This is a genomic window from Mycolicibacterium psychrotolerans (genome assembly GCF_010729305.1).
GTDB classification, from domain to species: domain Bacteria; phylum Actinomycetota; class Actinomycetes; order Mycobacteriales; family Mycobacteriaceae; genus Mycobacterium; species Mycobacterium psychrotolerans.
In genome coordinates, this window is sequence record NZ_AP022574.1 from 4306668 (window position 1) to 4417921 (window position 111254).

General features: G+C 69.0%; 121 protein-coding genes and 1 pseudogene (2 of these 122 cut by a window edge). 62 read left to right on the plus strand and 60 right to left on the minus strand.

Annotated features, from left to right (window positions below):
- The 3 genes in view from G6N45_RS20900 to msrB are tightly spaced (at most 37 nt apart) and all read left to right on the plus strand, a layout consistent with a single transcriptional unit that may run on beyond the window.
- On the plus strand, nt 1-140 hold the 3' end of the coding sequence (locus G6N45_RS20900) for an alpha/beta fold hydrolase (RefSeq protein ID WP_163724224.1). It extends 1417 nt beyond the left edge of the window; 140 of the gene's 1557 nt are visible here — the last part of the coding sequence; its start codon lies off the left edge, out of view; its stop codon occupies nt 138-140.
- Nucleotides 141-177: 37 nt separating this feature from the next.
- A complete protein-coding gene (gene aftC, locus G6N45_RS20905; protein ID WP_163724226.1) occupies nt 178-1455 on the plus strand; it encodes an arabinofuranan 3-O-arabinosyltransferase in 1278 nt (425 codons plus the stop codon).
- A complete protein-coding gene (gene msrB / locus G6N45_RS20910; RefSeq protein ID WP_163724228.1) occupies nt 1452-1862 on the plus strand; it encodes a peptide-methionine (R)-S-oxide reductase MsrB in 411 nt (136 codons plus the stop codon). The genes aftC and msrB overlap by 4 nt, the downstream gene beginning before the upstream one ends.
- Here msrB and G6N45_RS20915 read toward each other — a convergent pair.
- The 4 genes from G6N45_RS20915 to hemE all read right to left on the minus strand — a co-directional run bounded on the left by G6N45_RS20915 (nt 1833) and on the right by hemE (nt 6931).
- Nucleotides 1833-3605, minus strand: a complete 1773-nt coding sequence (locus G6N45_RS20915; protein ID WP_163724230.1) for an EAL domain-containing protein — start codon at nt 3603-3605, stop codon at nt 1833-1835. The genes msrB and G6N45_RS20915 overlap by 30 nt on opposite strands.
- 200 nt (nt 3606-3805) lie before the next feature.
- Nucleotides 3806-4510 carry a hydrogen peroxide-dependent heme synthase gene (gene hemQ, locus G6N45_RS20920; RefSeq protein WP_163724232.1) on the minus strand — a complete coding sequence of 235 codons (705 nt, stop codon included), beginning with the start codon at nt 4508-4510 and terminating at the stop codon, nt 3806-3808.
- A gap of 4 nt (nt 4511-4514) precedes the next feature.
- Entirely contained in the window at nt 4515-5870 is a 1356-nt protein-coding gene (locus G6N45_RS20925; RefSeq protein WP_163724235.1) for a protoporphyrinogen oxidase, read from the minus strand.
- Nucleotides 5867-6931, minus strand: coding sequence for a uroporphyrinogen decarboxylase (gene hemE / locus G6N45_RS20930; RefSeq protein ID WP_163724237.1), 1065 nt, complete (start codon nt 6929-6931; stop codon nt 5867-5869). The genes G6N45_RS20925 and hemE overlap by 4 nt, the downstream gene beginning before the upstream one ends.
- Before the next feature lie 130 nt (nt 6932-7061).
- Between hemE and G6N45_RS20935 the strand changes: the two genes are divergently transcribed.
- Both G6N45_RS20935 and G6N45_RS20940 read left to right on the plus strand, forming a co-directional pair.
- Nucleotides 7062-7598, plus strand: coding sequence for a DUF3000 domain-containing protein (locus G6N45_RS20935; RefSeq protein WP_246229149.1), 537 nt, complete (start codon nt 7062-7064; stop codon nt 7596-7598).
- A 4-nt stretch (nt 7599-7602) separates the two neighbouring features.
- Complete coding sequence (locus G6N45_RS20940; protein WP_163724241.1) at nt 7603-8877, plus strand: HRDC domain-containing protein; 1275 nt, start codon at nt 7603-7605, stop codon at nt 8875-8877.
- Here G6N45_RS20940 and G6N45_RS20945 read toward each other — a convergent pair.
- The 4 genes from G6N45_RS20945 to nhaA form a co-directional block, all read right to left on the minus strand.
- Nucleotides 8861-9766: an alpha/beta fold hydrolase gene (locus G6N45_RS20945; RefSeq protein ID WP_163724242.1), complete on the minus strand. Its 906-nt coding sequence runs from the start codon at nt 9764-9766 to the stop codon at nt 8861-8863. The two genes, G6N45_RS20940 and G6N45_RS20945, sit on opposite strands and share 17 nt — an antisense overlap.
- 23 nt (nt 9767-9789) lie before the next feature.
- Nucleotides 9790-11952 carry a thiamine pyrophosphate-dependent enzyme gene (locus tag G6N45_RS20950; protein WP_163724245.1) on the minus strand — a complete coding sequence of 721 codons (2163 nt, stop codon included), beginning with the start codon at nt 11950-11952 and terminating at the stop codon, nt 9790-9792.
- A gap of 111 nt (nt 11953-12063) precedes the next feature.
- Nucleotides 12064-13977: a 1-deoxy-D-xylulose-5-phosphate synthase gene (gene dxs, locus G6N45_RS20955; protein ID WP_163724247.1), complete on the minus strand. Its 1914-nt coding sequence runs from the start codon at nt 13975-13977 to the stop codon at nt 12064-12066.
- Between the two features lie 28 nt (nt 13978-14005).
- On the minus strand, nt 14006-15313 hold the full coding sequence (gene nhaA, locus G6N45_RS20960) for a Na+/H+ antiporter NhaA (RefSeq protein ID WP_163724249.1): 1308 nt from the start codon (nt 15311-15313) through the stop codon (nt 14006-14008).
- Nucleotides 15314-15551: 238 nt separating this feature from the next.
- Between nhaA and G6N45_RS20965 the strand changes: the two genes are divergently transcribed.
- Both G6N45_RS20965 and G6N45_RS20970 read left to right on the plus strand, forming a co-directional pair.
- Nucleotides 15552-15995, plus strand: coding sequence for a CBS domain-containing protein (locus tag G6N45_RS20965; RefSeq protein ID WP_057147680.1), 444 nt, complete (start codon nt 15552-15554; stop codon nt 15993-15995).
- A 22-nt stretch (nt 15996-16017) separates the two neighbouring features.
- Nucleotides 16018-17307 (plus strand): ArsB/NhaD family transporter, encoded by a 1290-nt coding sequence (locus G6N45_RS20970; protein ID WP_163724252.1) that lies wholly within the window; start codon nt 16018-16020, stop codon nt 17305-17307.
- On the opposite strand, the gene G6N45_RS20975 is transcribed toward G6N45_RS20970, so the two are convergent.
- The gene (locus tag G6N45_RS20975; RefSeq protein WP_163724254.1) at nt 17297-18502 is read right to left on the minus strand and encodes a class I SAM-dependent RNA methyltransferase; all 1206 of its coding nucleotides are present in this window, start codon (nt 18500-18502) and stop codon (nt 17297-17299) included. The genes G6N45_RS20970 and G6N45_RS20975 overlap by 11 nt on opposite strands.
- Entirely contained in the window at nt 18499-20502 is a 2004-nt protein-coding gene (locus G6N45_RS20980) for an APC family permease (RefSeq protein WP_197746849.1), read from the minus strand. Before G6N45_RS20980 ends, G6N45_RS20975 begins: the two co-directional genes overlap by 4 nt.
- A gap of 111 nt (nt 20503-20613) precedes the next feature.
- Between G6N45_RS20980 and G6N45_RS20985 the strand changes: the two genes are divergently transcribed.
- Nucleotides 20614-21282, plus strand: a complete 669-nt coding sequence (locus G6N45_RS20985; RefSeq protein WP_082597629.1) for a potassium channel family protein — start codon at nt 20614-20616, stop codon at nt 21280-21282.
- Nucleotides 21283-21316: 34 nt separating this feature from the next.
- A complete protein-coding gene (locus G6N45_RS20990) occupies nt 21317-21985 on the plus strand; it encodes a potassium channel family protein (protein WP_057147271.1) in 669 nt (222 codons plus the stop codon).
- Between the two features lie 6 nt (nt 21986-21991).
- On the opposite strand, the gene G6N45_RS20995 is transcribed toward G6N45_RS20990, so the two are convergent.
- Complete coding sequence (locus G6N45_RS20995) at nt 21992-22666, minus strand: DUF3159 domain-containing protein (protein WP_179965210.1); 675 nt, start codon at nt 22664-22666, stop codon at nt 21992-21994.
- On the minus strand, nt 22663-23034 hold the full coding sequence (locus tag G6N45_RS21000; RefSeq protein WP_057147273.1) for an OB-fold nucleic acid binding domain-containing protein: 372 nt from the start codon (nt 23032-23034) through the stop codon (nt 22663-22665). The genes G6N45_RS20995 and G6N45_RS21000 overlap by 4 nt, the downstream gene beginning before the upstream one ends.
- Nucleotides 23035-23171: 137 nt before the next feature.
- Here G6N45_RS21000 and G6N45_RS21005 point away from each other — a divergent pair, with 137 nt between their 5' ends.
- Nucleotides 23172-23888, plus strand: a complete 717-nt coding sequence (locus G6N45_RS21005) for an alpha/beta fold hydrolase (protein WP_163724258.1) — start codon at nt 23172-23174, stop codon at nt 23886-23888.
- Here the strand turns inward: G6N45_RS21005 and G6N45_RS21010 are convergent.
- Together G6N45_RS21010 and dut are read right to left on the minus strand one after the other, a co-directional pair.
- Nucleotides 23885-24589 carry a DUF3710 domain-containing protein gene (locus G6N45_RS21010; protein WP_246228751.1) on the minus strand — a complete coding sequence of 235 codons (705 nt, stop codon included), beginning with the start codon at nt 24587-24589 and terminating at the stop codon, nt 23885-23887. The two genes, G6N45_RS21005 and G6N45_RS21010, sit on opposite strands and share 4 nt — an antisense overlap.
- 55 nt (nt 24590-24644) lie before the next feature.
- Nucleotides 24645-25109, minus strand: a complete 465-nt coding sequence (gene dut, locus G6N45_RS21015) for a dUTP diphosphatase (RefSeq protein ID WP_163728821.1) — start codon at nt 25107-25109, stop codon at nt 24645-24647.
- Between the two features lie 25 nt (nt 25110-25134).
- On the opposite strand from dut, the gene G6N45_RS21020 reads away from it, so the two are divergent.
- Entirely contained in the window at nt 25135-25611 is a 477-nt protein-coding gene (locus G6N45_RS21020; RefSeq protein ID WP_163724262.1) for a DUF3093 domain-containing protein, read from the plus strand.
- A gap of 85 nt (nt 25612-25696) precedes the next feature.
- Here G6N45_RS21020 and G6N45_RS21025 read toward each other — a convergent pair whose 3' ends face one another.
- Complete coding sequence (locus G6N45_RS21025) at nt 25697-25999, minus strand: DUF4193 domain-containing protein (protein WP_043408120.1); 303 nt, start codon at nt 25997-25999, stop codon at nt 25697-25699.
- A gap of 178 nt (nt 26000-26177) precedes the next feature.
- Between G6N45_RS21025 and cei the strand changes: the two genes are divergently transcribed.
- Nucleotides 26178-26834: an envelope integrity protein Cei gene (cei, locus tag G6N45_RS21030; RefSeq protein ID WP_163724265.1), complete on the plus strand. Its 657-nt coding sequence runs from the start codon at nt 26178-26180 to the stop codon at nt 26832-26834.
- A gap of 1 nt (nt 26835) precedes the next feature.
- Here cei and G6N45_RS21035 read toward each other — a convergent pair whose 3' ends face one another.
- Nucleotides 26836-27705, minus strand: a complete 870-nt coding sequence (locus G6N45_RS21035; protein ID WP_163728825.1) for an inositol monophosphatase family protein — start codon at nt 27703-27705, stop codon at nt 26836-26838.
- A 106-nt stretch (nt 27706-27811) separates the two neighbouring features.
- Here G6N45_RS21035 and ppgK point away from each other — a divergent pair, with 106 nt between their 5' ends.
- From ppgK to G6N45_RS21050, 3 genes are all read left to right on the plus strand, one after another.
- Entirely contained in the window at nt 27812-28609 is a 798-nt protein-coding gene (ppgK, locus tag G6N45_RS21040) for a polyphosphate--glucose phosphotransferase (RefSeq protein ID WP_163724267.1), read from the plus strand.
- A gap of 196 nt (nt 28610-28805) precedes the next feature.
- Nucleotides 28806-30245, plus strand: coding sequence for an RNA polymerase sigma factor (locus tag G6N45_RS21045; protein WP_163724269.1), 1440 nt, complete (start codon nt 28806-28808; stop codon nt 30243-30245).
- 59 nt (nt 30246-30304) lie between these two features.
- On the plus strand, nt 30305-31390 hold the full coding sequence (locus G6N45_RS21050; protein ID WP_163724271.1) for a methyltransferase: 1086 nt from the start codon (nt 30305-30307) through the stop codon (nt 31388-31390).
- Here the strand turns inward: G6N45_RS21050 and G6N45_RS27845 are convergent.
- Complete coding sequence (locus G6N45_RS27845) at nt 31387-33036, minus strand: hypothetical protein (RefSeq protein ID WP_163724273.1); 1650 nt, start codon at nt 33034-33036, stop codon at nt 31387-31389. The two genes, G6N45_RS21050 and G6N45_RS27845, sit on opposite strands and share 4 nt — an antisense overlap.
- Nucleotides 33037-33118: 82 nt before the next feature.
- Nucleotides 33119-33901 (minus strand): hypothetical protein, encoded by a 783-nt coding sequence (locus G6N45_RS21060; RefSeq protein WP_163724275.1) that lies wholly within the window; start codon nt 33899-33901, stop codon nt 33119-33121.
- 73 nt (nt 33902-33974) lie between these two features.
- On the opposite strand from G6N45_RS21060, the gene G6N45_RS21065 reads away from it, so the two are divergent.
- Complete coding sequence (locus G6N45_RS21065) at nt 33975-34343, plus strand: RidA family protein (RefSeq protein ID WP_163724277.1); 369 nt, start codon at nt 33975-33977, stop codon at nt 34341-34343.
- Here the strand turns inward: G6N45_RS21065 and G6N45_RS21070 are convergent.
- Nucleotides 34340-34693, minus strand: coding sequence for a DUF952 domain-containing protein (locus G6N45_RS21070; protein ID WP_163724279.1), 354 nt, complete (start codon nt 34691-34693; stop codon nt 34340-34342). The two genes, G6N45_RS21065 and G6N45_RS21070, sit on opposite strands and share 4 nt — an antisense overlap.
- A 138-nt stretch (nt 34694-34831) precedes the next feature.
- On the opposite strand from G6N45_RS21070, the gene G6N45_RS21075 reads away from it, so the two are divergent.
- On the plus strand, nt 34832-35023 hold the full coding sequence (locus G6N45_RS21075; protein ID WP_057147683.1) for a DUF7455 domain-containing protein: 192 nt from the start codon (nt 34832-34834) through the stop codon (nt 35021-35023).
- Nucleotides 35024-35050: 27 nt separating this feature from the next.
- A complete protein-coding gene (locus G6N45_RS21080) occupies nt 35051-36079 on the plus strand; it encodes a YihY/virulence factor BrkB family protein (protein WP_163724281.1) in 1029 nt (342 codons plus the stop codon).
- Here G6N45_RS21080 and G6N45_RS21085 read toward each other — a convergent pair.
- Nucleotides 36069-36305: a DUF3039 domain-containing protein gene (locus tag G6N45_RS21085; RefSeq protein WP_043408086.1), complete on the minus strand. Its 237-nt coding sequence runs from the start codon at nt 36303-36305 to the stop codon at nt 36069-36071. The two genes, G6N45_RS21080 and G6N45_RS21085, sit on opposite strands and share 11 nt — an antisense overlap.
- 77 nt (nt 36306-36382) lie before the next feature.
- On the opposite strand from G6N45_RS21085, the gene G6N45_RS21090 reads away from it, so the two are divergent.
- The 3 genes from G6N45_RS21090 to G6N45_RS21100 all read left to right on the plus strand — a co-directional run bounded on the left by G6N45_RS21090 (nt 36383) and on the right by G6N45_RS21100 (nt 38745).
- Nucleotides 36383-36784, plus strand: a complete 402-nt coding sequence (locus G6N45_RS21090) for a DUF3099 domain-containing protein (RefSeq protein ID WP_163724282.1) — start codon at nt 36383-36385, stop codon at nt 36782-36784.
- A gap of 147 nt (nt 36785-36931) precedes the next feature.
- A complete protein-coding gene (sigB, locus tag G6N45_RS21095) occupies nt 36932-37891 on the plus strand; it encodes a sigma-70 family RNA polymerase sigma factor SigB (protein ID WP_163724284.1) in 960 nt (319 codons plus the stop codon).
- A gap of 164 nt (nt 37892-38055) precedes the next feature.
- Complete coding sequence (locus G6N45_RS21100; RefSeq protein ID WP_043408080.1) at nt 38056-38745, plus strand: iron-dependent transcriptional repressor DtxR; 690 nt, start codon at nt 38056-38058, stop codon at nt 38743-38745.
- A gap of 19 nt (nt 38746-38764) precedes the next feature.
- Here the strand turns inward: G6N45_RS21100 and G6N45_RS21105 are convergent, their stop codons facing one another.
- Nucleotides 38765-39805 (minus strand): DUF4192 domain-containing protein, encoded by a 1041-nt coding sequence (locus G6N45_RS21105; RefSeq protein WP_163724286.1) that lies wholly within the window; start codon nt 39803-39805, stop codon nt 38765-38767.
- Nucleotides 39806-39988: 183 nt separating this feature from the next.
- On the opposite strand from G6N45_RS21105, the gene sthA reads away from it, so the two are divergent.
- Nucleotides 39989-41395 (plus strand): Si-specific NAD(P)(+) transhydrogenase, encoded by a 1407-nt coding sequence (gene sthA / locus G6N45_RS21110; protein WP_179965388.1) that lies wholly within the window; start codon nt 39989-39991, stop codon nt 41393-41395.
- Here the strand turns inward: sthA and G6N45_RS21115 are convergent.
- Nucleotides 41392-42180 (minus strand): trypsin-like serine peptidase, encoded by a 789-nt coding sequence (locus G6N45_RS21115; RefSeq protein ID WP_163724290.1) that lies wholly within the window; start codon nt 42178-42180, stop codon nt 41392-41394. The two genes, sthA and G6N45_RS21115, sit on opposite strands and share 4 nt — an antisense overlap.
- 189 nt (nt 42181-42369) lie before the next feature.
- On the opposite strand from G6N45_RS21115, the gene G6N45_RS21120 reads away from it, so the two are divergent.
- From G6N45_RS21120 to G6N45_RS21130, 3 genes are all read left to right on the plus strand, one after another.
- The gene (locus tag G6N45_RS21120) at nt 42370-43359 is read left to right on the plus strand and encodes a proteasome assembly chaperone family protein (protein WP_163724292.1); all 990 of its coding nucleotides are present in this window, start codon (nt 42370-42372) and stop codon (nt 43357-43359) included.
- A gap of 75 nt (nt 43360-43434) precedes the next feature.
- The gene (locus G6N45_RS21125) at nt 43435-44457 is read left to right on the plus strand and encodes an alpha/beta fold hydrolase (RefSeq protein ID WP_163724293.1); all 1023 of its coding nucleotides are present in this window, start codon (nt 43435-43437) and stop codon (nt 44455-44457) included.
- 26 nt (nt 44458-44483) lie between these two features.
- Nucleotides 44484-45170, plus strand: coding sequence for a PhzF family protein (locus tag G6N45_RS21130; RefSeq protein WP_057147293.1), 687 nt, complete (start codon nt 44484-44486; stop codon nt 45168-45170).
- A gap of 5 nt (nt 45171-45175) precedes the next feature.
- Here G6N45_RS21130 and nrdR read toward each other — a convergent pair whose 3' ends face one another.
- The gene (gene nrdR, locus G6N45_RS21135; protein WP_163724295.1) at nt 45176-45640 is read right to left on the minus strand and encodes a transcriptional regulator NrdR; all 465 of its coding nucleotides are present in this window, start codon (nt 45638-45640) and stop codon (nt 45176-45178) included.
- Nucleotides 45641-45798: 158 nt separating this feature from the next.
- The gene (locus G6N45_RS21140; RefSeq protein WP_407664224.1) at nt 45799-46266 is read right to left on the minus strand and encodes a LysM peptidoglycan-binding domain-containing protein; all 468 of its coding nucleotides are present in this window, start codon (nt 46264-46266) and stop codon (nt 45799-45801) included.
- 210 nt (nt 46267-46476) lie between these two features.
- On the opposite strand from G6N45_RS21140, the gene lexA reads away from it, so the two are divergent.
- On the plus strand, nt 46477-47181 hold the full coding sequence (lexA, locus tag G6N45_RS21145) for a transcriptional repressor LexA (protein WP_163724297.1): 705 nt from the start codon (nt 46477-46479) through the stop codon (nt 47179-47181).
- 23 nt (nt 47182-47204) lie between these two features.
- Here the strand turns inward: lexA and G6N45_RS21150 are convergent, their stop codons facing one another.
- Together G6N45_RS21150 and G6N45_RS21155 are read right to left on the minus strand one after the other, a co-directional pair.
- Nucleotides 47205-49286 (minus strand): LGFP repeat-containing protein, encoded by a 2082-nt coding sequence (locus G6N45_RS21150; RefSeq protein ID WP_163724299.1) that lies wholly within the window; start codon nt 49284-49286, stop codon nt 47205-47207.
- Nucleotides 49287-49447: 161 nt separating this feature from the next.
- Nucleotides 49448-50620, minus strand: a complete 1173-nt coding sequence (locus G6N45_RS21155) for an acyl-CoA dehydrogenase family protein (RefSeq protein WP_163724301.1) — start codon at nt 50618-50620, stop codon at nt 49448-49450.
- A 103-nt stretch (nt 50621-50723) separates the two neighbouring features.
- Between G6N45_RS21155 and G6N45_RS21160 the strand changes: the two genes are divergently transcribed.
- On the plus strand, nt 50724-53003 hold the full coding sequence (locus tag G6N45_RS21160; RefSeq protein ID WP_163724303.1) for a molybdopterin-dependent oxidoreductase: 2280 nt from the start codon (nt 50724-50726) through the stop codon (nt 53001-53003).
- On the opposite strand, the gene hflX is transcribed toward G6N45_RS21160, so the two are convergent.
- The 5 genes from hflX to G6N45_RS21185 are packed head-to-tail and all read right to left on the minus strand — an operon-like array spanning nt 52993 to nt 57836.
- Nucleotides 52993-54405 carry a GTPase HflX gene (gene hflX / locus G6N45_RS21165; protein WP_197746850.1) on the minus strand — a complete coding sequence of 471 codons (1413 nt, stop codon included), beginning with the start codon at nt 54403-54405 and terminating at the stop codon, nt 52993-52995. The two genes, G6N45_RS21160 and hflX, sit on opposite strands and share 11 nt — an antisense overlap.
- Nucleotides 54406-54450: 45 nt before the next feature.
- Nucleotides 54451-55323, minus strand: coding sequence for a diaminopimelate epimerase (dapF, locus tag G6N45_RS21170; protein WP_163724307.1), 873 nt, complete (start codon nt 55321-55323; stop codon nt 54451-54453).
- A gap of 4 nt (nt 55324-55327) precedes the next feature.
- Nucleotides 55328-56254 carry a tRNA (adenosine(37)-N6)-dimethylallyltransferase MiaA gene (gene miaA, locus G6N45_RS21175; protein WP_163724309.1) on the minus strand — a complete coding sequence of 309 codons (927 nt, stop codon included), beginning with the start codon at nt 56252-56254 and terminating at the stop codon, nt 55328-55330.
- On the minus strand, nt 56251-56937 hold the full coding sequence (locus tag G6N45_RS21180; RefSeq protein WP_163724312.1) for a class III extradiol ring-cleavage dioxygenase family protein: 687 nt from the start codon (nt 56935-56937) through the stop codon (nt 56251-56253). Before G6N45_RS21180 ends, miaA begins: the two co-directional genes overlap by 4 nt.
- Nucleotides 56938-56960: 23 nt before the next feature.
- The gene (locus G6N45_RS21185; protein WP_163724314.1) at nt 56961-57836 is read right to left on the minus strand and encodes a DMT family transporter; all 876 of its coding nucleotides are present in this window, start codon (nt 57834-57836) and stop codon (nt 56961-56963) included.
- Nucleotides 57837-58006: 170 nt separating this feature from the next.
- On the opposite strand from G6N45_RS21185, the gene G6N45_RS21190 reads away from it, so the two are divergent.
- Nucleotides 58007-59389 (plus strand): DUF349 domain-containing protein, encoded by a 1383-nt coding sequence (locus G6N45_RS21190; RefSeq protein WP_163724316.1) that lies wholly within the window; start codon nt 58007-58009, stop codon nt 59387-59389.
- Nucleotides 59390-59392: 3 nt separating this feature from the next.
- On the opposite strand, the gene G6N45_RS21195 is transcribed toward G6N45_RS21190, so the two are convergent.
- A complete protein-coding gene (locus tag G6N45_RS21195) occupies nt 59393-59992 on the minus strand; it encodes an Rv2732c family membrane protein (RefSeq protein WP_163724318.1) in 600 nt (199 codons plus the stop codon).
- Nucleotides 59980-61551 (minus strand): tRNA (N6-isopentenyl adenosine(37)-C2)-methylthiotransferase MiaB, encoded by a 1572-nt coding sequence (miaB, locus tag G6N45_RS21200; RefSeq protein WP_163724320.1) that lies wholly within the window; start codon nt 61549-61551, stop codon nt 59980-59982. Before miaB ends, G6N45_RS21195 begins: the two co-directional genes overlap by 13 nt.
- 129 nt (nt 61552-61680) lie before the next feature.
- Here miaB and G6N45_RS21205 point away from each other — a divergent pair, with 129 nt between their 5' ends.
- The 6 genes from G6N45_RS21205 to G6N45_RS21230 all read left to right on the plus strand — a co-directional run bounded on the left by G6N45_RS21205 (nt 61681) and on the right by G6N45_RS21230 (nt 65600).
- On the plus strand, nt 61681-62409 hold the full coding sequence (locus G6N45_RS21205) for an amino acid ABC transporter ATP-binding protein (protein WP_082597661.1): 729 nt from the start codon (nt 61681-61683) through the stop codon (nt 62407-62409).
- 22 nt (nt 62410-62431) lie between these two features.
- A complete protein-coding gene (locus G6N45_RS21210; RefSeq protein ID WP_057147307.1) occupies nt 62432-63259 on the plus strand; it encodes a glutamate ABC transporter substrate-binding protein in 828 nt (275 codons plus the stop codon).
- 22 nt (nt 63260-63281) lie between these two features.
- Complete coding sequence (locus G6N45_RS21215; RefSeq protein WP_163724322.1) at nt 63282-63962, plus strand: amino acid ABC transporter permease; 681 nt, start codon at nt 63282-63284, stop codon at nt 63960-63962.
- Nucleotides 63963-64053: 91 nt separating this feature from the next.
- Nucleotides 64054-64932, plus strand: a complete 879-nt coding sequence (locus G6N45_RS21220) for an amino acid ABC transporter permease (RefSeq protein WP_163724325.1) — start codon at nt 64054-64056, stop codon at nt 64930-64932.
- 12 nt (nt 64933-64944) lie between these two features.
- Nucleotides 64945-65355 (plus strand): DUF1622 domain-containing protein, encoded by a 411-nt coding sequence (locus tag G6N45_RS21225; RefSeq protein ID WP_163724327.1) that lies wholly within the window; start codon nt 64945-64947, stop codon nt 65353-65355.
- Nucleotides 65352-65600 carry a hypothetical protein gene (locus G6N45_RS21230; RefSeq protein ID WP_163724328.1) on the plus strand — a complete coding sequence of 83 codons (249 nt, stop codon included), beginning with the start codon at nt 65352-65354 and terminating at the stop codon, nt 65598-65600. Before G6N45_RS21225 ends, G6N45_RS21230 begins: the two co-directional genes overlap by 4 nt.
- Here G6N45_RS21230 and recX read toward each other — a convergent pair.
- Nucleotides 65597-66127, minus strand: a complete 531-nt coding sequence (gene recX / locus G6N45_RS21235) for a recombination regulator RecX (protein ID WP_163724330.1) — start codon at nt 66125-66127, stop codon at nt 65597-65599. The two genes, G6N45_RS21230 and recX, sit on opposite strands and share 4 nt — an antisense overlap.
- Nucleotides 66093-67136: a recombinase RecA gene (gene recA / locus G6N45_RS21240; protein ID WP_048417569.1), complete on the minus strand. Its 1044-nt coding sequence runs from the start codon at nt 67134-67136 to the stop codon at nt 66093-66095. Before recA ends, recX begins: the two co-directional genes overlap by 35 nt.
- Nucleotides 67137-67293: 157 nt before the next feature.
- Between recA and G6N45_RS21245 the strand changes: the two genes are divergently transcribed.
- Nucleotides 67294-68184 (plus strand): alpha/beta hydrolase, encoded by an 891-nt coding sequence (locus G6N45_RS21245; RefSeq protein WP_163724332.1) that lies wholly within the window; start codon nt 67294-67296, stop codon nt 68182-68184.
- An 81-nt stretch (nt 68185-68265) separates the two neighbouring features.
- Here G6N45_RS21245 and G6N45_RS21250 read toward each other — a convergent pair whose 3' ends face one another.
- Entirely contained in the window at nt 68266-69189 is a 924-nt protein-coding gene (locus tag G6N45_RS21250; RefSeq protein WP_163724334.1) for an NAD-dependent epimerase/dehydratase family protein, read from the minus strand.
- Nucleotides 69190-69511: 322 nt separating this feature from the next.
- Here G6N45_RS21250 and G6N45_RS21255 point away from each other — a divergent pair, with 322 nt between their 5' ends.
- From G6N45_RS21255 to G6N45_RS21330, 17 genes are all read left to right on the plus strand, one after another.
- Nucleotides 69512-69841 (plus strand): hydrogenase maturation nickel metallochaperone HypA/HybF, encoded by a 330-nt coding sequence (locus G6N45_RS21255; protein WP_057147315.1) that lies wholly within the window; start codon nt 69512-69514, stop codon nt 69839-69841.
- A 2-nt stretch (nt 69842-69843) separates the two neighbouring features.
- Nucleotides 69844-70659: a hydrogenase nickel incorporation protein HypB gene (hypB, locus tag G6N45_RS21260; RefSeq protein WP_163724336.1), complete on the plus strand. Its 816-nt coding sequence runs from the start codon at nt 69844-69846 to the stop codon at nt 70657-70659.
- A gap of 87 nt (nt 70660-70746) precedes the next feature.
- A complete protein-coding gene (locus tag G6N45_RS21265; protein WP_163724338.1) occupies nt 70747-71802 on the plus strand; it encodes an NADH-quinone oxidoreductase subunit B family protein in 1056 nt (351 codons plus the stop codon).
- Nucleotides 71803-71897: 95 nt separating this feature from the next.
- On the plus strand, nt 71898-73694 hold the full coding sequence (locus G6N45_RS21270) for a nickel-dependent hydrogenase large subunit (protein ID WP_163724340.1): 1797 nt from the start codon (nt 71898-71900) through the stop codon (nt 73692-73694).
- Nucleotides 73695-73697: 3 nt separating this feature from the next.
- The gene (locus G6N45_RS21275) at nt 73698-74651 is read left to right on the plus strand and encodes a NifU family protein (protein ID WP_163724342.1); all 954 of its coding nucleotides are present in this window, start codon (nt 73698-73700) and stop codon (nt 74649-74651) included.
- Complete coding sequence (locus tag G6N45_RS21280) at nt 74651-75289, plus strand: DUF5947 family protein (protein ID WP_163724344.1); 639 nt, start codon at nt 74651-74653, stop codon at nt 75287-75289. The genes G6N45_RS21275 and G6N45_RS21280 overlap by 1 nt, the downstream gene beginning before the upstream one ends.
- Entirely contained in the window at nt 75286-75939 is a 654-nt protein-coding gene (locus G6N45_RS21285) for a DUF6084 family protein (protein ID WP_163724346.1), read from the plus strand. Before G6N45_RS21280 ends, G6N45_RS21285 begins: the two co-directional genes overlap by 4 nt.
- Nucleotides 75936-77297: a hypothetical protein gene (locus G6N45_RS21290; RefSeq protein ID WP_163724348.1), complete on the plus strand. Its 1362-nt coding sequence runs from the start codon at nt 75936-75938 to the stop codon at nt 77295-77297. The genes G6N45_RS21285 and G6N45_RS21290 overlap by 4 nt, the downstream gene beginning before the upstream one ends.
- A complete protein-coding gene (locus tag G6N45_RS28415; protein ID WP_407664227.1) occupies nt 77288-77407 on the plus strand; it encodes a DUF6893 family small protein in 120 nt (39 codons plus the stop codon). The genes G6N45_RS21290 and G6N45_RS28415 overlap by 10 nt, the downstream gene beginning before the upstream one ends.
- Nucleotides 77408-77419: 12 nt before the next feature.
- The gene (locus tag G6N45_RS21295; RefSeq protein ID WP_163728831.1) at nt 77420-77908 is read left to right on the plus strand and encodes a hydrogenase maturation protease; all 489 of its coding nucleotides are present in this window, start codon (nt 77420-77422) and stop codon (nt 77906-77908) included.
- Nucleotides 77909-77911: 3 nt separating this feature from the next.
- A complete protein-coding gene (locus G6N45_RS21300; RefSeq protein ID WP_163724350.1) occupies nt 77912-78160 on the plus strand; it encodes a HypC/HybG/HupF family hydrogenase formation chaperone in 249 nt (82 codons plus the stop codon).
- A complete protein-coding gene (gene hypF / locus G6N45_RS21305) occupies nt 78157-80448 on the plus strand; it encodes a carbamoyltransferase HypF (RefSeq protein WP_163724352.1) in 2292 nt (763 codons plus the stop codon). The genes G6N45_RS21300 and hypF overlap by 4 nt, the downstream gene beginning before the upstream one ends.
- A gap of 19 nt (nt 80449-80467) precedes the next feature.
- A complete protein-coding gene (locus G6N45_RS21310) occupies nt 80468-80797 on the plus strand; it encodes a HypC/HybG/HupF family hydrogenase formation chaperone (protein ID WP_163724354.1) in 330 nt (109 codons plus the stop codon).
- Nucleotides 80794-81894, plus strand: a complete 1101-nt coding sequence (hypD, locus tag G6N45_RS21315; protein WP_163724357.1) for a hydrogenase formation protein HypD — start codon at nt 80794-80796, stop codon at nt 81892-81894. The genes G6N45_RS21310 and hypD overlap by 4 nt, the downstream gene beginning before the upstream one ends.
- The gene (gene hypE / locus G6N45_RS21320; RefSeq protein ID WP_163724359.1) at nt 81887-82969 is read left to right on the plus strand and encodes a hydrogenase expression/formation protein HypE; all 1083 of its coding nucleotides are present in this window, start codon (nt 81887-81889) and stop codon (nt 82967-82969) included. Before hypD ends, hypE begins: the two co-directional genes overlap by 8 nt.
- Entirely contained in the window at nt 82970-83794 is an 825-nt protein-coding gene (locus tag G6N45_RS21325; RefSeq protein WP_220100582.1) for a DUF6390 family protein, read from the plus strand.
- Nucleotides 83791-84075, plus strand: a complete 285-nt coding sequence (locus G6N45_RS21330; protein WP_163724361.1) for a hypothetical protein — start codon at nt 83791-83793, stop codon at nt 84073-84075. Before G6N45_RS21325 ends, G6N45_RS21330 begins: the two co-directional genes overlap by 4 nt.
- A 4-nt stretch (nt 84076-84079) precedes the next feature.
- Here the strand turns inward: G6N45_RS21330 and G6N45_RS21335 are convergent, their stop codons facing one another.
- Complete coding sequence (locus G6N45_RS21335; RefSeq protein WP_057147329.1) at nt 84080-84274, minus strand: DUF3046 domain-containing protein; 195 nt, start codon at nt 84272-84274, stop codon at nt 84080-84082.
- A 9-nt stretch (nt 84275-84283) separates the two neighbouring features.
- Nucleotides 84284-85456, minus strand: coding sequence for a glycosyltransferase (locus G6N45_RS21340; protein WP_163724363.1), 1173 nt, complete (start codon nt 85454-85456; stop codon nt 84284-84286).
- Nucleotides 85457-85499: 43 nt separating this feature from the next.
- Here G6N45_RS21340 and G6N45_RS21345 point away from each other — a divergent pair, with 43 nt between their 5' ends.
- Nucleotides 85500-85946: a limonene-1,2-epoxide hydrolase family protein gene (locus G6N45_RS21345; RefSeq protein ID WP_057147330.1), complete on the plus strand. Its 447-nt coding sequence runs from the start codon at nt 85500-85502 to the stop codon at nt 85944-85946.
- On the opposite strand, the gene pspM is transcribed toward G6N45_RS21345, so the two are convergent.
- The 5 genes from pspM to pgsA form a co-directional block, all read right to left on the minus strand.
- Nucleotides 85943-86758: a phage shock envelope stress response protein PspM gene (pspM, locus tag G6N45_RS21350; protein ID WP_163724365.1), complete on the minus strand. Its 816-nt coding sequence runs from the start codon at nt 86756-86758 to the stop codon at nt 85943-85945. The two genes, G6N45_RS21345 and pspM, sit on opposite strands and share 4 nt — an antisense overlap.
- 22 nt (nt 86759-86780) lie before the next feature.
- Nucleotides 86781-87599, minus strand: coding sequence for a phage shock protein PspA (gene pspA, locus G6N45_RS21355; RefSeq protein ID WP_163724366.1), 819 nt, complete (start codon nt 87597-87599; stop codon nt 86781-86783).
- A gap of 112 nt (nt 87600-87711) precedes the next feature.
- Complete coding sequence (gene clgR, locus G6N45_RS21360; RefSeq protein WP_163724368.1) at nt 87712-88032, minus strand: transcriptional regulator ClgR; 321 nt, start codon at nt 88030-88032, stop codon at nt 87712-87714.
- A gap of 123 nt (nt 88033-88155) precedes the next feature.
- Nucleotides 88156-88644, minus strand: a complete 489-nt coding sequence (locus G6N45_RS21365) for a CinA family protein (RefSeq protein ID WP_163724370.1) — start codon at nt 88642-88644, stop codon at nt 88156-88158.
- Nucleotides 88622-89218, minus strand: a complete 597-nt coding sequence (pgsA, locus tag G6N45_RS21370; RefSeq protein ID WP_057147688.1) for a CDP-diacylglycerol--glycerol-3-phosphate 3-phosphatidyltransferase — start codon at nt 89216-89218, stop codon at nt 88622-88624. Before pgsA ends, G6N45_RS21365 begins: the two co-directional genes overlap by 23 nt.
- A gap of 81 nt (nt 89219-89299) precedes the next feature.
- On the opposite strand from pgsA, the gene G6N45_RS21375 reads away from it, so the two are divergent.
- Nucleotides 89300-89782, plus strand: a complete 483-nt coding sequence (locus G6N45_RS21375; RefSeq protein ID WP_246229155.1) for an amino-acid N-acetyltransferase — start codon at nt 89300-89302, stop codon at nt 89780-89782.
- Nucleotides 89783-89870: 88 nt separating this feature from the next.
- On the opposite strand, the gene G6N45_RS21380 is transcribed toward G6N45_RS21375, so the two are convergent.
- Nucleotides 89871-92396 (minus strand): FtsK/SpoIIIE family DNA translocase, encoded by a 2526-nt coding sequence (locus tag G6N45_RS21380; RefSeq protein WP_179965214.1) that lies wholly within the window; start codon nt 92394-92396, stop codon nt 89871-89873.
- Between the two features lie 148 nt (nt 92397-92544).
- On the opposite strand from G6N45_RS21380, the gene G6N45_RS21385 reads away from it, so the two are divergent.
- The 5 genes from G6N45_RS21385 (at nt 92545) to G6N45_RS21405 (ending at nt 96278) form a co-directional block, all read left to right on the plus strand.
- A complete protein-coding gene (locus tag G6N45_RS21385) occupies nt 92545-92859 on the plus strand; it encodes a putative quinol monooxygenase (RefSeq protein WP_057147337.1) in 315 nt (104 codons plus the stop codon).
- A 33-nt stretch (nt 92860-92892) separates the two neighbouring features.
- Nucleotides 92893-93711, plus strand: coding sequence for a mycofactocin-coupled SDR family oxidoreductase (locus G6N45_RS21390; RefSeq protein ID WP_163724377.1), 819 nt, complete (start codon nt 92893-92895; stop codon nt 93709-93711).
- Nucleotides 93708-94580: an SAM-dependent methyltransferase gene (locus G6N45_RS21395; RefSeq protein WP_163724380.1), complete on the plus strand. Its 873-nt coding sequence runs from the start codon at nt 93708-93710 to the stop codon at nt 94578-94580. Before G6N45_RS21390 ends, G6N45_RS21395 begins: the two co-directional genes overlap by 4 nt.
- A 49-nt stretch (nt 94581-94629) precedes the next feature.
- On the plus strand, nt 94630-95295 hold the full coding sequence (locus G6N45_RS21400) for a response regulator transcription factor (RefSeq protein WP_163724383.1): 666 nt from the start codon (nt 94630-94632) through the stop codon (nt 95293-95295).
- 152 nt (nt 95296-95447) lie between these two features.
- Nucleotides 95448-96278 (plus strand): response regulator transcription factor, encoded by an 831-nt coding sequence (locus G6N45_RS21405; protein WP_163724384.1) that lies wholly within the window; start codon nt 95448-95450, stop codon nt 96276-96278.
- A gap of 139 nt (nt 96279-96417) precedes the next feature.
- Here G6N45_RS21405 and G6N45_RS21410 read toward each other — a convergent pair whose 3' ends face one another.
- Genes G6N45_RS21410 through G6N45_RS28125 form a run of 4 tightly spaced genes read right to left on the minus strand, consistent with a single transcriptional unit; the run spans nt 96418 to nt 99971 of the window.
- Complete coding sequence (locus G6N45_RS21410) at nt 96418-98094, minus strand: ribonuclease J (protein ID WP_163724387.1); 1677 nt, start codon at nt 98092-98094, stop codon at nt 96418-96420.
- 11 nt (nt 98095-98105) lie between these two features.
- Nucleotides 98106-99014 (minus strand): 4-hydroxy-tetrahydrodipicolinate synthase, encoded by a 909-nt coding sequence (gene dapA / locus G6N45_RS21415; protein ID WP_179965215.1) that lies wholly within the window; start codon nt 99012-99014, stop codon nt 98106-98108.
- Nucleotides 99015-99032: 18 nt separating this feature from the next.
- Entirely contained in the window at nt 99033-99785 is a 753-nt protein-coding gene (gene thyX / locus G6N45_RS21420; protein ID WP_163724393.1) for an FAD-dependent thymidylate synthase, read from the minus strand.
- Nucleotides 99786-99830: 45 nt separating this feature from the next.
- Nucleotides 99831-99971 (minus strand): hypothetical protein, encoded by a 141-nt coding sequence (locus G6N45_RS28125; protein WP_246228752.1) that lies wholly within the window; start codon nt 99969-99971, stop codon nt 99831-99833.
- Between G6N45_RS28125 and G6N45_RS21430 the strand changes: the two genes are divergently transcribed.
- Entirely contained in the window at nt 99943-100281 is a 339-nt protein-coding gene (locus G6N45_RS21430) for an APC family permease (RefSeq protein WP_246228753.1), read from the plus strand. The genes G6N45_RS28125 and G6N45_RS21430 overlap by 29 nt on opposite strands.
- On the opposite strand, the gene G6N45_RS21435 is transcribed toward G6N45_RS21430, so the two are convergent.
- The 6 genes and pseudogenes from G6N45_RS21435 to thyA form a co-directional block, all read right to left on the minus strand.
- Nucleotides 100282-101364, minus strand: coding sequence for a GGDEF domain-containing protein (locus G6N45_RS21435; protein WP_163724396.1), 1083 nt, complete (start codon nt 101362-101364; stop codon nt 100282-100284). It lies immediately after the preceding gene.
- Between the two features lie 96 nt (nt 101365-101460).
- On the minus strand, nt 101461-102681 hold the full coding sequence (locus tag G6N45_RS21440; RefSeq protein WP_163724398.1) for a winged helix-turn-helix domain-containing protein: 1221 nt from the start codon (nt 102679-102681) through the stop codon (nt 101461-101463).
- A gap of 14 nt (nt 102682-102695) precedes the next feature.
- Nucleotides 102696-103274 carry a TetR family transcriptional regulator C-terminal domain-containing protein gene (locus G6N45_RS21445; protein ID WP_163724401.1) on the minus strand — a complete coding sequence of 193 codons (579 nt, stop codon included), beginning with the start codon at nt 103272-103274 and terminating at the stop codon, nt 102696-102698.
- 8 nt (nt 103275-103282) lie between these two features.
- The gene (locus tag G6N45_RS21450) at nt 103283-104005 is read right to left on the minus strand and encodes a hypothetical protein (protein ID WP_163724405.1); all 723 of its coding nucleotides are present in this window, start codon (nt 104003-104005) and stop codon (nt 103283-103285) included.
- Between the two features lie 88 nt (nt 104006-104093).
- Complete coding sequence (locus G6N45_RS21455) at nt 104094-104579, minus strand: dihydrofolate reductase (RefSeq protein WP_163724408.1); 486 nt, start codon at nt 104577-104579, stop codon at nt 104094-104096.
- Nucleotides 104576-105224, minus strand: a pseudogene (thyA, locus tag G6N45_RS21460) (thymidylate synthase). The gene G6N45_RS21455 and the pseudogene thyA overlap by 4 nt, the downstream one beginning before the upstream one ends.
- A gap of 42 nt (nt 105225-105266) precedes the next feature.
- Between thyA and G6N45_RS21465 the strand changes: the two are divergent.
- Together G6N45_RS21465 and G6N45_RS21470 are read left to right on the plus strand one after the other, a co-directional pair.
- A complete protein-coding gene (locus G6N45_RS21465) occupies nt 105267-106004 on the plus strand; it encodes a dienelactone hydrolase family protein (protein WP_163724411.1) in 738 nt (245 codons plus the stop codon).
- Between the two features lie 5 nt (nt 106005-106009).
- On the plus strand, nt 106010-106930 hold the full coding sequence (locus G6N45_RS21470; RefSeq protein ID WP_163724414.1) for an HpcH/HpaI aldolase/citrate lyase family protein: 921 nt from the start codon (nt 106010-106012) through the stop codon (nt 106928-106930).
- Here the strand turns inward: G6N45_RS21470 and G6N45_RS21475 are convergent.
- From G6N45_RS21475 to G6N45_RS21500, 6 genes are all read right to left on the minus strand, one after another.
- Nucleotides 106924-107391, minus strand: coding sequence for a hypothetical protein (locus G6N45_RS21475; RefSeq protein WP_163724417.1), 468 nt, complete (start codon nt 107389-107391; stop codon nt 106924-106926). The genes G6N45_RS21470 and G6N45_RS21475 overlap by 7 nt on opposite strands.
- Before the next feature lie 252 nt (nt 107392-107643).
- Nucleotides 107644-108660 carry a hypothetical protein gene (locus G6N45_RS21480; protein ID WP_163724420.1) on the minus strand — a complete coding sequence of 339 codons (1017 nt, stop codon included), beginning with the start codon at nt 108658-108660 and terminating at the stop codon, nt 107644-107646.
- A gap of 10 nt (nt 108661-108670) precedes the next feature.
- Entirely contained in the window at nt 108671-109990 is a 1320-nt protein-coding gene (locus G6N45_RS21485) for a Dyp-type peroxidase (protein ID WP_163724423.1), read from the minus strand.
- A 9-nt stretch (nt 109991-109999) separates the two neighbouring features.
- Nucleotides 110000-110560 carry a hypothetical protein gene (locus G6N45_RS21490; protein WP_163724426.1) on the minus strand — a complete coding sequence of 187 codons (561 nt, stop codon included), beginning with the start codon at nt 110558-110560 and terminating at the stop codon, nt 110000-110002.
- 188 nt (nt 110561-110748) lie between these two features.
- The gene (locus tag G6N45_RS21495) at nt 110749-111207 is read right to left on the minus strand and encodes a flavodoxin family protein (RefSeq protein WP_163724430.1); all 459 of its coding nucleotides are present in this window, start codon (nt 111205-111207) and stop codon (nt 110749-110751) included.
- Nucleotides 111204-111254, minus strand: partial view of a tetratricopeptide repeat protein gene (locus G6N45_RS21500; protein ID WP_163724433.1) — the final stretch only. 417 nt of this gene lie beyond the right edge of the window; the window shows 51 of its 468 coding nt (coding positions 418-468); its start codon lies off the right edge, out of view — the gene reads right to left on this strand; the stop codon is at nt 111204-111206. The genes G6N45_RS21495 and G6N45_RS21500 overlap by 4 nt, the downstream gene beginning before the upstream one ends.

Consider the following 111254-nt stretch of genomic DNA (forward strand, 5'->3'; position numbering starts at 1 on the left):
CGGGGTCGACGAACAAGCGGGTGATGTGGCAGGGCATCGGTCACGGCGCGTCGATCTACTCGCCCTGCGCGCTGCCGCCGGTGCTCGCCTACCTCGACAGCGGCCAGCTGCCCGCCACCGACACGTACTGCCCGGCCTGACAGCCCCGCACCGCGGCGCTACGGTACGGTGCCTGACGTGCGTGATCTTGTGGTGAAAGCGTTCAGGCCCCGCACCAGCCCGCCCACCACGGCCGCGGTTCTGCGTTCGATCCTGTGGCCGCTGGCGATCCTGTCGGTCATCCACCGCAGCTACGTCCTGGTCTTCAACCGCTACATCACCGACGATTTCGCGCCGGTCTACCGCGCGGTCATCAACTTCAAGTTCGGCTGGGACATCTACAACGAGCACTTCGACTACGTCGACCCGCACTACCTCTACCCGCCCGGCGGCACCCTGATCATGGCGCCGTTCGGCTACCTGCCCGAGGTGGCCTCGCGCAACTGGTTCATCTTCTTCAACACAGTGGCCATCATCCTCGCCGGCTACTTCCTGCTGCGGCTGTTCGGTTTCACGCTGTCCTCGGTCGCCGCACCCGCGCTGCTGCTGGCGATGTTCTGCACCGAAAGCGTCACCAACACCTTGGTGTTCGGCAACATCAACGGCGTCATGCTGCTGCTGGAGGTGCTGTTCTTCCGGTGGCTGCTCGACGGTGTCCGCAGCCACGAGTGGTGGGCCGGGGTGAGTATCGGGCTGACGCTCGTCGTCAAACCGCTGCTGGCGCCGCTGCTGCTGCTGCCGTTGCTCAACCGGCAGTGGCGTGTGCTGGTCACCGCGATCGCGGTGCCCGTCGCGTTCAACGTCGCCGCGTGGCCGCTGATCTCCGATCCGATGAGCTTCGTCACCCGCACGGTGCCCTACATCTTCTCCACCCGGGACTACTTCAACAGCTCGATCCTCGGCAACGGTCTCTACTTCGGGCTGCCGACGTGGTTGATCCTGTCGTTGCGCGTGCTGTTCATCGTGCTCGGGGCGGCGTCGCTGTGGCTGCTCTACCGCTATTACCGGGAACGCGACCAGTTCTTCTGGATGCTGACGTCCTCAGGTGTGGTCCTGACGACGTCGTGGCTCGTGCTGTCCCTCGGACAGGGCTACTACTCGATCGCACTGTTCCCCTTCCTGATGACGGTGGTGCTGCCGAACTCGGTGATCCGCAGCTGGGTGGCGTGGCTGGCTGCCTACGGGTTCCTGACGATGGACCGCTGGCTGCTCTGGCAGCTGCCGAGCACGGGTCGGGCGCTGGAATACTTGAAGATCACCTACGGCTGGTCGCTGATGGTGATCGTCGTCTTCACTACGCTGCTGTACCGCTACCTCGATGCCCGCGCCGACGGACGGCTCGACGACGGCATCGATCCGGTGTGGCTGTCGCGGCGCACTCCGGAGGCCGCGGCGCCGAGTAGCCTGGCACCATGACGGGTCCCAAACTGGAGCTGAGCGACGACCAGTGGCGTGAACGCCTCAGCCCCGAGGAGTTCGCGGTGTTGCGGCGCGCCGGCACCGAGCGTCCGTTCACCGGTGAGTACACCGACACCAAGACCGAGGGTGTGTACCAGTGCCGCGCGTGCGGTGCCGAATTGTTCCGCAGCAGTGAGAAATTCGAGTCGCATTGCGGCTGGCCGTCGTTCTTCGACCCCGCCGACTCCGACGCGGTGGTCCTGCGCACCGACGACTCGCTGGGCATGCGCCGGGTGGAGGTGCTGTGCGCGAACTGCCACAGCCACCTCGGGCACGTGTTCGAGGGCGAGGGCTATCCGACGCCGACCGATCAGCGCTACTGCATCAATTCGATTTCACTGCGTCTGGTGCCCACGGGTCAGTAGTGCGGGCGTGGCCGCGTGGGTGCGCCGCTGCGTTTCGAGCAGCTCGGACATCTGCGCGGCGGGCAGCGGCCGGCTGAAGTAGAACCCCTGGGCCACCCGGCAGCCGTACTCGCGCAGCCGGTCCACGACCTCGGCGTTCTCCACGCCCTCGGCCACCGGTGTCAGGCCCAGCGCGTGGGCCATCCCGATGACGGTGCGCACGATCGTCGCCGACGTCGGATGCGTCAGGATCTGAGCGATGAACTCCCGGTCGAGCTTGACCTGGTCCACCGGCAGGTCGCGCAGATGCCCCAGCGCGGAGTAGCCGCTACCGAAATCGTCGAGAGCAACGCGGACGCCGCTGTCGCGCAAGGCTTCCAATGCTGAGCGCGTCCCCGACATGTCGGCCGGCAGCCGGTCTTCGGTGATCTCGACGATCAGCGCCTCCGGTGGCAACCCCCGCCGCTGCAGGCCCGCGGTGATGGCCGGGCCGAGCTCCGGGTCGCTGATCGTCGGAGCGAAGACGTTGACCCCCACCGGAATACGGAAACCCTCGGCGTACCACCGCACGGCGTCGTCGAGGGCGAGATCGAGCACCGCGTCGGTCAGCGCCCTCATCAGCACGCGCTGATTGACCAGCGGCAGGAACTGGTCCGGGCCGAGTATTCCCCGGCACGGGTGGGGCCATCGGATCAGGGCCTCCACGCCGACGATCCGCCGGGTGTGCAGATCGAACTGCGGTTGGTAGAGCATGCGCAGACCCGAGTGGTCGATCGCGTCGCGCAGTTCGTCGAGCATGGGGGAAACGGCGACAGGAGCGGGGGCCGCCGCGGCAGCGCCGGCGCGCAGCCGGCGATTCTCTCCGAGGATGAGGAACTGCCGGATCACCACGGCCGCCACGATCACCGCCACGGCCACGAACACCGGCCCCAACCCCGCGATCAGGACCGGGGTGCACAGCACCGCCGACAGCGGCACCGGCACATAGGGCAGCCATCTCGACACCACCGTCGTCTGCGAGCCCGCCGGCACGGACGATTCGCGCGCAGCGGCCAACGCGGCGAACGCGAGCAGCGAGAATCCCCACGCCCATCCGATGGCGATATCGTGGTGGTCGTTGTAGCCGTCCGTGGCGGTCAGATAGCCGAACGCGGTGTCGGAGGCGGCGATCGCGACCAGCCCGGCGGTCATCAGGGCCAGGTATGGACGCCGGGACGCCGCGGCGCGCAGACACATCAGCGCGGCGACGGTGATCAGGGCGATGTCGACGACCGGATAGACGAGCGCGAACGCCACCGACACCACATCGTGGCCCTGCGCCGCGTACACCGTTTCGAGCCACGTCACCCAGGCGGCGCCGAAGATCGCCGCCGCGACGATCAGCCCGTCCAGCAACACCCGGAGCTGGGTGCCCGCCGGCGAGGCGGTGAGCAACAGGATCAGGCACAGCCCGGCGCCGACGAGAAACGACAGGTAGCCAGCGTCGGCCCACGACGGAAACGGTGCGGTGCCGGCAACGAGGTCGTAATAGCTCCACATGGCCTCCCCCGCGGCCCAACCGGCGGTTCCGGTGGCGAGGAACACCCAGGCGGCACGGTCTCGGCCACGCAGGACGAACGCCGCGCGGCCGGCACAGAAAGCCGCGCCGAGCGCGAAGAACGCCAGCCCGACGTCATCGAGAACGCGGATGACGGGCGGGCCACCCCAACCGCCGATCAACCAGGCGCCATACCCGGCGCCGACGATCACAGCACCCGCCGCCACCCCCGGAGGAACGGCACCCGAGGAGCTTAGCAACTCGAGGAACCGGGAGAAACCAAGCAAGACGGGCCACACGGTGTTTGCTGCGACCGACTAGTACCCCGCGAATAGGGTAGAAAGACCCTTGAACTGCGCACTGTGCGCGTTCAAATTATTTGCAAAGACATCAATTGTTGCCCCGCAGAACCCAGCACAGCAAAGTGTCAGGGCAGCGCGTTCACCAATTTCTCCACCGAAACCCGCGGCCCGGTGAAGAACGGGGTCTCCTCGCGCACGTGCCGCCGGGCGTCGGTGGCCCGCAGGTCACGCATCAGATCCACGATGCGGTGCAGTTCCGGTGCCTCGAAGGCCAGCAGCCACTCGTAGTCGCCGAGGGCGAACGCCGGCACGGTGTTGGCGCGAACGTCCTTGTAGCCGCGGGCGGCCATGCCATGCTCGGCGAGCATGCGGCGGCGTTCCTCGTCGGGCAGCAGGTACCACTCGAGCGACCGCACGAACGGATACACGCAGATGTAGGCGCCGGGCTCCTCGCCCGCCAGGAACGCCGGAATATGGCTCTTGTTGAATTCGGCCGGCCGGTGCAGCGCCACATTGCTCCACACCGGGGTCGACGCGCGGCCCAGCGTGGTCGTGCGTCGGAAGTCGGCGTAGGTGGCCTGCAGCGCCTCGATGGTCTCGGCGTGCGTCCACATCATGAAGTCGGCGTCGGCGCGCATGCCGGCGACGTCGTACAGCCCGCGCACGACGACGCCGTTGTCCTCCTGGTGCTTGAGGAACGTCGCGGTCTCGTCGACCACGGCGGCCCGCGCGTCGTCCCCGTCGGCCAGCACCCCGGGCTTCACCGCGAACACCGAGAACATCAGGTAGCGGATGGTGGAGTTGATCGCGTCGAAGTCGAGCTTGGCCATGGCCCTATGGTGCCACGATCGCCGCGACGGCCCGGGTCGCGGCCGCCACACAGGCGGGCACCCCGATGCCGTCGAGGTAGGCGCCTGCGACCGCCAGCCCGGCGGGCAGGCCCGCACGCAGGTCCGCAACGAGTTCGGCGTGCCGCGGACCGTACTGCGGCATCGCGTCGAGCCATCGGACCACCCTGCTGTCCTCGGGTGCGACGGTGATTCCGAACAGCGTCGTCAGATCCTGCTCGGACCAGGTGAGCAGCTCCTCATCGCCCGCCCGGCGGGCCAGATCGTCACCGAACCGGCCGAACGACAGGCGCACCAGCTCGACCGATCCACGCCGCCCCCATTTACGCGACGACAGGGTGACCGCCTTGGTGTGCAGGCGACCGCGGCCCGCCACCAGAACCCCGGACTGCTCGGGCAGCGGCGTGCCCCCGGGCAGTGCGAGCGCCACCACCGCTGCGGAGGCGACCTTGATGCGGCGGGCCGCCGCGGCGGTGCGCGGGGCCACGTCGTCGACCAGCGGCGCAAGCCGGGGCGCCGGCACCGCCAGCAGGACCGCGTCAGCGGGCCATCGCACCCCCTCGTCGTCGACGACCTCCCAGCCCTGCGCGGCCGGTCGCACGTCGGCGACGGCCACCTGCGCCCAGGTCAGGCGTGAGCGGCGGATCAGCTCGTCGATCAGCACGGTGTAGCCGCCCTCGATCGCGCCGAACACGGACCCGGGCTGTGGCGGCGGCAGCGCCGTGACGACCGCCTCGGTGAGGCTGCGGGCGCCGCGGTCCAGCGCCGTGGCGATCGTCGGGGCCGCCGAACGCAACCCGATCGTCGCCGCCGATCCCGCGTAGACACCGGCCAGCAGGGGATCCACCGACCGGGTCACGACCTGTTCGCCGAACCGGTCGCCGACGAGATCGGCGACCGTCGGGTCGGCGCCCGGGCTCCACGCCAGCGGGCGCCGGGGCTCGTCGAGCATCCAGCGGATCGTCGCGTCGTCCACCAGACCGGTGAGCGCGGAGGGCCGCGACGGGATGCCGTTGACCGTGTCCTTGGGCAGCGGGTGTGTCCGGCCCTCGCTGTAGATCAGCGGCCGCGCCCCCGTCGTCGTGAGCGCTCTGCCCGACAGCCCCAGCTCCCCCAGCAGCGCGGGGACCTCGGGCCTGCGGGTGACGAACGCCTCGGCGCCGACGTCGAGTGGCTGCCCGCCGATCCGTTCGGTGCGCAGCACCCCGCCCAGCCGGTCGGCCGGGTCCAGAAGCGTGATCGACGCATCCGGGCCGGCCGCGACACGCAACCGGTACGCGGCGACGAGACCCGAAATACCGCCGCCCACAACGCAATACCGGGCGCCCCTGGGCGCGCTCACAGCTCGTGCACCAGCGCTACGGCCTCGGTGATGACATCGGGGTCGGTGGCGGGCAGCACGCCGTGACCGAGGTTGAACACATGGCCGACCGCGCCGGCGTCGACGGCCCGCCTGCCGTCCTCGACGACTGCGCGCACCGCCCGCTCGACCACCGGGCGGCCCGCGAGCAGCACCACGGGATCGAGGTTGCCCTGCAGCGCGGTACCCCGCTGCACCCGGCCCGCGGCGTCGGTGAGCGAGGTGCGCCAGTCCACGCCGACCACCGCCGGCGCCCCGTGGCCCGCCACGGCTTCCGACATCGCACCGAGAAGCTCGGCCGTCCCGACCCCGAAGTGCGTCATGGGGACCCCGTGCCCGGCGAGCGCGGTGAACACCCGCGCACTGTGGGGCAGCACGTAGGTGCGGTAGTCGGCCAGCGACAGGGTCCCAGCCCAGGAGTCGAAGACCTGGATGGCGTCGACACCCGCCTCGATCTGGGTGCGCAGGAACGCGATCGTCACCTCCGTCAGCGCGGTCATCAGCGCGTTCCACGTGTCCGTCGCCCCGAGCATCATCGCCTTGGTGTGCTCGTGGTTGCGGCTCGGACCGCCTTCGACCAGATACGACGCCAGCGTGAACGGCGCTCCGGCGAACCCGATCAGCGGCACGTCGCCCAGCTCGCCCACCAACTGGCCGATCGCCGCCGCGACCGGCGCGACCTGCTGGGGGTCCAGCGCCGCGACGGCCCCGACGTCGGCCAGGGTGCGGATCGGGTGCTCGATGACGGGCCCGACGTCGGGCACGATGTCCAGCGCGATCCCGGCCGCCCGCAGCGGCACGACGATGTCGGAGAACAGGATCGCCGCATCCACGTCGTGGCGCCGCACCGGCTGCAGCGTGATCTCGGTGATCAGGTCCGCGTCGAAGCAGGCCTGCATCATCGTGTTCTTGGCCCGCAGCGCCCGGTATTCGGGCAGCGACCGCCCTGCCTGCCGCATCATCCACACCGGTATGCGGGTGGGCTTGCGGCCGGCGACGGCAGCCAGGTAGGGCGATTCGGGCAGCTCGCGGCGCGTGTTCATCGATTCCTATGCTGCCATGCCCGCTGGCCTCCGATTCGGCGCGCCATGAGCACAGACCTGTGGAAATGGGCTAGCGTCTTTCGGCGTGACCACCGCTGAACCGGCTCAATTCCGTGAAGCGGTGGCGGCGATGAATGCCACCACCGTGCGACCGGAGATCGAGCTGGGGCCGATCCGCCCACCACAGCGCCTGGCGCCCTACAGCTACGCGCTGGGCGCCGAGGTCAAGCATGCCGAGGCCGCGATCGTCCCGGAACGCTCCGACGGCGACGCCTTCGGCCGGCTGATCCTGCTGCACGATCCCGAGGGCGCCGACGCCTGGGACGGCACCATGCGGCTGGTCGCCTACATCCAGGCCGACCTGGACTCCAGCGAGGCGGTGGACCCGCTGCTGCCCGAGGTGGCCTGGAGCTGGCTGGTCGACGCGCTCGCCGAGCGCTCGGAACACCTCACCGCGCTGGGCGGCACCGTCACCGCGACGACGTCGGTGCGCTACGGCGACATCTCCGGCCCGCCGCGCGCGCACCAGCTGGAGCTGCGGGCGTCCTGGACCGCGACGACTCTCGACCTCGGTCCGCATGTCGAAGCGTTCTGCGACGTGCTCGAGCACGCCGCCGGACTGCCGCCGGCCGGGGTGACCGACCTGGGCTCGCGCACCCGCGCGTGACGTGATGACCGATTCCGACACCGCCGGCGTCGACTCCGACGCCGAAGTCCCCGAGACCGACGCCGTCCCGCTGCTGGCCCCCCGCGACGGCGTGCCGGGCGTTTCCGTCAGTCGCAGCGAGATCAGCAGGGCCGCAGACCTTCTTGCCTCGGGCACCGGCCCGTTCGCCGTCGACGCCGAGCGCGCGTCGGGTTTCCGCTACTCCAACCGCGCCTATCTGGTGCAGATCCGCCGGGCCGGGGCCGGCACCGTGCTGATCGACCCGGTCAGCCATGGCGGTGACGCGCTGGAGGTGCTTGCCCCGCTGGCCGAGGTGCTCGCCGAGGACCAGTGGGTGCTGCACGCCGCCGACCAGGACCTGCCGTGCCTGGCCGAGATCGGCATGCAGCCGCCCTCGCTCTACGACACCGAGCTCGCCGGACGGCTGGCCAACTTCGACCGGGTGAACCTCGCCTCGATGGTTCAGCAGCTGCTGGGTTATCAGCTCACCAAGGGCCACGGCGCCGCTGACTGGTCGAAGCGGCCGCTGCCCGACGACTGGCTCAACTACGCCGCGCTGGACGTCGAGGTACTGACCGAATTGCGCGACGCGATCGACGCGCTGCTGAGCGAACAGGGCAAGACGGACTGGGCGCGGCAGGAGTTCGAGTACCTGCGCACCGCCGAGAGTTCACCCACCCGCAGGGACCGGTGGCGGCGCACGTCCGGCATCCACAAGGTCCGCGATCCGCGCACGCTGGCGGCGGTGCGTGAGCTGTGGCTCACCCGCGACCAGATCGCCCGCCGCCGCGATATCGCCCCGGGGCGCATCCTGCCCGACAGCGCGATCATCACCGCCGCCACCACCAACCCCGACACGGTCGAGAAGCTGACCGCGCTGCCGGTGTTCGGCGGCTCCCGTCAGCGGCGCAGCGCGCAGGTGTGGCTCGACGCGCTCGAACGCGCGCGCAACGCCGAACCGCCGTCGGCCCAGGAGCCGTCCAACGGCCCGCCGCCCGCGTCCCGCTGGGCGCGGCGCAAACCCGAGGCGGCGGCCCGGCTGGAGGCCGCCCGCACAGCGATCAACGAACGGGCACAACAGATTTCAGTCCCGCCAGAGAACCTGCTCTCCCCCGATATCGTGCGCAGGCTGTGCTGGGACTGGGTGGCGGTCGACGACACCGCAGGCGCCGTCGAAGCGTTCCTCGCCGCGACCACCGCCCGGCAGTGGCAGCGCGAACTGACGGTGCCCGTGCTGACCGCGGCGTTGACGGCGGCGGAGCCTACCAGCTCGCCGTGACCCGCTCGACGTGCGCGAGGAAGTGCTGCAGCACCGCCTCGGGCGCTTCGATCTGCGGCCAGTGCCCGATGTCGTCGGCGAGCATCACGACGTCGGCTTCGGGGACGACCTCGGCGTAGCGGCGCGCCATGTGGGCACCGGAGTTGGGGTCGACGGGCCCGTCGATCAGCCGCATCGGCACCGAGGTCTCCCGCATGGCGCGTACCCACCGGTTGCGGTGGGTACGGCGGTCGTCGAGGAATCGCCCGACCTGGTGCAGCACCCGCTTCCCGTCATTCCACTCGAGGATCTCGTGGAACGTCTGCATCATCTCCCGCGTCGGCTTGGTGTTCGGGCCGAACATCTCGTTGATGGTCGGCTCGAGCACGCGGCGCGACAGCGCGCTGCCCTGCAGCGGACTCATCAGGTCGCCCAGTGGCGTCCCCGACATCAGCTTCTGCATCAGGCGCGGCGTGTAGGCCTCGGTGAACAGCCCGCCGTTGAGCCAGGTGATCGACTCGATGTCCCAGCCAGCATAGGCCTGCTCACCGAACACCTTGCGGGCCAACAGTTCCTGGGCCACGGAGTCGCCGAGGTCGTGGGCCAGCACGTGTGCCGAGTGCACACCGAGGTCGGCCAGCAGTGCCTCGTGCATGTCGGCATGGTCACCGACCGTGTATCGGTAGGCACTCGGCTTGGCCGAGAAGCCCATGCCCATCATGTCGGGCGCGATGACGCGGAAACGGGACGTCAACGCCGGCCACAGCGCCGCCCAGTCATAGCTGTTGAACGGGTAGCCGTGCACCAGCAGCAGAGCCGGGCCCTGCCCCTCGCAGCGGTAGAAGACGTCGAAGCCGAGGTAGTCGAAATACTGTCCGGCAGCCTTCCACCGTTCCAGCGCGGGATCCACATTGTGCAGCCTAACGACGTTGTCTACCGACGGCGCTCGACCAGTTCGAGGGCCGCAGCCTCGATCGTGTCCTCACTCAGAAGCACCTGCAGCGCAGCGTCGCCGAGCGGAATGAAGCTGTCGTGGCTCGCGACGCGGGCCAGCGCTCCTGCATAGCCGCCGTCGACGAGCGCGGTGACGACACCCTCGCTCACCCCTCCGCTGCGCCGCGTCTCGTCCACCACGAGTACCCGACCGGTCGCCTCGGCCTCGGCCAGCATGTCGGACAGGGGAAGTGGCGACAGCCAGCGAAGGTCGACCACCCGGACGGCGATGCCGCGGCCGGCCACCCGGCGCGCCACCCGCAGGCTCATCGGGACACCGTTACCAAACGTCAGGATTGTCAGGTCGGAGCCGTCGCCGTAAGTGCGGGGGCTGCCGATCGGCGCCACTGCTCCGGTGTCGGGCGCCAGCCACAGGTCGTCGCCGTCGTCGTACAGATCACGGGTGTGGTACAGCGCGATAGGTTCCACGAACAGACAGACGGTTCCCGCCGCGCGGGCCGCAGTGACGCAGGACCGCAGCATCGCCGCGGCGTCGTCGGGCCGCGCCGGGGTCGCCACCACCACGCCGGGAAGATCCCGCAACGCTGTGATCGAGTTGTCGTTGTGGAAGTGGCCGCCGAAGCCCTTCTGATAGCCGTACCCGGCGATCCGCACCACCATCGGATTGCGGTACTGCCGATTCGAGAAGAACTGCAGTGTCGCGGCCTCCCCGCGGATCTGGTCGGCGGCGTTGTGCAGGTACGCCAGGTACTGGATCTCCGGAATCGGCAGCAGGCCCGAAACGCCGGCTCCCAGAGCGAGTCCGAGAATCGACTGCTCGTCGAGCAGCGTGTCGAACACCCGCGCCGCGCCTGCAGCCGCTTGCAGCCCGCGCGTCACCCCGTAGACGCCGCCCTTGCGGCCGACGTCCTCCCCGAACACCATCGCTGCGGGCTGGTCGGCGAGCACCTGCCCCAGCGCCTGGTTGATCGCCTGGGCGACCGTCACCGGCGGGCCGTTGCGCTCGACGTATTCGGCTGCGGCCCTCGTCGTCGCCGTCACCGCGTCGTCGAGAGCGTCGCGCAGCGGCGTCATCACCGCGCGGGAGTTGTCCAGCTGCCGGAGTTCGGCCACCTCGGCGGCCAGGGCGAGCACCTTCGAGCGTTTCTCCTCGTAGGCGTCCAGCGCCTGCTGCGGAGTGAGCACGCCCGCTTCGACGAGCACCCGCGCCGTGCACAGCACCGGATCGCGCGGGTAATCGGCGGCGATCTCGTCGTTCCTGCGGTAACCGGGCTCGTAATCCGACCCGGCGTGGCCCATCAAGCGCACCGTACGCAAGTGCAGGAAGGCCGGACGACGCTGCGCTCGAACGTATTCGGCGGCCTGCGCCGCGACGGTCAGCACCTCGGGCAGGCTGGTTCCGTCGGCGGTGAAGTAACGGAGGTCGGCGCGATCGCCGTAGGTCCGCGCGATCCAGCCCTGCGGTGTCTTGACGCTGATCCCGATCCCGTTGTCCTCACAGACGAACAGCAGCGGCATCGGGACACCCTGGTAGGCGCTGTGCATGGCGGCGTTGATGGCGCCGACCGCGGTCGAGTGATTGGCCGACGCGTCGCCGAAACTGCCCACCGCCAGAGCGTCAGCAGGCCACGGACACTCGACCCCTAGCTTCCGTGAGCGCGGAATCGAGAACGCGACGCCGAGCGCCCGTGGCAGGTGTGAGGCGATGGTCGAGGTCTGCGGTATGACATGCAGATCGTGGCGGCCGAACACCTTGTGTCGGCCGCCGGAGATGGGCTCTGCGGTCGCGGCGACCATCCCGAGCAGCACATCGCGCAGCGGATCGCTGCCGTCGACCTGGGCGGCCCGGGCCAGGTAGAAGCCGCCGGAGCGGTAATGCAGCAGGGCCGGATCGGTGGGCCGCAACGCCGCGGCGACGCCGGCGTTGCTCTCATGCCCCGACGAACCGATCGTGTAGAACCCCTTGTTCTTCGACCGCAGCCAGCGGGCCGCGAGGTCGAGATGCCTGCTGCCGAGCTGCGCATCGAACACATCGAGGCAGTCCCGAGCGGAGATACCCTGCAGCACATCAACATTCGGGACGCTCGGCGCGGTCAGCGCCAAAATGGTCGCGGCGAAGTATTCGTCGATCGGTTCGGCCATTGCGACTCCCTGGCGCTCAGCGGAACGCGGCGGTACCCGTGAGGGCCTGCCCGATCATCAGAGTATGCATCTCGCTGGTGTCAGCGCGGCCGAGATGCACGGCGAGCCGGGTCAGTCGAGCTGGCGGCTGACTTCCTTCTCCGCGGCGCCGGCGCCGAGCGCGGCCACCCATCCGGTGATCTGACGGGCGATGTTGCGCTCGGTCAGGCCCACCGAGGTGAGTACCTCGCCGCGCGAGGCGTGGGCGAAGAACTCCTGCGGGAGGGCGGCGTCGCGGCAGGGGACGTCGATCTCGGCGCGCCGCAGCGCGCTCGATACCGCGGAACCGACACCGCCGTGCACACCGTTGTCCTCCAGCGTGACGACGAGCTTGTGCCGCGCGGCCAGGCCGTGCAGCGCCGTGGGCACGGGCAGCACCCAGCGCGGGTCGACCACGGTCACACCGATGCCCTGGTTGCGTAGCCGCTCGGCGATCGCGAGCGCCATCGCGGCGAACGGTCCAACCGCGATCACGAGCACGTCGTCGGACAGGCCGTCGGCAGGCAGCGCGAGCACGTCCACCCCGTCCCGCCGTTCGATCGCCGAGATGTCCTCTCCGACATCGCCTTTGGGGAACCGGATGGCGGTCGGGCCGTCGTTGACGTCGAGCGCCTCGGCGAGTTCCTCACGCAGGCGGGCGCCGTCGCGCGGCGCCGCGACGCGCATGCCCGGCACCACACCGAGGATCGACAGATCCCACATGCCGTTGTGGCTGGCGCCGTCGGGTCCGGTGACGCCTGACCGGTCGAGCACGATCGTCACGGGCAGCTTGTGCAGCGCGACGTCCATCATCACCTGGTCGAACGCGCGGTTGAGGAACGTGGAGTACACGGCGACGACGGGATGCATCCCGCCCATCGCCAGGCCGGCGGCCGAGGTGATCGCGTGCTGCTCGGCGATGCCGACGTCGAAGAACCGGTCCGGGTACCGCAGCCGGAACGCACTGAGGCCGGTCGGGCCGGGCATCGCGGCGGTGATCGCCACCACGTCGCGGCGCTTGGCCGCGAGCTGGATCAGCGAGTCGGAGAACGCCGAGGTCCAACCCGGCCCGGGCACCGTGGTGGCCAGCCCGGTCTCCGGGTCGATGACGCCGCACGCGTGCATCTGGTCGTCTTCGTCGTTCTCCGCGGGCGCGTAGCCCATGCCCTTGCGGGTGACGACGTGCACCACGACGGGGGCGTTGAACGCCCGCGCGTGCCGCAGCGCACTCTCCACGGCGTGTTCGTCGTGACCGTCGATCGGTCCGACGTACTTCAGGCCGAGATCGGTGAACATCACCTGCGGCGACAGCGCGTCCTTGATGCCGGCCTTGACGCTGTGCATGCACTGGTAGCAGAACTCGCCGATGACGGGAAGTCCGCGCACGGCCTTGCGACCCTCCTCGAGCACGCGCTCGTAGCCGGGTTGCAGCCGCAGCCCGGCCAGGTGCTCGGCGAAGCCGCCGATGGTCGGGGCGTAGCTGCGGCCGTTGTCGTTGACGACGATCACGATCGGCCGCTTGGAGGCCGCGATGTTGTTCAACGCCTCCCAGCACATCCCGCCGGTGAGCGCGCCGTCGCCGACGACGGCCACCACGTGGCGGTTGCGGTGCCCGCTGAGTTCGAACGCCTTGGCCAGACCGTCGGCGTAGGACAGGGACGAGCTGGCGTGGCTGGACTCCACCCAGTCGTGCTCGCTCTCCTCGCGCGACGGGTAGCCCGACAGGCCGTCCTTCTTGCGCAGCGTCTCGAAGTCCTGGCACCGGCCCGTCAGCATCTTGTGCACATAGGCCTGGTGACCGGTGTCGAACAGGATCGGATCGTGCGGGGAGTCGAAGACGCGGTGCAGCGCCAACGTCAGTTCGACGACACCGAGGTTGGGTCCCAGATGCCCGCCGGTTGCCGCGACCTTGTGGATCAGGAAGTCACGGATTTCACGGGCCAGCGCGTCCACCTGTGCCTGCGACAGGTGCTGCAGATCAGCGGGACCGCGGATCTGTTCAAGCATCAGCTCAGTCTACGCACCGCGCAGTCGATCAGTCGTCCCGAGACGCCTGCGGCGCATAGATGTCGGGCACCCCGTCGGCGTCGTCGTCGGCGGTCTCCAACTCGTGTATCCGCCGGTAGGCGGCGTTGCGGCTGAGAAGGACGACCGCGGCCAGCGCCCCGGCGAGGACTGAGCCGCACAGCACTCCGATCTTGACGTCGGCACTTGTCATCGATCCGTAATCGAAGGCCAACTCGCCGATCAGAAGCGAGACCGTGAACCCGATCCCGGCCAGCAGCGAAACGCCCAGCACGTCACGCCACTGCAGATCGTCGTCGAGGCTGGCATGGGTGAACCTGGCCAGCAGATAGGCCGTCACCCAGACCCCGAGCGGTTTCCCGATGACCAGACCCGCGATGACGCCCACGGTGACCGGTTGGATCAGCGAGCCGCCCAGCCCCGACCAGCCACCGACGGTGACCCCCGCGGCGAAGAAGGCGAACACGGGAACCGCCACTCCGGCCGAGATGGGGCGCATCACATGCTCGACCCGATCTGCCGCCGCGAACCGGCCCAGAACCGGAACCGTGAATCCCAGCACGACGCCGGCCACGGTGGCGTGCACGCCGCTGGCATGCACGAGCGCCCAGGTCACGACCGCCAAGGGGAGCAGCAGCCACCACTGCCGGTGGCCTCGCTGCACGGCCAGCGCGAACAGTCCCGCGGGCAGCACCGCCAGGCCGAGCGGCCCCAGCGACAGGTGATCGGTGTAGAACACGGCGATCACGGTGATGGCGAGCAGGTCGTCGACGACCGCGAGCGTCAGCAGGAAGGTGCGCAGCGCCGTGGGCAGATGGGTCGACAACACCGCCAGCACGGCCAGCGCGAAGGCGATGTCCGTCGCGATGGGGACGGCCCACCCGCCGAGGTTCTCCGGGCGGCCGGCGGCGAGATTCACGGCGATGAAGATGCCCGCCGGCACCAGCATCCCGCCGATGGCGGCGGCGATGGGCAGGGCCGCGCGGGCAGGGTCTCTCAGATCCCCGGCGACGAATTCGCGCTTGAGCTCGACGCCGACCACGAAGAAGAAGATCGCGAGCAGACCGTCGGCAGCCCACGCGGAGACACTGAGTTGAAGGTGTAACGCTTCGGGGCCGATCAGTCGGCCCGACAGCGCGTGGTAGGACTCCGACCAGGGCGAATTGGCCCATCCCAGCGCGAGACCCGCCGCGAACAGCAGCAACACGCCGCCCACGGTCTCCTTCCGGAGGATCCCGGCGAGCCGCTGCGCCTCGGTCCACGACCCCCGGCTGAGCAGCGACAGTTTGGTGGGGACGGGCTTGCCGGGGGCGGTCATGACCGTGCCCCGGAATCGGCGTCATGCCCGAAAGCCTTGCGCGACAACGCTGATGGTCGGCAGCGGGGACGCTTGAACAACACTGGAGAACAGAACACGGCACGCCTTTCACGGGTCGTCGATGACGTTGCCGACCCGTCTTCCCGGCGCACCTGACACCAATCTATACGGCGCGGATACCGCGCACCAGCCGAGACCGACGGCCATCAGCGGCCTCACCGCGTCGTATCGTGACCGTATGCACGCCGAGGACATCGCCGAGGAATTCCCGGTCGTCAGCATGGACTCGAACGCACTCGACGCGGCGCGCATGCTCGCCGAGCACCGACTCCCCGGCATCGTCGTCACCGACCCGTCCGGAAAACGTCTCGCGGTGTTGCCCGCGTCGCAGGTGGTGCGGTTCATCGTTCCGCAGTACGTGCAGGACGATCCGTCGCTCGCCGGGGTGCTCGACGAGTCGATGGCGGACCGGGTGGCCGACAAGCTCGCCAGCAAGACGGTCCGTGATGTGCTGCCCGACCACCTGCGCGACGTGCCCGCCGCCCGCGCCGACGACACGATCGTCGAGGTCGCCGCGAACATGGCACGGTGCAGGAGTCCGCTCGTGGCGGTGATGAAGGACGGCGTTCTGGTCGGGGTGATCACGGCGTCCCGTCTCCTGGAAGCGGCACTGAAGCATTGATCGACCTCCCCAGGGTGTCGCGGTGACGGTTCTTGCGATCGCGGTGTTCGTGATCGCCTATGCGCTCATCGCCAGCGACCGTGTCAACAAGACGCTGGCGGCGCTCGGCGGCGCGGCGATCGTGGTCGCCGTCGGCCTGCTGGGCTCAGAAGACGTGTTCTTCTCCCGCGAGACCGGGATCGACTGGGACGTCATCTTCCTGCTGTTCGGCATGATGATCATCGTCAGCGTGCTGCGTCAGACCGGCGTCTTCGAATACGTCGCGATCTGGGCGGCCAAGCGGGCGGGCGGTTCGCCCCTGCGCATCATGATCCTGCTCGTGCTGGTGACCGCGGCGGCGTCCGCCCTGCTCGACAACGTCACCACCGTGTTGCTGATCGCGCCTGTCACGCTTCTGGTGTGCGACCGGCTGGCGATCAACCCGGTCCCCTTCTTGATGGCCGAGGTGTTCGCCTCCAACATCGGCGGTGCGTCCACCCTGGTGGGTGACCCGCCGAACATCATCATCGCCAGCCGGGCCGGACTCACGTTCAACGACTTCCTCGTCCACATGTTGCCGATCATCGTGGTGATCCTGGCGGTCTTCGTCGGTCTGTTGCCATGGCTGTTCCGCGGGTCTTTCGACGTCCGGCCGGAGCGGGTGGCCGATGTGATGTCCCTGCAGGAACGAGAAGCGATCCGCGACCCGGCCCTGCTGATCAAATCCGGTGTGGTGCTGATGCTCGTCTTCGCCGCGTTCATCGGGCATTCGCTGCTGCACATCGAACCGTCGCTCGTGGCGTTGCTCGGTGCGGGGATCCTGATCCTGATCTCCCGCCTGGACAGAAGGGACTACCTCGACAGCGTCGAGTGGGAGACGTTGCTGTTCTTCGCGGGGCTCTTCGTGATGGTGGGAGCGCTGGTGAAGACCGGCGTGATCGCCCGACTGGCCGAATCGGCGGTCGAGGTCACCGGTGGGAACCCCTTGGCGGCGGTCATGCTGGTCCTCGGCGTGTCCGCACCGGTTTCCGGAATCATCGACAACATCCCCTACGTGGCGACGATGACGCCGATCGTGAGCGAACTGGCCTCGGAGCTGTCGGATCCCACACATTCCGGTGCGCTGTGGTGGGCGCTCGCCCTCGGCGCGGACCTCGGCGGGAATCTGACGGCCGTGGGAGCGAGCGCGAACGTGGTGATGCTGGGCATCGCGCGCCGCGCCGACCACCCGATCTCGTTCTGGGAGTTCACCCGCAAGGGAGTCGTCGTCACCGCGATGTCGGTCGCGTTGTCCGCGGTGTACCTGTGGGTGCGGTACTTCGTCATCGGGTGAGCGCCGCCACGCACTCGACGTGGTGGGTCAACGGGAACGAGTCGAACACCCGCAACTGCTCGACCTGATACCCGCTTTCCCGGTACAGGCCGATATCGCGCGCGAACGACGCTGCCTCGCAACCGATGTGGACGATGCGGGGCACCTCGGCAGCGGCCAGCTGCTCGATGACGTCGCGGCCCGCGCCGGTGCGGGGCGGATCGAGCACCGCGACGTCGGCCCGCACCGAGGTGCGCTCCAGCGCCCGTCGCACCGAATCGGTGACGACGGTGACGGTGTCCAGGTCGGCCAGCGCCGTGCGCGCCGCCCGCGAGGCGCCGCGTGAGGTGTCGACGCTGAGCACCCGTCCGGTCTCCCCGACCGCGCCCGCCAACGCCGCCGCGAACACCCCGGCACCGCCGTAGAGGTCCCACGCGGTCATGCCCGGTTCGAGCTGCGCCCACTCGGTCACCAGTGCGCTGTAGAGCGCCGGGGCGTCCCGGTGGGCCTGCCAGAACGCCGTCACCGGCACCCGCCACGTCCGCCCGCCGACCCGCTGCACCGTCTCGTAGTCACCCTCGACCACCTCGGTCCGCCGGCCCCGGCCCGCGACCACCACATGGCGCCTGTCCTCGGCGTCGAGCGCCACGTGCACGGCCACATCCGACGGCCACGTCCGCTCCGCCACGCCGGACAGCATGCCGGCGGGCAGCTGCGCGCAGTCGAGCCGGTGCACCAGTTCGGCGCTGTGATAGCGGTGGAAACCGGCCCGCCCGTCGGCGGAGACGTCGAGACGCACCCGGGTCCGCCACCCTGTGTGGCCCGCCTCGCCGACCGCCTCGGCCGTCGCGTCCTCTTCCGCGCGCCAGCGGTAATCGCCCAGCCGCGCAAGTTGATTGGCGACCACCGCGCCCTTGAGCCGGCGCGCCGCGGCGGGGTCGGCGAACGCGAGGTCGCAGCATCCCGCACCGTCCACCCCGGCGATCGGGCACCACGGCTCGACCCGGTCGGGCGACGGCTCGAGCACCTCGAGCACCTCGGCGTTCCAATACTTCTCGCGCGCCGCGCCGGTGCGCACCACCCGCACGCGCACCGTCTCCCCCGGCAGCGCGTAGCGCACGAACACCACCCGGCCGTCGTGGCGGGCCACGCAGCTGCCGCCGTTGGCGGCGGCCCCGGTGGTCAGGATCAGTTCGTCGGGCCGCTCATCGCTCAATCCAGGAACCCCTTGCGCGCGTCGCCGGGCGCGGACTGCGGCGCGAGTTTCTTCAGCCGCTCCGACGAGGACAGCTGCCAGGGCACGGAGGTCACCATGACGTTGGGCTCGAACAGCAGCCTGCCCTTCAGCCGCAGCGCGCTCTGGTTGTGCAGCACCTGCTCCCACCAGTGGCCGACGACGTACTCGGGGATGAACACCGTCACCACGGTGCGCGGAGACTCGCGGCTGACCCGCTTGACGTATTCGAGCACCGGCCGGGTGATCTCGCGGTAGGGCGACGCGATCACCTTGAGCGGCACGCTGATGTCACTGGACTCCCACTTGTGCACCAACTCGCGGGTCTCGGCGTCGTCGACGCTGACCGTGATCGCCTCCAGCACGTCGGGCCGGGTGGCCCGCGCGTAGGCCAGCGCGCGCAGTGTCGGCAGATGCACGTTGGACACCAGCACCACCGCGTGATTGCGGCTGGGCAGCACGATGTCCTCGGTCTCGGCGGCGCGGGCCTCGAGCTCCCGGCTGACCGACGCGTAATGGCGGTGGATCAGCTTCATGATGAGGAACAGCGCCCCCATCGCCAGGATCGCGATCCACGCCCCCACCAGGAACTTGGTGATCACCACGATGACCAGCACGGTGCCTGTGCACACGAAGCCGATGGTGTTGATCACCCGGGAACGCATCATCCGGGCCCGCGCCGGCCCGTCGGTTTCGGTGCGCAGCAACCGCGTCCAGTGCCGCACCATGCCGATCTGGCTGAGCGTGAACGACACGAACACCCCGACGATGTAGAGCTGGATCAGCGCCGTCACCTGAGCCTGGAACGCCACGATGAACGCGACCGCACCGAACGCCAGGAACAGGATGCCGTTGGAGAACGCGAGCCGGTCACCGCGGGTGTGCAACTGACGCGGCAGGTAACGGTCCTGCGCCAGAATCGAACCCAGCACCGGGAACCCGTTGAACGCGGTGTTGGCGGCCAGCACCAGGATCAGCGCGGTGACACCGGCGATCAGGTACAGCCCGATCGGGAAGTCGTGGAACACCGCGTCGGCCAGCTGGGCGATCAGGGTCTTCTGCTGATAGTCCGGCGGCGCCCCGCCGAGCTGCTCGAGTGGGCGCTCGGCGATCTGCGCACCGGTCGCCCGCGCCAGCATGATGATGCCCATGAACAGGGTGATCGCGATGACGCCGAGCAGCAGCAGCGTGGTGGCGGCGTTGCGCGACTTGGGCTTCTGGAACGCGGGCACCCCGTTGCTGATCGCCTCGACACCGGTCAGCGCCGCGCTGCCCGACGAGAACGCTCGGGCGATCAGGAACACCAGCGCGAAACCCATGACGTCGCCGTGCTCGGAGTGCATCTCGAAACCGGCCGACTCGGCGCGCAGATCGTTGCCCAGCACGTAGATCTGGAAGAACCCCCAGGCGAGCATGATGTACATGCCCATCATGAAGGCGTAGGTCGGGATCGCGAACGCGGTGCCCGATTCCCGGATTCCGCGTAGGTTCAGCGACGCCAGGATCGTGATCGCCGCGATCGCGAACCACACCTTGTGGTGGTCGACGAACGGGATCGCCGAGCCGATGTTCGACATCGCCGAGGACATCGACACCGCAACGGTCAGCACGTAGTCGACCAGCAGCGCGCTGGCCACCGTGAGCCCCGCGTTGGGGCCGAGGTTGGTCGTCACCACCTCGTAGTCGCCGCCGCCGGACGGATACGCGTGCACGTTCTGCCGGTAGCTCGCGATCACGATCAGCATGACGCCGGCCACCACCAGGCCGATCCACGGCGCCATCGAGTACGCGGACAGGCCGGCGACCGACAGCACCAGGAAGATCTCCTCCGGCGCGTAGGCCACCGACGACAGCGCGTCGGAGGCGAAGACCGGAAGCGCGATCCGCTTGGGCAACAGGGTGTGCGCCAGCTTGTCGCTACGGAACGGCCGGCCCAGTACGAGCCGCCGCGCGGCAGTCGAAAGCTTGGACACGAGTGCCAAGGGTAAGCCCGACGGTCACCGGACGCTGCAAAGCTGTAGCGTTCCTGGCGAGCACTCAGTGGCGGTAGGTGTCGGACCGCCGCGTTCGGCCCCGCCGGAAAGGACCCCCAGGTGCGTGTAGTGGTGATGGGATGCGGCCGGGTGGGCGCCTCCCTGTCCGACAGTCTGGCCCGGATCGGCCACGACGTCGCCGTCATCGACCGTGACGGCACGGCCTTCCACCGCCTGTCCCCGGAGTTCTCCGGCGAACGCGTGGTGGGCATGGGGTTCGACCGTGACGTGCTGATCCGGGCGGGCATCGAGGGCGCGTCGGCGTTCGCGGCGGTGTCCTCGGGCGACAACTCCAACATCATCTCCGCCCGGGTGGCGCGGGAGACCTTCGGCGTGCAGCGCGTGGTCGCGCGTATCTACGACGCCAAGCGGGCCGCGGTCTACGAGCGGCTGGGCATCCCGACGGTGGCGACGGTGCCGTGGACCACCGACCGACTGCTCAACGTGCTGATCCGCGAAACCGAGACCACCAAGTGGCGCGACCCCAGCGGCAACGTCGGCGTCACCGAACTCGCCCTGCACGAGAACTGGGTGGGCCGTCGCCTGTCCGAGTTGGAATCGGCCACCTCAGGCCGCGCCGCGTTCCTGATCCGCTTCGGCGCCGGTCTGCTGCCCGACGCGAAAACCGTGATCCAGGCGGGAGATCAGGTGTACATGGCCGCGATCTCCGGACACATCGCCGAAGCGCTGGCGATCGCGGCGCTGCCGCCGAGCGAGGAGGCGGAGTGAAGACCACCGGCGACGATCATGAGGAGCGGCGCAGATGAAGGTCGCGATCGCCGGGGCAGGGGCCGTCGGCCGGTCCATCGCCCGCGAGCTGGTGGACGCCCACGACGTCACACTGCTGGAACGCAACCCCGAGCACATCGACGTCGAGGCGATCCCCGCGGCGCACTGGCGCCTCGGCGACGCCTGCGAGCTGAGCCTGCTGGAGTCGGTCGGGCTCGAGGAGTTCGACGTCGTGATCGCCGCGACGGGCGACGACAAGGCCAACGTCGTTCTCAGCCTGCTGTCGAAGACCGAGTTCGCGGTGCCACGCGTGGTGGCTCGCGTCAACGATCCCCGCAACGAGTGGCTCTTCGACGAGGCGTGGGGTGTCGACGTCGCGGTGTCCACCCCGCGCATGCTGGCCTCACTGGTCGAGGAGGCGGTGTCGGTCGGAGATCTGGTGCGCCTGATGGAGTTCCGCAAGGGGCAGGCCAACCTCGTCGAGATCACGCTGCCCGACGACACACCCTGGGGTGGCAAACCCGTCAAACGGCTGGAGTTGCCGCGCGACGCGACGCTGGTGACGATCCTGCGCGGGCCCAGGGTCATCGTGCCGGAACGCGACGAACCGCTCGAAGGGGGCGACGAGCTGCTGTTCGTCGCCGTCGCCGAGGTGGAGGACCAACTGCGCGAGTTGCTGCTGCAGAACCCGCAGCAACGCTGAGGTCGCTCAGCTGGTTTCGTGCACCGCGTCGTCGGTGCCGGCCGGCGCGCGCACCGCGCGCTGCGCGGCACGGATCGCGCCGTAGGTGACGAGCGCCGCGATCGCGGTCAGCGGCCACCCCATCGCGATTCGGGCCACGCCCAGCCATCCGGTCTGGTCCTCTTCGTAGAGGTGCTGCTGCACCAGGAACCGCGACGCGAACACCGCCACCCAGACCAGGGTGGCGACGTCGAAGGCGTACACCGCGCGGCGCACGTCGCGCCAGCCACGGTCCTGGGTGTGCACCCAGCCCCAGATGTAGCCGACGACCGGCCTGCGGATGACCACGGAGACGCCGAACACCACCGCCCAGATCAGCGACGTCCAGATGCCGAGCAGGAAGTAGCCCTTGGAGGCGCCGACCAGGTACGCGATCAGCGCGCTGATACCGACACCGAAGAAGCCCGAGATCGCCGGCTGGACGGAGTCTTTGCGGACCAGCCGCCAGAGGAGGATCAGTGTCGCCACGCCCAGCGCGGCCGCGATGGCCGGCAGCAGACCGAACGCCGTGGAGACCGGCACGAACACCAGGACGGGCAGCGACGAGTAGATCAGCCCGCTGATGCCACCCATCTGCTCGAGCACGGCGGCGCCGCGTGCCGGCGAGGTCTGAGCGCCCGGATCGGTACCGGGTTCGCTCACTTCTGGATCTCGTAGTGGGGGTTGTAGATCGCCTTCGCACCGTTGTCGAGCTTGCCGACGCGGCCGTGCACCTTGAGCGTGCGCCCGGACTCGATCCCCGCGATCCGGCGTTGGCCCAGCCACACCAGCATCACCGAATCGGTGCCGTCGAACAGTTCGGCCTTCACGCCGCCCGAGCATCCCTTGCCGTTGCACTCGACGCTGCGCAGGGTGCCGATCATGGTCACCTCTTGACCGCGGTGGCAGTCGATCGCCTTCTGCGCCCCGGTGCTCGCCACGTCGTCGCTGAGTTCCTCGACGTCGAGCTGTTCCGGGTCCTCGGTCAACCGACGGGTGAGCCGTCGCAGGTAACCCTCGGCCGTGGCCATGGCTTCTCCTGACCTTCTGTCACATCTTTGTGGTAAGTACCCCAACCAAACGCCACGGTAGACCTCTTGGTTCCCAGATGCGAACCACCGCGGCGGGTCGTAGCGAACGGGTTTCCACCACCAGGCACGATCGAAACATGGCGGTCGATCTGCGCGGCGTGACCACTGTTCTGCTCCCCGGCACCGGATCGGACGACGACTTCGTCTACCGGGCGTTCTCGCCGGCGTTGCACCAGGTCGGAGCGGATGTCCTGACGCCGGCGCCGCAGCCGCACCGGCTCGTCGAGGGCTACCGCGACGCACTCGCCGGGGCCGCACGGTCGGGACCGATCGCGGTCGGCGGGGTGTCGATCGGCGCTGCGGTCGCCGCGGCGTGGGCGCTGTCACACCCGGGTCGCGTGGTCGCGGTGCTGGCCGCGCTGCCGGCCTGGACCGGCGAGCCCGACGCCGCGCCTGCCGCGCTGGCGGCCCGGCACTCCGCGGCGGTGCTGCGCCGCGACGGCCTGGTGTCCGCGACCACGGCGATGCAGGCCTCCAGCCCGGCGTGGCTGGCCCAGGAGTTGACCCGCTCCTGGGTCGCGCAGTGGCCGGCGCTGCCCGACGCGATGGACGAGGCGGCGCGCTATGTGGCGCCGACCCTCGGCGAGTTCGAGGGCCTCGCCGTGCCGATGGGCGTGGTGTCGGCCACCGACGACGCGGTGCACCCGCTGGAGGTCGGCGTCGAGTGGGTGTCGGCGGCGCCGCGCGCCGCACTGCGGACCGTGACTCTCGGCGAGGTCGGCGAGGACGCCTCGGCGCTCGGGACGGCCTGCCTGGCGGCGCTTCGCGACGCCGACGGCAGGGAGCGCGGCTAACCGCCGGTGATGGTGCGCAGCTGCTGCATCGCCGAGCCCTGGGCCGCCCGGCGCGCCGCCGGGTCGGCCGGAGGCTGAGGGGGCGCGGGCTGCTGCCCCTGTGCCTCGGCCTGGGCCTGCACCTGCGCCGCGGCCGCCTGCTCGGTGGCTGCCTGCAGCTGCGCGGCCATCTGTTCGGGCAGGGCCACCGGCAACGGCGTGCGCACCGGCAGCGGGGTGTCGCCCCGGCGGACCACGGTGTCGGCCAGCGCATCGCGGGCCTGGTCGGCCAGCGCGCCGATGCTCTCCTCGGGCCCGTTGACCACACAGCGGATCATCCAGCGGTAGCCGTCGACGCCGATGAAACGCACAACGGGCTGACCCTGGCCGCCCGAACCGACCACCTCGCGGCCCCACGGGCCGTCCTCGATGCTGACCTTCGGTACGTCCTTGCGCAGCGACTCGGCCAGCTCGGAGGCCACCTCGCGCCACAGGCCGGTCGACTTGGGTGCCGCGTAGGCGGCGATGGTGAAGCGGCCGTGCGGGGTCACCACCCACACCGCGCTGGGCACGCCGGTCTCGTTGATCTCGACCTGGACCTGCCCGCCCTCGGGCATCGGGATCAGCACCGAACCCAGGTCCAGCCGCGCCACCGTCGCGACGTCCGGGTCGTCGAAGTCATCGATGTCGAACGGGCCTTCGAGTTCCTCGTCGGCTTCCACTGCTACCACCTCGGGTGTCTCGCGCTGTCGCTGTCAGTCGGTCTGCCAGCCATCGTCACAGACTGGCATGCCCACCGGAAGATCCGTGACCCCCGGCGCCGCGCGTCGTGTCGGCGAGCCCCGCCTCGTCGAAGCTCGTCACCTCCACCACCTCCGGCAACTCGACCCGCTGCACCAGCAGCTGGGCGATCCGGTCTCCGCGGTGCACGACGATCGGGATCTGCGGATCGAGATTGATCAACGAGACCTTGATCTCGCCGCGATATCCGGCATCGATGGTCCCGGGACTGTTGACGATCGAAAGGCCAACGCGCGCAGCCAATCCCGATCGGGGATGGACAAGACCGACCATACCGTGCGGAATCGCGACCGCGATCCCGGTGCCGACCAGGGCCCGCGCCCCGGGGGCCAGTTCGACGTCCTCGGCGCTGTACAGGTCGACACCGGCGTCACCGTCGTGGGCGCGTTCGGGCAGCGGCAGATCCCGATCGAGACGCACGACCGCCAAAGAGCTGGGCACGACGTCAGAGATTACTCTTGGCCGCGTGTCCGACACGCGCGCCACCGCCACCAGCGTTCGCTACCGCGAGCGGCTGTGGGTGCCGTGGTGGTGGTGGCTGCCGGGGCTGGGACTGGCCGCGCTGATCGCCCTTGAGGTCAACCAGGGTATCGACGCGTTGCCCGACTGGCTGCCCTACGCGGTGCTGCTGCCGGTGGCCGCCATCACCCTGGTGTGGCTCGGCCGCGTCGAACTGCGCGTGCTGCACGACGACGACGGCGGCACCGAACTGTGGGTCGGCAACGCGCACCTGCCGGCCTCCGTGATCGCCCGCGCCGCCGAGGTGCCGCGCTCGGCCAAGTCGGCCGCACTGGGCCGGCAGCTCGATCCCGCCGCCTACGTCGTACACCGGGCCTGGGTCGGCCCGCTGGTGCTGCTCGTGCTCGACGATCCGGACGATCCCACGCCGTACTGGCTCGTCAGCGCCCGGCACCCGGACCGGGTGCTCGCCGCGCTGCGCTGAAGTCGGGCGTCAGGCTTCAGCCTCTAGGCTTCTCCTGTCGAGCCTGACTCCTCAACGCTGCTCGTCCCTCGCCGCTCGATCGTCGTCAGGCCGCGCAGTCCGAGCAGATCATCATCCCGTTCTTCTCGCTGGCCAGCCGGCTGCGGTGATGCACAAGGAAACAGCTCGAACAGGTGAACTCGTCGGCCTGCTTGGGGATCACCCGCACCGAGAGTTCCTCGCCCGACAGGTCCGCGCCGGGCAGCTCGAACGATTCGGCGGTCTCGGATTCGTCGACGTCGACGACAGCAGACTGAGCTTCGTTGCGGCGTGCCTTCAGTTCCTCGAGCGAGTCCTCGGACACGTCGTCGGTCTCGGTGCGCCGTGGGGCGTCGTAATCAGTAGCCATGGCCAGTCCCCTCCGTGAAGCTCATTGCAGCAGTGCTTTGTACCAGCGTCGAACGCATCCACCAAACGATTCGTGCCCGTATTGACACCGGTTCTAATGTGATTTACGTCACAGAAGTCGCCCTGCGTCCGTTGATGCCGGTCGGAGCCCCGCACACCGTAGCTCTAGAGTCTCTTGCGTGGTCGCGCAAATCACCGAAGGCACGGCGTTCGACAAACAGGGGCGTCCGTTCCGGCGTCGCAACTTCCTGCCCGGGGCGCTGATGTTCGCGGCCCTGGCGGTGGCGGCGCTGCTGGTCTGGGTGATCGCGCTCTCGCAGCCACCCGACGTCCGCGAGATCGCCGTCTGCAACCCGCCGCCGGCACCGGCGGATCCGAACGCGCCGGCGCCCGATCTCGGTGAACAGGTGTCGCGCCAGACGATGACCGACGTGACGCCCGCCAAGCTGGCCGACACCCGGATCCGGGTGCTCAACGCCAGCGGGCAGGGCGGCCAGGCCGGCGAAGTGGCCGGTGCGCTGCGCGATCTCGGCTTCACCGACCCCGAGGCGGCCAACGATCCCGTCTACGCCGCCACGCGACTGCAGTGCCAGGGCCAGATCCGGTTCGGACCGGCCGGACGCGCCGCCGCGGCGTCGTTGTGGCTGGTGGCACCCTGCACCGAGCTGTTCCAGGACCAACGCGCCGACGACACCGTCGACTTGGCGATCGGCACCGACTTCACCGAACTCGCCCACAGCGACGACATCGATGCGGTGCTGGCCAGCCTGATGCCCGACGCCACGCAACCGGCCGACCCGTCGCTGCTCAGCAAGATCCACACCCAGACCTGCTGAGCTACGTCCGGCGCAGGTCCAGTCCGCAGCGCGACAGCGCTTCGTCGAACTCCACGGCCAGACCCGGGGCGGCGGCGACCATCAGACCGGGTCCGCCCTGCCGGGGCGCCCGCACCACCGCACCCGCCTCGGCCGCGATCAGCGCACCGGCGGCCCAGTCCCAGACGTGCACACCGTCCTCGTAGTACGCGTCGAGCCGCCCCGCGGCGACCATGCACAGGTCCAGCGCGCAGGAACCGATCCGGCGCAGATCCCGGATCTCCGGCAGCAACGCGGCCATCACAGCGCCCTGACGGCGGCGGTCCTCCGGCTGGTAGGAGAAGCCGGTCCCGACCAGAGCCATCGACAGGGATGTGGCGACACCGCAGCGCAACGCCGTCGTCTGCCCGTCCCGGGTCACCTGCGCGCCGTGGCCCAGCGCCGCCGAGTACACCGCGCCCGCCGCGACGTCGGCGACCGCGCCGGCCACCGACACCCCGCCGCGCTGCACGCCGACCGAGACCGCGAAGGCCTCGATCCCGTAGACGAAGTTCACCGTGCCGTCGATCGGATCGAGCACCCAGGTGAGTCGCCCGTCGTCGGCGCCCTCCGGCCCGCCTTCCTCCTCACCGAGGATCGGCTCCCCGGGGCGCAGGTCGGCGAGCCGGTCGCGCAGCAGCCGCTCGGTCTCGGTGTCGACGACGGTGACGGGATCGGTCGGGGTGCTCTTCGCTCTGACCGCGCCGTCCGCCTCGGAACGCCCGGCGGCGTCGAACACCTCGGCGCGGCGGCGCCGGACGAAGGCCGCCGCTTCCCCGGCCAACTGCTCGGCCACCGCGCGCACGGACGCCGGGTCGGTGTCGATGTCGCTCACCCGACCATCGCAACACATCCGGAGGCGCGGCGGCGGTCCGGGATGCACGACTGGCCCACATCGCAATTCGCGAGCCGATAGTGTGTGCACCACCGGCGCCGCCCACCTGCGCAGAGGAGCCTGCATGACCGTCACCGACTCGCCTGCCTCCGCATCCGACACCCCGCGCCGCGGTTTCGGCGTCGACGTCGGCGGCAGCGGCGTCAAGGGCGGCATCGTCGATCTCGACACCGGCCAGTTGATCGGTGACCGCTACAAACTGCTGACCCCGCAGCCGTCCACCCCGGAGGCCGTCGCCGCAACCATCGCCGAGGTGGTCAAGCACTTCGGCTGGGAGGGCCCGCTCGGCGTGACCTACCCCGGTGTGGTGACCAACGGGATCGTGCGCACCGCCGCCAACGTCGACAAGGGGTGGATCGGCGTGAACGCCGGCGAGGTGATCGGCGCTGCGCTGGGCGGCCGGCAGGTGACGGTGCTCAACGACGCCGACGCCGCCGGCCTCGCCGAGGAGAAGTTCGGCGCCGGCAGCGGACACACCGGGGTCATCGTGCTGCTGACGTTCGGCACCGGCATCGGGTCGGCGGTGATCCACAACGGCGCGTTGCTGCCCAACACCGAGTTCGGCCACCTCGAAGTGGGCGGCAAGGAGGCCGAACACCGCGCGGCCAGTTCGGTCAAGGAGCGCAAGGACTGGAGCTACGAGCGATGGACCCAGGAGGTCACCAAGGTCCTGGTGGCCATCGAGAACGCCATCTGGCCGGACCTGTTCATCGCCGGCGGTGGCATCAGCCGTAAGGCGGACAAGTGGATCCCGCTGCTGGAGAACCGCACCCCGGTGGTGGCCGCGGCGCTGCAGAACAGCGCCGGCATCGTCGGTGCGGCGATGGCCGCCGACGTCGACGTCACGACTACTGCCAAGTAACCGGCGCGCCGGGCCGTCAAATTTGCCGCTCGGCACGGTGCGCACCCACACTGTCGTTACAATGGTCGTCGGCGGCCGCCTACACCGAACAGCGGCGGAGCATCCCAGTTGAGATCGTCGCCGACATTCGACATAGCCGACACTTTTCGGCGGCGCACGCACGCGCGCCGAAACCCGCACGATTGGAAGGGTGTACGTGGCAGCGACAAAGGCAAGCCCGGCAACCGATGAGCCGGTGAAGCGCACCGCCGCCAAGACCCCCGCGAAGAAGGCGCCCGCCAAGGCGGCCAACGGCTCTGCGCCGGCGAAGAAGGCGGCCAAGGCCGCCCCCGCCAAAGCGGCGAAGTCCGCCGGTCGCGGGCGCGCGAAGAAGGCCACCGCGGCGACGCCCGAGGTCGCCGACAACGACCTCGCCGGCGAGGATCTGGAGACCACTGACGACCTCGAGGCCGAGCCGGGCGAAGACCTGGAGGTCGAGGACGTCGAACTCGACGACATCGAGGTGGAGGACACCGACGAGGACACGGCCGACGACGCCGAAGAGGACCAGTCCGTCGTCGTGGTCGAGAGCCCCGCCGCCGCCGGCAAGGACGCCAAGGCAGCAGAGGACGACATCGCCGAGCCGTCCGAGAAGGACAAGGCCTCCGGCGACTTCGTGTGGGACGAGGAGGAATCCGAGGCGCTGCGGCAGGCCCGCAAGGACGCCGAGCTCACCGCGTCGGCCGACTCGGTCCGCGCCTACCTCAAGCAGATCGGCAAGGTCGCGCTGCTCAACGCCGAGGAAGAGGTCGAGCTCGCCAAGCGCATCGAGGCGGGTCTGTACGCGACGCAGCTGATGGCCGAGCTCGCCGAGAAGGGCGAGAAGCTCCCGGCCGCGCAGCGGCGCGACATGATGTGGATCTGCCGCGACGGCGACCGCGCGAAAAACCATCTGCTGGAAGCCAACCTGCGCCTGGTGGTGTCGCTGGCCAAGCGCTACACCGGCCGCGGCATGGCGTTCCTCGACCTGATCCAGGAGGGCAACCTCGGCCTGATCCGTGCGGTCGAGAAGTTCGACTACACCAAGGGCTACAAGTTCTCCACGTACGCCACCTGGTGGATCCGCCAGGCCATCACCCGTGCGATGGCCGACCAGGCCCGCACCATCCGCATCCCGGTGCACATGGTCGAGGTCATCAACAAGCTGGGCCGTATCCAGCGCGAGCTGCTCCAGGACCTGGGTCGCGAGCCCACGCCCGAGGAGCTCGCCAAGGAGATGGACATCACGCCGGAGAAGGTGCTGGAGATCCAGCAGTACGCGCGTGAGCCGATCTCGCTGGACCAGACCATCGGCGACGAGGGTGATTCGCAGCTCGGCGACTTCATCGAGGACAGCGAGGCCGTGGTGGCCGTCGACGCGGTCTCGTTCACGTTGCTGCAGGATCAGCTGCAGTCGGTGCTCGAGACCCTGTCCGAGCGCGAGGCCGGTGTGGTGCGGCTGCGGTTCGGTCTGACCGACGGCCAGCCCCGCACCCTCGACGAGATCGGTCAGGTCTACGGCGTCACCCGCGAGCGCATCCGACAGATCGAGTCCAAGACGATGAGCAAGCTGCGCCACCCCAGCCGGTCCCAGGTGCTGCGCGACTACCTCGACTAGGTCGGCAGCCAAGCGCCATTCAAGAAATCTTCAAGGCAGATCACCTAGATTTGTCGGCCATGGGACGAACACTTCCACCGGTCCGCGTCATCCAGGCCGTCGACCGCGTGCGCGCGGGTCTGGCGCGCCTGCACCGGTCCACGGCGCCCGGCAATGTGGCCCTGCTCGAGTTGGCCACCGGGGCCTGGACCACCCAGGTGCTCTATGTGGGCGCCAAGCTCGGCATCCCCGACCAGTTGGCGGCCGGTCCGCGACGGGCAGCCGACGTGGCCGCCGCGGTGGGCGCCGATGCCGATGCGGTGTACCGCCTGATGCGCGCCATGACCAGCCGCGGCGCGCTGCGGGAGCGCCGGGACGGACGGTTCGCGCTGACTGCCGTCGGCCACGCCCTACGGGCGGACTCCGAGGGGTCGCTGCGCGACATGGTGCTGTTCATCGGACACCCGAGGCATTGGGAACACTGGGGCGCTCTGCTGTATTCGGTGCAGACGGGTGAGCCGGCGGCCGAGATGCTGCGCGGCATGCCGGCCTTCGACTACCTGGGCACCGACCCCGAGTTCGCCGCGGTGTTCAACAACGCGATGACGGCCGCCAGCGGCCTGGCGAACGACGTCGCGCTGCAGGCCTACGACTTCTCCGGGTGCCGGCTGGTCGTCGACGTCGGCGGCGGGCACGGAGCGGTACTGTCGACGATCCTGCGCGGTGCGCCCGACGCCCAGGGCGTGCTGTTCGACCTCCCGAAGGTGGTCGAGGGGGCGGGTCCGCTGCTCGCCGACGCGGGCGTCGCCCACCGGACCGCGATCGAGGGCGGGTCGTTCCTGGAGTCGGTGCCCGCCGGCGGCGACCTCTACGTGATGAAGAACATCATCCACGACTGGGATGACGAGAACTCGTTGACGATCCTGCGCAACATCCGCACCGGGATCATCGAGGGCGGCCGACTGCTCCTGCTGGAAATGGTTCTGCCGGAACGAACTTCGTCATTCATCGGGCACATGCTCGATCTCGAGATGCTGGTGATGCTGCACGGAAGGGAGCGCACCCGCGCACAGTACGCGGACCTGCTGAGCCGCGCCGGCTTCCGGCTGACACGCGTCATCCCGACGGTCAGCCCGCTGTCGGTGATCGAGGCCGTCGCGGTCTAATCGGCGCTGCTGCCGTCGCCGCCGGCTCCACCGGCGCCGCCGGCACCGCCCTTGATGCCGCCGGCTCCGCTTCCACCCTGGCCCACGGTGCCCGCCCCTCCCGCACTGCGGTCGCGCGCGCCGCCGGTGCCGCCCGTACCGCCGCCGCCGCCGGTGCCACCGCCGCCGGTCGATCCCGCTGCGCCGTCGCTTCCCGCCGAGTTGTCCTGTTCGCTGCCCGCGCCGCCGCGCCCGCCCGCGCCTCCGGCGCCGCCGTCGCCTCCCGCACCGCCGGTGCCCCCCGAGCCGCCGTCGCCGCCGTCTCCCGGGGTCACGGTGCCGCGGACCGGATCCGACAGGTCCACACCGCCGTCGCCACCGTCACCGCCCTGTCCGCCCACCGCGCCGTTGCCGCCGCGACCGCCCGCACCGCCGGACCCGCCCGCACCGCCGGACCCGGTCAGCCTGCCGGCGCGGCCGCCGGCACCGCCGGCGCCACCGGCCATGCCCGTGCTGCCCGCCGCTCCGGTGCCTCCGGCGCCGCCGTCTCCCCCGGCACCGCCGAACCCGACGGTGTAGCCGATGTCGACCGAGCCGCCATCACCGCCGTCACCGCCCCGGGCGCCGACTCCGCCGACCCCACCGTTGCCGCCACGGCCGCCGAAGACGGCAGCGCCGGGCACGAGTTGCTGCGCCACGCCGGCGTTGCCGCCGTCGCCGCCCATCCCCCCGCCGGCACCGTCGCCGCCGTCGCCGCCGTCGCCGCTGACGACGAACTGGTGGGGTCCCGCCAGGAAACCGCTGGCGCCCTGCCCGGTGCCGCCCTGGCCTCCGGACTGATTGCTGCCGGGCGTTCCGTCGGCCCCCGGGCCGCCGGCCTTACCGCTGACCGCGCCGTCGACGACCGTGTTCGTGGTCGGAAGCCCGGTGGATCCCCGGTAGCTCGGCGTGCCCTGTGCGGCCCGCCCGACGGGTGCCGGGTTGGCGCCGTCGAGGCCGGTTCCGCCGGCGCCGCCGTTGCCACCGTTGCCACCGTTGCCGTGCAGCGAGCCCGCGGCGCCACCGGCTCCGCCGTTCCCGCCGCGGATACCGGGCCCGCCGTCGGCGCCGTCACCGCCGTCGCCGCCGTCACCGGTCTGCGCGAACCTCCCGGCGTTCCCGCCGGCGCCGCCGTCCTGGCCGGGAGACGTGCCGTCGCCCCCGCGACCGCCGTTTCCGCCAAAGAGTCCGCCGTTGCCACCTTTGCCGCCGTTTGCACCGTTTCCGCCATCGCCCCACAGCAGGCCGCCGTTACGGCCGTTGCACGCGGCACCGGTGCAATCCAAGGGAGCATCGGCGCCGTTCCCGATCAGCCAGCCGCCGGTCCCGACCAGCGGTGCCCGCGGCGCCGCCACGGCCGGGCTCACGGTCGCCGTCCGCGATCCGCGATGGTTGGATCCGGCGGGTCCGAGCCACCAAACCTGTTCGGCGGCAATATCTTCAGCGGGCAGGAGTGAGTCGAAGGAGGCCAGCGCGACCTCGCGATGCATCGTCTCGAGCTCACCCGGGTGCATGCTCAGCGCGATGCCGACTCCGATCATCGCCGCGCCGCCGGCGCCTGCGGAGACCCACTGCCGGACGGTTACCCGCTGACCACTTGTTCCCGTCACGCGCCCGCCGTCGGACATGCGCAATCCCCCGCCGCCTGATGTCATGGATTGCTGGAATCTAACCGGCAAATCCACGGCACAGTCAATAGGCGCGCCGGGATCAACTGCGGCGGTCACGCACCTTGTAGGTGGACGGCCAGGACTGCCGGGTGTCGTCGCCGACCAGCGGCACCCCCTTGCTGCCGATGCGGACGTCGTAGGCCTCCTTGCCGGCACCGACCTCCCGGTTGGCGTGCTCGGTCGCCAGGTAGATCAATTGATCGATCTCCGCCTCGGCGAAAGCCACGAACGTCGTCTTGCGCACGATCTCCTCAGCCGGCGGCACCATGCGCTCGGGCAGCAGCCGTGTCAGCAGCGCGGCGACACCGAGCAGCGAGAAGGGCACGACCCAGTAGCAGACGAACGACAGCGGGGTACGGGTGTCGAGGATCGTGGCGTCGCCCTGGACCAGCGGCGGGATCAGCGACGAGATCGTCATGCCGCCGAACGCCGCGATCCACACCCACGTCAGCGTCGAGGTGATGCGGGCGAAGACGTCGCTCGCGATCACCTCCTTGGGCTGGCCCACTTCGGCGAACTCCCGGACGAACGGCTTGCCGATCAGCGCGCTGACCAACGTGACCGCGAAGATGCCTGCGTTGCTCAGCGGCTGGATCCACCTCTCCATGAACGGCTGACTGACCGTGAAGGTCAGCACCGCCAGGATCACAAATGTTGCGACAGCGCCGATTTCGAGCGTGCGACCGGGCGAGTGCCTCAGCCGGGCGACGACGAATGCGGCCACGGACACGGCGAGCGCGACTAGGACGGCGGCGGTGAACGGCACATTGCCGACCAGGATCCAGTAGACGATCCACGGTGCGAAGCCGAAGAGTATCCCCACGAGCGCTCAGTGTATTGAGCCGCGTTCGCGGCCACGACCGCGCGCGGTAGGCCCCGGCGTTAGGTTGGTGCTCGTGCAGCGGCGCGTCAACGTCTCCTCCGGCTCGGCCTTCGAATCCGAGGTCGGATACTCGCGCGCGGTGCGCACCGGCCGGCACATCGCCGTGGCCGGGACCACCGCCCCGGGCGACGGCGCGGCAGCGCAGACGCGGGCAGCGTTGCACCGCATCGAGGCGGCGCTCGGAGAGGTCGGCGCGTCCCTGTCCGACGTCGTGCGAACCCGGATCTTCGTCACCGACATCAGCTGCTGGCGCGAGATCGGCGCCGTGCACGCCGAGGTGTTCTCCGACATCCGGCCGGCGGCCACGATGGTCGAGGTGTCCGCACTCATCGCGCCGGACCTGGTCGTCGAGATCGAGGCCGACGCCTACGTCGGAAGCTAAATCAGCGGGGCGAAAGACCCGTCGGCGCTCGGCAGGTACGGAGTGACGCGGATCACAGCGTCAGCAGGCAGTTCACCGAACAAATGTGGGAACACCATGCCATCGGGATCGCCCGGGACCCCGGGCTCCCAGCGAACAGGAGAAGCCAGCCGTGCCGCGTCGATGCGCAGCAACACCAGGTCCGTGCGACCGGCGTAGAGCCGGTTCGCAGGTAGGTGGACCTGCTGCGGGGTGGACAGGTGCACGAACCCGACACCGGTCAGCGACGGCGGCCGGTGCGCGCCGCACCGCTGCGCCGTCGCCCACTCCTCGGCGGTGCACAGGTGCACCAGTTCGTTCCCGGCTGACATACCGGCAGCCCCTTCCGCTCGCAACGCGGGGGGTCGTGAGACACGACACACCCGTGAACCCCCGGGGAACAAGGCCGGAACCCCAAGCGTCTGACACAGTAGAAGTACGTCGCTACACCCTATGGAGGTGCCATGACCGTGACCGCAACGCTCACCAGTCCCGAATTGACCAAGGCTGACCGCTGCGACCGTTGTGGCGCGGCAGCCAAGGTGCGCGCGAAGCTTCCGTCGGGTGCCGAACTCCTGTTCTGCCAGCACCACGCCAACGAGCACGAGGCCAAACTGGTGGAACTCGCCGCGGTTCTCGAAGTGAGTCCGCTGGAGCCGTAGCGCTGAATCGGCCATGCTGGACCGGTCATGACTGACCAGTCCCAGGGGCCGGAATCGCGGCTCCCGCCGCGGAGGCCGAGACCGTCACGCCATCACGTCCGCCACGTCGCGGTACGGACATTGTCGAAAAGCTGGGACGATTCGATTTTCTCGGAATCGGCTCAGGCGGCGTTCTGGTGCGCACTGTCCTTGCCGCCGCTGCTGCTCGGGATGCTCGGCAGCCTGGCGTACATCGCGCCGCTGTTCGGGCCGGACACGCTGCCGGTGATCCAGAGCCAGCTGATCAGCACGGCGGGCCGGTTCTTCTCGCCCAACGTGGTCAGCGAGATCATCGAACCGACGGTGCTCGACATCATCATGGGCGCCCGCGGCGAGGTGGTGTCGATCGGGTTCGTGATCTCTCTGTGGGCCGGCTCGTCCGCGATCTCGGCCTTCGTCGACTCGATCACCGAGGCGCATGACCAGACGCCGTTGCGACATCCGGTGCGGCAGCGGTTCTTCGCGCTCGGCCTCTACGTCGTGATGCTCGTCGGCGCGATCGCCACGGCGCCGTTCCTGGCGCTGGGACCGCGCAAGGTCGCCGAGTTCATCCCCGACAGCTGGGACAACGTACTGCGGTACGGCTACTACCCGGTGCTCTTCGTGGCGCTGACCGTTGCCGTGAACGTGCTCTACCGGGTCTCGCTGCCGCGGCCGCTGCCGACCCATCGGCTGCTTCTGGGGTCCGTGCTGGCGACGACCGTGTTCCTGATCGCCACGTGGGGGCTGCGGCTGTACCTGACGTGGATCACCAGCACCGGCTACACCTACGGGGCACTGGCGACGCCGATCGCCTTCCTGCTGTTCGCGTTCTTCCTCGGGTTCGCCATCATGATCGGCGCGGAACTCAACGCGGCGATCGAAGAGGAATGGCCGGCGCCGAGCACGCACGCCACCCGGGTGCGCGGGTGGCTGGAGGCCAAGGCGGAAGCCTTCAACACGAACGGCTCGGCGCCTTCCGGCGCCGCCGAGACGACGCCGGCCGTGTCCCCGGCCCCCGACGTTCCTACGTCTTGAGCTGCTCGTAGATCCGCTTGCAGTCCGGGCAGACCGGCGAGCCGGGCTTGGCCGAGCGGGTGACCGGGAACACCTCACCGCACAGCGCGACCACGTGGGTTCCCATCACCGCGCTCTCGGCGATCTTGTCCTTCTTGACGTAGTGGAAGTACTTGGGAGTGTCGCTGTCGGTCCCGTCATCGACGCGTTCGTCGGTGTCGGTGCGCTCGATGGTGTCGGTCTGCATGAGGCCATTCTGCCTGGGAATGAATCGGTAATAAATGCGACGGGCAATGCCCGTCTCCGATGTGGAACAGTGGAGTCATGAAACAAAGCCCTGAGCTGAGTTTCGACGACGAGGGTCGGCCGGTTCTGATCACCCGGGCCGCTCCCGCCTACGAGGAACAGCACCGTCAGCGGGTGCGGAAGTATCTGACTCTGATGTCCTTCCGCATCCCCTCCCTCATCCTGGCCGCGGTCGCCTACGGCATCTGGCACAACGGCCTCGTCTCGCTGGCCATCGTCGTGGTGGCCATTCCGCTGCCCTGGATGGCGGTGCTGATCGCCAACGACCGCCCGCCGCGGCGGGCGGAGGAGCCCCGGCGTTACCAGAACCAGAAACGCATTCCGCTGTTCCCGACCGCCGAGCGGCCGGCTCTGGACATCGCCCAACCCCGGGCGCCGCAACCTGACGCCGACGGCTTCGGCGGCGGGGATCGCAGCTGAGCGCGTTCTGGCTCATTTCTCAGCACATTCTCAGGTCGATCTCCGATAACCGCAGTTCAGGACGTGTGAACCGGGCGGAAGGTGGGAACTCTCAGCGCGTCTAGGGCGTTGTAGCTCTTGAAAGTTCCACCCGATCAGGAGGCCGTCATGGCAAATGGCACCACCAGCCGCATGGACCAAGACCTCGACGCTCAGAGCCCCGCCGCCGACCTTGTGCGCGTGTATCTGAACGGCATCGGCAAGACGGCGCTGCTCAACGCTGCCGACGAGGTAGAGCTGGCCAAGCGGATCGAGGCGGGGCTCTACGCGCGGCATCTGTTGGAGACCCGGAAACGGTTGGGCGAGAACCGCAAACGGGATCTGGCGGCCGTGGTCCGGGACGGCGAGGCCGCACGGCGGCACCTGCTGGAGGCGAACCTGCGCCTGGTCGTGTCACTGGCCAAGCGCTACACCGGCCGCGGTATGCCGCTGCTCGACCTGATCCAGGAAGGCAACCTCGGCCTGATCCGGGCGATGGAGAAGTTCGACTACAGCAAGGGTTTCAAGTTCTCGACCTACGCGACGTGGTGGATCCGGCAGGCCATCACGCGCGGCATGGCCGACCAGAGCCGCACCATCCGGCTGCCCGTGCACCTCGTCGAGCAGGTCAACAAGCTCGCCCGCATCAAGCGGGAGATGCACCAGAATCTGGGGCGGGAGGCGACCGATGAGGAACTGGCCGCCGAATCGGGCATTCCCGTGGAGAAGATCAACGATCTGCTCGAGCACAGCCGCGACCCGGTGAGCCTCGACATGCCGGTCGGCAGCGACGAGGAGGCACCGTTGGGTGACTTCATCGAGGACGCCGAGGCGATGTCGGCGGAGAACGCCGTGATCTCCGAGTTGCTGCACACCGACATCCGCTACGTGCTCGCCACGCTCGACGAGCGGGAGCAGCAGGTGATCCGGCTGCGTTTCGGCCTCGACGACGGCCAGCCCCGCACGCTCGACCAGATCGGCAAGCTCTTCGGGCTCTCCCGTGAGCGCGTGCGCCAGATCGAGCGCGAGGTGATGGCCAAGCTGCGCAACGGCGAGCGCGCCGACCGCCTCCGCTCGTACGCCAGCTGACCCGCAGACTCCCTGCACAGAGACGATGCCCGCCGTGATGCACGGCGGGCATCGTCGCGTGCGGAGGTCGGCGAGGGATTTACGAAACGTTCACCGCCCAGGTACGGGTCGAGCCATTCCAGCCGCCATTTCCCGTAGAATCGTCCGCGAAGAAGGGTGACCTAATGAATGACTTGGTCGATACCACCGAGATGTATCTGCGGACGATCTACGACCTCGAGGAAGAGGGCGTGATCCCGCTGCGCGCGCGTATCGCAGAACGCCTCGAGCAGAGCGGCCCCACCGTCAGCCAGACCGTCTCGCGGATGGAGCGTGACGGGCTGCTGCACGTCGCCGGAGACCGGCACCTCGAACTCACCGACAAGGGCCGCGCCCTGGCCGTGGCGGTGATGCGCAAGCACCGCCTCGCCGAACGCCTGCTGGTCGATGTCATCGGCCTGCCGTGGGAGGAAGTCCACGCTGAGGCCTGCCGCTGGGAGCACGTGATGAGCGAGGACGTCGAGCGCCGGCTCGTCCAGGTGCTCGACAACCCGACGACGTCGCCGTTCGGCAACCCGATTCCCGGTCTCTCCGAACTCGGTGTCGATGACCTGATCAACGACGCGCAGAACCTCGTGCGGCTGACGGAACTTCCCGCCGGCATGCCGGTCGCCGTCGTGGTGCGCCAGCTGACCGAGCACGTGCAGGGCGATGTCGAGCTGATCGCCCGGCTCAAGGATGCGGGCGTGGTTCCGAACGCACGCGTCACGGTCGAGGTCAACGACCACGGTGGCGTCATGATCGTCATCCCGGGCCACGAGCAGGTAGAACTCCCCCACGAGATGGCCCACGCCGTCAAGGTCGAGAAGGTCTGACGCACTGCCGCCATCACAACTAGCCGGCCCGCCTGCCGAACGCTTGCCGCGGCGGTAACCGCACCCCGAGCTGCGATGCCAACCGGTAGCCGGTGCGGGCGAGCTCCCGGATCTGCTCCGGCCGCAGCCCCGACTGCAGAGCCTGATCGAGCATGCCCGCCATCCGATGCAGCGGTGCACACGTCAGCGCCGCGTCCAGCGAGATCCCGGCAAGCGGACCGTCCCCGCGCGCGTATGCCGAAAAGGCGAGCAGCACAAGCGCTTCCACGCGCCACGGCGACGGCAACCGCCGCGACAGGTCGGCCCACAGCGACTCGGCGATCCCGGCCCGGTCCCCGACCGCCAGCGCGTAGAGGGTGTCTCGCACCCGCGGATCCGTGAGCGACAGGGCCAGCCGCGCGGTCTGCTCGTCGCGCAACGCGTTGCCGGCGGCCAGCTGCTCTGCGCAGGCCAGCGCGTGCTCGATGTCGCTGCGCGCCTGCGCACCCGCGCGCTCGGTGTCGAGCGGCCCCTCCTGCTCGATCACCTCGGCCAGGGCCGCACTGCGCTGCGGGTCGGCCTCCGCGACCACCTCGACGAGCTCATCGCGCCGGGCGTAGAGACGCCGCCCGTCGAGCACCGCGGCCGCCGCGATCGGTGAGGCGCTCGGATCCGCCACCCTCCCGGAGGCCCCGCAGCCGTCCGCGCACACCCAGGTGCCGCCTGCGGCGACGACGTCGACCACATGAGCGGCCAGCACTTCGACACCCCACCTGGCCAGCTCGACGGACAACTCGTGCGCCAGTTCGCGGTGCTCGTCGGCACACATCGGACAACCCGCGCCCTCGTCGTCGACGATCACCGCGATCACCGCCTCGGCGCCGGCGGACGCCGCCAGCTCGGCCAGGTGCGGCACCCGGGGTTCGGAGAGGTCGGCGCGCAGGACCGCGCCCATCTCGTCGTCGGCCGCCGTGACGACCACGAGCGATTTCTCCGGCACGAAGCCGAGGACGGCGGGAAGCGCAGCGATCAGGTCGCCGGGCCGGTCGAGGGGTGATTCGGGGTGAGGTGTCGAGGCCATAGGGCCAACCTGGCAACTACCACCGACGCGAAGCGCCCGACGGTGTCCCGGACCGGCCGATCTGGGGATGAAATCGCCTTTGGGGAGCGATCGCGGCCCGTGCGTCAGGTGTTCACATGAAGTTGACGTCCGCCGGCATGCGCACCGGCGGTATCCGGCGTACACCTGGTGACCATGGGTTCGATGCTGGAGTACGACCTCGTCGTCATCGGTTCGGGTCCCGGCGGGCAGAAGGCCGCCATCGCCGCCGCCAAGCTGGGCAAGTCGGTGGCCGTGGTGGAACGCGGGCGGATGCTCGGCGGGGTGTGCGTCAACACCGGGACCATCCCGTCGAAGACGCTGCGCGAAGCGGTCGTGTATCTGACCGGGATGAGTCAGCGCGAACTGTACGGGGCGAGCTACCGGGTCAAGGAGAAGATCACCCCGGCCGACCTGCTTGCCCGCACCAGCCACGTCATCGGCAGGGAACAGGACGTCGTGCGCTCGCAGTTGATGCGCAACCGCGTCGACCTGATCTCCGGCCACGGCCGGTTCGTCGACCCGCACACCGTTCTGGTGGAAGAGCCCGACCGCGGCGAACGCACCACCGTCACCGGCGAGTACATCGTGATCGCGACGGGCACCAAACCGGCGCGGCCGGCCGGTATCGAGTTCGACGAGGAGCGGGTGCTCGACTCCGACGGCATCCTCGACCTCAAGACGCTGCCGACCTCGATGGTGGTAGTGGGGGCCGGCGTGATCGGCATCGAGTACGCATCGATGTTCGCCGCGCTCGGCACCAAGGTGACCGTCGTCGAGAAGCGCGAGACCATGCTCGACTTCTGCGACCCGGAGATCATCGAGTCGCTGAAGTTCCACCTGCGCGACCTGGCGGTCACGTTCCGGTTCGGCGAGGAGGTGACCGCGGTCGACGTGGGTGCTGCCGGCACGGTGACGACACTGGCCAGCGGCAAGAAGATCCCGGCCGAGACGGTGATGTACTCCGCGGGCCGCCAGGGGCAGACCGACGAGCTCGACCTCGACAGCGCCGGGCTGGAGGCCGACCATCGCGGCCGCATCTTCGTCGACGACAACTTCTGCACCAAGGTCGACCACATCTACGCCGTCGGCGATGTCATCGGCTTCCCCGCCCTTGCCGCGACCTCGATGGATCAGGGCCGGCTCGCGGCCTACCACGCCTTCGGAGAACCCTGCAAGGGCATGACCGAGCTGCAGCCCATCGGCATCTACTCCATTCCCGAAGTGTCCTATGTCGGCCTCACCGAGGTGCAGCTCACCAAGGATGCCGTCCCGTACGAGGTCGGGGTGTCGCGCTACCGCGAACTGGCCCGCGGCCAGATCGCCGGCGACTCCTACGGCATGCTCAAGCTGCTGGTGTCCACAGAGGATCTCCGGCTGCTCGGGGTGCACATCTTCGGCACCAGCGCGACCGAGATGGTGCACATCGGGCAGGCGGTGATGGGCTGCGGTGGCAGCGTCGATTACCTCGTCGACGCCGTGTTCAACTACCCGACGTTCTCCGAGGCGTACAAGGTCGCGGCACTGGACGTGATGAACAAGCTGCGCGCCCTCAACCGGTTCCGCTCCTAGCCGCAGCCGTCGTCGAACGCGGCCGGCGGGGTGTCGGCGGGCCCGCCGGCCTCGGCGCGCGCCATCAGCGCCGGCAGCGCGCCGTCGAACCGCGGAGAATACGACACCTCGTCGAGGCATCCCCCGCCGTCGAGGCCGCCGATCAGGCCCACCACGGTGGAGCCGGCGATCCACGGCGCGCCGGAGAACCCGGCGACGATCCCGTCGCAGTGCACCGCCGGGAAGCCCTCGCGGGGTGCGGCGGTGGCGACCGTACAGGCCGTCGGCCCGCCGCCTACTCCGTAGCCGTAGCCGACGACGGTCACCGCGGTTCCCGGCGCGGGCGCCGGACCCAAACGCAGTCCGCCGACGGCGATGGTCTGCAGCGCCGGCCCGTCACCGCGGCTCACCCGCGCGATCGCGTAGTCGGCTGCCGGGTCCTGATCGCGCAGCCAGCGCGGATCGAGGTAGACCGCGTCCAGGTGCCGGCCCGGTTCGGCGGGGCGGCTGTCGGAGTAGCCGGGGACGAAGGTGGCGTCGACGCCGTCGGCCACGCAGTGCGCGGCGGTCAGGATCAGGTCGGCGACCGCGGAGCTCAGTACCGATGCGCTGCAGACATGGATCCCGTCCGTATCCAGGAACACGGCGCCGACGCGCGAGTCGGGAGACACCGGGTGCGCCGACGGCGGCGTCGAGGTGACCGGCTCGGCCGCCTGCGGCGGCGCCGGGTAGGCGGCTCCGCACGAGGTCAGCACCGCCGCGGCCACGGCGACCACGGCGAGCCGGACGGAGGCAGGCGCGCGCATACCGACCGATCCTCCCCCATCTGCCGTTTCCGTGACGGCCGGCGGGGTACGCGCCAGGCGCAGCCGCGGAATGTCACATCGGTGTGCGCGTGTTCGATCAAGTTGGTGACGCCCGCGGTACCGCTGTGGCAGCGATCCACCGGTGAGGGACACTGGACGTTCACCCGACAGACAGTGAGGAGGCCAGGGATGGCTGACGACGCGGAACCGGGTCAGCGCTACCAACCCGAGCAGACCGGCATGTACGAGCTCGAATTCCCTGAACCCTCGCTCTCGTCCGCCGATGGCCGCGGCCCGGTGCTGATCCATGCGCTGGAGGGTTTCTCCGATGCGGGCCGGGCCATCAAGCTGGCCGCCGAGCACCTGAAGAACACGCTCGACACCGAGTTGGTGGCGTCGTTCGCGATCGACGAGTTGCTGGACTACCGGTCCCGCCGCCCGTTGATGACGTTCAAGACCGATCACTTCACCAGTTACGACGAGCCCGAGCTCAACCTCTACGCGTTGCGCGACAGCGTCGGCACACCGTTTCTGCTGCTCGCCGGACTGGAGCCGGATCTGCGCTGGGAGCGCTTCATCACCGCGGTCCGGCTGCTGTCCGAGCGGCTGGCGGTGCGCCGGGTGATCGGCCTGGGCGCGATCCCGATGGCGGTGCCGCACACCCGGCCGATGACACTGACCGCGCACTCCAACGACAAGGAGCTCATCGCCGAGCACCAGCCGTGGGTGGGCGAGGTCGCGGTGCCGGGCAGCGCGTCGAACCTGCTCGAATTCCGGATGGCCCAGCACGGCTATGAGGTGGTGGGATTCACTGTGCACGTGCCGCACTACCTGGCCCAGACCGACTACCCCGCCGCCGCCGAGACGCTGCTGTCCGAGGTGGCCCGCAGCGGTTCACTGCAGATCCCGACCGCCGAGCTGAGCCGCGCCGCCGCCGAAGTGGCCGAGAAGGTCAACGAGCAGGTGGTGGCCAGTGCCGAGGTCGCTCAAGTGGTGGAGGCCCTGGAGAGGCAATACGATGCCTTCGTTGCCGCACAGGAGAACCGGTCCCTTCTGGCGCGTGACGAAGATCTGCCCAGCGGTGAGGAACTGGGCGCCGAGTTCGAACGGTTCCTCGCCCAACAGGCCGGTGAGTACACCAAGGACAAGGACAAAGAGGATCCCAGGGACAACACGTAGCCGTCCCCGCCGGTCCTGTGCATTCCGTCCCGACGACGAAGTGGGCGACATGACCGTGACGAGAGACTGTCCGCGATGACCGATCGCAAGCCGAATCTGCGCCCGGTCCGGGAACTCACGCCGACCCTGCATTACCGCACCATCCACGGCTACCGCCGGGCGTACCGCATCGCCGGGTCGGGGCCCGCGATCCTGCTCATCCACGGCATCGGGGACAACTCCACGACCTGGAGCACGGTGCAGACCACGCTCGCGCAGCGATTCACCGTCATCGCCCCCGATCTGTTGGGCCATGGGCGCTCCGACAAGCCTCGTGCCGACTACTCGGTCGCTGCGTATGCCAACGGCATGCGCGACCTGCTCAGCGTTCTCGACATCGACAGCGTCACCGTGGTCGGGCACTCCCTGGGCGGCGGCGTGGCGATGCAGTTCGCCTATCAGTTCCCGCAGTTGGTCGAGCGGCTGATCCTCGTCGGGGCCGGCGGGGTCACCAAGGACGTCAACATCGCATTGCGGTTCGCCTCACTTCCGTTGGGCAGCGAAGCCCTCGCCCTGCTGCGACTCCCGCTGGTGCTGCCGGCGCTGCAGGTGCTCGGTCGACTGGGCGGCTCGCTGTTCGGCTCGACCGGCGCCGGCCGCGACATCCCCGACATGCTGCGCATCCTCGCCGATCTGCCCGAACCGACGGCGTCGGCGGCGTTCGCGCGGACGCTGCGCGCGGTGGTGGACTGGCGCGGCCAGGTGGTGACGATGCTCGACCGCTGTTATCTGACGCAATCGGTCCCGGTGCAGCTGATCTGGGGCAGCGGCGATTCGGTCATCCCCGTCAGCCATGCGGAGATGGCCCACGCCGCGATGCCGGGTTCGCGGCTCGAGATTTTCCCGGGCTCCGGGCATTTCCCGTTCCACGACGATCCCGACCGCTTCGTCGAGGTCGTCGAGAAGTTCATCGACGGCACCGAACCTGCTGCCCACGACCAGGAGTACCTGCGCATGCTGCTGCGCACCGGCATCAGCCCGGGCACGCTTTCGGGTTCGGTGGACACCCGGGTGGCCGTACTCGACGCGATGGGCGCCGACGAGCGCAGCGCCACCTGACCCGGCCGGCACGTAGCATCGGCCTCATGGCCATCGATGTGACCGTGCTGCGTGTTTTCACCGATGAGAACGGCGACTTCGGCAATCCCCTCGGCGTCGTCGACTCGGCCACCGTGGCACCTTCCGACCGACAACAGATCGCCACCGAGTTGGGTTACAGCGAAACGATTTTCGTGACGCTGCCGGAGCCGGGCGCCCGTACGGCACACGCCCACATCCACACCCCGACGACGGAGCTGCCCTTCGCCGGCCATCCCACCGTGGGCGCGGCGTGGTGGCTGAACAATCGCGGCACCCCGGTCAGGACGCTGCAGGTGCCCGCGGGCATCGTGCAGGTGGACCTTTCGGGTGACATGACCTCGGTGAGCGCTCGCGCCGAGTGGGCGCCGGATTTCTCGATCTACGAGATCCCCACTGCCGAGGAGCTCGCGGCCGCCGATCCGGACGATTACGTCGACGCCGTCGAGCATTACGTGTGGACGTGGCTGGATCGGGAGGCAGGGACGATCAGGTCGCGAATGTTCGCGCCGCAGCTCGGTATTCGTGAGGACGAAGCGACCGGTGCGGGCGCGGTGCGGATCACCGAACATCTGAGTCGTGATCTCACGATCATCCAGGGCCAGGGATCGATGATCCAGACCGTATGGAGTCCGGAAGGATGGGTGAAGGTCGCCGGACGCGTCGTCGAGGACGGACACCGCCGCCTCGATTGACTGCGTCAGCTTCCCGCAGGCACCTCGCGATGTGCGCGTAGGGCCTGGATCTCCCGCTCGAAATCCTCGGCCGACGAGAACGATCGGTACACCGACGCGAACCTCAGATAGGCCACCTCGTCGAGTTCGCTCAACGGCCCTAGGATCGCCAGGCCGACCTCGTGGCTGGGAACCTCGGGAGAACCGGTGGCGCGCACGGCATCCTCGACCTTCTGCGCCAGCACGTTCAGCGCGTCGTCGTCGACCTGCCGACCCTGGCACGCCCGGCGCACGCCCTTGATGACCTTCTCGCGGCTGAAGGGTTCGGTGACGCCACTGCGCTTGACCACGGCCAGCACGGCACTCTCCACCGTCGTGAAGCGGCGCCCGCACTCGGGGCACGATCTGCGCCGCCGGATGGCCTGACCTTCATCGGTCTCGCGGGAATCGACCACCCGCGAATCGGGGTGACGGCAGAACGGACAGTGCATCACCGCTCCTTCACCGCACCGGCAGACCGCTTCGAACGTCTTCGAGCGTACCTGCGCTGCGCGGACACAGCGCAGCAGCGGAGCCGACGGCGCGTTCCCCGCGGGCACAGCCGACGCAGATCGCGTGCAGGATTGGTCGTGCATGGCGATCGCTCGGGTCAGGCGACCGGCGCGATGAGGGTCTGACCAGCGTCCAGCGCGACCGTCTCGAGCCTGTTCAGCTCGCGGATCTTGTCGACGACGTCGGCGACCGGCGCGTCGGGCGCCACCCGCTGGGCGACGTGCTGCAGGGACTCGCCGGTCTGGACCTGGACGACCGCGAGCCTGCCGGGCACCTCGGTCTGTCCTCCGAGAACTCCACCGGCCTGGGCCACCAGTCCCAGCCACACGGTGATGGCGGCCGCGACGAGGGCGAGCAGCACGGTGGCGGCGGGCGTGATCGGACGGCGGCGGTGCGATGCCCGGGACGCGAGCACCCCGCTGCCGCGATACGCCATCGGCGCTCCCGCCGGGCGCTGAGAGCGCGGCCGGCGTGCGGCGGGCGTGCGGCGCGGGTGGCCGACCCGCACCGGACGCGCACTGCGAGCCGGCATGTCCCAGAGGTCGGAAGTGTGGAGAACGGTCATCTGTCTGCCTCTCGGTCGGTGAGCCATTCGCTCCTGTGTTCGAACCCTAGTCGATCATGTGTTCGATGAATAGAACATGTGATCGAACTGTTGCGAACGCTAACCCAGGCCACCGACAAGTCGACTCGACCGCACGTTCGACCGAACGGATCCCGACACGCCTCGAACACATGTTTGATTCCGGCGGCGCGCCGCGTTACATTCGAGGCCATGAGCGATGACAGCAGCGACAGCACAGCCGGCCAGGGCTCCCCCGCCCGCCGCGACCGCGGAACGGGCTTGACCGAACGTCAGCGCACCATCCTCGAGGTCATCCGTTCCTCGGTCACCACGCGGGGATACCCACCGAGCATCCGGGAGATCGGCGATGCCGTCGGCCTCACCTCGACCTCCTCGGTCGCACATCAGCTGCGCACCCTCGAGCGCAAGGGCTATCTGCGCCGCGATCCCAACCGTCCCCGCGCGGTCGACGTCCGCGGCATCGACGACGCCGCCACACCGCCCGTCTCCACCGACGTCGCCGGCTCCGACGCGTTGCCCGAGCCGACGTTCGTGCCCGTGCTGGGCCGCATCGCCGCCGGTGGACCCATCCTGGCCGAAGAGGCCGTCGAGGATGTCTTCCCCCTACCCCGCGAGCTCGTCGGCGAGGGCTCGCTGTTCCTGCTCAAAGTGGTCGGCGAATCGATGATCGACGCTGCCATCTGCGACGGCGACTGGGTGGTCGTCCGTCAGCAGAACGTCGCCGACAACGGTGACATCGTGGCCGCGATGATCGACGGCGAGGCCACGGTGAAGACATTCAAGCGGACGCGCGGACAGGTCTGGCTGATGCCGCACAACCCCGCGTTCGATCCGATCCCCGGCAACGACGCCGCCGTGCTCGGCAAGGTCGTGACGGTCATCCGCAAGATCTGACCGGCCACCATGGGCGCGGCCGGTCAGTCGCCGCGGACGAACCCGTTCGTGCGCGCGATCTCCTCGGTGGCGAACCAGATCTCGGCGGGCGCACCCTCATAGTCGGCGCTGCCCGGCGTCCAGTACAGCCCTGATCTGGTGTCGGCCTTGACGGGGTAGCCGTCCGGCACCTCATCCGGATCGTCGAGGGGAAGGTGCAGCGCGGTGCCCATCGGCGCCGGTTCGTCGATGTCGATGCGGGCATGTCTGCCGGTGTCGGTGACCGCATCGCGGTCGAAGACCGGCACGGCTGCGGGTACCGGCACCGGGTCAGGCTCGTCTGCCACCAACGGTTCGCGGTCGGCGTCGGCATCGACGTCGGGGGGGCCATCGACGTCGACGTCGGCGTCGGGAGGACCGTCATCGGCGGCCACCTCGGTCGGCGTCGGAACGCGCGTCGGTGCGGTGTCCACGGCATCGGGGTCGTCCTGCTCGGCGTAGGACGGGGTCTCCGCCGAGTTCGTCGACGGCTCCTGCCCTCCCCAGAAGCCCGCCCGGCCCGGTTCGTAACCCTCGGGCGGACTGGCCGGCGTCGGAGGCGCGGCCGACCCCAGCGAGGTCGATCCCAGCGAGCCGAGGCCTTCCCGCGCGTAGCGGTCACCGAACAGTGCGTCCTCGCGGCCGTCGTCGCCTCCGGCAGGCCCCGCACCGTAGTCCCGGTCGTCGGCGTCGACCGCACGCGGCGGCGTTCCGAACAGATCGTCGTCGTCACTGCCGCGGCGCCGGTTGCGCGCCACCGCCAGCGCCACCACGCCGAGAACGAGCAGCACGGGCACAATCGCCAGCAGCCACCACCAAGTCCACCGGAAACCCGTGCCCTCACCGCTGTCGGCTGCTTGGGACGACGGCGTGGCCTGCGGTGCCTGCTGATCCGGAACCTCGAGCCCGGCGAGTTGGGGGGCCAGGTTGCCCGGTTCGGTGGTGAACTTCTTGGTCGCCGTGTTGTAGGTGAGCGCACCGCCGCTGAACTTCTGTGTGATGACGTCGCCATTCTGGCTCTGGTCGGACACGGGTGCGCCGAGCGCACCGGTGGCCCCGCCGAGCTTTTCCCAAGCCGCGTTCATCGCGCCGCGCACGATCACCGCGCCGTAGTCGGGGGTCCAGAAGATCACGGGCTTGTCCGCGGCGGCGAAGCTGCTCATCCGGCTCGCGGGCGCGACACCGCCGTCCACCTCACCGGTGATGGGGAACCCGAGGTCGCCTTCGGGACCGCCGACGCTCTCGTACTTGGCCAGCACCTGACCGGTGACGACATTCGCGCCGGTGTCGGGGCTGTAGAAGATCTTGCCGTTGACGAAGTCCTGACCCATCCCGTTGGAGCCGATCTTGTAAGGCTCCCCGTCGCTCGCCCCGAGCGGGCCGAGCGGGCCGCCTGCGGCGCGGCGCGCGGCGTCGATCGCGACGACCGGATCCTCGGGGATCGCGAGATCGCCCAATTGATCGGCCAGCTCCGGCGGGTCGGTGGTGAACTTCTTGGTCCGCGAGTCGTAGGACACCTGACCGCCGGTGAACTTCTGGCTCACCACCGAGCCGTCGTAGGTCTCGTCCTCGGTGGGCACGCCGAGCACAGCGGAGGATCCGCCCAGCTTGTCCCACGCCGCGTTGAGGGCACCACGGACCACTCGGGCGCCGGTGTCGGGCGTCCAGAAGATCACCGGGTTGTCCGGCGCGCTGAACGTGCTGTTGCGGCTGCCCGGCGCCCGGCCGTCGCCCTCGTCGATGGTCGGGAACCCCAGATCGCTGTCGGCGGGGCCGCCGAGCGACTCGTACTTGTCCAGGATCGCGCCCTGCATCGCGTGTGCGCCGGTCGCCGGGGTGAAGAACACTTTCCCGGACGCGAAGTTCTGAGCGAATCCCGCCCCGACGGGGTAGACGTCGCCGGACTTGGGCCCCAGGGGGCCGGCGTCACCGCCGCTGGCCTGCCAGGCCGCGGTGATGGCGTTGTTGGCGTCGACGTCGGGCTGCGCCGCGGCGACCGGAGAGAGCAGGAGCGCGGTGGCGACCCCCAGCAATCCGATGGCCCATCGACCGGCTGAACGTCGGCGCAGCATCGGCTGCCGGATCATGCATCCTCCCCGCGGTCGGCGACTCGGTCGCTGAAAAGGTTCAGCGAAAATTACCGCGTGCGTTCACTCTGCGTCAGCGGACGACGATTACCAAGCCACCTCGCCGTGCACGCAGAGAATAGGCGCCGACTCATCGGCAACCGCTGCGACGACCCCGCACGTCAGACGCCGAGACTTCGCCCGATGATCTCCTTCATGATCTCGGTGGTGCCGCCGTAGATCGTCTGCACACGGGCGTCGAGATAGGCGCGGGCCACGTCGTACTCGCGCATGTAACCGTAGCCGCCGTGCAGCTGCAGGCAGCGGTCGATCAGGTGCACCTGCTTCTCCGTGGAGTACCACTTGGCCATCGCGGCCTGCTCCACGGTCAGCTTCTCGTCGAGGTGCAGTCGGATGAACGCGTCGACCATCATCCGCACCACCGTCGCCTCGGTGGACAGCTCGGCGAGAAGGAAGCGGCTGTTCTGCTGGCTGCCGATCGGCCTGCCGAATGCCTTACGCTCCTTCGTGTACTGCAGCGTGCCGTCGAGCACGGCCTCCATTGCCGCCGCCGCCATGATCGCGATGCTGATGCGTTCCTGTGGCAGGTTCTGCATCAGGTAGATGAAGCCCTGACCCTCCTCGCCCAGCAGGTTCTCGACGGGCACCTTGACGTCGGTAAAGGACAACTCGGCGGTGTCCTGGGCGTCGAGGCCGACCTTGTCGAGCTTGCGACCGCGCTCGAAGCCCTCCATGCCGCGCTCGACCACCAGCAGCGAGAAGCCCAGCGCGCCCTTCTCGGGATCGGTCTGGGCCACGACGATCACCAGGTCGGAGAGGATCCCGTTGGTGATGAACGTCTTCGAGCCGTTTAGGACGTAGTGGTCACCGTCGCGGACCGCGCGGGTCTTGATGCCCTGCAGGTCGCTGCCCGTGCCGGGTTCGGTCATCGCGATGGCGCTGATGTACTCGCCGCTGCAGAACTTCGGCAGCCAGCGCTGCTTCTGCTCGTCGGTGGTCAGCCGGATGAAGTACGGCGCGGCGACGTCGTTGTGCAGGCTGAACCCCAGTCCGCTGTAGCGGCCTGCGGTGATCTCCTCGGTGATGATCGTGTTGTAGCGGAAGTCGTCCACCCCGCCGCCGCCGTACTCCTCGGGCACGGCCATGCCCAGGAAGCCCTGCTTGCCAGCTTCCAGCCACACCTCCCGGTCGACGAGCTTGTCGGCTTCCCACTGGTCGTGGAACGGCGCGACATGGCGCGTGAGAAATTCGCGGAACGACTCGCGGAACATCTCGTGCTCGGGTTCGAACAGCGTGCGCTCGTAGGCGATGACGGATTTGGCGGTAGAGCCCATGGAGATCCTCGCGTCGGTGGTCGGCAAGTGTTGCCGCCAAGGTACCCCATCCAACCGGATGGTTGGTCGGGCACAGGCGGCCGCGCGCCCTAGACTCACGGGCATGGGCACCAGCCTCACCCACTGGGGTGCCTTCTCCGCCACCGTCGAATCCGGCGACATCGCCTCGGTCGCCCCGTTTCCCGGCGACGCCGACCCGTCACCCGCTCTGGGGAATCTGCCGGGTTCCGTCCGCCACGTCTCGCGCATCACCGGACCCGCGGTGCGCCGCGGCTGGCTCGACGAGGGGCCCGGACCGAGCATGCGCCGCGGTGCCGACGACTTCGTCGCCGTCACCTGGGAGCAGCTGACCGAGCTGCTGGCCTGCGAACTGCGCCGGGTCGTCGACGGGCACGGCAACGAGGCGCTCTACGGCGGCTCCTACGGCTGGTCGAGCGCGGGCCGCTTCCATCACGCCCAGAGTCAGGTGCATCGGTTCCTCAATTGCCTTGGCGGATACACATTCTCGCGCCACTCCTACAGCCTGGGCGCGACCGGCGTGATCATGCCGCGGGTCGTCGGAACGCACGACGACCTGTTCAAGCGGTCCACCCAGTGGGACGTCATCGTCGAGCACACCGACCTGCTGGTGTGCTTCGGCGGGCTGGCGCTGAAAAACACAGGCGTCAACCACGGCGGCACAACCGCGCACCCGGCGCGAGATGCGCTCCACCGCTTCCGCGACCGCGGCGGGCGCATCGTGTCGCTCTCCCCGTTGCGCGATGACGTCGACGGCGCCTGCGACTGGTACGCCCCGGTGCCCGGCACCGACGTGGCGGTCATGCTCGGCCTGGCGCACGTGCTGGCAAGCGAGTCGCTGGCCGACCGTGACTTCCTCGCGCGGTACTGCACCGGATACGACCGATTCGAGCGCTACCTGCTGGGCACCGACGACGGGGTGCCGAAGTCCCCGCAGTGGGCCGCGGAGCGCAGCGGACTGGACGCCGACGACCTGATCGCGCTGGCACGCCGGATGGCGGCGAACCGGACGATCGTGACCGTCAGCTGGTCGTTGCAACGCACCAGGTTCGGTGAACAGGCGCCCTGGATGGGGCTGACGCTCGCCGCGATGCTCGGCCAGATCGGGCTCCCCGGCGGCGGATTCGGCCACGGCTACGGCTCGATGAACGAGCCGGGCCTGCCGCCGCTGCGCTGCTCGCTGCCCCGGCTGCCCCAGGGCGTCAACCCGGTGAGGTCGTTCATTCCCGTCGCGGGGGTCAGCGACATGCTGCTCCATCCAAGAGAACCGTTCGACTACAACGGATTACGGCTCACCTACCCCGACATCCGGTTGGTCTACTGGGCCGGCGGCAATCCGTTCCACCACCACCAGAACATTCCGCGGTTGCGCAGGGCGCTGGGCCGGCCCGACACCGTCGTGGTGCACGATCCGTACTGGACCCCGATGGCCCGGCACGCCGACATCGTCGTGCCGTCGACGACCTTCGCCGAACGCGACGATTTCTCGGGCTCGCGCAACGATCCGCTGCTGATGGCGATGCCGAAGCTGACCGAACCGTATGCGCATTCCCGCGACGACTACGACACGTTCGCCGCGCTGGCGCGCGAACTCGGCGTCGAGGAGGCCTTCACCGAAGGCCGCACCTCGCGGGAGTGGCTGACTCACCTCTACGAAACATGGTCGCAGACACTCGATTTCGATGTCCCGACCTTCGACGAGTTCTGGCGGGCCGGTGCGCTGCGGTTGCCCGTCGAGGACGGCCTGACCTTGCTCGCCGACTTCCGGGCAGATCCGGTGACTCACCGGCTCGGCACCCGCAGCGGTCTCATCGAGATCTTCAGCGCCGACATCGACGGTTTCGGCTACGCCGACTGCGCCGGCCACCCGGCCTGGTTCGAACCGTCCGAATGGCTGGGCGGCCCGCGGGCGCAGCGGTATCCGTTGCATCTGGTGGCGAATCAGCCGGCCGCCCGGCTGCACAGCCAGCTCGACGGCGGCGCAGTCAGCCAGCAGTCGAAAGTTGCCGGCCGGGAACCGATCCGGATGCATCCGGCCGACGCGCGGGAGCGGGGTTTGAGCGCCGGCGACGTGGTGCGGGTGTTCAACGACCGCGGCGCCTGCCTGGCCGGGGTGATCGTCGACGTCGGTGTGCGCCGGCGGGTCGTGCAGCTGTCGACCGGGGCCTGGTACGACCCGGCCGATCCGGCCGATCCCGATGCGCTGTGCGTGCACGGCAACCCGAACGTGCTGACCGACGACGTCGGCACCTCGTCACTGGCACGCGGCTGCAGCGGGGCGCACGCCCTCGTCGAGGTCGAGAAGTACACCGCGACACCGCCTCCGGTGCGCGCGCACCAGCCGCCGCGGATCGTCAGTAGGTAGCGAACTCGGCGAGGCCCGCCGCCAGGGCGACAGGCACCCGCGCCTTGATCCGGGTGCCGCGCTCGGTGTGTTCGGTGGCGTCCACCCGGCCTTCGTCGTGCATCCGCGCGACCAGATCACCGCGGTCGTAGGGAATCGTCACGTCGACGGTTGTGTCGGTGGGCACCACGAGTTCGGCCATCCGGCTGCGCAGCCGGTCCAGTCCGTCGCCGGTGTGCGCGGACACGAACACCGCATCGGGCAGCGCCCGTCGCAGCGTGGCCAGCGTCAGCCCGCTCGCCGCGTCGGTCTTGTTCACCACCAGCAGTTCGGTCGGCGCGGCGATGCCGTACTCGGCCACGACGTCGTTGATCACCTGCCGGACGGCGTTGATCTGCGCCAGCGGGTTCACATCGGAGCCGTCCACCACGTGCACCAGCAAATCGGCGTCGACGACCTCTTCCAGCGTCGAGCGGAAGGCCTCGACCAATTGGGTCGGCAGATGCCGCACGAACCCGACGGTGTCGGTCAGCACGAACTGCCTGCCGTCGTCGAACTGCCCACGGCGCGTGGTGGGTTCCAGCGTCGCGAACAACGCGTTCTCGACAAGGACACCCGCCCCGGTGAGCGCGTTGAGCAGGCTGGACTTGCCTGCGTTGGTGTAGCCGACGATCGCGACCGACGGCGTCTCGCTGCGCCTGCGCCCGCTGCGCTGGGTGTCGCGGATCTTCTTCATGTCCTTGATGTCGCGGCGCAGCTTGGACATCCGTTCCCGGATACGGCGCCGGTCGGTCTCGATCTTCGTCTCGCCGGGCCCGCGGGTGCCCACGCCGCCGCCGGCGCCACCTGCGCGGCCACCGGCCTGCCGGGACATCGACTCTCCCCAGCCGCGCAGCCGGGGCAGCATGTACTCCATCTGCGCCAGCGACACCTGCGCCTTGCCCTCGCGGCTGGTGGCGTGCTGGGCGAAGATGTCGAGGATCAGCGCGGTCCGGTCGATCACCTTGACCTTGACGACCTTTTCCAGCGCGTTGAGCTGGGCGGGGCTCAGCTCACCGTCGCAGATCACGGTGTCGGCGCCGGTGGCCAGCACGACCTCGCGCAGTTCGATGGCCTTGCCGGAGCCGATGTAGGTGGCCGGGTCGGGCTTGTCGCGGCGCTGGATCACGCCCTCGAGCACCTCGGAGCCCGCGGTCTCGGCGAGCGCGGCCAGTTCGGCCAGGCTCGCGTCGGCGTCAGCCGCGGAGCCCTCGGTCCAGACCCCTACCAGCACGACGCGCTCGAGGCGCAGCTGGCGGTACTCGACCTCGGAGATGTCGGCCAGTTCGGTGGACAGTCCCGCGACGCGGCGTAGTGCTGTGCGGTCGTCGAGCGCGAGTTCGCCCGTGCTGGGGGTGGCGTTGTGGGATTCGGGATACGTCATAGGCGAACCAAGGTTCGCACGGAGATCACTTTTCATGCACCTCGTTTAACGTCCGCACGCTGCCCACCATTCCTCGGAGAGTTCGCCGTCGGCCACCAGAACAGACGGTCCGCGCAGGTAGCTGGTGGCGTCGGTGATCGTGACGACGACCTCGCCGCCGGGGATGCGCACGGTCAGCGCACCGGTCGCCGCACCCTGATGGGCCAGCGCGGCGACGGCCGCCGCGACCGTCCCGGTGCCGCAGGACCGCGTCTCCCCCACCCCACGCTCGTGGACCCGCATCGACACCGCGCCGTCAGCGGGAGCGGTGAGCACCTCCACGTTCACCCCGCCGGGGAATTGGGCGGCATCGAACGCCACCGGCGCCGCGACGTCGAGCGCCGCCAGCCCCACGGTGCTCAGCGCCGGGTCGACACACGTCAGATGCGGGTTGCCGACGTCGACGGCCAGGCCGGTGAACGGGTGTCCGCCCACGGTCGCGGCGCCGGATCCCGTCACGTTGGCCTTGCCCATCTCGACGGTCACGTCGGCGCGCACGGCGTCGGCGGCGTGCAGCACCACCGGCCGCGGCCCGGCCAGCGAGCCGACCACGAACTCGGGGCGAGACTCAAGCCCGCTGGCCCGCAGATAGTGCGCGAACACCCGCACCCCGTTGCCGCACATCTGGGCGATGGAGCCGTCGGCGTTGCGGTAGTCCATGTACCAGTCGTCGCCGGCGAGGCCCTCGGGCAGCCGGTCGAACACGCCCGCGGCACGGGCCGCGCCCGCCGTGGTCACGCGCAGCACCCCGTCGGCGCCCAGTCCCTGCCTGCGGTCGCACAGCGCGGCCACCGCGGCCGGCGCCAGGGTCAGCCGGGCGTCCAGGTCGGGCAGCACGACGAAGTCGTTCTGCGTCCCGTGGCCCTTGGCGAACTTCACGAGGTCAGGATACGTCGCGCCAGATCCGCACGGCCGTTTCGGCGTTTCCCGCCGCGGCACCGTCGAGCCAGGTGATGCGGTGGTCGCGGCGGAACCAGGACCGCTGCCGGCGGACGTAGCGGCGGGTGCCCAGGAACGTCGGCTCGCGGGCCGCGCTGCCGTCTCCGCCGGCGTCCAGGTCGGCCAGCACCTGTGCGTAGCCCAGCGCGCGTGCCGCGGTGACACCGTCGCGCAGGCCGCGGGCCTGCAGCGCGATCACCTCGTCGACCAGCCCGGCGGCGAACATGGTGTCCGTCCGGCGGGCCAGGCGATGGTCGAGAACCTCTGTGGGCCAATCCAATCCGATGATCGCGGTGTTCCAGCGGGGCGGCCCGATGGTGGGTGCCGACGCCGCGAACGGCCGGCCGGTCAGTTCGACGACCTCCAGCGCCCGCACGATGCGCCGACCGTCGGTGGGCAGGATCGATGCGGCTGCGGCCGGATCCACCCGCTCCAGTTCCCGGTGCAGCGCGGCGACGCCGATCTCGGCCAGCCGGGCCTCCCAGCGGACCCGGACCGCGGGGTCGGTGGCGGGAAACGACCACGCGTCGAGCAGCGACTGGATGTAGAGCATCGACCCGCCGACGATGACGGGTACCGCCCCGCGTGCCGCGATCGCCTCGACGTCGGCGGCCGCGGCCTGCTGGTAGCGGGCGACGGTCGCGGTCTCGGTGACGTCGAGGACGCCGAGCTGGTGATGCGGGATTCCGCGCCGCTCGGCGACGCTCAACTTCGCGGTGCCGATGTCCATGCCGCGGTAGAGCTGCATGGCGTCGGCATTGACGACCTCAGCCGACCTCTCCGCCCTCAGCAGTTCCGCGACGGCCAGGGCCAGCTCCGACTTGCCGGTTCCGGTCGGCCCGACGACGGCCAGCGGGCGTACCGCCGTCACGGCGTCCAGAGGCCGACGAAGTAGCCGACGCCGTAGGGCGCGCCGCGGTAGCGCTCGTCGGCGGTGCGCGGCGCCGGTTCGGCCAGCCCGGCCAGCACCTGGTAGGCGACTCGGCCCACGATCCCGTCGGGCAGGTCGGCCAGGCCGGCGACGCGTCCAGCGGCGAGCGCCTCGTCGAGCGCGGCCTGCGCCGGCACCGAGTCCGGGTCGTGACCGCCCGGGGCCGACGCGGTCAGGGTGTTCGCGCCGTCGGCGACGACGAGCACCCCGACGTCGTCGTCGGCGCCGTCTAGTTCGGCGCGCAGGGCCCGCCCGGCGGTCAGTGCGGCCTGCGCGGGTGTGCCTGCGCCGAAGGCGCGCACCTCGGTGACGGCCTCCGGGCGCGCGAGTCCGCGCAGCCATCCGGTGATCAGCGCACACAGCGGTAACGCGGTCGGCGCGCCCTCTGCCGTGCCGGACAGCCGGATCGGGACGTCGACGCCGTAGCCGGCGAACGTGCCGACGGCGTCGGGCCCGCTGACGGTCTCGGCCGCTGCGACGCCGACGGCCACCCAGCGCGACGGAAGCTCGGCGGCGGCGGCGATCGCCGCGGCCCGCAGGTCGGCCGTCTCGGCGGCCGCGGCGCCGGCCAGTTCGGGAACCATGACGGGCGCCGACGGGACGATCGCGATGGCGCTCAGCACGCCACCAACCTAGCCGCCGCGCCTCAGGCGGGTTCGCGGGTGGCGGCTTCGCCACGGGCCAGCGCCACGGTGGCGACCACCATCACGCCCACGGCGGCGACCAGCACGAACACCCCGGTCTCCCCGGGGCGCAAAGTCTCGCCGAGCACCGCGACGCCCAGTGCGCTGGCGACCACCGGCTCGGCGACCGTCATGGTCGGCAGCGAGGCCGTCAGCGCGCCCGACCGGAACGACGCCTGCTGCATCGCGGTGCCCGCCACCGCCACCGCCGCCCACGCGTACAGCTCGGGGGTGCCCAGCAGCGCGCCGATGCCCGCCCAGCTCGTCACATCCAGCCGGTCCACCACCGCCTTGGTCAGCACCGCGAACAGCCCCCACAGCCCGCCCGACACCGCGGCCAACAGCACCGCGCTGGTTGCGGGCGATGCCATCTGGGCTCCGAGCAGACACAGGGCCATCGCCGGACCGAGAGCGGCGGCCACCCACAGCCAGGTGTGCAGCGACGCCCGCGACGCGCCGGCGGTCGGATCGCCGACCGTGACGATGACGGCCACGGCCGCGGCCAGCAGCGCCGCCCACAGCCATTCCCAGCGGGTCACCCGTCGCCCTGACAGCCGCGCGCTGATGGGCAGGGCGAACAGCAGCGACGTCACCAGCAGCGCCTGCACCAGCAGCACCGACCCCAGGCCCAGTGCCGCGGCCTGCAGCGCGAAACCGATCGCGGCGACGCCGCTGCCCAGCCACCACCGGCCGTCGCGCAGCAACCGGGCGAAGAGCTCGAGATGGCCGACCGGTTTCTCGGTGACCTCGTGTGCGGACCGCTGATGGATGACGTCGCCGACGGCGATGAAGAACGCAGCGGCCAGCGCCAGCACCGCGGCGATGTCCGCTTTCGCCATCTCCACCTCCTCCCCGGTCCGGCCGGTTTTCGCACCGAGCCTAGAGATCACCGGCGCCAAGGCGTGGGCGCAGCGCCGGGCAACCTGTTTGAATAGCGGTCGGAGCTTGTGAGGCGCCGCGCTGCGCGGCACGGTGCGCGGAGACCGCGCGGAGGACTGAGGTAACGCACATGACGATCACCGAACCCGGCGGATCCTCCGAGGCCGGACAGCAGGAACCGGATCCCACGCCGTCGTCGGCGCCGACCCCCGGTCCGTCCGCCGCCCGCCCGAAACCGGGGCCGGCGCGTCCCGGGCCCCGCCCGGCGCCGCCGGTGGCCGCAGCGGCGGTCGCGGCAGTGCCGTCCAGCGATCCCCACCGGTTCGGTCGCGTCGACCCCGACGGCACGGTGTGGCTCATCACCGCCTCCGGCGAACGCACCATCGGCTCTTGGCAGGCCGGTGACGCCGAGGCCGCCTACGTGCACTTCGGCCGCCGCTTCGACGACCTGCAGACCGAGGTGGTGCTGCTCGAACGCCGGCTCGCCTCGGGGTCGGGTGACGCGCGCAAGATCCGGTCGGCCGCCTCGGCGCTGGCCGAGAGCCTGCCCGAGGCGCACGTGCTGGGCGACGTGGACGCACTCGCCGCCCGGCTGGCGGCGATCGTCGAGCAGGCCGAGGGCGCCTCCCAGGAGGAGAAGGCCAAGCGCGAGGAGTTCCGGGCACAGCAGACGGCCCGCAAGGAGGCGCTGGCCGCCGAGGCAGAGGAGCTGGCCGCCACCGCGTCGCAGTGGAAGGCCGCGGGCGACCGGCTGCGGGCGATCCTCGACGAGTGGAAGACGATCAGCGGCGTCGACCGCAAGACCGACGACGCCCTGTGGAAGCGCTACTCGGCGGCCCGCGAGACGTTCAACCGGCGCCGCGGCTCGCATTTCGCCGAACTCGACCGCGAGCGGGCCGGCGCCCGGCAGGCCAAGGAGGCGCTGTGCGTACGCGCCGAAGAGTTGTGCGACTCCACCGACTGGGGATCCACCTCGGCCGTCTTCCGCGACCTGTTGGGTGAGTGGAAGGCCGCGGGCCGGGCCGCCAAGGACGTCGACGACGCGCTGTGGCAGCGGTTCAAGAGCGCCCAGGACCGGTTCTTCTCCGCCCGCAATGCCGCCACCGCCGAGCGGGACGCCGAGTTCCGCGCCAACGCGGACGCGAAGGAGGCTCTGCTGGCCGAGGCGGAACGGCTCGATCCCGCCGATCGTGAGGCGGCGCGGGCGGCGTTGCGCGCGATCGGCGACAAGTGGGACGCCATCGGCAAGGTGCCGCGGGAGCGCGCCGCCGAGCTGGAGCGGCGGATGCGCGCGGTGGAGAAGAAGATCCGCGACGCGCCGACCGGCGGGGTGGACCCCGAGGCGCAGGCCCGCGCCGACCAGTTCCGGGAACGCGCCGAGCAGTTCGAACGGCAGGCGGAGAAAGCCGAGGCGGCGGGCCGCACGAAGGACGCCGAGCAGGCGCGGGCCAACGCCGAACAGTGGCGTCAGTGGGCCGAGGCCGCCGCGGACGCGCTGGGCAGGAAGCGCTAGCGGCTAGGGCGCGGGCGGCTCGTCGTCGCCGAAGCGGTCGAGCAGTCCTCTGCGCTCGCGCTCGGCGGTCAGCCGTCGGCGATGTTCCTCGGTGGCCAGCTGCAGCGCGCTGCGCGCCGCGACCACGCGGGCCCAGTGATACGCCAGCAGGATCATCGCGAACCACGCGATGAGCAGCCCGATCCCAGGGCCGGGATATTGCGAGGCGGCGGTCTGGCGGGACCACACCGCGAGCAGCCCGAGGAACGACGCGACGGTCGACCCGGCCAGCGCCACCCAGGCCAGCGCCCACCGCCGGGTCAGCAGCGCCAGGATCGAGAAGCCGCCGCCGAAGACCAGGGCCAGCCAGGCGAACACCCGGTGAGGCAGCGCGATACCGCTGGCGTGCGCGGCATCCGAGCCGACCAGCACATCGAGCCCACGGGCGTCGCCTGCGTGCGGCAGCACCAGCGTGGTCAGCAGCGCGAACACGAAGATCGCGATCGCCAGCGCGCGAGGACCGGGGTCGATCTCGCGGGCGATGCGGCGTTCGGCGGCTTCGATGTCCTCCCGGAGGTAGTCGAAATCGTCGTCGCGGGGCGACTCCGGACTCACCGCGCACATCCGGCGGTGGGCTGCACCTGCGGGACGCCGATGGCGGGCATGCCGAGGCCGACGCCCGTGCGGGGCCGCTGTCCCGCCGCGTGCGCGTCCCCGGCGCGGGTGGCGCGGAGCCTGATCGGCCCGGCGTCGGCGATCAGGTGGTGCGGCGCGGCGCCGGTCACCGTGGTCACGACGACGTCGCCGGGGCGGATCCGGTCCTTGTCCGGGCCTGGGGCGAAGTGCACGAGCCTGCCGTCACGGGCGCGGCCGGACATCCGGGCCGTGGCGGCGTCCTTGCGACCCTCGCCGGTGGCGACCAGCACCTCGACCGTCCGGCCGACCTGCGCGACGTTCTCCTCCAGCGAGATCTTCTCCTGGAGCTCGATCAGACGCTGATAGCGCTGCGAGACAACGGCTTTCGGGATCTGGCCAGGCAGCTCAGCGGCGGGTGTGCCGGGGCGCTTGCTGTACTGGAAGGTGAACGCGCTGGCGAAGCGCGCGGCCGCGACGACGTCGAGGGTGGCCTGGAAGTCCTCCTCGGTCTCCCCGGGGAATCCGACGATGAGATCGGTGGTGATCGCGGCGTGCGGGATCGCGGCACGCACCCGGTCGATGATCCCGAGGTACCTGTCGGCCCGGTAGGAGCGCCGCATCGCACGCAGGATGCGGTCGGAGCCCGACTGCAGCGGCATGTGCAGGGTCGGGCACACGTTGGGCGTCTGGGCCATCGCGTCGATGACGTCGTCGGTGAACTCGGCCGGGTGGGGCGAGGTGAAGCGCACCCGCTCGAGTCCGTCGATCCGGCCGCACGCGCGCAGCAGCTTCGCGAACGCGCCGCGGTCACGGGGCTGACCCGACCACAGCGTCGGGTCCTCGCGCAAGCGCTCGTCCGCAGCGAAGGAGACCCCGTAGGCGTTGACGTTCTGACCGAGCAGCGTGATCTCGAGCACGCCCTGGTCGACCAGGGTCTGCACCTCGGCCAGCACGTCGCCGGGTCGGCGGTCGACCTCCTTGCCGCGCAGGGACGGCACGATGCAGAAGGTACAGGTGTTGTTGCAGCCCACCGAGATGGAAACCCATGCCGCATAGGCCGATTCGCGACTCGCGGGCAGCGCGGAGGGGAACTCCTGCAACGCCTCGGCGATCTCGATCTGCGCGGTGCGGTTGTGCCGGGCCCGGTCCAGCAGTGCGGGCAGCGATCCGATGTTGTGCGTGCCGAACACGACGTCGACCCACGGCGCCTTGGTCAGCACGGTGTCGCGATCCTTCTGCGCCAGGCAGCCGCCGACGGCGATCTGCATGGCCGGATCGGCCTGCTTGCGCGGCGCGAGATGGCTGAGGTTGCCGTAGAGCTTGTTGTCGGCGTTCTCGCGCACCGCGCACGTGTTGAACACCACGATGTCGGCATCGGTTCCCTCGTCGGCCCGCCGGTATCCGGCGTCCTCGAGCAGGCCGGCGAGCCGCTCGGAGTCGTGCACGTTCATCTGACAGCCGTAGGTGCGGACCTGGAAGGTGCGCGCAGCCGGACCGGTCGCCGCCGAGTCGCTGGGCCTGCTCACCACCGATGTCACGGCCACCATCCTACGGCGGGCCGCGATGGCTCCCGCACCGGCGAGTCCCCAGCGGATTGCCGAGTTCGGAGCATGCTGGGCGTTCCCTGGGTAAGGTCAGCACCCATGGAGAGCCCCAGGGAGTCCCCTGACGTGCCGATGATCTCGATGAAGGCGGTCAACAAGCACTTCGGCTCCCTGCACGTACTGCAGGACATCGACCTCGAGGTCGGCAAGGGACAGGTCATCGTCGTCATCGGCCCGTCCGGCTCGGGCAAATCGACGTTGTGCCGCACCATCAATCGGCTCGAGACCATCGACTCGGGAACGATCGCGATCGACGGTCAGACGCTGCCCGAGGAGGGCCGCAAACTCGCGCAACTGCGCAGCGACGTCGGCATGGTGTTCCAGTCGTTCAACCTGTTCGCGCACAAGACGATCGTCGAGAACGTGATGCTCGCCCCGATGAAGGTGCGTAAGAAGAACAAGGGCGACGCGCGGGAGGCGGCGATGAAGCTGCTCGAGCGGGTGGGGGTGGCCAACCAGGCCGACAAGTACCCGGCCCAGCTGTCGGGCGGTCAGCAGCAACGCGTGGCCATCGCCCGGTCCCTGGCGATGAGCCCGAAGGTGATGCTGTTCGACGAGCCCACCAGCGCGCTGGACCCGGAGATGATCAACGAGGTCCTCTCCGTGATGACCGACCTGGCCGCCGAGGGCATGACGATGCTGGTGGTCACCCACGAGATGGGCTTCGCACGCCGGGCCGCCAACCGCGTGGTGTTCATGGCCGACGGCGCGATCGTCGAGGACGCCGAACCGGCGCAGTTCTTCGACCATCCGACCTCGGAGCGCGCCAAAGACTTTCTCGGCAAGATCCTTCATCACTGACCCCGAAAGGAACCCCTTCATCATGCGTCTTTCCCCGCGCGCCGCTGCCGCGCTCGCCCTGGCCGTCGCCCTCCCCTTCGCTGCGACCGCCTGCGGCGGTGGCGACAGCGGGGGCAGTGGCGGTGGCGGCGGTGGCGACACCATCACCATCGGCACCAAGTTCGATCAGCCCGGCCTCGGGATGAAGAATCCCGACGGCACGATGAGCGGCTTCGACGTCGACGTGGCCACCTATGTCGCCGGGGAGCTGGGCTACGCGCCCGACAAGATCGAATGGAAGGAGTCGCCGTCGGCGCAGCGCGAGAACCTGATCCAGAACGATCAGGTCACGTTCATCGCCGCGACCTACTCGATCACCGACGCCCGCAAGGAGAAGGTGTCCTTCGCAGGCCCGTACCTGATCACCGGCCAGAGCCTGCTGGTCCGGTCGGACAACAACGACATCACCGGCAAGGCCTCGCTGGAGAACAAGATCCTGTGCTCGGTGTCGGGCTCGACGCCGGCGCAGAAGATCAAGGACGAGTACCCGAAGGTGCAGCTGCAGCAGTACGACACCTACTCGGCGTGCGTCGAGGCGCTCAAGAACGGCGCGGTGGACGCCGTCACCACCGATGAGGTCATCCTCGCCGGCTATGCCGCGCAGAGCCCGGGCGCGTTTAAGATCGTCGGCGAGCCGTTCTCCGAGGAGCGCTACGGAATCGGCCTGAAGAAGGACGACACCGAGCTGCAGACCAAGATCAACGACGCGCTGAAGAAGATGGAGGACAGCGGCGCCTGGAAGGCGGCGTTCGACAAGAACCTCGGTCCGGCCGGCATCACCGCGCCCGCGCCGCCGCCGCTCGACAAGTAGTCGGCTCCGGGCCCGCGCCGCAGTGGAGATTTTCACCGAGTACCGCGCCGAGATCTTCGCCGCGTTCTGGACGACGATCCAGCTGACGGTGTATTCCGCGATCGGAGCGCTGGTGGTGGGCACGGGGCTGGCCGCGATGCGGCTGGCTCCGGTGCCGATGCTGAACTGGATCGGCACCACCTACGTCAACATCGTGCGCAACACGCCGCTCACGCTGATCGTGCTGTTCTGCTCGTTCGGGCTCGCACAGACGCTCGGCATCACGCTGGCGAGCCGAACCTCGCCGACGTTCATCGCCGACAGCGGGTTTCGACTGGCGGTGCTCGGATTCACCGTCTACACGGCGTCGTTCGTCTGTGAGACGGTGCGGTCCGGGGTGAACACGGTGCCGCTCGGCCAGGCCGAGGCGGCCCGGTCGCTGGGGCTGACGTTCTCTCAGAATTTGCGGATCGTCCTGCTGCCGCAAGCTTTTCGCGCGGTCATCATCCCGCTGGGATCGGTGCTGATCGCGCTGACCAAGAACACCACCATCGCCTCGGCGATCGGCGTGGCCGAAGCGGCGCTGCTGATGAAGGAGATGATCGAGAACACCGCGGCGGTGCTGGTGGTGGGATCGATCTTCGCGTTCGGCTTCGTGATCCTCACGTTGCCGCTGGGACTGCTGTTCGGCTGGCTGGGCCGGCGATTGGCGGTGGCCAGGTGACGGGCATCTCCCGCGAGCAGACACAAACTCGCGTGGAATCGCCGCGAAACACCCGATTCTGTGTCTGCTCGCCGGAAGAAAGTGAGCAGGCGTGACGGGGTCTTCAGTCCTCTTCGACGCGCCGGGGCCGCGGGCGCGGGTGCGCAACCGGGTGGTCTCGGCGGTCACCGTGGTCGTGGTGGTGGCGGTGGCGTGGCTCGTCTACACCCGGTTGGAGGCCAAGGGACAGCTGACCGCCGCGAAGTGGGAGCCGTTCCTGACCGGTGACCTGTGGCGGACCTACATCCTGCCGGGCATCGAGGGCACGCTGACCGCGGCCGCGGTGTCGATTGCGCTGGCGCTGGTGCTGGGCTTCGTGCTGGGCGTGGGCCGGCTCTCGACGAACACCGTGATCCGGTGGGTGGCGTCGGTGATCGTGGAGTTCTTCCGCGCGGTGCCGGTACTGATCATGATGATCTTCGCCTACTTCCTCTACGCCAACTACGACGTGTTCGCGTCCAAGCATCTTGCGCTGGCCGGCGTCATCACCGGGCTGACGCTGTACAACGGCGCGGTGATCGCCGAGATCGTGCGTGCGGGCGTGCACGCGCTGCCGAAGGGCCAGGCGGAGGCGGCATCGGCGCTGGGCCTCACCTCAGGCCAGACGATGCGGTCGATCCTGCTCCCCCAGGCCGTCACGTCGATGCTGCCGGTGCTGATCTCCCAGGTGGTGGTGGTCCTCAAGGACACCGCGCTGGGCTACCAGATCACGTTCGTCGAACTGGTGCGGCAAGGCACCAATGTCGGCTCGTCGTACGGCAATTACATCCCGGCGCTGATCGTGATCGCGCTGTTGATGATCAGTCTGAACTTCGCGCTGTCGTGGTTGGCGACGAAGCTGGAGGCCCGGATGAGGCGCTCCCGCAGGGGGCCCGCGCCGATGGAGGCAGAACCGCTGGAATTGCAGGGTGACCGCAGCCGCGGCGTGTGAGGCGAGTCGGCGATGACGCGCTCCCTGTTCGCGATCGAGATCCTGCCGGAGTCGGCGCTGAGGTCCACGGTCGACCTGATGGTGCGGTTGATCGAAGCGTGCGGCGCGATCGTCATCATGATCGGCGCCATCGTGGCGATCGTGAAGTTCGTCGCCGCGCTGACCCGCCGCGACATCAACCAGTTCTCGGCGGTTCGGCTCTCGCTGGCACGCTTCCTTGTGCTGGGGCTGGAATTCCAGCTCGCCGCGGACGTGTTGCGGACCGCGATCTCACCGTCGTTCGCCGAGATCGGCAAGCTCGCGGCGATCGCGGCCATCCGCACACTGCTCAACTACTTCCTCAACCGCGAGATCACCCAAGAGCAGCGCGAGATCGAGGCGCTCAAGCGACCGCCCCGCCCCGCGTCTCCACCGGTTCCGTGAGCATCGTCGCCAACGCGTCATGGTGCCTGGCGATCGCCGGCATCGTCCTCGGGATCGCCGCCCTGCTCGTCTTCCACCAGCCGCTGCCCGCACTACGGGTGATGATCGAGCTGTTCACCGCGGCCGGGCTGCTGCGGTTGAGCGTCGACCTGTCGTGGGCGGCGATCCTGGGGGTCGTCGCGCTGATCGCCGTCCGGCGCGTCGTCACCCGCAGTCTCACCGTGGATCTGCGCCCGGCACGCTAGACCCGGCGCCGCTCCCGTTCGTTGGCGAGTTCGGCGGTCACCACATCCAGCGCCATCGTCTGGCCGTAGCCGCGCCGTGCCAACATGCCGACCAGCCGCCGCGCCACCTTGTTCTCGGCGTCCCGGTCCCCCGGGTCGCCGAGCTTCTCCCGGCGCAGCTTGTCGCGGACCAGTTGCTCTGCACGGGTGCGTTCGGCGCCCGCGTCGATGCCGGACAGCGCCGCGGTGATCACCTCGTTGTCGACGCCCTTGTTGCGCAGCTCGGCGGCCAACGCGCGCTTGCCTTTTCCGGCGTGCAGCTGCCGCGACCGCACCCACTGCTCGGCGAAGTCCTCGTCGTCGATCAGTCCGACCTGCGCAAGCCGGTCGAGCACCTGGGCGCTGACCTCGTCGGGGTAGCCGCGTCTGGCCAGCCGGTCTTCGAGCTCCGAGCGCGTCCGGGCCCGCGCGGTGAGCAGGCGCAGGCACAGGGCCCGCGCCTGCTCGGCACGATCAGAAGTCGACGGGAGCGGGGAGGACATCGTCATCCGTGACGACGGCGCCGATACCGAGCTTCTCCTTGATCTTCTTCTCGATCTCGTTGGCGGCGTCGACGTTCTCGAGCAGGAAGTTGCGGGCGTTCTCCTTGCCCTGCCCCAGCTGCTCCCCCTCGTAGGTGAACCAGGAGCCGGACTTGCGGATGAAGCCGTGCTCGACGCCCATGTCGATGAGCGACCCTTCCTTGCTGATGCCCTTGCCGTAGAGGATGTCGAACTCGGCCTGCTTGAACGGCGGCGACACCTTGTTCTTGACGACCTTGACGCGCGTGCGGTTGCCCACCGCGTCGGTGCCGTCCTTGAGCGTCTCGATCCGTCGCACATCCAGGCGCACCGAGGCGTAGAACTTCAGCGCCTTACCGCCCGTGGTGGTCTCGGGCGACCCGAACATCACGCCGATCTTCTCGCGCAGCTGGTTGATGAAGATCGCGGTGGTGCCCGAGTTGTTCAGCGCACCGGTCATCTTCCGCAGCGCCTGGCTCATCAGCCGGGCCTGCAGACCGACATGGCTGTCCCCCATCTCGCCCTCGATCTCGGCGCGGGGCACCAGCGCGGCGACCGAGTCGATGACGATGAGGTCGATGGCGCCGGAACGCACCAGCATGTCGGCGATCTCCAGTGCTTGCTCACCGGTGTCGGGCTGGCTGACCAGCAGTGCATCGGTGTCCACGCCGAGCTTCTTGGCATAGTCCGGGTCCAGTGCGTGCTCGGCGTCGATGAACGCCGCGATGCCGCCGGCGGCCTGGGCATTAGCCACCGCGTGCAGGGCGACGGTGGTCTTACCCGAGGATTCCGGGCCGTAGATCTCGACGACGCGGCCGCGCGGCAACCCACCGATGCCGAGCGCGACATCGAGAGCGATGGAGCCGGTCGGGATGACCGAGATGGGCTGACGCACCTCGTCGCCCAGCCGCATCACCGAGCCCTTGCCGAAGTTCTTGTCGATCTGGGCGAGCGCCAGTTCCAGGGCCTTCTCGCGATCAGGGGCTTGCTGCGCCATGATGTACCTCTCCGGGTAGTCGTTGTCGACCGGTTCTCGGTCGGTTGGCCGTGACGCTAGGCCAGGGCACCGACAAGTCGCGGGGGCGAACTCCACCCACAGTAGACGAACAGGTGTTCGATTCAAGTGGACACGCCGACGGGTTAGTTTTTCGGCCATGACTCCATCACGAGACGTCCGCATCCCGACCGGCCGCGACCAGATCGCCGCCTACCTGTACGAACCGGACGCGCCCGGTGCGGCTGGCAGCGGGAGGCCGTGCGTTGTGATGGCCCACGGGTTCACCGCCACCCGCGACGACGGGCTGCCGCCCTACGCCGAGGCGTTCTGCGCGGCCGGCTATGTCGTGGTCGTGTTCGACTACCGCGGCTTCGGCGCCTCGACCGGGCAGCCGCGGCAGCTGCTCGACATCGGCATGCAGCGCGCCGACTACCACACCGTCGTGGAGTGGGCCCGCCACCTCGACGGCGTCGACCCCGACCGCATCGTGGTCTGGGGTTCGTCGTTCAGCGGCGGGCACGTACTGGCCGTCGCCGCCGAGGATCCGCGCATCGCGGCGGTGATCTCGCAGGCGCCGTTCACCGACGGGCTCGCGACGCTACGGGTCCAACCGCTGTCGTTCGTGCCCAAAGCGATCGTCGCCGGCATCCGGGATCAGATCGGCGCGTGGCGCGGCAGGCCGCCCCACCTGATGGCCGCCGTCGGCGATCGGGGCGAACTCGCGGCGATGACCTCCCCCGACGCCCGGCCCGGATTCGAGGCCATCGTCGGCGCCGACTCGTTGTGGCGCAACGAGTTCAGCGCACGAGTGGGCCTGCGGCTGGGATTCGACCGGCCCGGCACCAAGACCGCCCGGCTGGCCATGCCGCTGCTGGTCTGCGTGTGCGAGAACGACGCCGTCACCCCGCCCGGACCGACGATCGCGGCCGCGCAGCGCGCACCGCGCGGCGAGTTACGCCGATACCCCTGCGGCCATTTCGACATCTACAACGACCCGCAGGTCAAGGCCGACCAGCTCGATTTCCTGCGCCGGGTGTTCAGCGCATGACCGCCCTCACGGACTTCGGTCGATGAACGCGGCGAGCCACTCGAATTTCCCTGGCGGGAAATCAGATTCGCGGTACCGGCGTCAGTCGGTCATCCCTGACCGCAACCCCTCGCGCAGCTCCTCCAGCGCTTGCGCTGTCCCGATGCGTGGCGTCCACCCCCAGCGGTGAGCCCGGTCGGCCACGATCTGGCCCGTCCATGCAGGTCCGTCGTCCCAGACCGGCTCGACGCCCAGCGCGCCGGTGACGACGGTGACGTATTCGCGCTGGGTGGCCGGACCGCCGGCGACGTTGACGGCCGTGCAGCCGCCATCGAGTGGGCCGCGCTCCACGTCTCGGGAGGTGGGGATTCGCTCGGTCGCCAGATCAGCCAGTAACTCCGCGAGGTCGTCGACGTGCACCCACGCGAACGTCTTGTCCGGATTGGTGCGGTGCGCCGACTCTTCACGCGCCATCGCCCGCGGACGTAGGGTATTCCAGATCGATGTGGGGCCTGGCCCGAGGATGGCGGGCGGGCGCACCAGAATTCGGGTGATGCCATGGACCTGAGCGAGCGCCGCGTCGGTGTCACGCTTGGTGACCGGATAGTCGCCGGCGTCGTCACCGACCAGCGCAGCGGACTCGTCGACATCGCCCGCGTCGGGGCCGCGGTCGTACACGGCTGCCGTTGACAGATGCACCAGCCGAGCGGCGCCCCCGCTGCCCGCCGCTCGGGCCAGCACCGGCGTCCCTTCGACGGCGACCCTGTGTTGGGTCGCGCGGTCCGAGCCCATCGGATGGACGGTCGTGACGACAGCGCTGCTTCCCGCCACCACCTCGGCAGCGAAACGCTGATCACCGAACGCGCCTACCCACTCCTCAACGGAGTCGAGGCGCGGTGCGACACCTTTCCGGCGTACGACAGCGCGTATCCGGGCACCCCGCTGCGCCAACGCGGCGCAGGTCCGAGCCCCGACGAACCCGTTGGCTCCGGTGACCACGATGACCTTGTCATGTTCGCCAGCCATGCCTCCACCATGCCACCGCTGTGATCGAGTTGCGCAACCCGCGGCCAGCCACCGGCCGAGCGACGTTGCGGCGCAACAGAAGCATCGTGAGGGTGGCATCGAGTGCGCGCATTCCGATCACCTGGCTTCTGCAACGACGGCGGCCCAGACTCGCATCGGTCGCGACCGCGCCCACGGCTCTTACGATCGACCCCTGCACAAGAACAATGCGCCGCCACCGAACAATCCTTCTGTGTTCGCCGACGTCGCTGCGCTGCCGGTCCTGGACGCGCCGCATGCAACGGTCCTATCGTGGGGGCATCCGCCACGGAAACGGACTCTCATGCACGAGATGGCGATCACCCAGAGTGTCGTCGATGCCGTGTGTGAGCACGCCGCCGGTCGGCGCGTGTACGGCGTCAGGCTGGAGATCGGGGCGTTGTGCGCACTGGTCCCGGACTCGATGCAGTTCTGCTTCGAGCTCGCCACCGAAGGCACCCTGGCCGAGGGCGCACAGCTCGACATCGACCTGCGCCCCGGCGCTGGACGCTGCCGCGTCTGCGGCGGCTGCTTCGTCCTGACGGATTTCATCCTGCTGTGCCCGTGTGGCAGTGCCGATGTCGAGGTGCTCGAGGGCCGGGACCTGAGGATTCTCTCCATGGAAGTGAGTTGAGCATGTGCGCAACCTGCGGCTGCGGCGACGAGGGTGCGGTCATCACGTTGGCGGGCCATCCGCACGGTCACGAACATCCCCACGGTCATGAACATCCCCATGAGCGCATCCACACCGAGACCGTGACCCTCGAGCAGAAGGTCCTCGCGAAGAACGATCGGGTAGCCGAGGAGAACCGCAGGTGGCTGGCCGAGCGCAACATCTCGGCGCTCAACATCACGAGTTCGCCCGGGGCCGGCAAGACCACCCTTCTCGAACGCACCATTCGTGACCTCGGCGGGCAGCAACCCATTTCCGTGATCGAAGGAGATCAAGAGACACTGCTCGACGCGAACCGCATCAAGGCAGCCGGCGCTCGCGCGGTGCAGATCAACACCGGAGCCGGCTGCCATCTCGACGCGGACATGGTGCGCCGCGCCCTCGACACGCTCCAACCGGAACCCGGATCGCTGTTGTTCATCGAGAACGTCGGAAATCTCGTCTGCCCCGCCATGTTCGATCTCGGCGAACTCAGCAAAGTCGTGGTGATCTCGGTGACCGAAGGTGTAGACAAGCCGCTGAAGTACCCTCACATGTTTGCCGCCGCAAGCTTGGTCGTCGTCAACAAGACGGACTTGCTGCCGTATGTGGACTTTGATCTTGACTTGTGCGCTGCCTACGCGCGGTCGCTCAATCCCGGCGTCAACCTATTGCCAGTGTCGGCGGTCTCGGGTGAAGGTGTCTCCGATTGGTACGACTGGATTGCAGACCTGGCAAACCGGCACCGAAACGGTCCGATGTCGTCAGATTCCGTTGACAAGACAAAGCAGCCGGAGTAGACCCAAAAGTTAGCGCCTCGCAAGTGGGCCGACGGTCGACTCCATTGGCGCAGGGCTCCCCAGCCCGGAGCTCGGAAAGCTGTGGCGATGCCTACAGAGGCAGCAGTCAAAGCAGAACAGGCCTTGATTCACGTGCTGTGGATCAACGCCGGATTGAGTTGTGACGGCGATTCCGTGGCGTTGACTGCCGCCACACAGCCCAGCATCGAGGAGATCGCCCTTGGCGCTCTGCCCGGTCTGCCCAAGATCGCCGTGCATTGGCCCCTGATCGATTTCGAGTGCGGACCCAACGGTGGTGCCGACGATTTCCTCGAATGGTTCTTCAAGGCCGACAGGGGCGAGCTCGAACCGTTCGTGTTGGTCGTCGAGGGGTCCATCCCGAACGAGAAGCTCCACGATGATGGATATTGGTGCGGGTTCGGCAACGACCCGGCAACCGGTCAGCCGATGACCACCAGCGAATGGCTGGATCGATTGGCGCCCAAGGCGACAGCGATCGTGGCCGTGGGCACCTGCGCCACCTACGGTGGCATTCACGCTATGGCGGGAAACCCCACCGGAGCCATGGGTGTCCCCGACTATCTCGGGTGGGAGTGGAAGAGCAAGGCCGGCATCCCGATCGTCTGCGTTCCGGGATGCCCGGCACATCCGGACAACATGGCCGAGACGCTGACCTATCTGCTGTACATGGCCACCGAGCAGGCCCCGATGATCCCGCTCGATGACGCGCTGCGGCCCACCTGGCTGTTCGGCCAGTCGGTGCACGAGGGCTGTGACCGAGCGGGCTACTACGAGCAGGGTGATTTCGCGACCGAGTACGGCTCGCCGAAATGCATTGTCAAACTTGGCTGCTGGGGTCCAGTGGTAAAGTGCAACGTGCCCAAACGAGGGTGGATCAACGGGATCGGCGGTTGCCCGAATGTCGGCGGCATCTGCATCGGCTGCACCATGCCGGGGTTCCCGGACAAGTTCATGCCGTTCATGGACGAGCCTCCCGGCGGCAAGGTCTCGACCGCCGCCTCTGGCCTGTACGGATCGGTCATCCGCAGTCTGCGCCACGTGACGGGTCGCACCGTCGACAAAGAGCCGAAATGGCGGCATCCCGGCACGAAACTGGAGACCGGAGCGACGCGCACCTGGTAGGTGCGGGCCTCTCCGGCGCGCGTTCATCCTGCGCCGACGTCCATTTCTCCGAAAGTCGTTGCAGCACAGCGCATCAGAAGAAAGAGCAGGATTCGATGACAACGATCATCCCCAAACCGTCCCATGTGAACCGTGAGCCCGGCCAGCTGGTGGAGATGGCATGGGATCCCATCACCCGGATCGTCGGCAGCCTCGGCATCTACACCAAGATCGACTTCGACAACCGCGAGGTCGTCGAGTGCCACAGCACGTCGTCGATCTTCCGGGGTTACTCCATCTTCATGAAGGGCAAGGATCCGCGCGACGCGCACTTCATCACCAGCCGTATCTGCGGGATCTGCGGCGACAACCACGCAACGTGCTCGTGCTATGCGCAGAACATGGCGTACGGCGTGCAACCGCCGCATATCGCCGAGTGGATCGTCAACCTGGGTGAGGCCGCCGAATACATGTTCGACCACAACATCTTCCAGGAGAACCTGGTCGGGGTGGACTACTGCGAGAAGATGGTCTCCGAGACCAATCCGAGCGTGCTGGCCAAGGCCGAGAACACCCAGTCTGCGCATGCCGACATGCACGGCTACCGCACCATCGCCGACATCATGCGTGCGCTCAACCCGTTCACCGGGGAGTTCTACCGCGAGGCGTTGCAGGTCAGCCGGTGGACGCGCGAGATGTTCTGCCTCATGGAAGGCCGGCACGTCCATCCCTCCACGCTGTACCCGGGCGGCGTCGGTACCAGCGCGACGATCCAGCTGATGACCGACTACATGACCCGGCTGATGCGCTACGTCGAGTTCATGAAGAAGGTCGTGCCCATGCACGACGACCTCTTCGATTTCTTCTACGAGGCACTTCCGGGCTACGACCAGGTCGGCTTGCGGCGCACGCTGCTCGGCTGCTGGGGTTCGTTCCAGGACCCCGAGCACTGCAACTTCGCCTACAAGGACATGGAGGACTGGGGCCGCAAGATGTTCGTCACGCCCGGCGTGGTCGTCGACGGCAAGCTGGTGACCACGTCGCTGGTCGACATCAACCTCGGCATCCGGATCCTCCTGGGCAGTTCGTATTACGACGACTGGGAAGACCAGGAGATGTTCGTCAAGACGGATCCGCTCGGCAACCCCGTGGACCGCCGGCACCCGTGGAACCAGCACACCAACCCCAAGCCGCAGAAGCGTGACTTCGAGGACAACTACAGCTGGGTGATGTCGCCGCGGTGGTTCGACGGCAAGGACCATCTCGCACTCGACACCGGCGGCGGACCGCTGGCCCGGCTGTGGTCCACTGCGCTCGCCGGTCTGGTCGACATCGGTTACGTGAAGTCCACCGGTACCAGCGTCCAGATCAACCTTCCGAAGACCGCGCTGAAGGGTCCGGTGGAGTTCGAGTGGAAGATCCCGACCTACGGAAGCAACACGCTGGAGCGCAATCGCGCCCGCACCTACTTCCAGGCCTACGCGGCTGCCAGCGCCTTGCACTTCGCCGAGAAGGCGTTGGTCGAGATCCGGGCCGGCAACACGAAGACGTGGGAGAAGTTCGAGGTCCCCGAGGAGGGCATCGGCTGCGGCTTCACCGAGGCGGTGCGCGGTGTGCTGTCCCATCACATGGTGATCCGTGACGGCAAGATCGCCAACTACCACCCGTACCCGCCGACGCCGTGGAACGCCAATCCCCGTGACAGTTACGGCACGCCGGGACCTTACGAGGACGCGGTGCAGGGGCAGCCGATCTTCGAGGAGAACGGCCGGGAGAACTTCAAGGGCATCGACATCATGCGAACGGTGCGCAGCTTCGATCCCTGTCTGCCGTGCGGGGTGCACATGTACCTGGGCGCGGGCAAGAGCCTGGACCTGCTGCACTCACCCACGCAATCCGTCACCGGGGAATAACGTATGGACCCGCCTGGTTCGTCGGACCCGGACGTATCGGTGCCGGACGAGCACTGGCGCGCAGCGGGTGATCGGATACAGGCGCTGCTCGACGCGTCTGCATCGGGCGGTGCCGCCGCTCGGGAACGTGCCGAGCAACTGGTCCGCGAGATCACCGACCTCTACGGTGCGGGTCTGCAACGGCTGCTGGCGCTCGCGATGCGGGCCGCTCCCGACGTGGGCGACGACATCGCCGCCGACGACCTCGTCGCAAGCCTGCTGCTGGTGCACGGTTTGCACCCGCATCCCGTCGAACGCCGGATCGCCGCCGCGCTGGACACCGTACGGCCCTACCTGGGTTCGCACGGTGGCGACGTGCACCTGCTGGACGTCGACGGCGAGGTGGTGCGTCTACAGTTCTCCGGCAGTTGCCGGAGATGCCCGTCCTCGGCCGTCACGCTCGAACTGGCCGTCGAGGACGCCGTGCGGGCCGCGGCGCCCGAGATCTCCTCGATCGAAGTGGTTGCGCAGCAATCGGAGAAGGGCACGGCGGCGGCGTCCGCAGTCATTTCGGCAGAGTCGCTACTGGAACATGTGCGGGCCGGTGTCCACGTACCGGCGGCCTGGCATCCTGTTCCCACCCTGTCCGAGCTGGCGCCCGGCGAGGTCGGTGGCTTCAGGGTGGCAGGGACGACAGTGCTGGCGTGCCGCGTCGGCGACGACGTGTACGCCTATCAGGATCGCTGCGGAGGGTGCGGAGAGTCGCTCGCGGGCGCGGTCCTTCATCGCCGGATGGCCTCAGCCGATGTGGTGTTGCGATGCCCGCGATGTCACGCCCACTTCGACGTCGTGCATGCCGGGGCGCCGATCGACGAAACCCCGGGAGGCAGCGCATATCTGGAACCGGTTCCGGTGCTGATCCGTTCAGGTGTGCTCTCCGTGGCGCTCCCCCGTTCGACGGCCGCGAGCGTGGCCTGATGAGCTCCGCGAGCGCCTACGACGTACTGGCCCGCATACGCGCCAACCGGACCGCCCCGCGGCCGCCGGGGGAATCCTGCGAGATGTGCGCCGAGGGGATCGCTGACGCGCATCAGCACGTGGTCAATGTCGAGGGCCGGCAACTGATGTGTGTCTGCCGAGGCTGTTATCTGTTGTTCACCGACAGCCATGCCGGCCTGCGCTACCGCGCGGTGCCGGATCGGTACCTGGCGTTCCCGGACTTCGCACTCGACCGCCGCCGGTGGGAGGCACTGCAGATTCCGGTGGGGGTGGCATTCTTCTTTCGGAACTCCCACCTCGACCGGACGGTGGCGTTCTATCCCGGCCCGGCGGGTGCCACCGAATCCGAGCTGGATCTGGAGTCCTGGAACGAGCTTCGGGCCGCCGACCATCGGGTGGATTCGTTGGCTGAGGACACCGAGGCGTTGCTGGTGAGGGTTCCCCAGGACGGGACCGGGGCGCCGGTCTGCCACCTGTTGCCGATCGACGCCTGCTACGAATTCGTCGGCCGACTACGGATGCTGTGGCGCGGCTTCGACGGCGGGCAGGACGCACGCCGGTACATGAACGAGTTCTTCGAGACGGTCGCAGAGCGCAGCAAGGTGCTCGCGCGATGACGGGCCCGGCGACCGAGGTGACGTTCGCGGTTTTGGACGTGTTTCCCGAGCAGTACGCGGTGACACCCACCCTCACCGCGCGGGTCGGCATCGCCGCGATCGGCGACGAACCCATCCACGCGATCGCGCTGCGCTGTCAAGTCCGCATCGATCCGCTGCGGCGCCCGTACTCCGACGCCGAGGCCGACGGTCTGACCGATCTGTTCGGGACGCGCGAGCGTTGGGTGGGCACCCAGCACACGTTCCTGTGGCAGCACACGACGGCCATGGTGCAGGGCTTCAGCGGGGCCACCCAGGTCGGGCTGCCGCTGGCGTGCACCTACGACTTCGAGGTGTCCTCCGCGAAGTATCTTCACGCGCTGCGCGACGGAACAGTGCCGCTGCAGTTCCTGTTCAGTGGAACGGCTTTCGTCCAGGGTCCTCGCGGGTTCTCCGTACAGCAGATTCCCTGGGACCGGGAAGACCGCTATGACATGCCGGTGGCGGTGTGGCGCGAGGTCATCGCAGCACACTTCCCGAACAGCGGTTGGTTGCGACTCGACTGCGACACCGTCGACGCACTCGCTGCCTACCGGCGCACACATGGACTCCTGTCACAGGACGAGGCCATCCTGTCGCTGCTCGCCCGAGCCGGCCAGGACGCGCGATGAGTACCGACTGGGACCGCGCCCGGGCGATCGCCGACGCCGTGCTCTACGAGGGCTATCTGCTCTACCCGTACCGCGCGACATCGGCCAAGAACCAGTCCCGGTGGCAGTTCGGGGTGCTCGGTCCTCAGGGCGCCGAACAGGACGGCATCGGCGAGAACGATGCTCTGTCGGCCGACGTACTCGTGGAATCGAATGGCGCGACGACGGTGACGGTCGTCGTCCGCTTCCTGCAGTTGCAGCACCGCGCGGTCGAGCGTGATACCGGCGACGGTCGATTCGAGCAGGCCGGCGAACTGGGTGCCGGTGACCAGTCGTGGCTCACGTGGGACGAGGCCGTCGAACAGGAGATCCCGTTCGGGCCGTTCCGCCTCGCCGAACTCGAAGGCTCGCTGCGACTTCCGTTCGTCGCACCCTCCGGCACCGAAGTCGAGATCGTCGACGGTGGACGGCTTGTCCGCACCCGGCGAGAGGTGCGCGCCGCCCTGACGCTGTCGGCAGAACCGGACGACGGGTTGACCCGGGTGAGCATCGACGTACATAACATCACCCCTGCCGTCACCGGCAAGGACGACGCGATCGCCACGTCGCTCATCGGTACCCATGTGCTCACCGAAGTGCAGGGCGGGGCGTTCATCTCGCTGCTCGAGCCGTCGCCGCAGGCGGCCGGCGCGGTGGCCCGTTGCCGGCGCCATCGGTGCTTTCCGGTGCTGGCCGGGCCTGCCGACGCGAGCGACCTGATGCTGATCTCCCCGATCATCCTCTACGACCATCCCGAAATCGCCGAGCAGAGCGACGGCGCCCTCTACGACTCATGCGAAATCGACGAGATCCTCACGCTGCGCATCATGACGATGACCGATGACGAGAAGGCACAGGCCCGCGCCACCGATCCGCTGGCAGCCCAGATCATCGACCGGTGCGACACGATGTCCCCCGAGGCTCTGCTGAATCTGCACGGCGTTCTGCGCGATCCCCATGCCCAAGACCCTGATCCCGGGCTGATCCCAGGGATTCCCGACGGCGTCGACTGGTGGGATCCGCTCGCGGACGACGCCGTGCGCCCCGGCGTGGACGCCGTGCTGGTCAACGGCATTCGGGTGTGCAGCGGCAGCCGCGTGCGACTGCGGCCCACCCGGCGCGCCGACGCCCAGGATCTGTTCTACGCCGACAAGGTCGCCCGCGTCACCTCGGTGCACGAGACCGTCGACGGAGAGACCCACGTGGGCGTGGTGATCGAGGACGACCCGGCCGCAGATCTGCACGAGTGGTACGGCCGCTATCTGTACTTCGCGCCCGACGAAGTGGAACCTCTGGACACACAGGAACTCAGCCCGGAAAGGAGTACGAGATGGCAGTAGTCGGCTGGATCGCCACGGCCGTGGTCGCGGTGGTCATTCTGGCGGGGGTGACGCTCGGTGTTCGATCGGTACCCGACGCCAAGCGGTATCTGAAGATGCGCCGGATGTAGCGGAGCGGAGACATCACGTTCACCACCCTGATCGCCGGAATCGGCAACATCTTCCTGTCCGACGACGGATTCGGTCCCGAGGTGTTGCGCCGTGTCGCGCCCCGACTGACCGACCCGACCGTCCGCGCAACGGATTACGGCATTCGGGGAATGCACCTCGCCTACGACCTGCTCGAGGGCTACGACACCCTGGTACTCGTCGACGCCCTGCCGAACCGGGGCGTGCCCGGCACCGTGCACGTCTTCGAGGCCGATCACGAAAGCCTCTCCGCGGCCACGGGCCTCGACGCCCACGCAATGGATCCGGCGGCGGTGTTCGCGAGCCTCAACGCGCTCGGCGGGACCCCGCCCTACACCGTGGTGATCGGTTGTGAGGTCGCCTGCGTCGAGGACGGCATCGGTCTCTCGGACGAGGTTGCCGCCGCAGTGCCTGACGCGGTGCAGGCGGTCATGGACGTGGTGGCCCGGAGTGCGTCGCCCACCGGCGCGCGGGAGGGCTGAACCATGTGTCTGGGCATACCAGGACAGGTCCTGCACATGCTCGACGGTTACGGCGGCCAACTCGCTCTCGTCGACGTCGCAGGCGAGCCCCGCAAGGTGAACGTCGGCATGCTGCCCGAGGAGACGTTCGAGGCCGGTGACTGGGTCGTCATCCACATGGGCTTCGTCGTCGAGAAGACCGACAGAGCGGGCGCAGACGCCGCGTTGGAGGGTCTGAAGTTGATGGGCAGCGGAAGCGAGGACCCGCCATGACCGGCCGGTGCCGGCGACGGATCACTGTGCACGGCGTGGTGCAGGGCGTCGGCTTCCGGCCGTTCGTGTACACCGCCGCCGCGTCGTGCGGCCTGTCCGGATCCGTCCGAAACGACAGTTCGGGCGCCATCATCGAGGTCGAGGGCGAACCGAACGACATCGCGGTGTTTCTCCACCGGTTGCATGCCGACCCTCCTCCTCTGGCCGTCATCGAGGCTGTCGAGATCGTCGATCTCGCGACCGAGGGTGGCACGGGCTTCCGCATCGTGGACACGTCGCGCTCCGACGGCGGCCGCACGCTGGTCTCCCCGGATGTGGCCATGTGTGCCGACTGTGAGGCCGAGCACCGGGATCCGTGCAATCGCCGCTACCGGCACCCGTTCATCAATTGCACGAACTGCGGTCCCCGTTTCACCATCATCGCCTCGCTGCCCTATGACCGCGCCGGCACCACGATGGCGCCCTTCCCGATGTGCGCGGACTGCGCGGCCGAATACGCCGACCCGGCGGACCGCCGATTTCACGCGCAGCCGGTGTGCTGCCCCCAGTGCGGCCCGACCCTGTACTACCGGGACCCGCAGGAGCCTCGCGCCGTATCCGAGGAGGGGCTGCGACGGGCCCGGCGGCTGCTGCGCGACGGTGGCATCCTCGCCGTCAAGGGAATCGGCGGCTACCACCTGGCCTGCGACGCCGCCAACGACGACGCGGTGTCGGAGCTACGTCGCCGGAAGCGGCGCGGCGACAAACCGTTCGCGGTGATGGTGGCCGACCTGGATGGTGCGCGCATGCTGTGCGCACTGGACGCGCACTCGGAACAGCTGCTGTCGGGCCCGCAGAAACCGATCGTGCTGGCCTCCCGCTCACCGTCGGCTGCGGTCGCCGAGTCGGTGGCACCGCACAATCCCGATATCGGTGTGATGCTCGCCTACACCCCTGTGCACACCCTGCTGTTCGGACTGCCGGGAGACGAGCAGGGACCGGCCGCCCTGGTGATGACCTCGGGAAACCTCGGCGGCGAACCGATCTGCTATCGCGACGCCGATGCGACAGAACGCCTTTCGCAGCTCGCCGACGGATGGTTGATGCATGACCGGGCCATCCTGGTGCCCTGCGACGACTCCGTGATCCGGGTGCTCGACGGTGTCGACATTCCGATCCGCCGATCGCGCGGCTATGCGCCGCTGCCCGTCGCCCTGCCGGTGTCCGTGCCGCCGACACTGGCGGTCGGGGCCGATCTGAAGAACACCATGGCGGTCGCCGAGGGCCGGTACGCGTGGCTCAGCCAGCACATCGGGGACATGGACGACCTCGCCACGCTGTCCGCGTTCGGGGCCGCAGCACAGCATCTCGGTGCGCTGACGGCGGTGTCCCCCGAGGTCGTCGTCGCCGACGCCCATCCGGGATACCGCTCGACATCGTGGGCGCAGCGCAATGCCGGCGATCGGCCCGTGCGCATGGTGCAGCACCACCACGCGCACATCGCTGCCGTGATGGCCGAACACGGACTCGACGGCTCCGCGCAGGTGTGCGGATTCGCCTTCGACGGCACCGGTTACGGCCCCGACGGCGCGGTATGGGGCGGTGAGGTCCTGCTCGCCGACTACAAGGGCTTCCAGCGGTTGGCGCACGTGAAATACGTTCCCCTGCCGGGCGGCGACGTCAGCGTCCTCCGCCCGTACCGGATGGCGATGTCGTACCTGTGGGCGGCGGGGGTTCCGTGGTCCGATGACCTACCGCCGGTCCGGGCCTGCCCATCGGACGAGCGCCGGGTGCTGCTGCACCAACTCGAGACCGGGTTGCGATGTGCGCCGACCTCGAGCATGGGCCGCCTCTTCGACGCCGTGTCGGCGCTGGCAGGCGTTCGGCAGGTGGTGGACTATGAAGCGCAGGCGGCCATCGAATTGGAAGGTCTGTCCCGTGGCGTGCACCCGGGCGCAGCGCATTACCGCTTCGACGTCCAATTCGCCAGCGACGCCCCTGCGCAGATCGATCCCGCGCCGCTGATGTGCGCCGTGGTCGATGATGTGCGCAACGGTGTACCGGCGGGGGTGATCGGCGCGAGGTTCCATGCGGCGTTGACCCGGCTGATCGTCGATCTCGCTGACCGATTCGCGCGGGATACCGCCGCGGTCGCACTGTCGGGCGGCGTGTTCCAGAACGCGCTGCTGTTGCTCTGCGCGTCGGAGACTTTGCGGAATAACGGTTTTCAGGTGCTCACCCACCGCCAGGTACCGCCCAACGACGGCGGGATCGCGCTGGGCCAACTCATGGTCGGAAGTTCGGGGTAACAGGAAGGGAGGACTGCTCATGTGTCTGGCGGTACCGGGCAAGATCTTGCGGATGGAGGACCGCGACGGCACGCTGATGTCCGTCGTCGACTTCGGCGGTGTCCGGAAGGACGTCTGCCTGCAGTACATACCCGACGCCCAAGTGGGGGAATACGTGGTGGTACACGTCGGTTTCGCGATCCAGCGTCTCGATGAGGAGTCGGCGATGCGGACGCTGGCCGAGTTCGAGCACCTCGGCGTGCTGAAGGAGGAGTTCGGCGACGGGTTCGAACTGGCCGCACGGCAGGCGGGCCTGGCCAATCCCGAGGCGTCCGTCACGACGAATGGAACTTCGGAGGCGAAGAGATGAAGTACCTGGACGAGTTCAGCGATCCCGAACTGGCCGCCAAACTGATCGATCAGATCCGCGAAGCGACCAGCAGGCGCTGGGCCATCATGGAAGTCTGTGGTGGACAGACGCATTCGATCATCCGGCACGGCATCGACCAGCTGCTGCCCGACGAGATCGAGATGATTCATGGGCCGGGCTGCCCGGTGTGTGTGACGCCGTTGGAGATCATCGACAAGGCGCTGGAGATCGCGTCGCGGCCCGACGTGATCTTCTGTTCGTTCGGTGACATGCTGCGGGTTCCGGGTAGCGGCAAAGACCTGTTCCGGATCAAGAGCGAGGGCGGCGACGTGCGGGTGGTGTATTCGCCGCTGGACGCGCTCACCATCGCGAAGGAGAACCCTGACAAGCAGGTGGTGTTCTTCGGCATCGGGTTCGAGACCACGGCCCCCGCGAACGCTATGACGGTGTACCAAGCCAAACGCCTTGGCATAACAAACTTCTCACTGCTGGTCTCACATGTGCTCGTGCCGCCGGCCATCGCGGCGATCATGGAGTCACCCACGTGCCGGGTGCAGGCGTTTCTGGCCGCCGGCCATGTCTGCTGCGTGATGGGAACCGGAGAGTATCCGTCGCTGTGCGACAAGTACGGCATCCCGATCGTCGTCACCGGTTTCGAGCCGCTGGACATCCTCGAAGGCATCAGGCGCACTGTGCTGCAACTGGAGGCCGGCCGCCACGAGCTGGAGAACGCATATCCGCGCGCAGTGCGCGCGGAAGGAAATGCCCCGGCCAGGGCGATGCTGCTCGATGTGTTCGAGGTGACCGACCGGAGCTGGCGCGGTATCGGGGAGATCCCGTCGAGCGGCTGGCGGCTGTCCCCCGCGTACCGCGACTACGACGCCGAGCACCGGTTCGCCGTGACCGACATGCATACCGAGGAGTCCGCGGTGTGCCGGTCCGGCGAGGTGCTGCAGGGCTTCATCAAGCCGCACGAGTGCTCGGCCTTCGGCACCTTGTGCACGCCACGCAACCCGCTCGGCGCCACGATGGTCTCCTCTGAGGGCGCCTGCGCCGCCTACTACCTGTACCGGCGGCTGGAGGTGACCCATGCCTGAGACGAACGCCGAAACCGCCCGCGCGGCCGTCGACATGGAGTCGTGGGTCTGCCCCGCGCCGCTGCGCGACTCACCGAACGTCCTGATGGGGCACGGCGGCGGCGGGGCGATGTCCGCAGAGCTCATCGAGCACCTGTTCCTACCTGCGTTCGGGCCGGCGGCCGATGCCGCAATGGGCGATTCCGCGGTGTTGCGTGTCGGCGCTGAGAGGTTGGCCTTCTCGACCGACTCCTACGTGGTCAAGCCACTGTTCTTTCCCGGGGGCAGCATCGGCGATCTGGCGGTCAACGGCACGGTGAACGACCTGGCGATGGCCGGGGCCCAGCCCGTGGCGTTGTCCACCGCGTTCATCCTCGAGGAAGGCACGGCGCTGTCCGAACTGGCCCGCGTGGCGCACGCGGTGGGCACCGCGGCGCTGGCCGCCGGGGTGAAGCTCGTGACCGGTGACACCAAGGTGGTCGACTCCGGGCACGGGGACGGTGTGTACATCAACACCGCAGGGATCGGTCTGGTCGACAAGCGTGCCGACATCCGCCCGCAGCGAGCCCGTCCCGGCGATGCGGTGATCGTCAGCGGTGACATCGGCGTGCACGGCGTGGCGGTGATGAGCTGTCGCGAAGGCCTCGAGTTCGCCACCACCGTGGCCAGCGACACCGCCCCGCTGCACGGACTGGTCGCGGCGATGCTCGACACCGGCGCGGACATCCATACCCTTCGTGACCCCACCCGGGGTGGCCTGGGGGCCACGCTGAATGAGATCGCCAAGGCGGCCGGTGTCGGAATCTCACTGGACGAGAAAGTACTTCCGATCCCCGGTGACGTGCGCGACGCCTGCGGGCTGTTGGGACTCGACCCGCTCTACGTCGCCAATGAAGGCAAGCTGATCGTCTTCGTTGCGCTCGAGGACGCCGACCGGGTGCTCGCCGCGATGCACGCCCATCCCTACGGTGGCCGGGCCGCGATGATCGGCCACTGCGTCACAGAGCACCCGGGGATGGTGGTGGCGCGCACCGCGCTCGGCGGCACCCGGGTGGTCGATCTTCCCATCGGCGAACAGCTTCCCCGGATCTGCTGAATGACCACCGTCCGCCCGCAGACCCACCCAGGCCACGCGTTGTTCGCCAGGTACGCGTTTCCGCCCAACGAGCTCGGGTATTGCGGCCCGTCCGGCATCGCAGCCGTGCCGGACGGCGACGCGGTCGACCTGGCGCGCTATGCCCGCGAATTCGATGGCGCCTGGCCCTATCTCGACACCCTCGCCGAGACGGCGGGCCGGCCCGATCCGCTCGACGAGCAGATCGTTCGCAGCTATTGGGTGGGTGGGCCGCTGCTGGCCGAGGTCGACGGGCGGGTACTCCACACCACGTTGAGGGACGCGTTTCGCGGGCAGGTCACCGGTCTGCTCGGCGATGTCGCCCCCGAGGACTCCCTGGCGCACCACAGTTTTCACGTCTTCGTCGTCTACCCGTGGGTACGGTTCCTCGACCGCGATCCGAGCACACCGCTGAAAATACTGCAGGACTGCAGGATTCGCTGGGGCATCGTCGACGCGGTCGACGACGATCACGCCGTGGTCGTGTCACGGCCGCTGACGTTCCACTCCGGTGCGCTCGGACTCGCCGAGGCCGTCCCCGAGCGGGTCAGGTGGCGTCGGGACGGCGCCTCCCTGGTTTCCGCGCCGATGCCGGGCCAGACGGTGTCGGCACACTGGGGCTGGATCTGCGGAACGCTGACCGCTGCTGAGGCCGCTGACCTGGAAGTCGCAACACGTGCGACCTTGACGCTGGTCAACGACGCGAGACTGCGCCGTAAACACGCGACGCAGGTCCGCGACCCAGGTCAACCAACCGTTCAAACGGTCGTCCGCGGTGCCGCGAGCGACCACGAAGGAGAATCATGAACGCCTCGAACGAACACCTCTCAGAGGAGCCACAGGAACAGCGCGGAGCCCCGGGGTCACGCGACACCGGATCGGATCAGGCCTCCGGCGGACCGGCCGACCGGCCGTCGGGCACCTTCCGTGGAGACGAGACCGTCCCCGCGCACGACGAAGCTGGTCGATCCGGACAGACCGGCGGCGAGAAGACGGAGATGCCGCCCTCGGACGCCGAGCCGGCGGTCCCGCCGTATGAGGGACGTCAGACGACGGCCAAACCCGAAGGCGGCGGAGAGAAGCGCTGACGGCTCACCACTGGTCGCGGGGTACGTCGAAGTCGGCGCACAGCGCCCGCCAGACGTCGCGCGGTTCGGCGCCGTCCTCGATGGCCTGGGCCGCGGTGCGTCCTCCCATGCTGGTAAGCACGTGGTCGACCAGCATGGAGGAGGCCCGGACCTCACCGAACCGCCCCCGCACCAGCTCGTGGAATTCCGTCAGCCGCACAGGCCCAACCTACTTGCCACCGCCCAGAGCGTCATGGCACACCTGTACCGGATCGGCGACCGCCCCGACCGTCGCGCCGGCCCGCCGCGCGGCGTCCCGGTATCGCGGCGACCCCAGCACCTCCCGGACCGCGGCGCCCAACGTCTCGCGCGTCAAGGGCCGGACCAGCTGCGCGCTGCCGTGGCGCACAAGGCGATTGGCGATCTCCCACTGGTCGCCGCCACCGGGCACCACGACCATCGGCACGCCGGCGAGCAGCGCCTTGGACACGATGCCGTGCCCGGCGCCGCAGACCAGCAGGTCCGTGCGGCCGAGCAGTTCGTCCTGACGGCCGAGCCCCACCACCGCCCAGGGCGGCACCTCGCCGGTGGGCGCCTGCAACTGCGAGACCGCGACCCGCGCCCCTCGAGGCAGCACCTCGCCGGGCACCAGGGTCTGCAGCGCGAGGTCGGCGAGCGCGACGGCACCGGTACTCGCCGTCGACGGCGCGACCATCACGACAGGCCCGTCACCGTCTGGCACACTCAGCACCGACCTCGTGGGCTCGTAGTGCAGGGGCCCGACGACGACGGCTTCGGCGGGCCAGTCGGGGCGCGGCACCTCCAGCGCGGGCAGGGTCGCGATCAACCGGCGCAACGGGCCCGTATCGTCGGCGGGCAAGCCGATCCCGACGCGCACGGCGGCCCGCTGGCGCAAGCCCGCCCGCCATGACCGCGCGCTCAGCGCGCGCAGCGCCGCGTCGCGCATTCGACCGCGAACCCCGGCGCCCGGGGCCAGCCCGCTACCCAGCGGTGGCAGCCCTCTGGAGGGCCGGTAGAGCGGATGGGTGTTCAGTTCGATCCACGGCACGCCGAGCAGGTCGGCAGCCAGCCCGCCGGAGGTGGTGATCGAGTCCGAGACCACCAGGTCGGGCTCCAGCGCGGCGATCCGGTCTGTGTTGAGCACCGCCATCCGGCCGGCCCGCTCGTGGATCTTGGCGCCCGCGTCGGCGTCGTCGTCGCCCGTCATGACGCGCAGCCCGTCGAGTTCGACGGCGTCGATGCCCTGCGCGCGCGCCTCGTCCAGCCACCGCGTTCCGGTCAGCAGCGTCGCGCTGTCCCCGGCGGCGGCGAACTTCAGGCACAGCGCCAGCGCGGGGAACGCGTGGCCGGGGTCGGGTCCGGCGACTACGGCGACGCGCATGCGCCACACCATGCCACAGCGTCCGCGGTTAAGCTCGGGCGATATGACCGATGAAGCTCCCGAGACACTCGTGCCGATCGCCGACAATGCGTCCCTGGTCCAGAGATTCCTGTTCGCGCTTGCCGACGAGGACTTCGACACCGTCGAGTCGCTGGCCGCCCCCGAGCTGGTGTGGCAGAACGTCGGCCTGCCCTCGATCCGCGGGCGCGCACGGATCATGTCGCTGCTGCGCCGCGGCGAAGGCAAGGTCGGATTCGCCGTGAAGTTCCACCGCATCGCCGGCGACGGGGACACGGTGCTGACCGAGCGCACCGACGCGATCATCATCGGCCCGTTGCGCCTGCAGTTCTGGGTGTGCGGCACGTTCGAGCTGCGCGACGGCCAGATCACGTTGTGGCGGGACTACTTCGATCTGCTCGACTGCCTGGTGAAGGCGCCGCTGCGGGCCCTCGCCGGGACAGTGATCCCGTCGCTGCGCCCGAGCTTTTAGGCCCGCAGCCGGCCCAGCTCGTCGAAGGCCTGCGCCCAGCCGGTGAGACGGTCGGTCGCCGAGGTCAGTTCGTCGCGGTAGCGCCGCTGTGTCATCGGCGAGCTCGACATCGACCCGGAGTTCGCGGCCGACACCAATTGCGCTGCCGCGGAGACCATCTCGTTGTACTGGCGGGCGCCACGGTCGAGTTGGGCGCTGAACGCCGCGATGGTGGGCGCCAGGTGCGGACGCGACTGCGGCGCCGAGCCGATGGTCCGCTCCATCGACACCACCTCCGTGGCGGTCGCGGCCATGGTGGCCGCGGTCCGCTCGGCGGCGGCACGCAGGTCGTACAACTCGTCGGCGGGCAGCAGACGGCCGCGTTCCATCACACCCAGCAGCGAGACCAGGCCCCGTTCCGAGGCGGCCAGCGCCGCCATCGGCGCGCGGGCGGCGGACCCCCAGGGCGGCAGTCGGCGGGCCGCGCGACTGCGTGAGGGCGGGAGCGGTTCGGCGCGCAGCCACCGGTACCTCAGGAAGGCCAGCGTGGCCAGGAAAGCGGCGCCGACGGCGATCGGCGACGGGATGAACAGCGCCCACACCGGGGTGCTCCACGATGCCAGCAGCGCCGTGACGCCGACCCAGAACACCGACGACAGGGCGAAGAACACCCCCAGCCGCAGGGCCCAGCGCCGCTTGCGCAGCAGCTTGGCGCGCGGGTCGGCCGCGGCGTTGAGTTTGTCGGCCACCGTGCCCGACCACTCCGCGGCGGTGTCGATGCCGCGCTGGGCCAGCGAACGCCATGCCTCGGGTCTGCCGCTGCGTGTCCTCACGTCATCCTCGTTCGAAGTCGGGCTACTGCGACAGCGGGTTTTCCGGTGTCGGGTTGGCGGCCGGGGTGGCCGGCGACTGGGCGGGCGAGGCCTGGGTGGCGCCGCCGGCGGGCAGCTGCTCGCCGCGCATGGAGGCGCGGATCTGCTCGAGGCGGGAATGGCCGGCCATCTGGACGCTGGCCTGCTGGACCTCGAGCATGCGGCCCTGCACCGAGTTCTGGGCGAGCTCCGCCGAACCCATCGCGTTGGCGTAGCGGCGCTCGATCTTGTCGCGGACCTCGTCGAGGCTCGGCGTGCTGCCGGGCGCGGCGATCTCACTCATGGACCGCAGCGACGCGCTGACCTGCTCCTGCATCTTGGCCTGCTCGAGCTGGGAGAGCAGCTTGGTGCGCTCGGCGATCTTCTGCTGCAGCACCATCGCGTTCTGCTCGACGGCCTTCTTGGCCTGGCCCGCGGCTTGCAGCGCCTGATCGTGCAGGCCCTTGAGGTCCTCGACGCTCTGTTCGGCGGTCACCAGCTGCGCGGCGAACGCCTCGGCGGCGTTGTTGTACTCGGTGGCCTTGGCGGCGTCACCGGAGGCCACCGCCTGATCGGCGAGTGTCAGGGCCTGGCGCACGTTGACCTGGAGCTTCTCGATGTCGGCGAGCTGGCGGTTGAGCCGCATCTCCAGCTGGCGCTGGTTGCCGATCACCTGGGCCGCCTGCTGGGTCAGCGCCTGGTGCTGCCGCTGCGCCTCCTCGATGGCCTGCTGGATCTGCACCTTCGGGTCGGCGTATTCGTCGACCTTGGAGCTGAACAGCGCCATGAGGTACTTCCACGCCTTGGAGAACGGGTTGGCCATGGATTCATTCCGCCTTCGTCGTCTGTCAAAAGGGTCAGTCGGTCAGTGTCGCCTGTGGGAACCAACTTATCGGTTCGGCACAGCTCGCCACACCCCTTGCCGGGGGATGTGGTCAGGCGACCGCCATCGACACGACCTGCGGAATGACGACCTTGGTGCTGACGTCGATGTGGGCGGTGCTCGCGGCGTGGCGCGACTCCTCGACGGCGAGGTCATCCCCGGCCTCGGACAGCACCCGGGACAGCGGGATGTCGAGTGCGCCGCAGATCGCGCTGAGCAGTTCGCTGGAGGCCTCCTTGCGGCCCCGCTCCACCTCGGAGAGGTAGCCCAGGCTCACCCGCGCCGAATCGGAGACTTCGCGCAGGGTGCGGCCCTGCTCCACCCGCGCGCGCCGCAGCACGTCGCCGATCACCTCGCGCAACAGTGTCGTCATCGCGATCTCCTTAGTCAGATCCGGCAGCCAGGTCTGCCTTTGTCGCCTGCTATCCGACCCAACGCTCGGCGGACACCGGATGGTTCCCGGATCGGCACCGCAGAATCGCCGATGCGGCCCGGGTCACTGATGCGAGACAAGGGTGCGCAGCCGGCTCAGCGCGGCGTGGGTTGCGGCCAGCCGGATCTGCCAGCGGGTGCCGTCGAGGCGCAGCGTCACCACCTCGGTGTCGACGGGCCCGGCCAGGCCGACGTACACGGTGCCCACCGGATGGCCGCCGTGCGGCTCGGGACCCGCGACTCCGGTGAGTCCGACTCCCCAGGTGGCCCCGCAGCGCTGCCTGGCGCCGACGGCCAACGCCCGTGCCGTGGGTTCGGCCACCGGACCGACGTCGGCCAGCAGTTCGGGGGCCACTCCGGCCAGGTCGATCTTGGTGTCCACGGTGTAGGTGACCAGGCCGCCCCGCAGCACCGCACTGGCACCCGGCACCCCGGCCAGCGTCGCCGCCACCAGGCCCGCCGTCAGCGACTCGGCGGTCGCGACGGACTGCCTGCGCACCGTCAGGTCCGCCACGAGCGCGCGGGCGTCGTCAGTGACCAGCGGGTCGTCCACGCGAATCCCTGACCGCCGAGACGAAGTAGTCGACGCCGGTGAGGACCGTCAGCACCACCGCGGCGAGCATGATCACCCACGCGCCGGTCAGCCACGCGCCCGTCAGCGGCAGCACGAACAGGCCGATCGCGACCGCCTGCACCAGTGTCTTGAGTTTGCCTCCGCGGCTGGCGGGGATCACGCCGTGGCGCAGCACCACCAACCGCAGCAGGGTCACGCCGAGTTCGCGGACCAGGATGACCACCGTCACCCACCACGGCAGGTCGCCGAGCATGGACAGCCCCACCAAGGCCGCGCCGATCAGCGCCTTGTCGGCCAACGGGTCGGCCAGCGTGCCGAATTCGGTCACCATGCCGTAGCTACGGGCCAGCGCGCCGTCCAGCCGGTCGGTGATGACCGCCACCGCGAAGACGATGAATGCTCCCGTGCGCCAAGATGTTTCGTGCCCGTCGCCGACGAACAGCAGAACGAGGAACACCGGCACCAGCATCAGGCGGACACCGGTGAGCGCATTGGCCAGATTCGCCACCCGGGCGCGCGGAACCACCGGATCGGTATGTGGTTGGCCCGGCACCGACACAGAATACTGGTTGCCGAAACCGATACCCTTCCCCGTGTGAGCTCAGTTCCGAGCGAGTCCGCGGGTGAACCGGTCGTGCGCCGGGCCAGGACCTCCGATGTGCCGGCCATCAAGACGCTCGTCGACGTCTACGCGGGCCGGATCCTGCTCGAGAAGAACCTGGTGACCCTCTACGAGTCGGTGCAGGAGTTCTGGGTCGCCGAGCTCGCCGGCGAGGTCATCGGGTGCGGCGCGCTGCACGTGCTGTGGTCGGATCTCGGCGAGGTGCGCACCGTGGCGGTGCACCCCAAGGTGCGTGGACGCGGCGTGGGTCATGCCATCGTCGACCAGCTACTCGCCGTGGCCAAGGAGCTGCGGCTGGAGCGCATCTTCGTGCTGACCTTCGAGGTGGAGTTCTTCGGCAGGCACGGCTTCGCCGAGATCGAGGGCACCCCCGTGACGGCCGAGGTGTACGAGGAGATGTGCCGCTCCTACGACACCGGCGTGGCCGAGTTCCTCGACCTGAGCTACGTCAAACCGAACATTCTCGGCAACACCCGAATGTTGTTGACGCTGTAGACCTCTCTTCGCCCAAACCAACGTTTGGGCGCGAAATCGGGGCGTTCGCGCACCGGTGCGTCGGCTTGGCCGAAAGGGCGTGGGAGGTTCAGAACCCGGGGTCGTCGTCGTCCGCGTCGCCGCCGACGGCGTCGCTGCCGCCACGGATCAGCGCCAGGGTGCCTGCCAGTTCGTCGGGCTTGACCAGCACCTCGCGCGCCTTCGATCCCTCCGAGGGGCCGACGATGCCGCGCGTCTCCATCAGGTCCATCAGCCGGCCCGCCTTGGCGAACCCGACCCGCAGCTTGCGCTGCAGCATCGAAGTGCTACCGAACTGCGAGGACACCACCAGCTCGACCGCCTGCAGGAGCACGTCCATGTCGTCGCCGATGTCGGGGTCGACGTCCTTGCGCTCGCCGGCCTTGACCGCGGTGACGCCCTCGACGAACTCCGGCTCGGCCTGGTCCTTGGTGGCCGAGACGACCGCATGGATCTCCTCGTCGGTGATGTACGCACCCTGCAGCCTGATCGGCTTGTTCGACCCCATCGGCAGGAAGAGCCCGTCGCCCATGCCGATCAGCTTCTCGGCGCCCTGCTGGTCCAGGATGACGCGGCTGTCGGTGAGCGATGACGTCGCGAACGCCAGCCGTGACGGCACGTTGGTCTTGATCAGGCCGGTGACGACGTCGACCGACGGCCGCTGGGTGGCCAGCACCAGGTGGATACCGGCGGCGCGGGCCTTCTGCGTGATGCGCACGATCGCGTCCTCGACGTCGCGCGGCGCGGTCATCATCAGGTCGGCGAGCTCGTCGACGATCGCGAGGATGTAGGGGTAGGGCTTGTATTCGCGGTTGCTGCCCAGCGGCGCGGTGATCTCCCCGGAGCGCACCTTGTCGTTGAACACGTCGATGTGGCGCACCCTGGAGGCCTGCATGTCCTGGTACCGCTGCTCCATCTCCTCGACCAGCCAGGCGAGCGCCGCCGCCGCCTTCTTGGGTTCGGTGATGATCGGGGTGATCAGGTGCGGGATGCCCTCGTACGGCGTCAGTTCCACCATCTTCGGGTCGATCAGGATCATCCTGACCTCCTCTGGGGTGGCGCGGGCGAGCAGCGACACCAGCATCGAGTTGACGAAGCTGGACTTGCCCGAGCCGGTGGAGCCGGCGACGAGCAGGTGCGGCATCTTGGCCAGGTTGGCCGAGATCATCTCGCCTTCGATGTCCTTGCCGAGGCCGATCACCAGCGGGTGGTGATCCGAACGCACCACCGGGTCGGTGAGCACATCGGCCAGCCGGACCATCTCGCGGTCGGTGTTGGGCACCTCGATGCCGACCGCCGACTTACCGGGGATCGGTGCGAGCATCCGCACGCTCTCGGTGGCCACCGCGTAGGCGATGTTGCGGTGCAGCGCGGTGATCTTCTCGACCTTGACGCCCGGACCCAGTTCGACCTCGTAGCGGGTCACGGTCGGCCCCCGGGTGCAGCCGGTGACCGCGGCGTCGACCTTGAACTGCTCGAGCACCGAGGTGATGGCATCGGTCATGTGCTGGTTCGCTGCGGTCAGCCGCTTCGGCGGGTCACCGGCGATGAGCAGATCCAGAGACGGCAGCGCGTAGGGTCCGTCGACGACGCGGTCCAGGCTGAGCGCGGGCTCCTTGCGGGGCTTCTTGCGGGTCTTCGCCGGTGCCTGCGGCGTCGGCGCCACCTCGTCGTCGATCGGGTAGTTCTCCATCGGGGTTCCCGACGGCTTCGCGAGCGGCACCGTGGGCTGGGTCGCCGACGGCCAAGCGGCGTCCTCGTCCCCGGCGGACAGGTCGTCGTCGTAGTAGCCGTCGGAGAAGTCGTCGGTGTGACTGTCGGCGTCGGTGTCCTCGTCGTCGACCCAGTCGTCCTCGTCGTCGTACTCGCCGCGCCACCGCGTGGAGAACATGTCCCGCAGCGTGTCGGGCAGCTCCCGGATCGTGGTGCCGGTGATCAGCAGCAGCCCGAACAACACGCCGAGGACCAGCAGCGGCGCCGCGATCCATGCCGTCAGCCCGTCGGCGAGCGGCCCACCGATGGCGAACCCGACGAAGCCGGCGCCGTGTTGACGGGCGGCCGGATCCTGCGGGGCGCCGGTCCAGAGATGCAGGAGCCCGAGCGCGGGCAGCGCGATCATGGCGGCGCCGAGGATGAACCGCGGACGGGACTCGGGGTCGGGTTCGGATCGCATGAGCGTGACGCCGACGGCGGCCAGCACGATCGGCAGCAGCACCACGGCGCCGCCGATGAGGATCCGGACGAACGTGTCGATCCACTGCCCCACCGGTCGTGCCGCGTCGAACCAGGAACCGGCGGCCACCACGACGGCCAGTGCCAGCAGTGCCAGCGCGAGGCCGTCGCGGCGGTGCCCGGGTTCCAGATCACGGGCCCGGCCGACCGAGCGCGCGGTGCTGCCGGCCCCCTTGGCGAGCATCAGCCAGCTTGCGCGCACGCCCCGGCCGACCGCGGTGCCCGCGGCGGACACCGGCGAGGGACCGCGGCGCGCCGGTTTGCGCCGGGCCTGCGCCGGGCGGGTGGGCCGCGATCCACCCCGTGAGCTGGTCTTCGACCTGGTCGAACGGGCGCCAGATCGGGCCGCGGTCTTACTCGCCATGCCGCTCAGCCTAGTCGCACTAGCCTCAGATGCACCATCTGCCACACAGGTCACAGATCGATATCAACGCTGCTCTCGTCGCAACCGATGGCACGTAATAGGGTGGACACCTGTCCAGCTCACCGCCGAGACCGAGGAGCACGCCTTCATGCCCGTCACCGTCGTCGCCACCATGACCGCCAAGCCCGAGTCCGTCGACACCGTCCGCGAGGCGTGTAAGCAGGCGATCGAGGCTGTGCACTCGGAGCCCGGTTGTGACCTGTACTCGCTGCACGAGGCGGACGGCACGTTCGTCTTCGTCGAGCAGTGGGCCGACGCCGACGCGCTGAAGACCCACAGCACCGCACCGGCGGTCGCCACGCTGTTCGGCACGATCGGGGAGCATCTCGCCGGGGCGCCTGACATCAAGATGCTGACCCCCGTGGTGGCGGGAGATCCGGCCAAAGGCGCGCTGCGGCCCTGACGAGCGCTTGCGCGAGGAAGCGAAGATGTAGCGATGGGTGAACTCACCGGCAAGGTCGCCTTCATCACCGGCGCGGCGCGCGGGCAGGGCCGCGCGCATGCGGTCAAGCTCGCCTCGGAAGGCGCCGACATCATCGCGTTGGACCTGTGCGCGCAGATCGAGTCGGTGCCCTATCCCCTGGCCACCCCCGACGACCTCGCGCAGACCGTGAAACTCGTCGAGGACACCGGCGCGCGGATCCTGGCGTACGAGGCCGACGTCCGCGACCGCGACGCGGTGAAGGCCGCGGTGCGTGACGGCACGGAGAAGCTCGGCGAACGCCTCGACATCGTGATCGCCAACGCGGGGATCGCCCCGATGGCGGCGGCCGACGCCTGGCAGGACGTCATCGACGTGAACCTCACCGGCGTCTATCACACGATCGACGTGGCGATGAAGCCCATGATCAAGTTCGGTAACGGCGGGGCGATCGTGCTGACGAGCTCCGTGGCGGGGCTGGTCGGCATCGGCGCGCCGATGGCGGGCTCGGTCGGTTACGCCGCGGCCAAACACGGCATCGTCGGGCTGATGCGCGCCTACGCGAATTTTCTTGCCGCATACAGCATCCGGGTCAACTCGGTGCATCCGGCCGGCGTCAACACCCCGATGATCGACAACGACTTCACCCGGTCCTGGCTCGACGGCCTGGCTCCGGAGAGTGCGGGCGGTCCCGACATGGGCAACGCGCTCCCGGTTCAGGCCCTCGAGCCGGAGGACATCGCCAACGCGGTGTTCTGGTTGGTGTCCGACGCCGCGCGCTACGTCACCGGTGTCGCGCTGCCCGTCGACGCGGGCTACGTCAACAAACGATGACGGGCCGCAGCGCGGCCGCGCAGACCGCCGTCGGCCCCATGGTGGTGGCGGCGATCGAGCACAATGAGCCACCGCACCGTCGGCTGGTCGACGACGACCTGGCCGCGTCGTTCCTGCCGGGGCACCTGCGGGCGCTGGCCGCGCTGTCCCGGACGGCGATGGTCCGGCGGGCGTTGGTGGCCGCTTCGGAGCGGGGCGGGCCCGGCCTGTGGTCGAGCATCGCCTGCCGTAAGCGGCTGATCGACGAGCGTCTGTCGGACCCGCTGACCGAGATCGACGCCGTCGTGGTGCTCGGCGCCGGCCTGGACACCCGCGGATGCCGCATCGCCCGCCACAGCGATCTGCCGGTCTTCGAGGTCGACCTGCCGGTCAACGTGCGGCGCAAAGCCGAGGTCCTGCGCCGTGCGCTCGGCGGCACCCCGGCGTCGGTGCACCTGGTGCCCGTCGATTTCGAACACGACGACCTGATGGACGCGCTCCGGTCGGCGGGATACGACAGCACTGCGCGCACGTTCTTCATCGCCGAAGGCCTCCTGCAGTACCTGACGCCGGATGCCGTGGCGGCGACGCTGTCCCAGCTCAGCTCCGCTGCGGCAGGCAGTCGGTTGGTGTTCACCTACATCCGGCAGGATTTCCTCGACGGCACCGACACCTACGGCGCCGACGCGGTGTACCGACGGTTCCGCGGGCGCCGACCGGTGTGGCGATCCGGTCTGGTACCCGAGCAACTGGGCGACTGGTTGGCCGACCTGGGCTGGAGCCTGGACGAACAGGCCGGGCCCAGCTACTACCGCGACCTCTACATCCGGCCCACCGGGCGTCCGCTGGCGGCATCGCCCATCGAGTGGACGGCGCTCGCGCACCGCTGATCCGCGGCTTGCCCCGTTTGTCGGGGGGTGCACCGGGCAATCCCGACCCATGACCGTCATCCTGGTCGCCGAGGATGAGCCTCGAATCGCGTCGTTCGTGCGCAGAGGTCTGTCCGGCGCAGGCGTGACGGCTCTGTTCACCACCGACGGATGGGCGGCCTACCGGCTCGCGCGGCGCGGCGGCATCGATCTGGTGCTGTTGGACGGCACCCTGCCGCGGCTGGACGGCTTCGAGGTGCTGCGCCGGCTCCGCGCGGCGGGCAGCGACGTACCGGTGGTGATGATGCTCGACCGTGACGCGCTGTGGGACAGCGTGGCCCGGCTGAAGGGGTCGGCCGACGACTACGTCGTCAAACCGTTCTGCTTCGAGCGCCTGCTGGCCAAGATCGAGCGGCTGCTCGTTCCCCAGCCGGGTGACGAACCGGCGGTGCTCTCCCACGGCGGGCTGCACTTGGATGTGCGGGCATGCCGGGCCCACGTCGGCGGATACTGGGTCGACCTCTCGGCACGAGAGTGTGCCCTGGCCGAGATCTTCCTGCGCCACCCGGGCGAGACCCTGTCCCGCGAAGAGCTGCACCGCCACGTCTGGGGCGACGACGAGACGCACACCTCCAATCTTGTCGATGTTTACGTCACGTATCTGCGGCGCAAGCTGGGCGCTCATCGGTTCACCAGCCGCCGCGGCATGGGATATAGACTCGAGTTCGTGCACTGACCCGGCGGGCATCGCCGCCGAAGGACCCCTCCAGCGACGGCCTTTCGCCGGGGCGGCTCCGTCCTGTGGCCCTAACTCCTCCGGCCGTCGATCGGCGATCGTCGATGTCAGCGTCGCCGTGATCGTCGCCGGCACGAGGCAAGGAGATCAGCATGGCCGCGATACTGGTCGCCGAAGCCGATCCCCGGCTTTCGACGATGATCCGCAAAGGCTTTCGCGCGGAGGGACTTTCGACCACCATCGTGGCCGACGGCCTCTCGGGCTACAGCTACGCGCGCCGGGGCAACTTCGACCTGGTCGTGCTCGACACCCGGTTGCCCGGGCTGGGCGGACTCGAGGTGCTGCGCCGGCTGCGCGCCGAGGGCTGCACGTTGCCGGCGGTGCTGCTGACCCCATGCGGCCGGGTTGGGCAGACCGTCGCCGAGCTCGACACCTCGACCGAACAGTTCGCCTCGGTCGCCCCGTTGCGCTTCGGGGAGTTGCTGGCCGCGGTGCGGTCGCACCTGCGCCGCCGTCCGGCCGCCGAGCCGGCGGTGCTCTGCTACGGCGGTTTGACGCTGGATCTGCGTACGCGTCGGGCCCACGTCGGCGACTACTCGGTCGACCTGTCGGTGCGCGAATGCGACCTCGCCGAGGCGTCTTTGCGCAGCCCGGGCCAGGTACTGAGCCGCAGCCACCTGCTGCGCCAGGTGTGGGGATCACAGGAACCGGAGTCCAACGTCGTCGATGTCTACGTTCGCTATCTGCGGCGCAAACTCGGGTCCCACTGGTTCGTCTCGTCCCGGGGCGTCGGATATCGGCTGCAGGCGGCGTCCTCTCATCACCGCGCAAATACGGCGCGACGCACGAACGCGGTGTGCGTACCACGCACCGGCGGTCGCGCGGGGCACACTGATCAGCGCCGGCACAGAAACACGTCCGGCTCCGGCATTGCGGCGATCACCAGCGATGCGCCCCGCGGAATCGGACACCGAACCCGTTGACGGAACTGCATATCAATGGCGTGAAATATCTGCCCCGAGCCATTGTCGGCGCAGCGCCCATTGTGCATCAATGAGGTACGGGCAACGCGCCGGCCAAGGCTCCGAGGGGTAGTCACGACCCGGCGGGCGCGAACAGCGACTAGATCTCGATGACCGTCGGCACGATCATCGGCTGACGGCGGTATGTCTCCCCCACCCATTTGCCGACCGTGCGCCGAACCGCCTGGGCGATGCGGCCGGGGTCGGTGATGTTCTGCGACGCCAGGCTGTCCAGTTCCGCCTCGACACGGCGCGCGATCGGTTCGAGCGCCTTGGGATCCTCGGAGAAGCCCCGCGACTGCAGGTGCGCCGGAGCGGCGGCCCGTCCGGTCCCCCGGCGCACCACGACGGTCACCGCGATGAAGCCCGACGACAGAATCAGTCGCTCACCGAGCGTGGCGTCCCCGACGTCCCCGGTGACCAGTCCGTCGACGAACATCTTGCCGACGGGTACCGCTCCCGCAATACCGACACGGCCCGCGGTCAGGTCGACGCTGACCCCGTTCTCGGCGATCACGATGTTCCCCTCGGGCACGCCGGTGCTCGCAGCCAACGCGGCGTTGGCCCGCAGCATCCGCCACGTGCCGTGCACCGGCATGACGTTGCGCGGCCGCACCCCGTTGTAGAGGAACAACAGCTCTCCCGCGTAGGCGTGCCCGGAAACATGCACGCGCGCTTGACGATTGGTGACCACCCGGGCGCCGATCTTGGCCAGCGCATCGATCACGCCGTAGACCGCCTCCTCGTTACCGGGGATCAGCGACGAGGACAGGATGATCAGGTCCCCGGCGGTCAGCGTGATGCTGCGGTGCTCGCCGCGCGACATGCGTGACAGCGCGGCCATCGGCTCGCCCTGAGTGCCGGTGGTGATCAGGACCACGCGGTCGGCCGGCATCATCTCCGCGGCGCCGATGTCGAGGATGTCCTCGTCGGCGACGGTGAGATACCCGAGTTCGCGGGCGATGCCCATGTTGCGCACCATCGAGCGGCCGACGAACGACACCCGACGGCCCAGGGCCACCGCGGCGTCGATGATCTGCTGGACCCGGTCGACGTTGGAGGCGAAGCAGGCCACGATGACCCGGCCCGGCGCACCCCGGATCAGGCGGTGCAGCGCGGGGCCGATCTCGCTCTCCGAGGGGCCGACCCCGGGAATCTCGGCGTTGGTGGAATCGCAGAGGAACAGGTCCACGCCACTGTCACCGAGCCGCGACATCCCCGGCAGGTCGGTGGGCCGACCGTCCAGCGGCAGCTGATCGAGCTTGATGTCGCCGGTGTGCAGCACGGTGCCTGCACCGGTGTGGATGCCGATGGCCAGGCAGCCGGGCACCGAGTGGTTCACCGCGAAGTATTCGCACTCGAACACGCCGTGGGCAGAGCTCTGCCCCTCGGCGACCTCGACGAGCTTCGGCGACAGCCGGTGTTCGCGACACTTCTCGGCGATCAGCGCGAGCGTGAACTTCGAACCGACCACCGGAATGTCGGCGCGCAGTTTGAGCAGAAACGGGATCGCGCCGATGTGGTCCTCGTGGCCGTGGGTGACGACGAGGGCCTCCACGTCGTCGAGGCGACCCTCGATGTGCCGCAGGTCGGGCAGGATCAGGTCGACACCCGGCTCGTCATGGGTGGGGAACAGTACCCCGCAGTCGACGATCAACAGCCGGCCGAGATGCTCGAAAACGGTCATGTTGCGGCCGATTTCGTTGATGCCGCCCAGCGCGGTCACGCGCAGGGCACCCGGGGCCAGGGGCCCGGGGGCGACGAGTTCCGATTCCACCGACGGTCCCGCTACCGAAGCACCGCGGCGGCGCGCAGATCAGCGGCCAGCGCCTCGAGTTGGTCGTCGGTGGCGGGCACCTGCGGCAGGCGCGGGTCGCCCACCTCGAAACCCTGCAGCCGCAACGCCGCCTTGGACAGCGTGACGCCGCCGAGCCGGGACTGCGCCTCCGAGAGCGGGCCGAGCGTCACGTTGATCTTGCGGGCCGTCGCGACGTCACCGGAGGCGAACGCGGACAACATGTCCCGCAGTTGGCCCGCGGCCACGTGACCCCACACGCTGATGAAACCGATCGCGCCCATCGCCAGCCAGGGCAGGTTGAGCGCATCGTCGCCGGAGTAGTAGGCCAGGCCGGTCTCGGCGATGATCTGGCCGCCGCCGGGGAGATCGCCCTTGGCGTCCTTGATCGCGACGATGTTGGGGTGCTTCGCCAGGGTGCGTATGGTGTCCCACTCGATCGGAACCACCGACCGGGGCGGGATGTCGTAGAGGATCACCGGAAGATCCGTCGCATCGGCGACGGCGGTGAAGTGTGCCAGCAGCCCGGCCTGCGGCGGACGGGAGTAGTACGGGGTCACCACGAGCAGACCGTGCGCGCCCTCGGCGGCCGCGGCCTTGGCGAGGTGGATGCTGTGGGCGGTGTCGTAGGTGCCGGCGCCTGCGATGACGCGGGCGCGGTCCCCCACTGCCTCGAGGACTGCGCGCAACAGCGCGATCTTCTCGTCGTCGGTGGTGGTTGGCGATTCACCGGTGGTGCCGGACAGCACCAGGCCGTCGCAGCCCGCGTCGACGAGGTGGGTGGCCAGCCGCGCAGCGGTGTCGGTGTCCAGGGAGCCGTCCGGCTTGAACGGAGTGACCATGGCCGTCAACAAGGTGCCCAGGCGGGCGGTGACGTCGAAGGCACTGGTGCTCACGGGCAACAAGATTACCCGGTCGCCTCACGCCTCCGTGGCCAGCGGGCTGGTCGCGACCTCGCTGCCGTCGGACAGCACGGTGATCTCGAAGTCGGAGAACACCTGGGGCGCCACCCCGACGAGCTGACGCAGACACTCGATGGCCAGCCGCCGGATCTCGACGTCGGCGTGTTCGCTGGCCCGCATCGCGATGAAGTGCCGCCACGCCCGGTAGTTCCCGGTGACGACGATGCGGGTCTCGGTGGCGTTGGGCAGCACCGCCCGCGCGGCCTGCCGGGCCTGCTTGCGCCGCAGCGTCGCGTTGGGCGCGTCGGCGAACCTCTCCTCGAGGCGGGTGAGCAACTCGGCGTACGCCGCGCGACTGGCGTCGGCCGCATCGGTGAAGATCCGCGTCAGCTCGGGGTCGTCCTCGACTCCAGGTGGAGCGACGACCTGAGCGTCGTGCTCGGGCACGAAGCGCTGCGACAGCTGCGAGTACGAGAAGTGCCGGTGCCGGATCAGCTCGTGCGTGCAGGACCGGGAGATTCCGGTGACGTAGAACGACACCGATGCGTGCTCGAGTACCGAGAAGTGTCCGACGTCGATGATGTGCCGCAGGTAGGCGGCATTGGTGGCGGTCCGCGGGTTGGGCTTGGACCAGCTCTGGTAGCAGGCGCGGCCGGCGAACTCCAGCAGGGCGGGGCCGCCGTCGGCGTCAGTGCTCCACGGCACGTCCTGCGGCGCGGTGAACTCCGTCTTGGCGATCAGCTGCACGCGCAGCGGCGCGATCTCGGCCACCGGCGAAGCCTAGCGCGCACGGCGCGGGCGTCGGCCGCGGCGGCGTCAGTCGGTCAGCACCCCGGCCCGGCGCAGGGCCGCGGAGATGAGCTCGAAGTCGATCGCGGCGTGAGCCCGGGCGATCGGTCCCCATCGCGCCATCCTGACCGTCAGCGCGTTGTCGATCGTGCTGGTGCTGTTCTTCATCGGGCAGATCGGCCTGATCTCGTCGCTGGTGAATTTCGGTGCGCTGTTCGCGTTCTGCCTGCTGCACGTCTCCGTGGCGTGGTACTACCTGGGGCGGAAGAAGTCCAAGAATTACCTGCTGCACCTGGTCGTGCCCGCGCTGGGCTTCGTGATCATCGCCTACGTGCTGTTCGACGCCGACTCCCTGGCCAAGATCGGCGGCATCGTGTGGCTGGTGATCGGCGGAGGTGTCTACATCGTCAACCGGGCACGCGGCGTGAGCGCAGGGCCGTCGCCGGATCACGCGGCAATCCCCGCACAGACGCGCTGATCATCCTCGAGGCCGGTGAGGGGCTTCCAGGCGGCGGTGCTCGACCCGGTCGCCGCCGGCCCGTTTGGCCCGGTACATCGCGGCGTCGGCGATGTCGATGAGTTGATCGAGGAACTCCGGGCGAGCGGCCACCTCGTCCTCGATCGCCGCAGTGCACGTGCCGAGGCTGGCGGTGATCCCGAACGGCAGCCGGGCAACACCCTGGCAGATGGCGTCGGTGGTCGCCGAGTGGTCGGCCGCCGCTTCGGCGTCCGCGATGACGAACTCCTCACCTCCGAGACGGCCCAGAACCGCTGTCGGACTGCAGGTTGCCCTCAGCAGTTCGCCGACCTCGGCGAGTGCCTGGTCGCCGACCGCGTGACCGCGTGAATCGTTGAGACCCTTGAAGTCGTCCAGGTCGATCATCGTGACGTTCACGCCGGTGCCGGTCCGCTGTCCGGCGATCATCTCGTTCGCGGCGTGGTAGAACGAGCGGCGGTTGAGGAGACCGGTTAGCGGGTCGCGACCGGATTCGGCCAGATCGGCGTGGAGTGAATGCACCAGCGAGTAGATGCCGAACGGCACTCCGATGTTGAGTGTGGCCACCGTGACCACGGCAGCGACGGTCACCGCGACGTCACCGGTATCGGCGATCAGGCGCCAGGCGGTGATCACCGCACACACGGCGGCGACGCCGAGGTTCGCCAGCACGTCGACCAGGGTGTGGAAGTACGCGAGATAACCGCCCAGCACCGCGAACACCACGCAGCCCATCAGGCCCGCATAGGCATAGGACATCGACAATGCGCCTGCGGCGATGCAGCCGCAGCAGACAACGTTGAAAATGCGGGACTGGACGCGGGTCGGCCACCCGAGCAACCACACCGTCGACACCGCAATCGCGCAGATGCCGGCCGCGACCGCGACTGCCCTGGTCACCGGGGTGGCCGGGCCGGCCGGGCTGGCGAGCAGCACCACGGGCAGCCCGGCCAGTACCCAGGTGAACGCGAATATCGCGTAACGCCAGCTTCTTTCGAGGCCGCGGTCGCGCAGGTACGTGCTGAACGAGTCGAATCGGCCAGCTTGTCGCCACCACCCGGACATGCAGGGTCCCGTCGTGTTCGTCCCGGTCACTGTTTGTTCACGCCGCCAGGTGAATTGTGCCCGCCCGCGCTCCTGCCGGCACCACGGGGTGCCGGATCACCCGAGGGCGTCCCGCACGCTCGAGGTGAGGTCGCCGCGCTCGCCGACTGTCACGTCGCCGAGCCCCAGCCAGCCGGCCATCGACGTCAGCTCGCCGACCAGCGGTTCGGCGATCTGACGCGGGTCCTCGCCGGGTTCGCTGAAGGCGCCCACCACCTGGAGGGCAGCGGCGGCCCGGTCGGCCTTGAGGTCCACCCGACCGACCAGCCGGCCGTCCATCAGGAACGGCCACACGTAGTAGCCGAACTGCCGCTTCGGCGCCGGCGTGTAGATCTCGATGCGGTAGTGGAAGCCGAAGAGCCGCTCCACGCGGGGCCGGAAGAAGATCAAGGGGTCGAACGGGCACAGCAGCGCGGTGCCCCGGTCGCGGCGCGGCACGGTCTGGCCCGCGCGCAGGTAGGCCGTCGCGGCCCAGCCGTCCACCTGCACCGGCTCGATCTCGCCGTCGGCCACCAACTCGGCGATCGCCGGCTTGACCTGCCGGGCGCCGAGCCGGAAGTAGTCCCGCAGGTCGGCCTCGGTGGCCACGCCCAGCGCCGTGGCGGCCCGCAGCGTGAGTTCGCGGACGGCCTGAGTCTCGTCCACGTGCCGCGCCACCACCTCGGGGGGCAGCACCCGTTCGGTGAGGTCGTAGTGGCGCGCGAAACCGATGCGCGTGGCGGTGGTCAACACCCCGGACGACCACAGCGCCTCGGCCACCCATTTGGTGTCGCTGCGGTCCCACCACGGGCCTTTGCGCCCCCGCGGTTCGGATTCCAGATGGGCCTCGATCTGCCCCGCGGTGGCCGGTCCGAGTTCGGCGACGGCCGCAACGATGTCCTCGGCGAGCTTGGCGTTGCGCTTGACGATCTCGGTGCCCCACCGGCCGTGCGAGTACTCCCCCATCCGCCAACGCATCAGCGGCCAGTCGTCGACGGCCATCAGGGCCGCCTCGTGGGCCCAGTATTCGACGAGCAGCCGGGGTGAACGCGCCGAATGGCTCCACGCCGCCCGGTCGAGGAGGTCGCGGTCGTAGGGGCCGAGCCGGCTGAACACCGGCGCGTAGTGGGCGCGGACCGACACCGACACCGAATCGAGTTGCAACACCTGGATCCGGGCGATCAGCCGCTTGAGGTGGGCACGGGTGACGGGGCCTGCCGGCTTGGCCTCGGTGAGCCCCTGGGCGGCCACGGCCACCCGCCGCGCCTGGGCGCCGGTGATGCGGCTCAGCGAAACCATCGACACATCGTCGCCTACCGCACCGACAGAATGCGGTCGAAGATCATCGCGGTGACGTTGTCGATCGGTGTGCCGTCGCCGTCTGCCTTCGCGCGCAGCGCAGCGCCTTCCCACGCGTCCACGATCAACTGCGCCGCTGCCCCGGCGTCGAGTCCGGAGACGATCTCGCCGGCCTGCTGCCCGTCGCGGATGGCCCCGGCGAGCAGCGCGCACCACCGCGCAAGGGCGGCGGAGGCCGCCGCGGTGACCTCGGGTGCGGCCGACGGCGACTCGGCCGCGAAGTTGCCGAACATGCAGCCACGCCGATAGCCGTACGCGGCGAGGTCTGCGTGCAGGTGATCGATGTGGTTGCGGATGCGCTGCAGCGGCGCCACCCCCGGTTCGGCGAGCATGTCGAGCCGTCGGCTCGCGGCGTACCGGTTCAGCGCCTCGATGGCGAGCGCTTCCTTGCTCGGGAAGTGGTTGTAGAACGACCCTTTCGGCGCCTCGGCGGCTGCCGCGATGGCCGCCACGCCCGTGGCGGCGTATCCGCCGGCGTGCAGCAGATCGAATCCGGCGTCCAGCAGCGCGTCCCGCAGACTGGGTTTCGGCACCGTCGTCCTCAGCGGATCGTCACGTCGTCGATGTCGATCGACACCGTGATCGGTTCGGGCACTTTCCCGCCGTTCTCGTCACGGGGATGCACGACACGCTTGAGCGGCAGCACGATGCCGTCGAACTCGCGATGCTCGTCCATGTAATGCGCCGCGGGTGACCCGCCCGCGATGTCGACCTGGTAGTCGCGTCGCCGCAACAAGCCGTCGCTGTCGACGTAGAGCACCTGGTCGGCGCTGTGCGTGGCGATGCTGTCGGGGTAGCGCACGCCCAGCCTGCGCCACGTCTGCCCGTCCTCGTCCCAGTCGCCGAGTTCCTCGGTCTGCACACCGGGGAAGGTCAGCGAATACGGTTCGGACAGGTAGGTCCACATCGCGTACCCGGCGAAGTACGCCAGCTGCAACGGGGACCACGGAGTCACCAGCGTGTGTCCGGCGAACGACGCGCGGGGATCGGGCAGGGCCTGCACCACCGCGTGCGCGTCGTCGTCGTGTTCGATGAGCACCCGGCCGGGCGTGTACATCGACCGCAGTCCGCGCTCGGGCAGCGGCCGGTGCCACGTGCGCTGTTCCTGCACCCGGATCTCGACCGTCGAGTCCTCGAGGATGCCGTCCACGTTCTTGAGCGACCACAGCACACCGCCGACGATCTGGTGAATCGCGATGGTGTCGACCTGCTGCCAGCGGGCCAGCCCGCCGTAGGCGCCCAGCACCTCGTCGAGAAGTTTCATCAGATCTCCTTCGGTCGCGCCAACCGCGGAATGCGACCGGTCGTCTTACCGCCCAACACCTCGACGTCGCTGCGCATTCCACCCAGCCTTACGCGCTGTTGCGCACGTAGCTCGAGAACCGGTAGCGCAGCCCCGACGCGCTGTCCTGCCAGTCCTCTGCGACGCCGACCCAGCGCTCGTCGAGGACGGGCGCCAACGCATCGTCGTCCTCCCTGCGCAGGTCGATGTCGATCTCGGTGACCTCGCACCGTGTCGCCAGCGGCAACGCCAGCCCGTAGATTTCCGACCCGCCGATCACCCACGCGCCGTCGAGCGGTGCGTCCTCGAGTCGGGTCACCGTCTGCGCTCCCTGCGCCGTGTAGTCGGCATGCCGGGTGAGTACGACATTCTCCCGGCCCGGCAACGGCCGGAACTTCGCAGGCAGCGAGTCCCACGTCCGGCGCCCCATGATCACGGTGTGGCCCATGGTGAGGTCCTTGAACCGCGCCATGTCCTCGGGCAGCCGCCAGGGAATGCCGTTGGCGCGACCGATGACGCCGGAGGAGGACTGCGCCCAGATGAGGCTCAAGGTCATACCGCGACCGGGGCTTTGATCGCCGGGTGCGGGTCGTAGTTCTTGACGATGACGTCCTCGTAGGTGTAGTCGAAGATCGAATCACGATCGGCCAGAACGAGTTCCGGGTAGGGCCGGGGTTCGCGGGAGAGTTGCTCGGCGACCTGCTCGACGTGGTTGTCGTAGATGTGACAGTCCCCTCCGGTCCAGATGAACTCCCCCACGGCCAGCCCGGCCTGTGCGGCCATCATGTGGGTCAGCAGCGCGTAGCTGGCGATGTTGAACGGGACGCCGAGGAACAGGTCGGCGCTGCGCTGGTAGAGCTGGCAGCTCAGCCGGCCCTCGGCGACGTAGAACTGGAAGAACGCATGACATGGCGGCAGCGCCATCTGCGGGATCTCACCGCTGACGTTGGCCGACGGCGTCGGCCACGCTGGAGCATCTCGAGATCGCTGAGCCCATGTCTCGTGACGACGACCGCCACTCGTAGACGATCGACTTGGTGTGCACCTTCTTGGTGGTGATCAAGGGGAACCCGGCGCGCAGGTCGTAGCGCATCTGGTGCCCGAAAAGGCTGCGCGTGCCGGTGCCGGTGCGGTCGGATTTGGCGGTTCCGTGCTCGAGCACCAGGCGCAGGAGGTCCTCGTAGGGCGTGGGGATCGGCACGCGCCCAGCTTACGTGGGGCGACCCGGAGTAGAACGGAACCCATGCCGAGGATCACCGACACTGTCACCACCGCTGACGGCTCCTGCCCGGTCAGCCTGCACACCCCCGACGGCGCCGGGCCGTGGCCCGGCATCGTCATGTATCCCGACGCCGGTGGGGCCCGGCCGACGTTCCGCGCGATGGCCGACAAGCTGGCCGAGTACGGGTACGCGGTGCTGGTGCCCGACGTCTACTACCGCGACGGAGACTGGGCGCCGTTCTCCATGGCCACGGTCTTCGAGGACACGGCCGAACGCACTCGGCTGTTCGGGATGATCGCCAAGGTGACCCCGGAGATCATGGCCACCGATGCGCAGGCCTTCTTCGACTACCTGGCAGCCCGCCCGGAGGTCAGCGGATCCTCGTTCGGTACCACGGGGTATTGCATGGGTGGGCGGACGTCGCTCGTGGTCGCGGGCCGGCTGCCCGATCGGGTGGCGGCGGCGATGTCGTTTCACGGCGGCGGCCTGGTCACCGACGATTCGTCGAGCCCCCACCTGATGGCCGATCAGATCTCCGCCGCCGTCTACCTCGCCGCGGCCAAGAACGACCGCTCCTTCACCGTCGCCGACGGCGAGACGCTCGACAAGGCGCTCACCGCTGCCGGTGTCGAGCACACCGTCGAGTTCTATGACGCCTTCCACGGCTTCGCGGTGCCGGACAACGGTCCCTACGACGAACCCGCGGCGCGGCGACACTGGGAGGCCATGCGGTCGTTCTTCGACGCTCACCTAGGCTGAGCAGCGTGTATGACCAGACCTTCAGCGAATCGGCCGCCAGCGAGCACGGGACGCGGATCGACCCGGTGCTCGCGCGCAGTTGGCTGCTCGTCAACGGCGCTTCCTACGAGCGGTTCGGTCCGGCGGTCGAATCCCGGGCCGACATCATCGTGCTCGACATCGAAGACGCGGTCGCCCCGAAGGACAAGGCCGCGGCCCGGGAGAACGTCACGCGCTGGCTCGCCGAGGGCCACGACGACTGGGTGCGGGTCAACGGTTTCGGCACCGAATGGTGGGCCGGCGACCTCGAGATGCTGGCCGGCACGTCGGTCGGCGGCGTGATGCTCGCGATGGTGGAGTCGGTCGACCACGTCACCGAGACCGCCAAACGGCTGCCGAACGTGCCGATCGTCGCGCTGGTGGAGACGGCGCGGGGACTGGAACGCATCACCGAGATCGCCTCGGCGAAGGGCACTTTCCGGCTGGCGTTCGGCATCGGCGACTTCCGCCGCGACACCGGTTTCGGCGACAATCCGACCACGCTGGCCTATGCGCGGTCGCGGTTCACCATCGCGGCGAAGGCTGCCCACCTGCCCGGCGCGATCGACGGTCCGACCGTCGGGTCGAGCGCGCTACGGCTCAGCGAGGCGACGGCGGTCTCCGCCGAATTCGGTATGAGCGGCAAGATCTGCCTGACACCGGACCAGTGTCCGACGGTCAACGAAGGTCTGTCACCGTCGGTCGAGGAGATCAGCTGGGCAAAGGAGTTCCTCGTCGAATTCGAGCGGGACGGGGGCGAGATCCGCAACGGCTCGGATCTGCCGCGGATTGCGCGGGCCAACAAGATCCTCGACCTGGCCCGGTCGTACGGCATCGAACCGTCGCACTTCGACGACGTCGACGACCCGGTGCACATCCCTGCACCGTCGGACACCTACCACTACTGACCGTGCGCGGCGCGGTGACGTGAGTGCAGGAAGGTCCGCACGCCCCGCAGGATGCCGCGCGCCGCGTACACGCCGGACAGGATCGACAGCACGATCAGCACGATGAACATCACCAGCCAGTTCGTCCGGCCATGGTCGACGTTCCACCACACGAGGGTGAACAAGACGGCGCACACGAAGACGACGATGTCGCGCCAGTTGCCCTCGTAGGACGCGGCGAGCTGGCGCAGTTGGCGGTTCTTGTGCACGGCGGCGATCAGGTCATCGACGCGCATGTCGATGATGCGCTGCAGTTCGGCGCGCCGCTGAACCTGGTCTTCGGGGATGCGTGCCAGTAGGTCCATGTCTTTGACGATCAGGCCTTGGACGTCGGGCCCCTTGAAATTCCCCGCGGCCATTCCGAGGAGTGCGCCGCCGGCGATCGGAGCTCCGGCGAGGGCGATGTCGGCGATACCGGGCATGAGGCTCCTTGTGTCAGTACGTCAGCGTCGCAGCAAGTGTGCCGCCCCGCCGGTGGGCGCGCTGACGAACGGCCGCATCACATGAGCGTGGCGGACCGTCTCGGAATCCAGCGGCCGCGACCACTCGGCTGCGCACGTCCCGCGCCTCGCCAGGCCGCTTTATGGGTGACTTACCTTTTCTGGCAAGCAAGCGGGCTCGAGTACACCCAAGGTCATCGCACAACCTCTATCGGGTGGTACGCCGAGACCGTGCTATTTCATGGTGGCCAGGTTGTGCCACAAATTCCTGAGACTGTCTGTTCCCCCGAAGAGGGTCGTGAAGTGGGTCGAGTCGATCAGCACGATGTCGCCCGCGCGTTGACCGTTCGGTGGCATCCAGATCAGCGCGTTGAATTCGCTGTTGCCTTCGGCGGTGAACGGATGTGGCCGGTTGGGGTCGACGCGCTGTTTCCCGAGGACCCTCAGTGTGTCGCTTTCCGGGGCGGTGAGTTCGTAGTGCGGTAGGTGCGGGTGAAAGTTGAACGTGGTGACGTTGTCGAGAAGCCGGGCGTTGTCCAGATCTCGGATCGCTGTCAGCGGCGCGATGTCCTTGGTGCCCTCCACGACGGCGGGCCGCAACCCCCAGATGTTGTGCACTGGCACGTCGAGCGCCCGCATCAGCGATCGGGTGTACTGGCTGAACCGTTGCTGCCGCGGCACGAGCCGGTCGCCGTGGTGCAGGTACTCGACCTGGCGCTGCTCGTAGTCGTCGGTGAAACCGACGTCATGATGGGGGGCCAGCAGCAGACAGGTGCCCTCACGTTTCAGCCACTCGGCGATCGCCGCGATCTCCTCCGGTCCGGCTTCCTGTTCGCCGATCAGATGGTCGAGCCCGAACACCATCAGCGTGTCGGTGTCGGCCAGAATTCGTTCGTCGATCGGTAGCTTGTAGCCGGCCTGATCGATGCGCTGGTAGACGGCGACCGGGTGCCCTGTCGCCTCACCGGCGAGTTCCTGGAAAGCCACGGCGGACCGGTGGAACAGCTCCAGCGTGCCCGCAACGCCCTGGAGGAAGTTGGCGGCGTTGTACTCCTCGGTCTCATAGGCCGGCCACAGAACATTTCGCACCTCGGTCATGGTGGAGAAGCGGTTCTCGATGAGCGCCGGATCCCGTTGTGCCTCCCAGGGATAGCTCCACGTCCAGTAGATGCTGATACGGCGGCCACCGGCGTGGGCGCGCGGGACGTGGTTCTGGTTATAGGTCCGTGGTGGCAGAGGCACTGTGCTCATGGTCGATCCTTCAGTTGCCGAGTGAGACCAGATAACGCATGGCGTTCAACCCCGGCAGGAAGAAATACGCTCCACCGGTCAACGTGGTGAACGCCGGAATTCCCTTGTGAACCTTGCGGATCGGCCGCTTCGGCACGGTGAAGTCCAGCGTCCCGTCCTGGGTCCCGGTGATGGGGTCGTGCTCGTTGCCCAATTCGTGAAACCTCTTGTCGTTGATCCACACGTTCTGGGCGAACTCGAACTGCCGCACGAGGTCGGCGCAGATGATGAACGCGGCGATGCCGCGCTCCACCCCGTCGTCCGGTTCCCCCTCCGGCAGCGCCGGTCCATACGTCGCGCCGCGGCGGATCATGCGCCGACGGTTCATGTAGTGCGCGGTGTCCCGGGGATTCAACCGACGCGCGTGTGAGCCGAGTGGACACGCATATCCGAACGGATCCATCTCTTTGTAGTTGAAGTCATTGTTGCGCATCGGGTCTGCGCCGAGCTCAGGATCATCCTTGTCTGGCGCCAGCACGAGGGGCGCGCCGCTGCGCCACCGCCCCATGAACTTCGCGGCCAACAGCTCCTGCTCCTCCGGCGTCTCCGCGTTGTCCAGTAGATAGTCACGGAACGCTCCGACGTGTTCCTGCAGGCGGCGGTACGCCATGTAGCTGCCGTTACGCGACAGCACTTGCGGCTCAGGCAGATTGGTCACCGGCCCGTTCTCGTCCGGGTAACCGAGAATGAACTCACCCGGTTCAAGCGCGGCGCCGGAGCCCGGTGTCGGCTCTTCTCCAGAGCCCTTCATCACCGGCTGCGACAAGCGGTCCCGGAACCCGAAGTGGTCGTGGGCGTAGTTGAACGGCGGTGTTGCGTTCAGGTCGAGGAACGACAGGCTGCGCACGCCATCGGTGCGGGCCAGCAACTTGTCGTGCTCGTCGATGGACCGCCGGCACTGCTCATCGGTGCGCGAGAACAAGATCGCGATCGCGTGCAGGTCGTCGCCGGCCAGGCCGCCGACCCAGTGCCGCGGTGCGCTGGCGCCGGTGTCCCCGAGAATGTCCGCACGGGCAGCCATCCCTGTGCGGAACTCCCCTGGGAAGGTCTGCAGCGACTCGTCGGGCACGCCGAGCGCGCGCAGGCCATTCCACGTGAACGCGAGAGTTACCCAGCGGTCGGACTCGTCCATCGTGGCAGTCGCGTCCGTGGCGGATTGCGTCTTGTCCAGCAGCGCGGAGAGCCACGCCCGTCCGCCGTCGGCGGTGTCGAAGGTCAGGAACTCATAGCGTCCCGTGATGGCGGGTGTGCGCGTCAGCAGGATGTGCTGGATGTCGTCGAATTCAAGCACGGGTACCGGTCACTGCATCTGGTCGAGCATTTCCGAGAAGGCCGCCTTCAGCCGCAGTGCCTTCTTGATTTCGTCGGCGGTCACATACGGATATTCGCCGTATTCGAGGAAGCTGGGTACCTGGTGGTCGCGAACGAACTTGATGAATGCGTCAGGGTTCTCCTTCCAATCCTCCGGGAACCCTTCGAGTTGGGTGAAGATGGTGGTGATGCCGGTTGCGCTGAACAGTTGCACCGCGTCCTCTGTGTACTTGTCGAAGTCGGTGTCGAAGATGCCCATGTATTGGAAGTGCAAGCCGGAACCGACATCGAACAGATTCCAGCGCAGGTAGTGCAACTTCAACGGCGCCAGGGCCTCCGGACTGGCTGCGATGGTCTCCTCGATGGTCTTCCCATACGCGCGGACCACGTCCTCGCGACCCTCTTTGACCTTTGCGATGATCGAGAATCCGTGACACGCGGGAGTGCGCGGGAAGATCGGCCCGTACCGTCCCTGCTCTTCTTCGAAATATCCCTCTTTCGGGATCGCCATCGCCGCTGGCTTGGTCCAGTCATCATCAGTCGCAGGCATCCTCATCCTCCCCGTCGACAGCGACGCTACGCCTCATCGTCGCCGTGAATACCGCCTTTTGGCACCTGCCTCGAGAGGGATGTGCTGCCCTGAAGGAGGTGACGCAGTCGTCCGCTTCTCGAGCACAACGCAGCGGCGCCGGACGACATCGCCGACCGTATACAGCTTGGCCTCGTCGGCCGTCTCGGTCACTCGCCCATCAGCTTCGCTGCGACCGTCGCGCCAAGGTTCCAGCATGCCTCCAGGTCGGCCTTCGTCGGCTTGCCGGACACGATGACCGTCTCTGCGGCGCGCTCCCACCCCAACCCGGCGGTGATCCCGTCGACCGCCCGCTCGGCCCCCTCGGTGCCCTCGTTGCCGTGCAGCCAGAATCCGAACGGCCGTCCGCGAGTGGAATCGAGCAGCTGGTAGTAGCTCTGGTCGAACGCGTGCTTGAGCGCGCCGGAGATGTAACCGAGGTTCGCAGGGCTGCCCAGCAGGTAGCCGTCGGCTTGCAGCATCTCCACCGGCGAGACGGTCAGCGCCGGTCGCCGCAGCACGTCGACACCCACGATCTCCGGGTCGGTCGCGCCGGCGATGACCGCGTCGAGCATCTCGTGACAGTGCGGCGACGGGGTGTGGTGGACGATGAGCAGCGTCCTGCTCATCGTGTCGCCTCCTGCATCTGCACGGCTTTCTTCATGGTCTCCCGGGC

Excerpts from the sequence above, each read along its gene's own strand:
- msrB (WP_163724228.1), top strand. The coding sequence starts at position 1,452 with ATGACGGGTCCCAAACTGGAGCTGAGCGACGACCAGTGGCGTGAACGC.
- hemQ (WP_163724232.1), bottom strand. The coding sequence starts at position 4,510 with ATGGCCAAGCTCGACTTCGACGCGATCAACTCCACCATCCGCTACCTG.
- hemE (WP_163724237.1), bottom strand. The coding sequence starts at position 6,931 with ATGAACACGCGCCGCGAGCTGCCCGAATCGCCCTACCTGGCTGCCGTC.
- G6N45_RS20935 (WP_246229149.1), top strand. The coding sequence starts at position 7,062 with ATGAATGCCACCACCGTGCGACCGGAGATCGAGCTGGGGCCGATCCGC.
- G6N45_RS20940 (WP_163724241.1), top strand. The coding sequence starts at position 7,603 with ATGACCGATTCCGACACCGCCGGCGTCGACTCCGACGCCGAAGTCCCC.
- G6N45_RS20950 (WP_163724245.1), bottom strand. The coding sequence starts at position 11,952 with ATGGCCGAACCGATCGACGAATACTTCGCCGCGACCATTTTGGCGCTG.
- dxs (WP_163724247.1), bottom strand. The coding sequence starts at position 13,977 with ATGCTTGAACAGATCCGCGGTCCCGCTGATCTGCAGCACCTGTCGCAG.
- nhaA (WP_163724249.1), bottom strand. The coding sequence starts at position 15,313 with ATGACCGCCCCCGGCAAGCCCGTCCCCACCAAACTGTCGCTGCTCAGC.
- G6N45_RS20965 (WP_057147680.1), top strand. The coding sequence starts at position 15,552 with ATGCACGCCGAGGACATCGCCGAGGAATTCCCGGTCGTCAGCATGGAC.
- G6N45_RS20990 (WP_057147271.1), top strand. The coding sequence starts at position 21,317 with ATGAAGGTCGCGATCGCCGGGGCAGGGGCCGTCGGCCGGTCCATCGCC.
- G6N45_RS21000 (WP_057147273.1), bottom strand. The coding sequence starts at position 23,034 with ATGGCCACGGCCGAGGGTTACCTGCGACGGCTCACCCGTCGGTTGACC.
- G6N45_RS21005 (WP_163724258.1), top strand. The coding sequence starts at position 23,172 with ATGGCGGTCGATCTGCGCGGCGTGACCACTGTTCTGCTCCCCGGCACC.
- G6N45_RS21025 (WP_043408120.1), bottom strand. The coding sequence starts at position 25,999 with ATGGCTACTGATTACGACGCCCCACGGCGCACCGAGACCGACGACGTG.
- G6N45_RS21035 (WP_163728825.1), bottom strand. The coding sequence starts at position 27,705 with ATGTGTTGCGATGGTCGGGTGAGCGACATCGACACCGACCCGGCGTCC.
- ppgK (WP_163724267.1), top strand. The coding sequence starts at position 27,812 with ATGACCGTCACCGACTCGCCTGCCTCCGCATCCGACACCCCGCGCCGC.
- G6N45_RS21050 (WP_163724271.1), top strand. The coding sequence starts at position 30,305 with ATGGGACGAACACTTCCACCGGTCCGCGTCATCCAGGCCGTCGACCGC.
- G6N45_RS27845 (WP_163724273.1), bottom strand. The coding sequence starts at position 33,036 with ATGTCCGACGGCGGGCGCGTGACGGGAACAAGTGGTCAGCGGGTAACC.
- G6N45_RS21070 (WP_163724279.1), bottom strand. The coding sequence starts at position 34,693 with ATGTCAGCCGGGAACGAACTGGTGCACCTGTGCACCGCCGAGGAGTGG.
- G6N45_RS21080 (WP_163724281.1), top strand. The coding sequence starts at position 35,051 with ATGACTGACCAGTCCCAGGGGCCGGAATCGCGGCTCCCGCCGCGGAGG.
- G6N45_RS21085 (WP_043408086.1), bottom strand. The coding sequence starts at position 36,305 with ATGCAGACCGACACCATCGAGCGCACCGACACCGACGAACGCGTCGAT.
- G6N45_RS21090 (WP_163724282.1), top strand. The coding sequence starts at position 36,383 with ATGAAACAAAGCCCTGAGCTGAGTTTCGACGACGAGGGTCGGCCGGTT.
- sigB (WP_163724284.1), top strand. The coding sequence starts at position 36,932 with ATGGCAAATGGCACCACCAGCCGCATGGACCAAGACCTCGACGCTCAG.
- G6N45_RS21100 (WP_043408080.1), top strand. The coding sequence starts at position 38,056 with ATGAATGACTTGGTCGATACCACCGAGATGTATCTGCGGACGATCTAC.
- G6N45_RS21105 (WP_163724286.1), bottom strand. The coding sequence starts at position 39,805 with ATGGCCTCGACACCTCACCCCGAATCACCCCTCGACCGGCCCGGCGAC.
- sthA (WP_179965388.1), top strand. The coding sequence starts at position 39,989 with ATGCTGGAGTACGACCTCGTCGTCATCGGTTCGGGTCCCGGCGGGCAG.
- G6N45_RS21115 (WP_163724290.1), bottom strand. The coding sequence starts at position 42,180 with ATGCGCGCGCCTGCCTCCGTCCGGCTCGCCGTGGTCGCCGTGGCCGCG.
- G6N45_RS21120 (WP_163724292.1), top strand. The coding sequence starts at position 42,370 with ATGGCTGACGACGCGGAACCGGGTCAGCGCTACCAACCCGAGCAGACC.
- G6N45_RS21125 (WP_163724293.1), top strand. The coding sequence starts at position 43,435 with ATGACCGATCGCAAGCCGAATCTGCGCCCGGTCCGGGAACTCACGCCG.
- G6N45_RS21130 (WP_057147293.1), top strand. The coding sequence starts at position 44,484 with ATGGCCATCGATGTGACCGTGCTGCGTGTTTTCACCGATGAGAACGGC.
- nrdR (WP_163724295.1), bottom strand. The coding sequence starts at position 45,640 with ATGCACTGTCCGTTCTGCCGTCACCCCGATTCGCGGGTGGTCGATTCC.
- G6N45_RS21140 (WP_407664224.1), bottom strand. The coding sequence starts at position 46,266 with ATGACCGTTCTCCACACTTCCGACCTCTGGGACATGCCGGCTCGCAGT.
- lexA (WP_163724297.1), top strand. The coding sequence starts at position 46,477 with ATGAGCGATGACAGCAGCGACAGCACAGCCGGCCAGGGCTCCCCCGCC.
- G6N45_RS21150 (WP_163724299.1), bottom strand. The coding sequence starts at position 49,286 with ATGATCCGGCAGCCGATGCTGCGCCGACGTTCAGCCGGTCGATGGGCC.
- G6N45_RS21155 (WP_163724301.1), bottom strand. The coding sequence starts at position 50,620 with ATGGGCTCTACCGCCAAATCCGTCATCGCCTACGAGCGCACGCTGTTC.
- G6N45_RS21160 (WP_163724303.1), top strand. The coding sequence starts at position 50,724 with ATGGGCACCAGCCTCACCCACTGGGGTGCCTTCTCCGCCACCGTCGAA.
- hflX (WP_197746850.1), bottom strand. The coding sequence starts at position 54,405 with ATGACGTATCCCGAATCCCACAACGCCACCCCCAGCACGGGCGAACTC.
- G6N45_RS21185 (WP_163724314.1), bottom strand. The coding sequence starts at position 57,836 with ATGGCGAAAGCGGACATCGCCGCGGTGCTGGCGCTGGCCGCTGCGTTC.
- G6N45_RS21190 (WP_163724316.1), top strand. The coding sequence starts at position 58,007 with ATGACGATCACCGAACCCGGCGGATCCTCCGAGGCCGGACAGCAGGAA.
- G6N45_RS21195 (WP_163724318.1), bottom strand. The coding sequence starts at position 59,992 with ATGTGCGCGGTGAGTCCGGAGTCGCCCCGCGACGACGATTTCGACTAC.
- miaB (WP_163724320.1), bottom strand. The coding sequence starts at position 61,551 with ATGGTGGCCGTGACATCGGTGGTGAGCAGGCCCAGCGACTCGGCGGCG.
- G6N45_RS21205 (WP_082597661.1), top strand. The coding sequence starts at position 61,681 with ATGATCTCGATGAAGGCGGTCAACAAGCACTTCGGCTCCCTGCACGTA.
- G6N45_RS21210 (WP_057147307.1), top strand. The coding sequence starts at position 62,432 with ATGCGTCTTTCCCCGCGCGCCGCTGCCGCGCTCGCCCTGGCCGTCGCC.
- G6N45_RS21225 (WP_163724327.1), top strand. The coding sequence starts at position 64,945 with ATGACGCGCTCCCTGTTCGCGATCGAGATCCTGCCGGAGTCGGCGCTG.
- recX (WP_163724330.1), bottom strand. The coding sequence starts at position 66,127 with ATGACGATGTCCTCCCCGCTCCCGTCGACTTCTGATCGTGCCGAGCAG.
- recA (WP_048417569.1), bottom strand. The coding sequence starts at position 67,136 with ATGGCGCAGCAAGCCCCTGATCGCGAGAAGGCCCTGGAACTGGCGCTC.
- G6N45_RS21245 (WP_163724332.1), top strand. The coding sequence starts at position 67,294 with ATGACTCCATCACGAGACGTCCGCATCCCGACCGGCCGCGACCAGATC.
- G6N45_RS21250 (WP_163724334.1), bottom strand. The coding sequence starts at position 69,189 with ATGGCTGGCGAACATGACAAGGTCATCGTGGTCACCGGAGCCAACGGG.
- G6N45_RS21255 (WP_057147315.1), top strand. The coding sequence starts at position 69,512 with ATGCACGAGATGGCGATCACCCAGAGTGTCGTCGATGCCGTGTGTGAG.
- hypB (WP_163724336.1), top strand. The coding sequence starts at position 69,844 with ATGTGCGCAACCTGCGGCTGCGGCGACGAGGGTGCGGTCATCACGTTG.
- G6N45_RS21265 (WP_163724338.1), top strand. The coding sequence starts at position 70,747 with ATGCCTACAGAGGCAGCAGTCAAAGCAGAACAGGCCTTGATTCACGTG.
- G6N45_RS21270 (WP_163724340.1), top strand. The coding sequence starts at position 71,898 with ATGACAACGATCATCCCCAAACCGTCCCATGTGAACCGTGAGCCCGGC.
- G6N45_RS21275 (WP_163724342.1), top strand. The coding sequence starts at position 73,698 with ATGGACCCGCCTGGTTCGTCGGACCCGGACGTATCGGTGCCGGACGAG.
- G6N45_RS21280 (WP_163724344.1), top strand. The coding sequence starts at position 74,651 with ATGAGCTCCGCGAGCGCCTACGACGTACTGGCCCGCATACGCGCCAAC.
- G6N45_RS21285 (WP_163724346.1), top strand. The coding sequence starts at position 75,286 with ATGACGGGCCCGGCGACCGAGGTGACGTTCGCGGTTTTGGACGTGTTT.
- G6N45_RS21290 (WP_163724348.1), top strand. The coding sequence starts at position 75,936 with ATGAGTACCGACTGGGACCGCGCCCGGGCGATCGCCGACGCCGTGCTC.
- G6N45_RS28415 (WP_407664227.1), top strand. The coding sequence starts at position 77,288 with ATGGCAGTAGTCGGCTGGATCGCCACGGCCGTGGTCGCGGTGGTCATT.
- G6N45_RS21300 (WP_163724350.1), top strand. The coding sequence starts at position 77,912 with ATGTGTCTGGGCATACCAGGACAGGTCCTGCACATGCTCGACGGTTAC.
- hypF (WP_163724352.1), top strand. The coding sequence starts at position 78,157 with ATGACCGGCCGGTGCCGGCGACGGATCACTGTGCACGGCGTGGTGCAG.
- G6N45_RS21310 (WP_163724354.1), top strand. The coding sequence starts at position 80,468 with ATGTGTCTGGCGGTACCGGGCAAGATCTTGCGGATGGAGGACCGCGAC.
- hypD (WP_163724357.1), top strand. The coding sequence starts at position 80,794 with ATGAAGTACCTGGACGAGTTCAGCGATCCCGAACTGGCCGCCAAACTG.
- hypE (WP_163724359.1), top strand. The coding sequence starts at position 81,887 with ATGCCTGAGACGAACGCCGAAACCGCCCGCGCGGCCGTCGACATGGAG.
- G6N45_RS21325 (WP_220100582.1), top strand. The coding sequence starts at position 82,970 with ATGACCACCGTCCGCCCGCAGACCCACCCAGGCCACGCGTTGTTCGCC.
- G6N45_RS21330 (WP_163724361.1), top strand. The coding sequence starts at position 83,791 with ATGAACGCCTCGAACGAACACCTCTCAGAGGAGCCACAGGAACAGCGC.
- G6N45_RS21340 (WP_163724363.1), bottom strand. The coding sequence starts at position 85,456 with ATGCGCGTCGCCGTAGTCGCCGGACCCGACCCCGGCCACGCGTTCCCC.
- G6N45_RS21345 (WP_057147330.1), top strand. The coding sequence starts at position 85,500 with ATGACCGATGAAGCTCCCGAGACACTCGTGCCGATCGCCGACAATGCG.
- pspA (WP_163724366.1), bottom strand. The coding sequence starts at position 87,599 with ATGGCCAACCCGTTCTCCAAGGCGTGGAAGTACCTCATGGCGCTGTTC.
- clgR (WP_163724368.1), bottom strand. The coding sequence starts at position 88,032 with ATGACGACACTGTTGCGCGAGGTGATCGGCGACGTGCTGCGGCGCGCG.
- G6N45_RS21380 (WP_179965214.1), bottom strand. The coding sequence starts at position 92,396 with ATGGCGAGTAAGACCGCGGCCCGATCTGGCGCCCGTTCGACCAGGTCG.
- G6N45_RS21385 (WP_057147337.1), top strand. The coding sequence starts at position 92,545 with ATGCCCGTCACCGTCGTCGCCACCATGACCGCCAAGCCCGAGTCCGTC.
- G6N45_RS21390 (WP_163724377.1), top strand. The coding sequence starts at position 92,893 with ATGGGTGAACTCACCGGCAAGGTCGCCTTCATCACCGGCGCGGCGCGC.
- G6N45_RS21395 (WP_163724380.1), top strand. The coding sequence starts at position 93,708 with ATGACGGGCCGCAGCGCGGCCGCGCAGACCGCCGTCGGCCCCATGGTG.
- G6N45_RS21400 (WP_163724383.1), top strand. The coding sequence starts at position 94,630 with ATGACCGTCATCCTGGTCGCCGAGGATGAGCCTCGAATCGCGTCGTTC.
- G6N45_RS21405 (WP_163724384.1), top strand. The coding sequence starts at position 95,448 with ATGGCCGCGATACTGGTCGCCGAAGCCGATCCCCGGCTTTCGACGATG.
- G6N45_RS28125 (WP_246228752.1), bottom strand. The coding sequence starts at position 99,971 with ATGAAGAACAGCACCAGCACGATCGACAACGCGCTGACGGTCAGGATG.
- G6N45_RS21435 (WP_163724396.1), bottom strand. The coding sequence starts at position 101,364 with ATGTCCGGGTGGTGGCGACAAGCTGGCCGATTCGACTCGTTCAGCACG.
- G6N45_RS21440 (WP_163724398.1), bottom strand. The coding sequence starts at position 102,681 with ATGGTTTCGCTGAGCCGCATCACCGGCGCCCAGGCGCGGCGGGTGGCC.
- G6N45_RS21450 (WP_163724405.1), bottom strand. The coding sequence starts at position 104,005 with ATGAAACTTCTCGACGAGGTGCTGGGCGCCTACGGCGGGCTGGCCCGC.
- G6N45_RS21455 (WP_163724408.1), bottom strand. The coding sequence starts at position 104,579 with ATGACCTTGAGCCTCATCTGGGCGCAGTCCTCCTCCGGCGTCATCGGT.
- G6N45_RS21465 (WP_163724411.1), top strand. The coding sequence starts at position 105,267 with ATGCCGAGGATCACCGACACTGTCACCACCGCTGACGGCTCCTGCCCG.
- G6N45_RS21475 (WP_163724417.1), bottom strand. The coding sequence starts at position 107,391 with ATGCCCGGTATCGCCGACATCGCCCTCGCCGGAGCTCCGATCGCCGGC.
- G6N45_RS21480 (WP_163724420.1), bottom strand. The coding sequence starts at position 108,660 with ATGAGCACAGTGCCTCTGCCACCACGGACCTATAACCAGAACCACGTC.
- G6N45_RS21490 (WP_163724426.1), bottom strand. The coding sequence starts at position 110,560 with ATGCCTGCGACTGATGATGACTGGACCAAGCCAGCGGCGATGGCGATC.
- G6N45_RS21495 (WP_163724430.1), bottom strand. The coding sequence starts at position 111,207 with ATGAGCAGGACGCTGCTCATCGTCCACCACACCCCGTCGCCGCACTGT.